109 protein-coding genes (1 of these 109 running past the window's edge) are annotated in these 112,007 nt (G+C 66.2%); 70 read left to right on the top strand and 39 right to left on the bottom strand.

Going from position 1 to position 112,007, the window contains the following annotated elements:
- Positions 1–801: the 3' portion of a hypothetical protein gene (locus BLT60_RS03485; RefSeq protein WP_090874788.1), read on the top strand. Its footprint begins 54 nt before the window's first position; only the last 801 of its 855 coding nucleotides appear in the window; its start codon lies off the left edge, out of view; it ends in the stop codon at positions 799–801.
- Positions 802–1,367: 566 nt separating this feature from the next.
- Here BLT60_RS03485 and BLT60_RS03480 read toward each other — a convergent pair.
- Positions 1,368–2,003, bottom strand: coding sequence for a malonic semialdehyde reductase (locus BLT60_RS03480; protein WP_090874787.1), 636 nt, complete (start codon positions 2,001–2,003; stop codon positions 1,368–1,370).
- 124 nt (positions 2,004–2,127) lie between these two features.
- On the opposite strand from BLT60_RS03480, the gene BLT60_RS03475 reads away from it, so the two are divergent.
- The 4 genes from BLT60_RS03475 (at position 2,128) to BLT60_RS03455 (ending at position 6,734) form a co-directional block, all read left to right on the top strand.
- Positions 2,128–3,117: a LysR family transcriptional regulator gene (locus BLT60_RS03475; RefSeq protein WP_090874786.1), complete on the top strand. Its 990-nt coding sequence runs from the start codon at positions 2,128–2,130 to the stop codon at positions 3,115–3,117.
- A gap of 63 nt (positions 3,118–3,180) precedes the next feature.
- Positions 3,181–3,783 (top strand): NADPH-dependent FMN reductase, encoded by a 603-nt coding sequence (locus tag BLT60_RS03470; RefSeq protein ID WP_090874785.1) that lies wholly within the window; start codon positions 3,181–3,183, stop codon positions 3,781–3,783.
- An 88-nt stretch (positions 3,784–3,871) separates the two neighbouring features.
- Positions 3,872–5,407: an MFS transporter gene (locus BLT60_RS03465; protein ID WP_090874784.1), complete on the top strand. Its 1,536-nt coding sequence runs from the start codon at positions 3,872–3,874 to the stop codon at positions 5,405–5,407.
- A gap of 394 nt (positions 5,408–5,801) precedes the next feature.
- Positions 5,802–6,734, top strand: coding sequence for a LysR family transcriptional regulator (locus BLT60_RS03455; protein ID WP_090874782.1), 933 nt, complete (start codon positions 5,802–5,804; stop codon positions 6,732–6,734).
- Positions 6,735–6,891: 157 nt separating this feature from the next.
- On the opposite strand, the gene BLT60_RS03450 is transcribed toward BLT60_RS03455, so the two are convergent.
- The 3 genes from BLT60_RS03450 to BLT60_RS03440 form a co-directional block, all read right to left on the bottom strand.
- Positions 6,892–7,107, bottom strand: coding sequence for a hypothetical protein (locus BLT60_RS03450; RefSeq protein ID WP_090874781.1), 216 nt, complete (start codon positions 7,105–7,107; stop codon positions 6,892–6,894).
- Positions 7,108–7,180: 73 nt separating this feature from the next.
- Positions 7,181–7,399, bottom strand: coding sequence for a hypothetical protein (locus tag BLT60_RS03445; protein ID WP_090874780.1), 219 nt, complete (start codon positions 7,397–7,399; stop codon positions 7,181–7,183).
- A gap of 70 nt (positions 7,400–7,469) precedes the next feature.
- Entirely contained in the window at positions 7,470–7,688 is a 219-nt protein-coding gene (locus tag BLT60_RS03440; protein WP_090874779.1) for a hypothetical protein, read from the bottom strand.
- A gap of 405 nt (positions 7,689–8,093) precedes the next feature.
- Here BLT60_RS03440 and BLT60_RS03435 point away from each other — a divergent pair, with 405 nt between their 5' ends.
- The 3 genes from BLT60_RS03435 to BLT60_RS03425 all read left to right on the top strand — a co-directional run bounded on the left by BLT60_RS03435 (position 8,094) and on the right by BLT60_RS03425 (position 10,256).
- Positions 8,094–8,423, top strand: a complete 330-nt coding sequence (locus BLT60_RS03435) for a hypothetical protein (protein WP_090874778.1) — start codon at positions 8,094–8,096, stop codon at positions 8,421–8,423.
- Positions 8,424–8,526: 103 nt separating this feature from the next.
- Positions 8,527–9,255 carry an acylneuraminate cytidylyltransferase family protein gene (locus BLT60_RS03430; RefSeq protein ID WP_175478272.1) on the top strand — a complete coding sequence of 243 codons (729 nt, stop codon included), beginning with the start codon at positions 8,527–8,529 and terminating at the stop codon, positions 9,253–9,255.
- Between the two features lie 38 nt (positions 9,256–9,293).
- On the top strand, positions 9,294–10,256 hold the full coding sequence (locus BLT60_RS03425; protein ID WP_090874776.1) for a hypothetical protein: 963 nt from the start codon (positions 9,294–9,296) through the stop codon (positions 10,254–10,256).
- A gap of 30 nt (positions 10,257–10,286) precedes the next feature.
- On the opposite strand, the gene BLT60_RS03420 is transcribed toward BLT60_RS03425, so the two are convergent.
- Complete coding sequence (locus BLT60_RS03420; protein WP_090874775.1) at positions 10,287–11,477, bottom strand: pyridoxal phosphate-dependent aminotransferase; 1,191 nt, start codon at positions 11,475–11,477, stop codon at positions 10,287–10,289.
- Between the two features lie 105 nt (positions 11,478–11,582).
- Between BLT60_RS03420 and BLT60_RS03415 the strand changes: the two genes are divergently transcribed.
- From BLT60_RS03415 to BLT60_RS03400, 4 genes are all read left to right on the top strand, one after another.
- On the top strand, positions 11,583–12,425 hold the full coding sequence (locus tag BLT60_RS03415) for an isocitrate lyase/PEP mutase family protein (protein WP_090874774.1): 843 nt from the start codon (positions 11,583–11,585) through the stop codon (positions 12,423–12,425).
- The gene (locus BLT60_RS03410; protein WP_090874773.1) at positions 12,422–13,123 is read left to right on the top strand and encodes a GNAT family N-acetyltransferase; all 702 of its coding nucleotides are present in this window, start codon (positions 12,422–12,424) and stop codon (positions 13,121–13,123) included. The genes BLT60_RS03415 and BLT60_RS03410 overlap by 4 nt, the downstream gene beginning before the upstream one ends.
- A 110-nt stretch (positions 13,124–13,233) precedes the next feature.
- On the top strand, positions 13,234–14,130 hold the full coding sequence (locus BLT60_RS03405) for an alpha/beta hydrolase family protein (protein ID WP_090874772.1): 897 nt from the start codon (positions 13,234–13,236) through the stop codon (positions 14,128–14,130).
- A gap of 86 nt (positions 14,131–14,216) precedes the next feature.
- The gene (locus BLT60_RS03400) at positions 14,217–14,969 is read left to right on the top strand and encodes an SDR family oxidoreductase (RefSeq protein ID WP_090874771.1); all 753 of its coding nucleotides are present in this window, start codon (positions 14,217–14,219) and stop codon (positions 14,967–14,969) included.
- A 35-nt stretch (positions 14,970–15,004) separates the two neighbouring features.
- Here BLT60_RS03400 and BLT60_RS03395 read toward each other — a convergent pair whose 3' ends face one another.
- Positions 15,005–15,643 carry a hypothetical protein gene (locus tag BLT60_RS03395; protein WP_090874770.1) on the bottom strand — a complete coding sequence of 213 codons (639 nt, stop codon included), beginning with the start codon at positions 15,641–15,643 and terminating at the stop codon, positions 15,005–15,007.
- A 62-nt stretch (positions 15,644–15,705) separates the two neighbouring features.
- On the opposite strand from BLT60_RS03395, the gene BLT60_RS03390 reads away from it, so the two are divergent.
- Together BLT60_RS03390 and BLT60_RS03385 are read left to right on the top strand one after the other, a co-directional pair.
- Positions 15,706–16,458 carry an ABC transporter ATP-binding protein gene (locus tag BLT60_RS03390; RefSeq protein ID WP_090874769.1) on the top strand — a complete coding sequence of 251 codons (753 nt, stop codon included), beginning with the start codon at positions 15,706–15,708 and terminating at the stop codon, positions 16,456–16,458.
- Positions 16,455–18,011 carry a permease gene (locus tag BLT60_RS03385; RefSeq protein WP_090874768.1) on the top strand — a complete coding sequence of 519 codons (1,557 nt, stop codon included), beginning with the start codon at positions 16,455–16,457 and terminating at the stop codon, positions 18,009–18,011. Before BLT60_RS03390 ends, BLT60_RS03385 begins: the two co-directional genes overlap by 4 nt.
- Before the next feature lie 11 nt (positions 18,012–18,022).
- Here the strand turns inward: BLT60_RS03385 and BLT60_RS03380 are convergent, their stop codons facing one another.
- From BLT60_RS03380 to BLT60_RS03360, 5 genes are all read right to left on the bottom strand, one after another.
- A complete protein-coding gene (locus BLT60_RS03380; protein ID WP_244521118.1) occupies positions 18,023–19,408 on the bottom strand; it encodes an FAD-binding oxidoreductase in 1,386 nt (461 codons plus the stop codon).
- Positions 19,396–20,193, bottom strand: coding sequence for a creatininase family protein (locus BLT60_RS03375; protein ID WP_090874767.1), 798 nt, complete (start codon positions 20,191–20,193; stop codon positions 19,396–19,398). The genes BLT60_RS03380 and BLT60_RS03375 overlap by 13 nt, the downstream gene beginning before the upstream one ends.
- Positions 20,194–20,307: 114 nt before the next feature.
- Positions 20,308–23,787, bottom strand: coding sequence for a PAS-domain containing protein (locus tag BLT60_RS03370; protein WP_090874766.1), 3,480 nt, complete (start codon positions 23,785–23,787; stop codon positions 20,308–20,310).
- 167 nt (positions 23,788–23,954) lie between these two features.
- Positions 23,955–25,298, bottom strand: a complete 1,344-nt coding sequence (locus BLT60_RS03365; protein ID WP_090874765.1) for an 8-oxoguanine deaminase — start codon at positions 25,296–25,298, stop codon at positions 23,955–23,957.
- Between the two features lie 153 nt (positions 25,299–25,451).
- Complete coding sequence (locus BLT60_RS03360; RefSeq protein WP_090874952.1) at positions 25,452–25,847, bottom strand: RidA family protein; 396 nt, start codon at positions 25,845–25,847, stop codon at positions 25,452–25,454.
- Between the two features lie 330 nt (positions 25,848–26,177).
- Here BLT60_RS03360 and BLT60_RS03355 point away from each other — a divergent pair, with 330 nt between their 5' ends.
- From BLT60_RS03355 to BLT60_RS03310, 10 genes are all read left to right on the top strand, one after another.
- Entirely contained in the window at positions 26,178–27,194 is a 1,017-nt protein-coding gene (locus tag BLT60_RS03355) for an ABC transporter substrate-binding protein (RefSeq protein ID WP_090874764.1), read from the top strand.
- Between the two features lie 127 nt (positions 27,195–27,321).
- The gene (locus tag BLT60_RS03350) at positions 27,322–28,152 is read left to right on the top strand and encodes an ABC transporter ATP-binding protein (RefSeq protein ID WP_090874763.1); all 831 of its coding nucleotides are present in this window, start codon (positions 27,322–27,324) and stop codon (positions 28,150–28,152) included.
- A gap of 59 nt (positions 28,153–28,211) precedes the next feature.
- Positions 28,212–29,033, top strand: a complete 822-nt coding sequence (locus BLT60_RS03345) for an ABC transporter permease (RefSeq protein ID WP_090874951.1) — start codon at positions 28,212–28,214, stop codon at positions 29,031–29,033.
- Between the two features lie 4 nt (positions 29,034–29,037).
- Positions 29,038–30,360: a cytosine deaminase gene (locus BLT60_RS03340; RefSeq protein WP_090874762.1), complete on the top strand. Its 1,323-nt coding sequence runs from the start codon at positions 29,038–29,040 to the stop codon at positions 30,358–30,360.
- On the top strand, positions 30,357–31,760 hold the full coding sequence (locus tag BLT60_RS03335) for an FAD-binding oxidoreductase (protein ID WP_090874761.1): 1,404 nt from the start codon (positions 30,357–30,359) through the stop codon (positions 31,758–31,760). Before BLT60_RS03340 ends, BLT60_RS03335 begins: the two co-directional genes overlap by 4 nt.
- Positions 31,761–31,850: 90 nt before the next feature.
- Positions 31,851–32,432 carry an NAD(P)H-dependent oxidoreductase gene (locus tag BLT60_RS03330; protein WP_090874760.1) on the top strand — a complete coding sequence of 194 codons (582 nt, stop codon included), beginning with the start codon at positions 31,851–31,853 and terminating at the stop codon, positions 32,430–32,432.
- Between the two features lie 61 nt (positions 32,433–32,493).
- Positions 32,494–32,973 carry a MarR family winged helix-turn-helix transcriptional regulator gene (locus BLT60_RS03325; RefSeq protein WP_090874759.1) on the top strand — a complete coding sequence of 160 codons (480 nt, stop codon included), beginning with the start codon at positions 32,494–32,496 and terminating at the stop codon, positions 32,971–32,973.
- A 176-nt stretch (positions 32,974–33,149) separates the two neighbouring features.
- The gene (locus tag BLT60_RS03320; RefSeq protein ID WP_090874758.1) at positions 33,150–33,905 is read left to right on the top strand and encodes an SDR family NAD(P)-dependent oxidoreductase; all 756 of its coding nucleotides are present in this window, start codon (positions 33,150–33,152) and stop codon (positions 33,903–33,905) included.
- Positions 33,906–33,918: 13 nt separating this feature from the next.
- On the top strand, positions 33,919–34,812 hold the full coding sequence (locus tag BLT60_RS03315; protein ID WP_244521117.1) for a DMT family transporter: 894 nt from the start codon (positions 33,919–33,921) through the stop codon (positions 34,810–34,812).
- Positions 34,813–34,921: 109 nt separating this feature from the next.
- Positions 34,922–35,893 (top strand): 2-hydroxyacid dehydrogenase, encoded by a 972-nt coding sequence (locus tag BLT60_RS03310; RefSeq protein WP_090874756.1) that lies wholly within the window; start codon positions 34,922–34,924, stop codon positions 35,891–35,893.
- A gap of 5 nt (positions 35,894–35,898) precedes the next feature.
- Here BLT60_RS03310 and denD read toward each other — a convergent pair whose 3' ends face one another.
- A complete protein-coding gene (gene denD / locus BLT60_RS03305; RefSeq protein ID WP_090874755.1) occupies positions 35,899–36,879 on the bottom strand; it encodes a D-erythronate dehydrogenase in 981 nt (326 codons plus the stop codon).
- A 130-nt stretch (positions 36,880–37,009) separates the two neighbouring features.
- Between denD and BLT60_RS03300 the strand changes: the two genes are divergently transcribed.
- From BLT60_RS03300 to BLT60_RS03280, 5 genes are all read left to right on the top strand, one after another.
- Positions 37,010–37,756 carry an SDR family oxidoreductase gene (locus BLT60_RS03300; protein WP_090874754.1) on the top strand — a complete coding sequence of 249 codons (747 nt, stop codon included), beginning with the start codon at positions 37,010–37,012 and terminating at the stop codon, positions 37,754–37,756.
- 13 nt (positions 37,757–37,769) lie between these two features.
- Positions 37,770–39,389: an ABC transporter substrate-binding protein gene (locus BLT60_RS03295; protein WP_244521116.1), complete on the top strand. Its 1,620-nt coding sequence runs from the start codon at positions 37,770–37,772 to the stop codon at positions 39,387–39,389.
- Between the two features lie 163 nt (positions 39,390–39,552).
- Positions 39,553–40,590: a CobW family GTP-binding protein gene (locus BLT60_RS03290; RefSeq protein WP_090874753.1), complete on the top strand. Its 1,038-nt coding sequence runs from the start codon at positions 39,553–39,555 to the stop codon at positions 40,588–40,590.
- A 23-nt stretch (positions 40,591–40,613) separates the two neighbouring features.
- Complete coding sequence (locus tag BLT60_RS03285; RefSeq protein WP_090874752.1) at positions 40,614–40,991, top strand: VOC family protein; 378 nt, start codon at positions 40,614–40,616, stop codon at positions 40,989–40,991.
- Positions 40,988–41,959, top strand: a complete 972-nt coding sequence (locus tag BLT60_RS03280; RefSeq protein ID WP_090874751.1) for a WD40 repeat domain-containing protein — start codon at positions 40,988–40,990, stop codon at positions 41,957–41,959. Before BLT60_RS03285 ends, BLT60_RS03280 begins: the two co-directional genes overlap by 4 nt.
- A gap of 9 nt (positions 41,960–41,968) precedes the next feature.
- Here BLT60_RS03280 and BLT60_RS03275 read toward each other — a convergent pair whose 3' ends face one another.
- The 3 genes from BLT60_RS03275 to BLT60_RS03265 all read right to left on the bottom strand — a co-directional run bounded on the left by BLT60_RS03275 (position 41,969) and on the right by BLT60_RS03265 (position 43,918).
- On the bottom strand, positions 41,969–42,964 hold the full coding sequence (locus tag BLT60_RS03275) for a DUF4424 domain-containing protein (RefSeq protein WP_090874750.1): 996 nt from the start codon (positions 42,962–42,964) through the stop codon (positions 41,969–41,971).
- A 158-nt stretch (positions 42,965–43,122) separates the two neighbouring features.
- Positions 43,123–43,416, bottom strand: coding sequence for a hypothetical protein (locus BLT60_RS03270; protein WP_090874749.1), 294 nt, complete (start codon positions 43,414–43,416; stop codon positions 43,123–43,125).
- A 190-nt stretch (positions 43,417–43,606) separates the two neighbouring features.
- A complete protein-coding gene (locus BLT60_RS03265; protein ID WP_090874748.1) occupies positions 43,607–43,918 on the bottom strand; it encodes a hypothetical protein in 312 nt (103 codons plus the stop codon).
- 132 nt (positions 43,919–44,050) lie between these two features.
- Between BLT60_RS03265 and BLT60_RS03260 the strand changes: the two genes are divergently transcribed.
- Complete coding sequence (locus BLT60_RS03260; protein ID WP_090874747.1) at positions 44,051–44,314, top strand: hypothetical protein; 264 nt, start codon at positions 44,051–44,053, stop codon at positions 44,312–44,314.
- Positions 44,315–44,316: 2 nt separating this feature from the next.
- Here the strand turns inward: BLT60_RS03260 and BLT60_RS03255 are convergent, their stop codons facing one another.
- The gene (locus BLT60_RS03255; RefSeq protein ID WP_090874746.1) at positions 44,317–45,753 is read right to left on the bottom strand and encodes a homospermidine synthase; all 1,437 of its coding nucleotides are present in this window, start codon (positions 45,751–45,753) and stop codon (positions 44,317–44,319) included.
- 157 nt (positions 45,754–45,910) lie between these two features.
- Here BLT60_RS03255 and BLT60_RS03250 point away from each other — a divergent pair, with 157 nt between their 5' ends.
- Both BLT60_RS03250 and BLT60_RS03245 read left to right on the top strand, forming a co-directional pair.
- Positions 45,911–47,179: a S41 family peptidase gene (locus BLT60_RS03250; RefSeq protein ID WP_090874745.1), complete on the top strand. Its 1,269-nt coding sequence runs from the start codon at positions 45,911–45,913 to the stop codon at positions 47,177–47,179.
- Between the two features lie 52 nt (positions 47,180–47,231).
- Positions 47,232–49,295 (top strand): M3 family metallopeptidase, encoded by a 2,064-nt coding sequence (locus BLT60_RS03245; RefSeq protein WP_090874744.1) that lies wholly within the window; start codon positions 47,232–47,234, stop codon positions 49,293–49,295.
- Between the two features lie 43 nt (positions 49,296–49,338).
- Here BLT60_RS03245 and BLT60_RS03240 read toward each other — a convergent pair whose 3' ends face one another.
- The gene (locus tag BLT60_RS03240) at positions 49,339–49,854 is read right to left on the bottom strand and encodes a GNAT family N-acetyltransferase (protein ID WP_090874743.1); all 516 of its coding nucleotides are present in this window, start codon (positions 49,852–49,854) and stop codon (positions 49,339–49,341) included.
- Positions 49,855–49,864: 10 nt separating this feature from the next.
- Positions 49,865–50,995 (bottom strand): type III PLP-dependent enzyme, encoded by a 1,131-nt coding sequence (locus BLT60_RS03235; RefSeq protein WP_090874742.1) that lies wholly within the window; start codon positions 50,993–50,995, stop codon positions 49,865–49,867.
- 508 nt (positions 50,996–51,503) lie between these two features.
- Between BLT60_RS03235 and BLT60_RS03230 the strand changes: the two genes are divergently transcribed.
- On the top strand, positions 51,504–51,899 hold the full coding sequence (locus tag BLT60_RS03230; protein ID WP_210185525.1) for a cupin domain-containing protein: 396 nt from the start codon (positions 51,504–51,506) through the stop codon (positions 51,897–51,899).
- On the opposite strand, the gene BLT60_RS03225 is transcribed toward BLT60_RS03230, so the two are convergent.
- On the bottom strand, positions 51,896–52,504 hold the full coding sequence (locus BLT60_RS03225; protein WP_090874741.1) for a TetR/AcrR family transcriptional regulator: 609 nt from the start codon (positions 52,502–52,504) through the stop codon (positions 51,896–51,898). The two genes, BLT60_RS03230 and BLT60_RS03225, sit on opposite strands and share 4 nt — an antisense overlap.
- A gap of 96 nt (positions 52,505–52,600) precedes the next feature.
- Between BLT60_RS03225 and BLT60_RS03220 the strand changes: the two genes are divergently transcribed.
- From BLT60_RS03220 to BLT60_RS03205, 4 genes are all read left to right on the top strand, one after another.
- Positions 52,601–53,449 carry a class I SAM-dependent methyltransferase family protein gene (locus BLT60_RS03220; RefSeq protein ID WP_090874740.1) on the top strand — a complete coding sequence of 283 codons (849 nt, stop codon included), beginning with the start codon at positions 52,601–52,603 and terminating at the stop codon, positions 53,447–53,449.
- Positions 53,450–53,453: 4 nt separating this feature from the next.
- Entirely contained in the window at positions 53,454–53,891 is a 438-nt protein-coding gene (locus BLT60_RS03215; RefSeq protein ID WP_342028566.1) for a CDP-alcohol phosphatidyltransferase family protein, read from the top strand.
- 173 nt (positions 53,892–54,064) lie between these two features.
- Positions 54,065–55,012, top strand: coding sequence for a phosphatidate cytidylyltransferase (locus BLT60_RS03210; protein WP_090874739.1), 948 nt, complete (start codon positions 54,065–54,067; stop codon positions 55,010–55,012).
- A gap of 8 nt (positions 55,013–55,020) precedes the next feature.
- Complete coding sequence (locus BLT60_RS03205; protein ID WP_090874738.1) at positions 55,021–55,668, top strand: lysophospholipid acyltransferase family protein; 648 nt, start codon at positions 55,021–55,023, stop codon at positions 55,666–55,668.
- Between the two features lie 6 nt (positions 55,669–55,674).
- On the opposite strand, the gene BLT60_RS03200 is transcribed toward BLT60_RS03205, so the two are convergent.
- Positions 55,675–56,337, bottom strand: a complete 663-nt coding sequence (locus tag BLT60_RS03200) for a TetR/AcrR family transcriptional regulator (protein ID WP_090874737.1) — start codon at positions 56,335–56,337, stop codon at positions 55,675–55,677.
- A 249-nt stretch (positions 56,338–56,586) separates the two neighbouring features.
- Here BLT60_RS03200 and BLT60_RS03195 point away from each other — a divergent pair, with 249 nt between their 5' ends.
- Positions 56,587–57,801, top strand: a complete 1,215-nt coding sequence (locus BLT60_RS03195) for an HlyD family secretion protein (RefSeq protein WP_090874736.1) — start codon at positions 56,587–56,589, stop codon at positions 57,799–57,801.
- A gap of 21 nt (positions 57,802–57,822) precedes the next feature.
- Positions 57,823–59,403 (top strand): DHA2 family efflux MFS transporter permease subunit, encoded by a 1,581-nt coding sequence (locus BLT60_RS03190; RefSeq protein ID WP_090874735.1) that lies wholly within the window; start codon positions 57,823–57,825, stop codon positions 59,401–59,403.
- A 7-nt stretch (positions 59,404–59,410) separates the two neighbouring features.
- On the opposite strand, the gene BLT60_RS03185 is transcribed toward BLT60_RS03190, so the two are convergent.
- The 4 genes from BLT60_RS03185 to BLT60_RS03170 all read right to left on the bottom strand — a co-directional run bounded on the left by BLT60_RS03185 (position 59,411) and on the right by BLT60_RS03170 (position 63,040).
- Complete coding sequence (locus tag BLT60_RS03185; protein WP_090874734.1) at positions 59,411–60,550, bottom strand: Gfo/Idh/MocA family protein; 1,140 nt, start codon at positions 60,548–60,550, stop codon at positions 59,411–59,413.
- A 21-nt stretch (positions 60,551–60,571) separates the two neighbouring features.
- Positions 60,572–61,624, bottom strand: a complete 1,053-nt coding sequence (locus BLT60_RS03180; protein WP_210185524.1) for a TIM barrel protein — start codon at positions 61,622–61,624, stop codon at positions 60,572–60,574.
- Between the two features lie 136 nt (positions 61,625–61,760).
- On the bottom strand, positions 61,761–62,165 hold the full coding sequence (locus BLT60_RS03175; RefSeq protein ID WP_175478270.1) for a cupin domain-containing protein: 405 nt from the start codon (positions 62,163–62,165) through the stop codon (positions 61,761–61,763).
- A gap of 44 nt (positions 62,166–62,209) precedes the next feature.
- A complete protein-coding gene (locus BLT60_RS03170) occupies positions 62,210–63,040 on the bottom strand; it encodes a phosphoenolpyruvate hydrolase family protein (protein WP_090874732.1) in 831 nt (276 codons plus the stop codon).
- A gap of 104 nt (positions 63,041–63,144) precedes the next feature.
- On the opposite strand from BLT60_RS03170, the gene BLT60_RS03165 reads away from it, so the two are divergent.
- The 7 genes from BLT60_RS03165 to BLT60_RS03135 all read left to right on the top strand — a co-directional run bounded on the left by BLT60_RS03165 (position 63,145) and on the right by BLT60_RS03135 (position 69,620).
- Complete coding sequence (locus BLT60_RS03165; protein WP_090874731.1) at positions 63,145–63,864, top strand: TetR/AcrR family transcriptional regulator; 720 nt, start codon at positions 63,145–63,147, stop codon at positions 63,862–63,864.
- A gap of 87 nt (positions 63,865–63,951) precedes the next feature.
- Positions 63,952–65,247 carry an ABC transporter substrate-binding protein gene (locus tag BLT60_RS03160; protein WP_090874730.1) on the top strand — a complete coding sequence of 432 codons (1,296 nt, stop codon included), beginning with the start codon at positions 63,952–63,954 and terminating at the stop codon, positions 65,245–65,247.
- Positions 65,248–65,338: 91 nt separating this feature from the next.
- Entirely contained in the window at positions 65,339–66,238 is a 900-nt protein-coding gene (locus BLT60_RS03155; protein ID WP_090874729.1) for a carbohydrate ABC transporter permease, read from the top strand.
- A 1-nt stretch (position 66,239) separates the two neighbouring features.
- Complete coding sequence (locus tag BLT60_RS03150) at positions 66,240–67,196, top strand: carbohydrate ABC transporter permease (protein ID WP_090874728.1); 957 nt, start codon at positions 66,240–66,242, stop codon at positions 67,194–67,196.
- Between the two features lie 9 nt (positions 67,197–67,205).
- A complete protein-coding gene (locus tag BLT60_RS03145) occupies positions 67,206–67,400 on the top strand; it encodes a hypothetical protein (RefSeq protein WP_090874727.1) in 195 nt (64 codons plus the stop codon).
- 11 nt (positions 67,401–67,411) lie between these two features.
- Entirely contained in the window at positions 67,412–68,518 is a 1,107-nt protein-coding gene (locus BLT60_RS03140) for an ABC transporter ATP-binding protein (RefSeq protein ID WP_090874726.1), read from the top strand.
- Positions 68,519–68,522: 4 nt separating this feature from the next.
- Complete coding sequence (locus BLT60_RS03135; protein WP_090874725.1) at positions 68,523–69,620, top strand: ABC transporter ATP-binding protein; 1,098 nt, start codon at positions 68,523–68,525, stop codon at positions 69,618–69,620.
- 66 nt (positions 69,621–69,686) lie between these two features.
- Here the strand turns inward: BLT60_RS03135 and mgrA are convergent, their stop codons facing one another.
- The 9 genes from mgrA to BLT60_RS03090 all read right to left on the bottom strand — a co-directional run bounded on the left by mgrA (position 69,687) and on the right by BLT60_RS03090 (position 77,996).
- Positions 69,687–70,673 (bottom strand): L-glyceraldehyde 3-phosphate reductase, encoded by a 987-nt coding sequence (mgrA, locus tag BLT60_RS03130; RefSeq protein ID WP_090874724.1) that lies wholly within the window; start codon positions 70,671–70,673, stop codon positions 69,687–69,689.
- Positions 70,674–70,889: 216 nt separating this feature from the next.
- Positions 70,890–71,777, bottom strand: coding sequence for an amidohydrolase family protein (locus BLT60_RS03125; RefSeq protein ID WP_090874723.1), 888 nt, complete (start codon positions 71,775–71,777; stop codon positions 70,890–70,892).
- Positions 71,677–72,978 (bottom strand): vWA domain-containing protein, encoded by a 1,302-nt coding sequence (locus tag BLT60_RS03120; protein ID WP_090874722.1) that lies wholly within the window; start codon positions 72,976–72,978, stop codon positions 71,677–71,679. The genes BLT60_RS03125 and BLT60_RS03120 overlap by 101 nt, the downstream gene beginning before the upstream one ends.
- Before the next feature lie 96 nt (positions 72,979–73,074).
- Complete coding sequence (locus BLT60_RS03115; protein ID WP_090874721.1) at positions 73,075–73,959, bottom strand: AAA family ATPase; 885 nt, start codon at positions 73,957–73,959, stop codon at positions 73,075–73,077.
- A gap of 13 nt (positions 73,960–73,972) precedes the next feature.
- A complete protein-coding gene (locus BLT60_RS03110; protein WP_175478269.1) occupies positions 73,973–74,284 on the bottom strand; it encodes an EthD domain-containing protein in 312 nt (103 codons plus the stop codon).
- Positions 74,285–74,295: 11 nt separating this feature from the next.
- Positions 74,296–75,315: a xanthine dehydrogenase family protein molybdopterin-binding subunit gene (locus tag BLT60_RS24910; protein WP_280138906.1), complete on the bottom strand. Its 1,020-nt coding sequence runs from the start codon at positions 75,313–75,315 to the stop codon at positions 74,296–74,298.
- 4 nt (positions 75,316–75,319) lie between these two features.
- Positions 75,320–76,684 carry a xanthine dehydrogenase family protein molybdopterin-binding subunit gene (locus tag BLT60_RS24905; RefSeq protein ID WP_090874718.1) on the bottom strand — a complete coding sequence of 455 codons (1,365 nt, stop codon included), beginning with the start codon at positions 76,682–76,684 and terminating at the stop codon, positions 75,320–75,322.
- 11 nt (positions 76,685–76,695) lie between these two features.
- A complete protein-coding gene (locus BLT60_RS03095) occupies positions 76,696–77,181 on the bottom strand; it encodes a (2Fe-2S)-binding protein (RefSeq protein WP_090874717.1) in 486 nt (161 codons plus the stop codon).
- Positions 77,181–77,996 (bottom strand): FAD binding domain-containing protein, encoded by an 816-nt coding sequence (locus BLT60_RS03090; RefSeq protein WP_244521115.1) that lies wholly within the window; start codon positions 77,994–77,996, stop codon positions 77,181–77,183. Before BLT60_RS03090 ends, BLT60_RS03095 begins: the two co-directional genes overlap by 1 nt.
- Positions 77,997–78,251: 255 nt before the next feature.
- On the opposite strand from BLT60_RS03090, the gene BLT60_RS03085 reads away from it, so the two are divergent.
- The 10 genes from BLT60_RS03085 to BLT60_RS03040 all read left to right on the top strand — a co-directional run bounded on the left by BLT60_RS03085 (position 78,252) and on the right by BLT60_RS03040 (position 90,765).
- Positions 78,252–78,917: a GntR family transcriptional regulator gene (locus BLT60_RS03085; RefSeq protein WP_090874715.1), complete on the top strand. Its 666-nt coding sequence runs from the start codon at positions 78,252–78,254 to the stop codon at positions 78,915–78,917.
- Between the two features lie 142 nt (positions 78,918–79,059).
- Positions 79,060–80,481 carry an NADP-dependent phosphogluconate dehydrogenase gene (gene gndA / locus BLT60_RS03080; protein ID WP_090874714.1) on the top strand — a complete coding sequence of 474 codons (1,422 nt, stop codon included), beginning with the start codon at positions 79,060–79,062 and terminating at the stop codon, positions 80,479–80,481.
- 5 nt (positions 80,482–80,486) lie between these two features.
- Positions 80,487–81,347, top strand: coding sequence for a sulfotransferase family protein (locus BLT60_RS03075; protein ID WP_090874713.1), 861 nt, complete (start codon positions 80,487–80,489; stop codon positions 81,345–81,347).
- 45 nt (positions 81,348–81,392) lie between these two features.
- Complete coding sequence (locus BLT60_RS03070) at positions 81,393–82,328, top strand: Gfo/Idh/MocA family protein (RefSeq protein WP_090874712.1); 936 nt, start codon at positions 81,393–81,395, stop codon at positions 82,326–82,328.
- 24 nt (positions 82,329–82,352) lie between these two features.
- Positions 82,353–82,958 carry a sulfite oxidase-like oxidoreductase gene (locus BLT60_RS03065; RefSeq protein WP_090874711.1) on the top strand — a complete coding sequence of 202 codons (606 nt, stop codon included), beginning with the start codon at positions 82,353–82,355 and terminating at the stop codon, positions 82,956–82,958.
- Between the two features lie 7 nt (positions 82,959–82,965).
- Positions 82,966–83,748, top strand: coding sequence for a ferredoxin reductase (locus BLT60_RS03060; protein WP_090874710.1), 783 nt, complete (start codon positions 82,966–82,968; stop codon positions 83,746–83,748).
- Between the two features lie 68 nt (positions 83,749–83,816).
- Positions 83,817–84,839, top strand: coding sequence for a LacI family transcriptional regulator (locus BLT60_RS03055; RefSeq protein WP_090874709.1), 1,023 nt, complete (start codon positions 83,817–83,819; stop codon positions 84,837–84,839).
- 27 nt (positions 84,840–84,866) lie between these two features.
- Complete coding sequence (locus BLT60_RS03050; protein WP_090874708.1) at positions 84,867–87,299, top strand: beta-mannosidase; 2,433 nt, start codon at positions 84,867–84,869, stop codon at positions 87,297–87,299.
- Positions 87,300–87,318: 19 nt separating this feature from the next.
- Entirely contained in the window at positions 87,319–87,954 is a 636-nt protein-coding gene (locus BLT60_RS03045; protein ID WP_090874707.1) for an SGNH/GDSL hydrolase family protein, read from the top strand.
- A 219-nt stretch (positions 87,955–88,173) separates the two neighbouring features.
- Positions 88,174–90,765 carry a calcium-binding protein gene (locus BLT60_RS03040; RefSeq protein WP_090874706.1) on the top strand — a complete coding sequence of 864 codons (2,592 nt, stop codon included), beginning with the start codon at positions 88,174–88,176 and terminating at the stop codon, positions 90,763–90,765.
- A 16-nt stretch (positions 90,766–90,781) separates the two neighbouring features.
- Here the strand turns inward: BLT60_RS03040 and BLT60_RS03035 are convergent, their stop codons facing one another.
- From BLT60_RS03035 to BLT60_RS03020, 4 genes are all read right to left on the bottom strand, one after another.
- Complete coding sequence (locus tag BLT60_RS03035) at positions 90,782–92,056, bottom strand: glycerate kinase type-2 family protein (RefSeq protein WP_090874705.1); 1,275 nt, start codon at positions 92,054–92,056, stop codon at positions 90,782–90,784.
- Entirely contained in the window at positions 92,053–93,228 is a 1,176-nt protein-coding gene (gene uxuA / locus BLT60_RS03030; protein ID WP_090874704.1) for a mannonate dehydratase, read from the bottom strand. The genes BLT60_RS03035 and uxuA overlap by 4 nt, the downstream gene beginning before the upstream one ends.
- Positions 93,228–94,160 (bottom strand): carbohydrate kinase family protein, encoded by a 933-nt coding sequence (locus BLT60_RS03025; protein WP_090874703.1) that lies wholly within the window; start codon positions 94,158–94,160, stop codon positions 93,228–93,230. Before BLT60_RS03025 ends, uxuA begins: the two co-directional genes overlap by 1 nt.
- A 61-nt stretch (positions 94,161–94,221) precedes the next feature.
- On the bottom strand, positions 94,222–95,496 hold the full coding sequence (locus tag BLT60_RS03020; RefSeq protein ID WP_090874947.1) for an ROK family transcriptional regulator: 1,275 nt from the start codon (positions 95,494–95,496) through the stop codon (positions 94,222–94,224).
- Positions 95,497–95,822: 326 nt separating this feature from the next.
- Here BLT60_RS03020 and BLT60_RS03015 point away from each other — a divergent pair, with 326 nt between their 5' ends.
- The 11 genes from BLT60_RS03015 (at position 95,823) to BLT60_RS02965 (ending at position 107,820) form a co-directional block, all read left to right on the top strand.
- Positions 95,823–96,899 (top strand): ABC transporter permease, encoded by a 1,077-nt coding sequence (locus tag BLT60_RS03015; protein WP_090874702.1) that lies wholly within the window; start codon positions 95,823–95,825, stop codon positions 96,897–96,899.
- Positions 96,896–97,696, top strand: a complete 801-nt coding sequence (locus tag BLT60_RS03010; protein ID WP_090874701.1) for an ATP-binding cassette domain-containing protein — start codon at positions 96,896–96,898, stop codon at positions 97,694–97,696. Before BLT60_RS03015 ends, BLT60_RS03010 begins: the two co-directional genes overlap by 4 nt.
- Positions 97,697–97,766: 70 nt before the next feature.
- Positions 97,767–98,558, top strand: a complete 792-nt coding sequence (locus tag BLT60_RS03005; RefSeq protein WP_090874700.1) for an SDR family NAD(P)-dependent oxidoreductase — start codon at positions 97,767–97,769, stop codon at positions 98,556–98,558.
- Between the two features lie 121 nt (positions 98,559–98,679).
- Positions 98,680–99,831, top strand: coding sequence for a GNAT family N-acetyltransferase (locus BLT60_RS03000; RefSeq protein ID WP_090874699.1), 1,152 nt, complete (start codon positions 98,680–98,682; stop codon positions 99,829–99,831).
- A gap of 195 nt (positions 99,832–100,026) precedes the next feature.
- Positions 100,027–101,988, top strand: a complete 1,962-nt coding sequence (gene asnB / locus BLT60_RS02995; protein ID WP_090874698.1) for an asparagine synthase (glutamine-hydrolyzing) — start codon at positions 100,027–100,029, stop codon at positions 101,986–101,988.
- A gap of 24 nt (positions 101,989–102,012) precedes the next feature.
- Positions 102,013–102,288, top strand: a complete 276-nt coding sequence (locus BLT60_RS02990) for an acyl carrier protein (protein WP_090874697.1) — start codon at positions 102,013–102,015, stop codon at positions 102,286–102,288.
- Positions 102,289–102,313: 25 nt separating this feature from the next.
- The gene (locus BLT60_RS02985; protein ID WP_090874696.1) at positions 102,314–103,864 is read left to right on the top strand and encodes a class I adenylate-forming enzyme family protein; all 1,551 of its coding nucleotides are present in this window, start codon (positions 102,314–102,316) and stop codon (positions 103,862–103,864) included.
- A gap of 20 nt (positions 103,865–103,884) precedes the next feature.
- Entirely contained in the window at positions 103,885–104,886 is a 1,002-nt protein-coding gene (nadE, locus tag BLT60_RS02980) for an NAD(+) synthase (RefSeq protein ID WP_090874946.1), read from the top strand.
- Positions 104,887–104,922: 36 nt separating this feature from the next.
- Positions 104,923–105,981 carry a polysaccharide deacetylase family protein gene (locus BLT60_RS02975; protein WP_090874695.1) on the top strand — a complete coding sequence of 353 codons (1,059 nt, stop codon included), beginning with the start codon at positions 104,923–104,925 and terminating at the stop codon, positions 105,979–105,981.
- A 132-nt stretch (positions 105,982–106,113) separates the two neighbouring features.
- The gene (locus BLT60_RS02970; RefSeq protein ID WP_244521113.1) at positions 106,114–107,265 is read left to right on the top strand and encodes a benzoate/H(+) symporter BenE family transporter; all 1,152 of its coding nucleotides are present in this window, start codon (positions 106,114–106,116) and stop codon (positions 107,263–107,265) included.
- Positions 107,266–107,274: 9 nt separating this feature from the next.
- Positions 107,275–107,820 (top strand): NAD-dependent epimerase/dehydratase family protein, encoded by a 546-nt coding sequence (locus tag BLT60_RS02965; RefSeq protein WP_090874694.1) that lies wholly within the window; start codon positions 107,275–107,277, stop codon positions 107,818–107,820.
- A gap of 2 nt (positions 107,821–107,822) precedes the next feature.
- Here the strand turns inward: BLT60_RS02965 and BLT60_RS02960 are convergent, their stop codons facing one another.
- Entirely contained in the window at positions 107,823–108,998 is a 1,176-nt protein-coding gene (locus BLT60_RS02960; RefSeq protein ID WP_090874693.1) for a fumarylacetoacetate hydrolase family protein, read from the bottom strand.
- Between the two features lie 245 nt (positions 108,999–109,243).
- Here BLT60_RS02960 and BLT60_RS02955 point away from each other — a divergent pair, with 245 nt between their 5' ends.
- The 3 genes from BLT60_RS02955 (at position 109,244) to BLT60_RS02945 (ending at position 110,715) form a co-directional block, all read left to right on the top strand.
- Positions 109,244–109,696, top strand: coding sequence for a hypothetical protein (locus tag BLT60_RS02955; RefSeq protein ID WP_090874692.1), 453 nt, complete (start codon positions 109,244–109,246; stop codon positions 109,694–109,696).
- 126 nt (positions 109,697–109,822) lie between these two features.
- A complete protein-coding gene (locus BLT60_RS02950) occupies positions 109,823–110,086 on the top strand; it encodes a DUF1344 domain-containing protein (RefSeq protein ID WP_139167743.1) in 264 nt (87 codons plus the stop codon).
- 341 nt (positions 110,087–110,427) lie between these two features.
- Positions 110,428–110,715, top strand: a complete 288-nt coding sequence (locus BLT60_RS02945; RefSeq protein WP_090874690.1) for a DUF1344 domain-containing protein — start codon at positions 110,428–110,430, stop codon at positions 110,713–110,715.
- A gap of 79 nt (positions 110,716–110,794) precedes the next feature.
- On the opposite strand, the gene BLT60_RS02940 is transcribed toward BLT60_RS02945, so the two are convergent.
- Positions 110,795–111,970, bottom strand: a complete 1,176-nt coding sequence (locus tag BLT60_RS02940) for an acyltransferase family protein (RefSeq protein ID WP_175478268.1) — start codon at positions 111,968–111,970, stop codon at positions 110,795–110,797.
- Positions 111,971–112,007: the final 37 nt, after the last annotated feature.

The following is a 112,007-nucleotide window of genomic DNA, read 5'->3' as shown; positions in this document are numbered from 1 at the left end:
GTTGCCCGCATCGACGCCGAAGGGCGCCGACGCCAGCCACTCCTGTGGGGTGCCGGACTGGCGATGCTGGCGCTGATGGTGCCGACCTACGCCGCCTACCTGATCGACGACCGCCTCCTCAACGGCATCAATGTCTGGACCAAGCCGCTCAAGTTCGAGGTGTCGATCGGGCTGTTCCTGGCGACGCTGGCGTGGCTCTGGGGGTATCTGCCGGAAACGAATCGCAAGGGGCGACTGCTCAACGGCTACGCGGTCGCGGCGACAATCGCGGCGACGTTCGAGATCGCCTACATGATCCTGCAGGCAGGGCGGGGCGTCCATTCGCACTTCAATGACACGACGGCGCTGGAAGGCGCGATGTACTCGCTGATGGGGCTCGGTTCGGTGACCATGACCAGCATGGCGCTGGTCCTCGGGATCGCGCTGATCCGCCATCCTCGCCGCGACCTCTCGCCGGCCTTCCGGCTTTCGGTGGTGCTCGGACTCGTGCTGACCTTCGTGCTCGGGACGGCCGCGGGTATCGCGATCTCGGCGAATGGCAGCCACTGGGTGGCGGCGGCGGCAAGTGACGCTGGCGGCGTGCCGATCTTCGGCTGGACGCGGGAGGGCGGCGACCTTCGGGTCGGCCACTTCTTCGGCATGCACGCGATGCAGATCCTGCCGCTGCTCGGTCTTCTGGTCGCAGGCAATCGATGGGGCCGGTCCGCGGTGTGGCTTGGTGCCGCTGCGCTGACGGCGCTGACGGTGGCGACCACCGCACAGGCGCTGGCCGGCCAGCCCTTTCTCAGCTTCCTCGGGTAAGGGGCAACGAGAGTCCGGGCCGCGCTTGCGGAGACGCAAACGGCAGAAAGGCGTCGCCCGGGTTTCCCCAGCCGACGCCTCCCTGTCAGGCCGGTTCGGTTCCGACTGCGCGGCCCGAAGGCGCGCTGTCATGGCCATCCCGGTTCTGATGTGTCCGGAACCTTGCCTCCATCGCTGGAGGCGCTGTCCCTTCCACCGCCGTTCCGGACCTTGCGGTCCCTCGCGACGCCCGCCGAACGGTTGTGCCGCCGTTCACGGGAGCATCGGCCTGCTTTCAATCACGGTCGGCATTGCTGACGCTCATGGTCAAAAGCAACTCCGCCGGGCATTCCGGTTCCTCGGCTTTCGCCGCGCCGCCGGGGCGGTTCCGCTCCGCGCCGATCTCGATCACCCGATTTGCCCGTTCAGGCTCGATCAACGCTTGCAGTAGGGAGATGATGGACCGGACAGGGCCGCGTGAAAAGCTGCAACTCGGGCGATTGGGACTAGCGGGGATACCGGGGAGAGGCGGTCGATGGCAGTGGAACTGCCAAACGACTCACCTCGACGCGAAACACCGCGCTTGATCACGCGAAGCTGGCAATCTCCTCGAAGTCGAGGCGCGGACTGCGGGGATACAGCTTGTCTGCGTCGCCGTAGCCGATGTTGATCAGGAAGTTCGACTTCACCGTCGTGCCGGCGAAGAAGGCTTCGTCGACCTTGGCATTGTCGAAGCCGCCCATCGGACCGGCATCGAGGCCGACGGCGCGCAGGGCCAGGATGAAATAGGCCGCCTGCAGCGTGCCGCTCTGCCGCGCCGTCAGGTCGATGAAGGCGTCGTTGCCGACGAACCACGCGCGGGCATCGGCATGGGGAAAGAGCTTCGGCAGCTTGTCGTAGAAGGCCATGTCGAAGCCGACGATGGCGGTCACCGGCGCGGCCATGGTCTTGGCGAGGTTGCCCTCGGCCAGGCTTGGCTCAAGCAGCGCCTTGCCCTCGTCGGTCTCGACGAAGACGATGCGAAGCGGCGACGTGTTGACCGCCGTCGGGCCCATCTTGGCCAGTTCGACCGCCTCCTCGAGCAGGGCGTGCGGCACCGGCGTATCGAGGAAGGCGTTGTGGGTCCGCGCCTCGCGGAACAAGCGGTCGAGCGCCTCGGCATCGAGCTTGGCCGGCAGCGGATGCGCGCCATCGAAATTCTTGAAGTTCACAACCTGGTTCATAGGTCCCCTCATGCTTTTTCAGGGAGCGGCCCCGCCGCCCTTCCTTTTCTGGAAGGTGGGGCTCTTGAACCATCGATGGAACTAGCCAAATACTGCTCTTATCCATCAGTTGAGAAGATAGAACATGCTTGATTCCCTGACCCTCGACCAACTTCGCAGCCTCGTCGCCGTCGCCGAGGCCGGCAGCTTCTCTGCCGCGGCACGCAAGCTCGGCCGCGTCCAGTCGGCAATCAGCCAGTCGATCCAGTCGCTTGAAACGTCGCTGGGGACACCGCTCTTCGACCGCAGCGGCAAGGTGCCGAAGCTCAACGACGCCGGCCGGGTGATCCTTGCCGACGCGCGGCGGCTGCTCGACGGGGCAACGACGCTCAAGGCGCGGGCCGAGAGCATCGTCCAGGACATGGAGGCGGAGCTGACCCTGGCGGTCGACGCGATCTTCCCGATCGTGGTGTTGACCGACAGCCTCAGGGATCTCGCCGCCGAATTCCCCAACCTGCCGGTGACGCTCTTCACGGAGGGACTGGGTGGCGCGGAGCAGCGGCTTCGCGACGGGGCGGCGCGCCTGGCGCTTTATGTGCCGTTCGCCAATATCGGCGAGAACCGGGAGATGGAGTATCTGGTCAGCATACCGACGTCGCCGGTGGTCGCCAGCGACCATCCCCTGGCGGCGATTGACGGCCCGATCGGCCGCGACGAACTCGAGGCGGCGGTCCAGCTCGTGCTCACCGACCGGACGTCGGTCTCGGACGGGATTTCCGGTGGCATCGTCAGCCACCGAACGTGGCGGTTCGCCGACCTGACGACACGGCTCGACTTCCTGCTCGCCGGCTTCGGCTGGTGCCACATGCCGACCCACATGGTGCGCGACCATATCGCCGCCGGGCGGTTGAAGGTGCTCGACCTCAAGGAGAAGAGCTCGGCCGACTTCGCGATCCACATCGTGCATGAGCGCGGGCGGCCGCCGGGACGCGCGGGGCGATGGTTGATGGACCGCATCCGCCGGCGGATTCCGCAATGCGTCGGACACGGGCTTGCGACGAAACCCATCAGCCAGACAGATGGTATGGATCAGAATTTGAGCACTTTGCCCGAGGTCCTGACGGAAGGACATTGACCGGTACTGACCCTGCGGCCCTCCCGTCGCCGGGTCGCCACGCAGGACCGGAGACATGGTGCAATGCTGAATATCGCCGTCATTCTCGGCAGCACACGCGAAGGCCGTTTCGGAGAGAAGCCGGCGCGCTGGATTTTTGACGAACTCGGGAAGCGCAAGGAGGTCAGGGCGGAATTCCTCGATCTCCGCGACTATCCGATGCCGTTCTTCGACCAGCCGGTATCGCCCGGCTACATCACCGAGCCTTACGAGAACGAGGTGGTGGCGCGCTGGACGAAAAAGATCGATGCCCAGGACGGGTTCATTGTCGTCGCGCCGGAATACAACCGCAGCGCCGGCGGCGAAATGAAGAACGCGTTTGACTGGGTCTATAATCAGTGGGCCCAGAAGGCGATCGGCTTCGTCGGCTATGGCAGCGTCGGCGGGGCGCGGTCCGTCGAGCATATGCGCCTGATCGCCATCGAATTGCAGATGGGACCGGTGAAGCATGCGGTCCACCTGCCGATCGACGTCTACCTGTCGATGATGAAGCTGGAAGCCCCGGTCGACCCGGCATTGTTCGCGCCCGTCCAGAAAACCGCCGATACCATGCTCGACCAGCTGATCTGGTGGACGAGTGCGCTCAAGGCAGCGCGGGGCAAGGAAGCCGTGGCCAAGGCGGCCTGACGCCTGCTCCCGGCCGCGATCGAGCGGCCGGGCTGGTCCTGCCGGTCGCAGGCGCTATTCTCCCCTTCCGTTCAGGCCGGGGAAGAGCATGGCGACGCACAGACCATTGTTTCCGGAAGGACGCGGTGCGCTCCGCAGTGTTGCGCCCGGTCCCGAGGCGTCGGCCTGCCCGCGGGCGTCCCGGCCGTTCGTCCTGGCGGCGACGATCCTCGCTTCTTCGATGGCCTTCATCGACGGCACGGTGGTCAACATCGCTGTGCCGACGATCCAGCGCGGGCTCAATGCCGATATCGCGGACATGCAGTGGGTGCTGAACGGCTACCTGCTGATGCTCGGCGCGCTGATGCTGGTCGGTGGCGGGCTGGGCGACCGCGTTGGCCGGCGCCGCATCTTCCTGATCGGCATCGTCCTGTTCACTGTCGCGTCGGTGGCCTGCGCCCTGGCGCCGACCGTCGACCTGCTGATTGCCGCGCGCATCGGGCAGGGGATCGGTGCGGCGCTGCTCGTCCCGCAAAGCCTGGCGCTGATCACCGCCAATTTCCCGAAGGAAAGCCGCGGCCGGGCGATCGGTACCTGGGCGGCGGCCTCGGCGATGACGACGGCGCTCGGGCCACCGATCGGCGGTCTGCTGATCGACCTCCTGTCATGGCGGGTCGCCTTCTGGATCAACCTGCCGATCGCGGCGATCGCGATCTGGCTGACCTACAGGCATGTGCCTGAGAGCCGGGACGAGACGGCGCATGGTCCGGTCGACTGGCAGGGCGCGACCACCGCGACGCTCGGCTTCGGCGCCATCACCTACGGGCTAATCGGGCTTGGCGAGACGGATGGTTCGCTGCTGCCGGCGCTGGCCGCGATCGTCGTCGGCCTGGCGCTGATCGCCGCCTTCGTCGCCATCGAGCGGCGGGCGGTTAACCCGGTGATGCCGCCGAGCCTGTTCCGCTCCCGGGTGTTTACCGGCGGCAACATCGTCACGGTGCTGCTCTACGGCGCGCTCAGCGGTTCGCTGTTCCTGCTGCCCTTCGACCTCCTGGTGATGCGCGGGATGAGCGTCGCCGATGCCGGGCTCGCCTTCCTGCCGCTGGGGCTGATCATCGGCTTCCTGTCGCGGCCGATGGGGGCGCTCGCCGATCGCCATGGGCCGCGCCTGTTTCTCACCGTCGGGCCACTGCTGGTCGCGGCCGCCTGTGCCGGGCTGGCGCTCGGGCTGGCGAATTTCTGGATCGGGGTGCTGGTCCCGCTGCTGGTGCTGTCGCTCGGCATGGCGATCGTCGTCTCGCCGCTCACCACGGCGGTGATGAACGCGGCGGAAGAAGGCAAGTCGGGCGCTGCGTCCGGCGTCAACAATGCCGCGAGCCGGTTGACCGGGGTCATCGCTGTCGCTGTCGTCGGGGCGCTGGCGAGCCTCGTCTATCGCACGACCGCGCCGGATGGCGCGCCGCGCTTCGGCCTGTTGCCGGCGGTCGACGACGCATTGCGCGCCGGCGCCGAGGCGGCGTTTCTCAACGGCTACCGGACCGGCATGATCATGGTCGCGGCGTGGGCGCTGCTGGCGGCGGTGGCAGGATGGATATCGCTGCCGGCCGGGACGCCGGCCGAGCCGGATTCAACCAACGAAGCCTGAGCGTGGCGGCGGGTTGTCACCGGTTGCCCGGCGCGCAGACCCTGACGATTTCCGGGCCATCACTGGAGGCGCCGGCCGGCGCCCTCGACGGCGTGCAACGGAACTGGGAGCTGTTCTCACGCGACTCATAGCCGGTTGGCGTCAGGAGCCGGATATCGGGTGTGCCTGCGCCCCAGATACCGCCGGATCGGCCGATCAGCGGACCGTCGCCCGCGGCCGCCGAAGCGACGCCAAAAAGGATGGCGGCCGTGCTTATGGCCGCGATCACCGAAGCTTTCACGATTGTGTGTCCTGGTTCTGTCAGCAATCAAAAACTGTGACTTATTTGGTCGCTTGAAGCGCGGGCGGAATGAGCCAAATAGTGAGGGTATTCATCAGTCAGGTTCACAGTCCCTTGCTCGACCCATTGACCCTCGATCAATTGAGGATTCTCGCCGTCGTTGCCGATACCGGCAGCTTCTCCGCAGCCGCCCGCCAGTTGGGGCGGGTCCAGTCCGCCATCAGCCAATCGATGCGAACGCTGGAAACCGCTCTCGGCACCGCGATTTTCGATCGTGCCGGCAAGATCCCGACACTGAATGACGCGGGACGGGTCATTCTGGCCGACGCGCGGCGCTTGATCGAAGGGGCCGGGGCGCTCAAGGCCCGGGCCGAGAGCATCAACTCCGACATCGAGCCGGAACTGACCCTGGCGGTCGATGCGATCTTTCCGGTCGAGGTGCTGGCCGGCAGCCTCAAGGACCTGGCGCGGCAATTCCCCGACCTGCCGGTGACGCTCTACACCGAGGGCTTGAGCGATGCCGAACAGCGGTTGCGCGACGGAACCGCGCGGCTGGCGCTCTATGTTCCCTTCGGCGACGTGGCCGACAACCGCGACATGGAATATCTGGTCCGGATTCCGACCGTGGCGGTGGTCGCCGCCGATCACCCGCTTGCGGCGATCGAAGGGCCGCTCGGTCGCGACGTCCTGGAGCGCGAGGTGCAACTGGTCCTGACCGATCGCACCTCGATCGCGGACGGTCTCAGCGGCGGCATCGTCAGTCATCGCAAGTGGCGGTTCGCCGACCTGACGACGCGGCTCGAATTCCTGCTTGCCGGCTTTGGTTGGTGTCGCCGCATGCCGACCCACATGGTGCGGGAGCACATCGCGTCGGGACGGCTGAAGGTGCTGGACCTCAAGGAGCAGTCCGGACCTGACCTGGCTATCCATATCGTCTATGTCCGGGGACGCCCGCCCGGTCGCGCCGGGCGCTGGCTCATCGACCACCTGCGCAAGGAGCTGCAGGACTGTGTCGGGTGCGGCGAGGAGATGGTCGAAAGCGTCTGACTGTCAGCCGGCGAATACCTGTCGGCGCGGCGACTGTCCTGGTAACGAGGCAAGAAAAAATCCCTGCGTGATCAATCCCCTTTGAGGAAGGATCACGCGGGGATTTTCGTGTTCGGACCGGGCGCGACGCTGCGACGCGCCCGGTCTCGATCGTCCATCAGCTGACGCAGTAGGAGAGATTCGGATTGATCTGCGCGTCGGTGCTGTTCTGAGCTTCCAGACAACGGAAGCGGTCGTTGTTGGAGTCGGCGGCGAGCTGCGTGTAGCCGGCGACGTTGTCGATGGTCAGGGCCGGGGCGGTGGAAGCGAAGCCCGAGCTGGCGCCCATCAGGAGAGCGGCGCCCGTGGCGGCTGCGATGATCAGGGTCTTCATGATGTGAGTTCCTTTTGTAGGCGTTCTTGCTTGTCGATGAATGACAGGCGGACTTGCCTGTCAGGCAGCGGCGTTAGCAGAAGGTGCGGTTGGGATTGATCTGCGCGTCAGTGCTGTTCTGAGCGTCGAGGCAGCGGAACTGCTCGTTGGCGGTACCGGCGGCGGCAAGCTGCGAGTAGCCGGCGACATGGTCGACGGTCAGGCTCTGGGCCGGGCTGGTGGAAGCGAAGCCGGCACTGGCGCCCATGAGGAGAGCGGCACTGGCGGTGGCTGCGATGATCAGGTTTTTCATGATGTGATTTCCTTTAGTGGCGTTGTGGTTGTCAGAAGTGACAGGCGGACTTGCCTGTCAGGCAGCGGCGTCAGCAGAAGGAGAGGTTGGGGTTGATCTGCGCGTCGGTGCTGTTCTGAGCGTCGAGGCAGCGGAACTGCTCGTTGGCTGTACCGGCGGCGGCAAGCTGCGAGTAGCCGGCGACGTGGTCGACGGTCAGGCTTTGGGCCGGGCTGGTGGAGGCGAAGCCGGCGCTGGCGCCCATGAGGAGTGCGGCACTGGCGGTGGCTGCGATGATCAGGGTCTTCATTGTCGTTCTCCGTTGCGAAAGTTAGCCGACGAGTTTGTCGGTGCAGCGAGGAGATGGGGTCGGTAACGGGAACCGGAATGCGCAAAAAGATGACTTCATCCATCACAAAAATGATGGGTGGAATCCTGAAACTTTTGCGGTGGCCAGCCGACGCGTTCGCGGGGTGGCGGGATTGCTCGGCTTCGCAGCAAAGGCGCGGACGGATCACTGGCGCCTGCCGGCGACGCCGCATGGCTTTCGCCGGCTATGTCACGATGACGTGTATCGGTGGTGATCCATGGGACGCCAACGCGGCGTGATCGGCCGCCATGGCGGAGTGCGTTTCCGCCCCCTGGCGGGAACGAATGCGGCCGGCGCTCCTTGATACATTGAGGCGGCGCCTGAAACCGACAAACGGAAATCGCCATGACGTTCCCAAGCATTCTCATACCGGCGATCGCCGCCTTGGCGTTCGTCGCTTCGCCGCTAACGGCGCTTGCCGACGACGAGCCAATGGCCGGGCCGGAGGACTGCGTCGTCGCGCCGCAACCAGGCGACGGGCTTGTGACGCCGGACGAGACGCCGCTCGACCCGACGGACGATCCGACTCTGAGCGACATGCTGGATCCTTGCGACGGCGTGCTGACCCCCGAGCCTGCGGGCGACGACGACATCACCATCGCGCCACCGGAGAGCGGCGAGACGCCGGTCATTGCGCCGGACGACCTGCCGCCGCAGCCGCCGCAGGCGGAATGAGGTAGAAGCCGGTCCTTGCAGTTCTACCGGCATAGCGTCCTGATGCCGGCCCCTGGCCGGCATGCTAGTGTGGCTCCTGCCTCAAGGCTCCCGGGACTCGCCGATGCTGACCTATGCTTTTGTGCCTGCGCGCGCCGGATCGAAGGGGCTGCCCGACAAGAACATCCTGCCGATCGGCGGTCATCCACTGCTTGCCTATGCCATCGCCTTCGGCCGCGCGCTCAACATCGATCGCGTCATCGTCAGCACCGACTCTGAGCGTTATGCGGAGATTGCTCGCCGCTACGGCGCCGACTGTCCTTATCTGCGCGGAGCGCGGGCAAGCGGGGATACGGCGATGGAGGAGGATATTCTCGCCGATCTCGCGGAGAACCTGCCGCGCCATGGGATCCCGATGCCGGACATCTGGATCAGGTTGAAGCCGACGAACCCGTTCCGCAGCGTCGACAGCGTTCACGCCGCGCTGGATCACCTCAGGACCTCACCGGAGATCGACTCGGTCCGTATTGTCAGCCAGTCGGACGCCCGCGTGTGCGTGATCAACCGCGACGGGTGGCTGGAACCGCTGCTCGAGTCCTGGGATCGCGGTCGTTCGGTGATGCGGCGGAGCGAGTTTCAGGACGTCTTCAGCCCGTTCAATCTCGATGTCCTGCGCCATAATCTCTGGCTGGAGCGAGGGGCGGCCTACATGGGGCAGCGCATCCGCGCGATCGTCGAGAACAAGATCACCGGGCTCGACATCAATGATCGTGACGACTTCGAGATCGTCAAAGCGCTGATCGAGACGAAGCCGCGACCATCGATCGTCGCGCGCTACCTGATCGACCCATGACATCGGGCAATGAATCGACGGTTGTGGGAAGACAAGGGTTGCGGACGGGGCGACTGTTCTTCGTCGTTCACAGCGAAACCCATCTGGAGATCCTGCGCGCGACCATCAGACTTGTGGAGCGGGCGGGCCACCCGGTCAGCCTGGTCGCGGTTCACCCGCGAGCGATCGACGTATTGGACGGGATCGGTCGTTCATGGATCGACGTCGCAGCGATGGAGGCGGCGGCCCGCCCCGGCGACATTATCGTTCTCGCGGCCGACTGGGGGCCACCCATGCTCGTCGATGCAATCGGCAGACTGAAAGGCGCCGGTGTCAGGGTGATCGGGGTGGTCGAGGCGCCGCGGTTCGCATTGCCCGACAGGTACCGTCAGGTCGACGAGATGCTTGTCTGGGCGCCGACGGCAAAGGCGGCGTTCGATGTTCCCGTCCATGTCGTCGGCTCGCCGGTTCTGGAGAAGCGTCTCGCGAAGCGGCGACCGGCCCGGCGGAAGGGGCCGATCCTTGTCAACTACAAGAACGCACCGCCGGAGCGCGCGGAAGAGGGAGCCGGGTCCTGGTTCCCCCAGGTCCTGAGCGCCTGTCGCGGCAAGGGGCGAGTCGTCCTGTCAGCGCATCCGGCCGCGGTGGGTGTTCCGCCGGACGCGGTTCCCTCGAACAAGCCGATCGGGCGGCTTTTGCGCAAGGCACGGCTCCTGATATCGCGGCCATCGATGACGGTGCACCAGGCACTCGCCATCGGCACGCCGGTGGTCCTCTTTCCCAGGCCCGGCGAAGAGCTCTGCGAATTCGCGGACCCGATGGGTGCCTTCCGCATCGCGCGGAGCCCCGACGAGCTTCGCGCTCTTGTGGCCGACGCTTGTCGCGGGGCGCCGGACGCATCGACGGCGTTTCTCGACCACCACCTGCACGTCGATCCCGACCGCCGTTCGTCTCAGCGGATGGCCGACGCGATCCTGGACGCGCTACGACGAAACATGCCAGCTGGAATCGCCGCGTCCTGATCGTCAGGGGAGCCTGGCGGTGTCGGCTGCCTACTCCGCCGCCTTGTTGTGGTGACGGGCGAGGAAGTCGGCCATCCGGGTCATGGCGCGCTGGATGTTCTCGGCGGAGTTGGCGTAGGAGACGCGGACATAGCCCTCGCCGAGGATGCCGAAATCCGGGCCGCCGATGATGGCGACGCCCTCGTCCTCCAGCATGGTCTTTGCCAGCGCCTTGGCCTTGAAGCCGGTCTGCCTGATGTTCGGGAAGGCGTAGAAGGCGCCCTTGGGGACGATGCAGGAGACGCCGGGGAGCTTGTTCAATTCCTCGACGACGATCTGCCGGCGCTTGTCGAATTCGGCGACCATCGCGCCGACCGAATCCTGCGGGCCGGTGAGCGCCGCCAGCCCGGCGAATTGCGACGGGGCGTTGACGCAGGACCAGGCGTTGACCGCCAGCTTGCGCATGTTGTCGTAGAGCGCGTCCGGCCAGATCGACCAGCCCATGCGCCAGCCGGTCATCGCGTAGGTCTTCGACCAGCCGTCGAGCAGGATCAGCCGGTCGCGGATTTCCGGATAGGTGAGGAGCGAGACATGGTCGAGACCGTCATAGGTCATCTGGCCATAGATCTCATCGGAGAGGATGGCGACGTCCGGCCAGTCGGCGAGGCCGGCGACCAGCTTGTCGATCTCGACCTTCGGCGTGACGCCGCCGGTCGGGTTGGCCGGCGAGTTGAGGATGATCAGCCGGGTTTGCGGCGTGACCAGCGCGAGCGTCTCTTCGGCCGAGAAGGCAAAGCCGTTTTCCTCGCGGATCGGGATCGGGATCGGATTGGCGCCGGTGAACTCGATCATCGAGCGATAGATCGGGAAGCCGGGATCGGGATAGAGGATATCGGCGCCGGGCTCGCCAAACATCAGGATGGCGGAGAACATCGTCACCTTGCCGCCGGGGACGATCATCACCCGGTCGGGCGAGACCTCGACGCCGGTGCGGCGGAGGGTGTCGGCGGCGACGGCTTCACGCAGCGGCCGGATGCCGTTGGCCGGAGTGTAGCCATGATGGCCGTCATGCAGCGCCTTGACCGCCGCCTCGACGATATGGTCGGGCGTGCGGAAATCGGGCTGGCCGATGCCGAGGTTGATGATGTCGCGGCCCTGGCTGGCCAGATCGGTGGCGCGGGCAAGAACGGCGAAGGCATTCTCCTCGCCAATCCGGTCGAAGCCCGGAATCGTATGCAGCATGGACGCAGCCTCCCGGCCTGTTATCGTTGAATCGGGCGCAACTCTTGGCGCATAAATCCGCCGAAATCAAACGGCATCACCTGCCGTGGAACCGACAGGAACGCCATGCCAGACACGGCCGGGAAACGACGGGTCTTTCGTGCCCTGCATGAGGGCGGCTGCTTCGTCATCCCCAATCCCTTCGATATCGGCAGCGCGCGCTACCTGCAGTCGCGCGGCTTCAAGGCGCTGGCGACGACGAGTTCCGGCGCGGGGTGGAGCCTCGGCCATGCCGATGGTGACGTACCGCTGGACACAATGCTCGAGCACATTGCGGCGATCGTCCGGGCGGCCGATGTGCCGGTCAACGCCGACTTCATGGACGGCTACGGGGCGACGCCGGACGATGTCGCGGCCAATGTCGCGCGGTGTGTCGCGACCGGGGTCGCGGGCCTGTCGATCGAGGATGCCACGGGCGATCCGGCCAACCCGCTTTACGCATTCGACCATGCGGTGGCGCGCGTCGCGGCGGCGCGGGCGGCGATCGATTCCTCGGGCGCGGACGTGTTGCTGACGGCGCGGGCCGAGTGCTACCTGACCGGCCACGACGCGCCGCTGGCCGAAGCGATCCGCCGGCTCATCGCCTTCGCCGAGGCGGGCGCCGACTGTCTCTATGCGCCGGGACCGACCACCCGCGCCGACATCGCGGCGATCGTTCAGGCGGTCGCACCGAAGCCGGTCAACGTGCTCGCCCGAAATCTCGACGGGCTGACCGTCGCGGACCTCGCCGGACTCGGCGTGCGGCGGATCAGCGTCGGCGGACTGCTGGCGCGGATGGCATGGACCGGGGTCATCGCCGCGACGGACGACCTTGCGGAGGGGCGGTTCGACGCCTTTGCCGGCGCGGCGTCCGGTGGGCCGCTCAACGATCTTTTCGCGCGCGACGCGGAAGAGGGAGGACAGGCATGAGCCGGGACGGGGATCCATTGCAGCCGGTCGGGTCGGTGGTCGATGCAACGCCGGCCGCGCGGCCGGATGCGACCGGGCTTGCCGGACGCTACTGCCGGATCGAGAAGCTCGACCCGGCGCGTCATGGCGACGCGCTGTGGCAGGCGATGAAGGGCGACGACGGGCTGTGGACCTACATGGCCAACGGACCGTTCGCCGACGGCAAGGTCTTCGCCAATTGGCTCGACGAGTCGGCGGTTCGGCTCGATCCGCATGCCTATGCGGTGTGCGACTTCGCCAGCGGCGCGGCGGAGGGCATCGTCACGCTGATGGAAATCCGCCCGGCAATGCGGGCGATCGAGATGGGCAGCATCGTCTATTCGCGCCGCCTGCAACGGACGCCGAAGGCGACCGAGGCGCAGTATCTTGTGGCGCGGCATGTGTTCGAGACGCTCGGCTATCGCCGCTACGAATGGAAATGCAACGCGCTCAACGCCCCGTCGCGGCGCGCGGCGCTGCGGCTGGGCTTTACCTTCGAGGGCATCTTCCGGCAGCATATGATCGTCAAGGGACGCAACCGGGATACGGCATGGTTCTCGATGCTCGACAGCGAATGGCCGGCGCGCAAGGCCGCCTTCGAGGCATGGCTCGACCCGGCGAATTTCGACGCCGCGGGCAGGCAGAAGCGGCCGTTGGCGGCCGCGGGCGACCAGACGTGACGCCGATCGGAACTGGACCAGAGGGGACGACCCCTCCCCAAAACCGCTTCGCGGTTTTGACCCTCCCACAAGGGGAGGGTTGGCGAGCCGTTCGACATTGGCGGCGGGACATGTGGCGACTGTTCGCCTTGCTGGTGATCTCGACTCTGTACTTGAGCGCGCCTGCATCGTCTGCGCCGTATCAGCTGGCGCCCTACAAGGACGAGCTCTTTGCCTATCCGCGCATTCTCGATTCGCAGTTCGATGGCGACTATCTCGAGGTCGAGTATGACCGGCCGCGCGATCTCGACGCGCGGGACGCGGTGCGGGGCGAAAGGGTCAAGCAGGACTATGTCTCGCTCGACACCGACGCCGTCACCGCCGACCGCACGGTGAAGTTTGGCCGCAAGACGATCAGCTACTACGCGGTCGGAAAGGTCGATGGCGGCGCAAAGGCCATCGTCGTCTTTGTCCACGGGCTCGGGAGCGGCCGGGACACCGGCGTCGACGACTGGATCCACGGCGGCAATTTCAACCGCATCAAGAACCTGATGATGCGGAATGACGGCGTCTACCTGTCCCCGAGCTTCTCGAATTTCCGCACCGGCGGCGCAGAAGAGATGCGCGACCTCATCAACTTCGGCTCCGTGATGTCGCCGGGTGCGCCCGTCTTCCTCGCCTGCGGCTCGATGGGAGCCTCGCTCTGCTGGCGGCTGATCCGCGACGACTCGGTGCGGCCGCTGCTTGGCGGGGTGCTGCTGCTCGATCCGGTGATGGACGGCGACGACATCCGCTTCGCCGCCGCGCTTCCGCCTGCCGAGCGGATTCCGATCCTGATCACCGGCAGCCGCGAGGATACGCGAGTCGGCTGGAAAGGGCAGCGCGACCTCTTCATCGCGCTGAAGAAGGCCGTGCCGGACTACCCGATCCGTTATGTGCTTTTCAGCGCCGGCACCCACGGGTTGTCCTGGCGAATGGTCGACTGGCGCACCACGCTCAACTGGATGCTCGAGACAAAAGGCGGGTGAGGCGGTTCGCCCCTTGACCGGGGCCGGGTCGCTGCACCATGGTCCGCGCAATTTTTCAGCAGGCAAGAACGACAGGGGGATTTGTTATGGACCGTCTCAAGGGAAAGCGGGCGTTTCTCACCGCGTCGGGCGCCGGCATCGGCCGGGCGACCGCGCTGCTCTTCGCCGCCGAGGGCGCCGAAGTGATCGCCACCGACATCAACCTCGATCTGATGGCCGATCTCGGCGATCACGGCATTGCCCGCACGGCCAAGCTCGATGTCCGGGACACCGCTGCCGTCGACGCGCTGGCCGCCGATATCGGGCCGATCGACGTCCTCTACAATTGCGCGGGTTTCGTTCACCATGGCACGGTGCTGACCACCTCGGACGAAGACTGGGATTTCTCCTTCGACATCAACGCCAAGGCGATGCACCGCACCATCCGCGCCTTCCTGCCCGGCATGCTGGAGCGCGGCAAGGGCTCGATCGTCAACATTTCCTCCGGCGCCTCCTCGGTGCGCGGCATCCCGAACCGCTACGTCTACGGCGCCTCGAAGGCGGCCGTGATCGGCCTGACAAAGTCGGTCGCCGCCGACTTCATCCGCCAGGGCATCCGCGCCAATGCGATCTGCCCCGGCACGATCCAGTCGCCGTCGCTCGACGGACGGATCGAGACGCTGGCGAAGGAAACCGGCAAGCCGGTCGAGGAAATCCGTCAGGCTTTCATCGACCGCCAGCCGATGGGCCGCCTCGGCACCGCCGAGGAGATCGCCGGGCTGGCGCTCTACCTCGCCAGCGACGAGTCGAGCTACTCCACCGGCCAGGTCTTCCTCTCCGACGGCGGCTTCGCGCTCTAGCGCTGCGCTCGGGAGGCGGGCCAGCCCGCCTCCGATCACGGAAACAAATCGTCGTCCAGCCGCTGCGGATTGTAGCTGCGCGGCTCGTTCTTGCGGATGACGCGGATCACCGGATAGACGAAGAAGACGCCTGCCAGGGTCAGGAACAGCGCCTCGCCCTCGCCGGTGACGAAGACGAGAACCAGCGGCAGCACGACGAAGAAGGCGCCGGCGAGAACCGCGGCGAAGACGCCGAAGCGGTAGCGGCCATCGGTATTGCCGGCAAGGAAGCGGATGCGCCCGCGGTCTTCCTGCCCGAGACGGGCGTGAAGGTCCTCGACGAAGACGATGTAGGGACCGACGCGTTCGTCGTCCGGCGTCCCCCAGCTGTTGAGGCTGTTGACGGTCAGCAGGACGCCGTTGCGGAATTTTATCGCGCACGCGCCGAAGTCGCCGGATCGGGGGATATGGCCGGTCTGGAGGCGAATCTCGACAATCTCCGTGTAGGCAAGGTTGCGGCGGATGCCGTCGGCCGTCCATTCGAGACCGGATGCGGTGAGGGTGACGCCCTCGTCGCGCAGGCGCCAGGCGAAGCGCGCGGCGCCTTCGCGCAGATGAAGCGCATGGTGTTCCGGCGGCAGCGGCGCGTCGGCCGGCGTTCCTGAAACGGCGGATATTTGCCCTTTTGGATTCACCTGGCTGAAACCATCGGTGCGATAGTGGTGGCGGAGATTACTCCTCCATCACACCGGTAGCCATGACCCCGATCACATCCGCGCTCAGCGTCCAGGGCCTGACCAAATGCTACGATCGTCCGGCGGTCGACGAACTCGACCTGACGATCCATGGCGGCGAATTCTATTCGCTGCTCGGGCCGAACGGCGCCGGCAAGACGACGACCCTGCGCATGGTGGCGGGGCTCCTGAAGCCGGACGCCGGGGCGATCTCGATCTTCGGCGTCGATGCGCTGGCCGACCCGGTTGCAGCGAAGCGGATGACCGCTTGGGTCTCCGACGAGCCGATGATCTACGACAAGCTGACGCCGATCGAGTATCTCGAATTCGTCGCCGGGCTATGGGGAATCGAGACATCGACGGCGGAAGCCCGAGCGCTGGAGCTTTGCTCGTGGCTCGGGCTCGGGCCGCATGCACAGGATCGCTGCGAGGGATTTTCCAAGGGCATGCGCCAGAAGGTCGCCCTTGCCGGGGCGCTGGTGCATGAGCCGCGGCTGATCATCCTGGACGAGCCGCTGACCGGCCTCGACGCGCGGTCGGCGCGGCTGGTGAAGGACGTGCTGGCCGAGCGGGTGCGGAACGGCGCGACCGTGATCATGACCACCCATATCCTCGAAGTGGCCGAGCGGATGGCCGAGCGGATCGGCGTCATTGCCCACGGCCGGCTGATCGCCGAGGGGACGCTGGCCGAGTTGCGGCTCAAGGCGGGTCGCGGCGAATCCAGCCTCGAGGACATCTTCCTCGACATCACCGAAGAGACGAGCGCGGCGGCATGAGCCAGCCCGGCACGGTTCTCTGGTTCGCCCACCACGAGGTGCGGCTGGCCTGGCGCGACTTCATCTCGATGATCACCGCCGGCCGGCGCCGCCGGACCTTCGGCATCGTCATCGGCTTCCTGATCTTCGCCGGGCTGATGCATGGGTTGGCGAATTACGTGGTCGGCAGCCTGGCCAATGTCGGCATCGACCCCGAGCGCGACGTGCTGGTCTACGCCACGGCGATCGGCATCCTGGCGTCGTCGCTGATGATCTCGCAGGCGCTGGAGGCAGTGACCCGTGCCTTCTATGCCCGCGCCGACCTCGACCTGATCCTCACCTCGCCCGCCGTCGCGCCGAAGGTCTTCTCGATCCGCATCATGGCGATCGCCTTCACCACCTTTGCGATGGCGGTGCTGCTGGCCGGCCCCTTCATCAACATCCTGGTGATCAAGGGCGGGGCGCGATGGCTGACCGCCTATGGCATGGCCGGCGTCGCCGCCTGCTTCGCCACCGCCTTCGCCGTCGGCATCAGCATCCTGCTCTTCCATGTCATCGGGCCGCGCCGGGCGCGCTTCGTGGCGCAGGTGGTCGCGGCGATCGTCGGCGCCACCTTCGTCATCGGCCTGCAGGCCGCGGCGATCCTGACCAACGGCACGATCTCGCGCTTTGCCATCCTGCAGTCGGAAAAATTCGCCGAGTTGCTGCCGCCGGTCGAAAGCATCGTCTGGCTGCCGGCGCGGGCGCTGACCGGCGATGTCGACGCCCTGATCCCCATGCTCGCCCTCGCGGCGCTCGTGCTGGCCGGGGCGATCGCGCTCTTCGCCACCCGCTTCGCCGATTATGCGATCGCCACCGCGGGGGTGACGGAACTGCGGATGCGGGCCCAGGCGAAACAGCGCAAGTTCCGCGCGCTGTCGGCAATGCAGGTGCTGCGCCGCAAGGAATGGACCCTGCTCCTGCGCGATCCATGGCTGATCTCCCAGACACTGATGCAGCTCCTCTACCTGCTGCCGCCGGCGCTGCTGCTGTGGCGCAAGTTCGGCGAGGACGGCGACACGATCATCGTCATCGTGCCGGTACTCGTGGTGGCGGCCGGTCAACTTGCCGGCGGGCTCGCATGGCTCGCGGTATCCGGCGAGGACGCGCCCGACCTGATCGCCACCGCGCCGGTGCCGACGCGCATGATCATCCGCGCCAAGGTCGAGGCGGTGCTCGGCGCGATCGCCGTCGTCTCGTCGCCGCTGGTCATCCTGCTTGCCCTGTCGGCGCCCTGGGCGGCGCTGGTGACGGCCGTCGCCATCGCCATCGCGGCGACCGCGTCGACGACGATCCAGCTCCTGTTCAAGGGACAGGCGAAGCGCAGTCATTTCCGCCGTCGCCAGACCTCGTCGCGGGTCGCGACATTCGCCGAGGCGCTGTCGTCGATGGCCTGGGCGGCGACCGCCGGCCTGGCCGCCGCCGGGACCTGGTTCGCGATCGGCAGCGGCATCGCGGCGCTGTTCGTCCTGCTCGTGGCGTGGATGATCCATCCGCGCCCGGCGAAGGCGCAACTGATCGCCCGGCCGGCGTAACGCTTCAGTTCCTACCTGGTCTGTTCCAGCAGCTTGCCGGGATTCATCAGGCCGTGGGGATCGGCGAGCGCCTTGAAGCGGGCCTGGGGCGCGTCGGTGCGCTTCCAGCCGGCATTGTCGAGGACGTAGGTATGCGGGTTCGATACCGCGCCGCCCATCGTCTCGACCTCGGCCACGATTTCTCCAAGTCGCTCGGGCGAGCGGAAGCGGAGGAGGGGCAGGCTGGAGACGAAGACGCGGCCGAAGCGTCGCTGGAATTCGAGGTGGAGCAGCAGTTCGTCGCCAAAGCGCTTCTCCATCGCCTCGACAAGCGCCAGTTCGCCGCCTTCGGGAAAGCGGACCTGCAGGTAGGTGATGGCCGATTCGACCTTCAGGGCATGCAGGGTCGTGTGGTTCCAGGTGTATTCGTAGAGCGGGGGCATGGTCCCCTTGCCGTCGAAGGCGGCGCCCTCGGCTTCCTCCGGATCCCTTTCGTAGACGACGCTGCCGCCGTGATCGGCGGCGCAGTCGGCAAGTGCGGCGGCTTGCGGCTCCGAGACCATGACGATCGCCATCGCCTGACCGCCCGGCATCAGCGGCGCGACGCGCTTCAGCATCGGCGGGATGCGGCGATCGAAGATGCCGATCTCTTTCTTGGCGATCCCCTCGGCGGCCGCCAGGGCCCAGCCGAAGCGGGCGGCGTCGCCCAGTGTCGGGAAGGCGAGAATCCGCTCCGCCCAGGGCTGCCACGGCGCCAGCGGCACCTCGATCTCGGTGATGATGCCGTTGACGCCATAGGCGTGGAGAACCTTCAGCACGTCGCTGCCGCGTAGCTCGAGGACGCGCGGCGTCTCCTCGAGGGTGACGACCTGCACGGCGAGGACGGCGCCGGGATCGGATATCTGGCCCCAGGTGCAGGAGCCGCACCCGGCGGCGCCACCGGCGATAAAGCCGCCGATCGTCGCCTGCTTGCGGGTCGAGGGGTGAAAGCGGAGTTCCCAGCGGCCGGATGCCTCCGGCTGGTCGCGGAGCGCCCGGTCGATTTCGAGGAGGCGGGCGCCGGCCTCGAACCGCCCGACGCCGGGCCTTGCCCAGACGACGCGATCGAGGCCGGAGAGATCGAGAAGCAGGCCGCCTTCGAGCGGTACGGCCTGGCCGTAGTTGCCGGTACCGCCGCCACGGACGGTAACCGGAACGCGATGGCGGGCTGCCGCCGCGGCGATGCGGATCACCTCGTCGCGGGTCCGCGGCATGGCGACGAGCGCCGCCTCGCGGCCTTCAAGCAGCGGCTTGAGGATGGGCGAAAACCAGAAGAAGTCGCGGCTCTTGAGGCGCAGGGTCGCCGGATCCTCGGCCATGGCGATGCCGCTGAGCGCCTCGCGCAGGCCGTTGATGGGGCTGGCGGTCAGGGCTTCCATAGGCGATCGAGACTGAAGGCGTGGACATCGCGACAGAGGTCAACGAAGGCGCGGGCCTGATGGTCGACCACGGCCTTGCCGCGTTCGGCGGTGGCCGCGGCGGCATTGCCGACGGTGCCGTCGGGGCCGAGATCCTGCGCCTTCCAGCCGAACTGGACGGGGCCGTGGGCGCGCAGGTGCGTGAACTCGTCGATGAAATCGAGTTGCGCCGAGCGGAAGTCGATGGCGTTTTCCATCCGCACCAGATCGGGGCGCAGGTGCAGCATGATCGAGGTTTCGATGTCGCCGCCATGGATGCCGTAGAGCGCCTCCTCGGCGGCGAGAGCGCCTTCGGGGTGGCCGAAGCGCGACCAGGCGGTGCCGACGGCGAGCATGTCGTGGCGGACGCGCAATTCGCGGCAGACGATGTCAATCATCGGCACGTTGCCGCCGTGGGAATTGATGATGATCAGCTTGCCGACGCCGGCGCGCCGGACGCTGTCGCCAAGGTCGAGCCAGAATTTCGTCGCGGTGTCCCAGGTCGTGGTCAGGGTACCTGGCGAGGAGATGTGCTCGTTCGACTTGCCGACCGCCTGGACGGGCAGGAAGGTCACCGGCAGGTCGTTCGGCAGCAACTCGGTCGCGCGGGCGATCATGCCCTCGGCAATCGCGGTGTCGGTGGCGACCGGCAGATGTGGCCCGTGCTGTTCGATCGCGGCAACCGGAAGGACGGCGATCCAGCTCGCCGTGTCGCCCTCCGCGAAGTCACGCGTGGTCATGTCCTGCCAATACCGGGTGGGTTTCATGCGTCTCCGGGCCTGCTTGAATGATGTGGATGGCAGAAAGAGACGTTAAGCCGAGAGAGGGCCCCCTACAACACGATCTTCGCCCATTGCCCGGCTCGTTCGGGAAAAAGGTCGTCAGGCGGCGTCGGTCTGCATGACGCGCGAGGGAGCCTGAAGCAACGCCATCGCGTCGCGGGCCGCCATCGGCCGGCCGGTGAGGAAGCCCTGCACCTCGGTGCAGCCTTCGGCCTTGACCCGCGATAGCTGCGCCTGGGTCTCGACGCCTTCCGCGGTGGTGGCGATGCCCATGCTGGCGCTCAGCCCGGTCACCGCCTTGATGATCGCCAGCGACTTCTCGTCTTCGCAGATGCCCTTGATGAATTCGCGATCGATCTTGATCTTGTCGAAGCGGAATTTCTGCAGGTAGCCCAGGCTGGAATAGCCGGTGCCGAAATCGTCCATCGAGATGCGGACACCGAGGATGTGGAGCTGGTTGAGAAGCGCCAGCGTCGACTCGGTCTCCATGAGCAGGACGCTCTCGGTGATTTCGAGTTCGAGGCGATGGGCCGGGAGACCCGAGTCCGACAGCGCTGAGACGACGGCCCGAAGGACGTGCGCGGACCGGAACTGCACCGGCGACAGGTTGACCGCAACCGTCACGGTGGAGGGCCATTTCGCCGCCTCGGCGCACGCCTTGGCCAAGACCCACTCGCCGATCGGCAGGATCAAACCGGTTTCTTCTGCGAGCGGAATGAATTCCGCCGGCGAGACGAGACCTCGATCCGGATGGCGCCAGCGCAGAAGCGCCTCGAATCCGGTGACGCTCCCGGTGCCAAGGTTGAATTGCGGCTGGTAGTAAAGCTCGAACTCGTGCTGTTCGGTGGCGCGGCGGAGGTCGACCTCAAGCGCCCGGCGCGCCTGCATCCGCGCATCCATTTCCGATTCGAAGAAGCGGAAGAGGCCGCGTCCATCGCCCTTGGCGCGATAGAGCGCCATGTCGCCGTTCTTCAGCAGCTTGTCTGCGGTGTCGCCATCGTCGGGGGCAACGGCGATGCCGATGCTGACGCCGGTGACGACCTGATGTCCATCGAGCTTGTAGGGAGCTGAGAGGTCCTCAATGATCTGTTGGGCCAGCTTTCGCGCCGCCTTGGGCTGATCGGCCCCGATCTGGAGAAGCGCGAATTCGTCGCCGCCAAGCCGTGCGACGGTCAGGTCATCGCCGTCGAGGGCCGAAAGCCGCCTTGCCGCCGCCTGCAGCAGCTTGTCGCCGACGGGATGTCCGAGCGTATCGTTCACCGCCTTGAAGTGATCGAGATCCAGGCAAAGAACGGCGACGCCCTTGCCAGCGCCGTCGCGGGCCAGCGCCTGTTCGATCCGCTCCCGGAAAAGAACGCGATTGGGCAGATCGGTCAGGTAGTCGTGATGCGCCATGTGGGCGATCTGCGCCTGCGCCTTCTGGCGGTCGGTGACGTCTTCATGGGTCGTGACCCAGCCGCCGTCCTTCATCGGTTGAAAGACAAGGCTGAAGATGCGGCCATCGCGGAAGCGCAGAATGTCGCTGGCCGGCTCACGCTGGTCGACCATCTTCCGGACGAAACGATCATAGGCTGCTGCATCCGGTCCGCCGAATTCGCCAGCGCTGGTCCTCTGCGCGAGGATCGCTTCCAGCGGCGTGCCCGGCGCGGTGAGGCGGCGCGGCATCCTGTACATTTCCGCATAGCGGCCGTTGGCGACGATGAGCCGTTGCTCGGCGTCGAACATGACGAGGCCGATCGGCATGTTGTTGACCGCCGCGTTGAGGCGCTGCCGCTCGATCTCCGCCTCCTCGCCGAGACGCAGGATTTCCTGCTGCGCCTCAAATCGCTCGGTGACGTCCTCATGGGTCGAGACCCAGCCGCCGCCGTTCAACGGCTTGATCAGGATGCTGTGGGTCCGTCCGCTCGCGGTCGGCTTGATTCCACGCCAATCGGAGGAGAGATGGGCGATACGCAGCGCTTCGGCCGTCCATTCGTCCGGATCGGACTCCCCGTTGTTGCCGGCCTCGACATGAAGGGCGAGCACCTCATGGACAGTCATTCCCGGCACCAGCCGATCTGCCGCCAGCCGGTACATCTCCGCATAGTGGCTGTTCGCCGCAATCAGCCGCTTGTCGCCATCGAACAAGCAGACGCCGATCGGCATGTTGCTCATCGCGGTGTCGAGGCGCCGCCGCTCGCGTTCCGCCTCGTCGGCGAGGCGGTTGATCTCCCGGTCCGCCAGATGGCGCTCGGTCACATCCTCGTGGGTGGCGATCCATCCGCCGCCAACCATCGGTTCATGGATGATGCTGACGAAACGGCCGTTTTTGAGCTCGGTGAGGTCGCGCGTGGACTCGCCACGCTCAACGACACCGAAGAGCTCCTGAACCCATTCCTCTGCACCGTCGGCGGGAAAGCTCCCGTCACGGATGCGAAAGTCCATCAAATCGCGGAACGGGGTGCCTGGCTTCAGAAGGTGATCCGGGAGCCCGTAGAGTTCGGCGTATCGCCTGTTGGTCGTGATCAGGCGCTTCTCGCCGTCAAACATGGTCAGGCCGATCGGCATGTTGGACAGGGCCGCTTCGAGCCGCTGTCGCTCGACCTCGGCTTCCTCGCCAAGGCGCGCGATCTCCAGTTGCGCACCGTATCGCTCGGTCACATCCTCGTGGATCGTCACCCAGCCACCCTCGGGGGTCGGCTGATGAACGATGCGCATCGTGCTTCCGTTCCGGAAGGTCAGGACATCGCGCAACGCTTCGTGGCGATCAACGACATCCATAAGGTCCGCGATCCACGTCGTCGGATCACCGCCGGGGTAGCGGCCCGTCGTGATCCGATGCTCCAGGATATCCCGAAACGGGGTCCCCGGCCTGACGAGATGGTCGGGCAAATCGTAGAGGCGGCGAAAACTCGGGTTGGCGGTGATGAGACGCTTGTCAGCGTCGAACATGGTCAGGCCGATCGGCATGTTGGTCAGCGCCGCCTCGAGGCGACGGCGCTCGGTTTCGGCCTCTTCGCCGAGGCGGGCGATTTCCCGCTCGGCCTGGTGCCGCTCGCTGACATCCTCATGGGTCGCGACCCAGCCGCCGCCCTCAAGCGGCTGATGAAGGAGGTTGTAGGCGCGATTGCCCGGGAGGTGGATCGTCTCGGTCGAGACGTGGTTCTGGTACGAAGCGCGGTCGAGCCGTTCGAAAAACGCCTCGGCCTGCTCGGCGTCGTAGTTCTCGATCCGGATCCAGAAGCGGATGATTTCGTGCCAATGCGTTCCCGGCCGGATCAGCGAATCCGGCAGGCCGTACATCTCCGCATAGCGCCGGTTGCAGATCACCAGACGATGGTCGGCGTCAAAGAGGCAGAGGCCGATCGGCATGCTCTTGACCGCCAGAGCGAACCGACGGCGCTCGCGATCAGCTTCGAAGTGGGGTCGGCCACCATTGTCCGCGGCGAGCCGGCGAAGCGCGGCGCCAAACCGCTCGATCGGTCGGCCAAGCCCGTGGGCGAGCCATCGCGCACCGATCGATCCCAGCCGCGCCATGCCCGTTCGCGGCGGCTGGTCGCTGCCGACGAGGTGCGGATGGGTCTGTTCGGGCCTGATCACGAGCCTCCCCGGCGCGATGGACAAAGGGGGTATCCCCTTATGTATGACCTATCACCGGTAGAGAACGACGCTTAACGGCAGCTTAAAATGCCACGGGCTCCCCCCGGCAAAGGATCACGCACCGTACGCCGCATTTGATCGCGGTGAGCAAACAGTTAACCCCCAGGTCAGAGCGCCTCGAGGAAAGCCTTGGCAGCGGCACCGTGCTCGGAACGCAGGCGGGCGACGTCGACACCGGCCGGCTGGCCGTCCTCGACCTGCCACACCCCGCCGACCATCACCCGGTCGGCTGCATGGGCGCCGCACATCACCAGCGCGGCGATCGGGTCGCCCGCGCCGGAAAACCGAAGTTCATCAAGGGTATAGAAGCCGAGATCGGCCTGCTTCCCGGCAGCGATGACGCCGATGTCATCGCGACCGAGACAACGGGCCGAGCCCTCGCTTGCCCAGCGGAAGGTGTCGAGATGGCTGACCGAGGCGGCGTCATAGGTCAGCCGGTTGATCATCAGGGCGTGACGCAGGCTTTCCATCAGGTTCGAATTGTCATTGGAGGCCGATCCGTCGACCCCGAGCCCGACCGGGCTGCCGGCGGCTTCGAGTTCGCGGGTACGGCACTGGCCGGAGGCCAGGGTCATGTTGGACGTGGGGCAGTGACAGACGCCGACGTGATGACGGCCGAGCCGCCTGATCTCGTCGTCGTTGAAATGGATGCCGTGGGCGAGCCAGACGCGCTCGTTCATCCAGCCGCATTCCTCGAGATAGTCGACCGGACGACAGCCGAAATGCTCGAGGCAGTATTCGTTCTCGTCATTGGTTTCGGCGAGATGGGTATGGAGCCGGCAATCGAACCGCTCGGCGAGGCCGACGGAATCGACCATCAGGCGCTTGCTGACGGTGAAGGGCGCGCAGGGCGCCAGTGCGACCTGGAGCATCGCGCCGGCGTTGGGGTCGTGATAGCGCGACAGAACCCGCTCGCAGTCGGCCAGGATGGTGTCCTCGTCCTGGACGATGGTGTCGGGCGGCAGGCCGCCGTCCTTCTCCGACAGGTTCATCGAGCCGCGGGTCAGCGTCATGCGGATGCCGAGCTTGCCGGCTTCCTCGGCCTGGATGTCCATCGCGTCTTCGAGGCCGTCAGGATAGAGGTAGTGGTGGTCGGAAACGCAGGTGCAGCCTGACATCATCAGTTCGGTCAGCGACAGGCGGGTGGCGAGGCGGAAGGCCTCCGGCGTGACGTATTTGGCCCAGATCGGATAGAGCGCCTTCAGCCAGGGAAACAGTTCCTTGTTGATCGCCTCCGGGTGGGCGCGAGTCAGCGTCTGGAAGAAATGGTGATGGGTGTTGATCAGCCCGGGTATGACGACGTGGCGACCGGCGTCATAGGTCTGGTCGACCGGCTTGCCGGGGCTGGAGCCGCGCCCGACGAGTTCGGCGATCTTGCCGTCCTCGACGACAACGCCGCGCTCGGCGCCCACCGCGAGGATGGCCATCGGGTCCTTGATCCACAGGCGCATGCGGCCTCCCTCGACTAGCCGTGCGCGCCAGCGGCGCGGTCACGTTGGGTGGGTGTTCGACGTGTCATCGTGGATCGAGGGCTTAGCGCGTGGCCGGTCTCCGGCGCAACCGGGATCGTCACCGACCGGACGCCGTGGCCTGGCGGGACACCCCTATCCATCGGCCGCGCCGGCGGCCATGACCTCGACCTCGACAAGGAATTCCGGCCGGGTGAAGCCGCCGACGATCATCAGGGTCGAGGCCGGCGGCGGGTCGCTGGTATAGCGGTCGCGAACCGCCATGTAGCCGGCCATGTGCTCGCGGCCGGTGACGTAGGCGTTGATCCGGACGATATCGGCCATCGACAGCCGGGCCTCGGCGAGAATCGCGCGGATATTCTCGAAACAGCGCTCGGCCTGGCCCTCGACGGTCGGCGGGATGGCGTCGTCGGGCTCCATGCCTAGCTGACCGGAGCAGAACAGGAGCCGCGACCCTGCGGCGACCTCGATCGCGTGGCTGTAGCGGGCAAAAGGCGCGCGGATGGTCTGTGGCAGGATCGGCTTCAGCATCATCCCTATTCCAAATCCACCAACGCTACGATCGGTGGGCCGGCGCTGACAAGCGGAGCGACGGACGACATTTTCGCCAGCGCTGCCGCTTTCTTGTGCAGCGGCCTTGTCCTAGATTGTGGCTGCCGTGGCTGGACGCATGCAAGCCCTGACAGATCGAGGGTGTCGCAGGGCGAGCCAATGGCACGTGACTTGCGAGTTCTGGTCGACGCCGTCCAGGCCCCGCCCGGCGACCGTCGGCGGGCCCGAGATCAACGACGACAGCACCAAACACTCACGGCGCAGCCCAGAACGGTCGCGCCATCAACAGGGAAGCGGAGTATCAGCGACATGACGATCCTGAAGGCAGTGATCCCAAGCCTCCTGGCGGGCGCCGCGGCCGCCTTTGCGGGCCAAGCGATGGCACAGGACCTCGACGAGGTCTCCTTCGGCACCAACTGGCTGGCCGAGGGCGAGCATGGCGGTTTCTACCAGGCGGTCGCCGATGGCACCTACGAGAAATACGGGCTCAAGGTGACGATCGTCCAGGGCGGCCCGAGTGCGGCGAACCAGGCGCTGCTGATGGCCGACAAGATCGATTTCTACATGCAGGGCAACCTGATCGGTTCCTTCTCGGCGATCGAGCAGGACATTCCGGTCGTCGAGGTCGCGGCGATCTTCCAGAAGGATCCGCAGGTGCTGATCGCGCACCCCGACTCGGGCGTCAAATCCTTCGGCGATCTCGCCAAGCTGCCGACGATCTTCATGGGCAAGGATCTGTTTTCCACTGGTTTCCAGTGGATGAAGAAGGCCTTTCCCGGCTTCAAGGACGAACAGATCAAGCCCTATACCTTCAACCCGGCGCCGTTCCTGGCGGACAAGATGTCGGCGCAGCAGGGCTACATCACCTCCGAGCCCTATGCGATCGAGACCGAGGGCGGCTTCAAGCCCGAGCTATTCCTGATGGCCGATGCCGGCTTCGATACGCCCTCGACGATGATCGAGGCGAAGTCGGAATTCGTCGCCAACAACCCGGACCTCGTCCAGCGTTTCGTCGATGCCTCGATCATCGGCTGGTACACCTATCTCTACGGCGACAATTCGGCCGGTAACGCGCTGATCAAGGAGCACAATCCGGAGATGTCCGACGGCCAGCTGGCCTTCACGCTCGACAAGATGAAGTCCTACGGGCTGATCGATTCGGGCGCGGCCGAGGAAGGTGGCATCGGCTGCCTGTCGATGGACCAGGTGAAGAGCTTCTACGACAAGATGGTGGAAGCCGAGGTCGTCAAGGCCGATATCGACTACACGACGGTCGTCACCGACAGCTTTTCCTGCAAGAAGGTCGGCATGGACATGAAGAAATAGCGGCGAGAGCCTTCTCGACGCCGAACGACCCGCGCCGACGGCGCGGCAAGGGTGGTCGGTGGGGCACGCGCCCCGCCGACCGAAACACGAATGACCGACGCCGGCTTCCTGGCGTTAAACGGAGCTCATGTTGAACAACGCTGCGATCGCGACCGCCCCCGGCCCGCAAGGGTCGCCGCATGCCCCGCTGGTTTCCCTGCGCGGTGTGTCCAAGACCTTCTCCAACGGCACGGTGGCATTGAAGGACATGTCGCTCGACATCGGCGAGCGGGAATTCGTCAGTCTGCTCGGGCCGTCGGGCTGCGGCAAGTCGACGGCGTTGCGGATCATCGCCGGCCTCGGCGACACGACGTCCGGCACCATCGCCTGGCCGGGCGCCGGCGGCGACCCTTTCGGCAAGCACCAGCGCGAGATCGGCTTCGTCTTCCAGGAGCCGACGCTGATGCCCTGGGCGACCGTGTTCGGCAATGTCTGGCTGCCGCTGCGGCTCAAGGGCGTTTCGAAGGCCGCCGCCCGCGGCGACGTGATGGAAGCCCTGGCGATGGTCGGGCTCGAGAAATTCGCCGACTCCTATCCGCGCGAGCTCTCCGGCGGCATGAAGATGCGGGTGTCGATCGCCCGGGCGCTGATCACCCGGCCGAAACTCCTGCTGATGGACGAGCCGTTCGCCGCGCTCGACGAGATCACCCGCTTCAAGCTCAACAACGACCTCCTGCACCTGTGGGAGACCTTCGGCTGGACGGTGATCTTCGTCACCCATTCGGTCTTCGAGTCGGTCTATCTGTCGAGCCGCATCGTGGTGATGGCGGCGCGGCCGGGCCGGGTCTTCGACGAATTGTCGATCGACGCGCCCTATCCGCGCGAGGAGGAATTCCGGACGTCCGCCACCTATAACGACTATTGCCGCAAGACCTCCGACGCGCTGCATGCGGCGATGGAAGGCAGCGGACACCAATGACCGCGGTCGAGATGGAAAAGCGGAACGGCGAAATCGAGACACGGCCGGACGACGGCGACATGCCCGTCGACCTCGCCCGGCGCCCGCCCGGCGGGCTTGCCGGCCGCCTGCTGCGCTTCTCGGTTCCGGTGATCATGCTCTTCATCCTGGTGGTGTTCTGGCAGATCTACGTGACCGTCAACGAGGTGCCGCACTACATCCTGCCGAGCCCGGGAAGGGTGGCGCAGGCCTTTGTCGAGGACTGGCCGATCCTGCTCGGCGCGCTGTGGGTGACGCTGAAGATCACCTTCACGGCGCTCGCGATCGCGCTGGTCGGCGGTGTGGCGCTGGCGATCCTGATGGCGCAGTCGAAGTGGATCGAGCTGGCGCTCTACCCCTATGCCGTGATCCTCCAGGTGACGCCGATCGTCGCCATCGCGCCGCTGATCCTGATCTATGCGCCGACCACCCAGAGCGCGATCCTGATCTGCGCCTGGATCGTCGCCTTCTTCCCGATCCTGTCCAACACGACGCAGGGGCTGCGCTCCACCGACCATAACCTGCTCAATCTCTACGAGCTCTACGGCGCCAGCCGCTGGCAGACCCTCTACTACTTACAACTGCCGAGCGCTTTGCCCTACTTCCTCGCCGGCCTGAAGATCGCCGGCGGGCTGGCGCTGATTGCCGCGGTGGTCGCCGAGTTCGCGGCGGGAACCGCCGGCGCCGGCTCCGGGCTCGCCTTCCGCCTGCTGGAATCGCAGTACCGGCTGAACATCCCGCGGCTGTTCGCGGCGCTCGTCCTCCTGTCGCTGACCGGGGTGGTGATCTTCGCCTGCACCAGCATGGTCTCCCATCTCCTCCTCAGGAAATGGCACGAGAGCGCCATCCGGCGGGAGAATTGAGCCGATGAGCAAGGGCTTCGCGGTATTGCCGGCCGATGCTCCGCGCTATGTCCTGGCCAATGCGACGGTGCCCGGCGTCTTTCTCGACGACCTGCCGCGGCCGCCCGACTCCGACGGGCTGGTCCCCGCCGATATCGTGGTCAGCGACGGCGTCGTCGAGCGGGTGGCGCCGGCCGGCAGCGAGACCGCATTTCCCGGCATTGATCTCGACGGCGGCATGGTGTGGCCGACCTTCGTCGACATGCATACCCATATCGACAAGGGCCATATCTGGCCGCGCAAGCCCAATCCCGACGGCACCTTTGACGGGGCGCTGGAGGCGGTCGCCGCGGACCGGGAGGCCGAATGGACGGCCAGGGACGTGGCGCGGCGAATGGATTTCAGCCTGCGGGCGGCCTATGCGCACGGCACGTCGCTGCTCCGCACCCACCTCGATTCCTCGCCGCCACAGCACCTGATTTCCTGGCCGGTCTTTGCCGAGATGCGGGAGCGCTGGGCCGGGCGGATCGACCTGCAGGCGGTGTCGATCCTGCCGATCGACCTCTTTCTCGACGAAAGCTTTGCCGACGAAATCACCGGTGTCGTCGCCGAACATGGCGGCGTGCTCGGGGCGGTGACCTTCATGATGCCGGATCTCGACATCGCGCTCGACGGGATGATGCGGCGGGCGGCGGAGGCCGGGCTCGACCTCGACTTCCATGTCGACGAGACCGGCGACCCCTCGGCGCGTTCGCTCCGCGCCATCGCCGATGCGGCGATCCGCAACCGCTTTCCGGGCCGGATCGTCGCCGGCCATTGCTGCTCGCTGGCGGTGCAGCCGGCCGAGGAAGCCGACGCGACGATGGAGCGGGTCGCCGAGGCAGGGATCGCCGTCGTCTCGCTGCCGATGTGCAACATGTATCTGCAGGGCCGGGTCGCCGGGCGGACGCCGCGCTGGCGCGGGGTGACGCTGCTGCATGAATTGATGGCGCGCGATGTTTCCGTCGCCGTCGCCTCCGACAATACCCGCGACCCGTTCTACGCCTATGGCGACCTCGACATGCTGGAGACGTTTCGCGAGGCGGTGCGGATCATCCAGCTCGACCATCCGATCGGCGCCTGGGCGCGGCTCGCCAGCCGGGCGCCGGCCGGGATCATCGGCCGCGACGACCACGGCGCGATCGCCGCCGGCCGCGCCGCCGACCTGGTGCTCTTCCGCGCCCGGACATGGACCGAATTGCTGGCCCGGCCGCAGGCAGACCGGACGGTGCTGCGGGCCGGATCGGCGATCGACCGGACGCTGCCCGACTATCGCGAACTCGACGATCTGATGAGGCCCTCGGCATGACGGATATTTCTGCCCTGAAAGCGGCGCTCGGCGACATCAGGACCGAGGACAACCCGGCGATCGTCAAGCAGAAGAGCCGCGACTTCTTCTGGTATTCGCCAGTGCTGAAGCGGGAACTCGACGCGGTGACCGGCGACCTCATCGTCACGCCGAAGAGCGAGGCCGAGGTCATCCAGGTGCTCAAGGCCTGCTATGCGCAGGGCGTGCCGGTGACGCCACGCGGTTCCGGCACGGGGAACTACGGCCAGGCGATGCCGCTCTCCGGCGGGGTGGTGCTGAACCTCGCCGAGATGAACGCGATCAAGTCGATCGCGCCCGGCCGCGTCGTTACAGAACCCGGCGCGGTGCTTGCCCATATCGATCGCGAGACCCGCAAGACAGGGCAGGAATTGCGCCTGCATCCCTCGACCTACAACACCGCGTCGCTGGCCGGTTTCATCGCCGGCGGCTCGGGCGGCGTCGGCTCGATCAACTGGGGCGGCTTGCGCGATCTCGGCAATGTGCTCAGGCTGCGGATCGTGACGATGGAGGAGGAGCCGCGGGTTCTCGAACTCGGCGGCTGGGACCTTCACAAGGTGATGCACGCCTATGGCACCAACGGCATCATCACCGAGGTCGAGGTGCCGCTCGACGTCGCCTATGACTGGGTCGACGTGGTCGTCGGCTTCGACGACTACATGCGGGCGGTTCGCTTCGCCAACCTTCTGGCCAATTCCGACGGGCTGTTGTTCAAGGAGATCGCAACGGTCGCCGCTCCGGTGCCGCATGACTATTTCCTGCGTCACCAGAAATTCCTGAAGAAGACCGACTCGGTCGTCCTGTTGATGGTGGCGCCGCATGCCATCGACCCGTTCCTCGCGCTGGCGGCGCGCGAGAAGGCGGAGATCCGCTATCGCTCCGACACCGCCAGCGAGGCCGAGAAGAAGGGCCTGCCGCCGGTCTATGAACTGACCTGGAACCACACGACGTTGAGGGGACTGAGGGTCGACCCGTCGATCACCTATCTCCAGGTGCTCTATCCCTTCCCGGACCATGTCGAGAAGGTCGGCCGGATGACCGAGATCTTCGGCGACGAAGTTCCGGGTCACCTCGAGTTCATCCGCTTCGACGGCAATGTCGCCTGCACCGGATTGCCGATCGTTCGCTACACCAGTGACGAGCGACTCGACGAGATCATCGCCATCCACGAGGATAACGGCTGTCCGATCTTCAATCCCCACCGCTACACGCTGGAGGAGGGTGGCATGAAGCAGACCAACGAAGTCCAGCTCGCCTTCAAGCGGGAAGCGGATCCGAAGGGCCTGCTCAATCCGGGCAAGATGGTTGCCTGGGAAAATCCCGATTTCGACTGGGAATCGAACAAGGTCTTCCTGTTCCCCGGCCTCCGGGCTTCGTCCTGAGGCGGCCGGCCGCACAAGACCGGATCATCAATTCAAGGAAATGGATGCCGCAATGCCTGTTCTCTCCTTAGCCGCCTCAGAGGCTCCCTGATGCGCGTTCTCGTCGTCTTCGCCCATCCGGTCGAAACCAGCTTCAACGCCGCCACCCACCAGGCCGTGCTAGACGGCCTGGCAAAGGCGGGCCACATCGTCGACGACTGCGACCTCTATGCCGAGGGCTTCAACCCGGTGCTGTCCCGGGAGGAACGGCTTAACTATCACGACGAGGCGATCTGCCGGAAGCCGGTGGAGTCCTATGTCGACCGGGTGCTGGCCGCCGACGCGCTGGTGCTGGTCCACCCGGTCTGGAATTTCGGCTATCCGGCTATTCTCAAAGGGTTCTTCGACCGGGTCTTCCTGCCGGGCGTGTCGTTCGAGCTGAAGGATGGCAAGGTCAAGCCGACGCTGCACAATATCCGCAAGCTCGCCGCCGTCGCCACCTATGGCGGCAGCCGCTGGCGGGCGATGCTGGTCGGCGATCCGCCGCGCAAGGTGACCAAGCGGGCGGTGCGGGCGGTCATCCACCCGATGGCGCGGACGGTCTATCTGCCGCTCTACGACATGAATCGAAACAACGCCGCGACACGCGACGCCTTCATCAAGAAGGTATCGGCGACGATGAGTGTTTTCTGAGCGCGATTTCGCCGCCTCAAACGTCATCGAACCGACATGTTTTTCACTTAGACGCATAATCATGGGCTTCGATCACCGACGCACGGTTACCTTCAGGCTGGCTCAGGCGGCACACGTCTATCGGGTGCGCGCCGGTAGCCGGCTATCCCGCATCGAACTGCATTCCGGGCAGGAGAACCTGCTCAAGGCGCTCGAGACCAAGGACGGGCAGTCGATGAGCGATCTCGCCAGCGCTCTTGGCGTCCAGCCGCCAACCGTCACCAAGATGATCAGCCGGCTTGCCGCGCAGGACTATGTCGAGCGCCGCGCCGCGAAGGGCGATGGTCGCCAGGCGATGGTCTTCCTGACCGAACGCGGCCAGAAAGCGATCTCCTCGATCGACAAGGTGTGGAAGCGCATCGAGAAGGACGCGCTGGCCGGGATCGACGACAAGGACCGCAAGCGGCTGCGCAAGCTCTTGCGGCAGGTCGAGCGAAACCTCGGCGCCGCGGCCAACGGCGACGACAAGGAACTCGAGGACAAGGCCGGCGGCGACGCCTAGGCCTCTGCGGGTGGTTTCGGCAACGCCGGGCCATTTTCCCGCGACCAAATCACCCTGACGACCAAGCAGGACTTGCCCTCGGTCCCTGCTTTGCCGCATTTTCAGCGCCGGAAGCACGTCGCGCATCGTGGCGGACGCACGCAATCACCAAAAGACCAACAAGGAAACGCCGGTCCATGGCTATCACTTTCGATTTCTCCGGCCGGTCGGCCGTCATCACCGGGGGCGCACAGGGCATCGGACGCGCCGTGGCGGAACGCCTGATCGACAGCGGGGCCGAGGTCGCGCTGTGGGACATCAACGAATCGATCGCGGCCGAGACTGCTCGCGAGCTGTCATCCCGCGGCAAGGCGATCGGCGTCGGCGTCGACGTCAGCGACCTGACTTCGGTCGAGACGGCGCGGGACGCGACGCTGGCCGCCTTCGGCAAGATCGACATCCTGGTCAACAGCGCCGGCATCGCCGGCCGGCCCGACACGCTGTGGAACTATACGCCCGAGCATTGGGCCGAGGTCCTCAACATCAACCTCACCGGCCCGTTCAACACCTGCAAGGCGGTGCTGCCGGGGATGATGGAGCGCAATTACGGGCGGATCGCCAACATCGCCTCGATCGCCGGCAAGGAAGGCAACCCCAATGCCGCCGCCTATTCCGCCTCCAAGGCAGGGGTGATCGGCATGACCAAGTCGCTCGGCAAGGAAACCGCCAGCTTCGACATCGCGATCAACGCCATCGCGCCGGCCGTCGCCAAGACGAAGATCCTCGAGCAGGTCGACCAGAAGCATATCGATTACATGTTGTCGAAAATCCCGCGGAACCGTCTGGTCCTGGTCGAGGAAATCGCCGCAACCATCGCGTTTATGGTATCGGAGGAGTGCTCTTTTACCACTGGCTTCACCTTCGACATATCCGGGGGCCGCGCCACCTACTAAGGCATCGTATTTCTTGGTCGTTTCCCCGCAGGATGCCGGAGAAGCCGCGGATCGACTTCGCGGGATAGCGTTGTTCTGCGGCGCGATGGTGCTGTTCACGCTGCTCGACAGCGCCGCGAAATACACCACCGCCTTTCTTCCGGCGCTGGAAATCGCCTGGGCGCGGTTCGTCATTCACGCCCTGCTTGCCTTTCTGATCCTGCGGCCGTGGCTCGACTGGTCGCCCTATCGGACGCGGCGACCGGTCGCCCAGATCATCCGCGCTCTCATGCTTGTCGGGTCGACCGCCTTCAACTTCCTTGCGTTGCGGACGCTGCGTCTCGACCAGACGACGGTGATCATGTTCTCCTCGGCCTTCGTGACGGCGGCGCTCGCCGGGCCGATCCTCGGGGAATGGGTCGGGCCGCGGCGATGGGCGGCGATCGTCGTCGGCTTCATCGGCGTACTGGTGGTGATGCGGCCGGGCACCTCGGCCTTCGAGCCGGCAATGCTTTTCTCGGTGGCGGCGATGCTCTGCTATGTCGGCTATCTGTTGCTGACGCGCCACCTGACGTCGACCGATTCGTCGCGGGGGATGCTACTGATATCGGCGGTGGTCCCCGCGCTGATCCTTGCGCCGGTTTCGCTGCCGACCGCGGTCATGCCACCGACGCTGTTCATCGCCGGACTGCTGGTCGTCACCGGTATCTGCGGCGGACTCGGCCATTGGCTGCTGATCCAGGCGCACCGGCTGGCGCCGACCTCGGTGCTGGCGCCGTTCATCTACACGCAGCTCTTGTGGATGACGACCGCCGGCTACGTCTTCTTCAGCGAGTTGCCCGATCGCTTCACGATCGTGGGCGGCGTGCTGATTGTCGGCAGTGCGCTCTACATCCTCTATCGCCAACGGGTTCACGGGGATAACTAGTCCGGGGGCTCGCCTGTCTTCATCGCTGTGAGAAAGTGGACACTTGCGTCCCCTTTTTGCGATGGATGCATTATCGTTGTCGCAATCCACATCAGGTCCGGGGGACGTCATGGCCAAGGTCGAAATATTGGTGCTCGGGGCAGTTCGCCCGGCGACGCGGGAAGCGCTCGAGCGCGACTTCATCTGCCACGACGCCAACGAGCCGGCCGACGTCGAGACAATCGCCGCCGAAGCCGGCGACCGGATTCGCGGCATCGCCCGGGGCGGCCACTTCCACGCCGACAAGGCGCTGCTGGCGCGTTTCCCCAGGCTCGAAATCTTCGCCAATTTCGGTGTCGGCTATGACGGGATCGACCTCGATTATTGCGCCGGGAAGGGGATCGTCGTCACCAACACGCCGGACGTGCTGACCGAGGAGGTCGCCGATACGGCGCTCGGCCTGCTCTTGACGACGGTGCGCGAGCTGTCGGCGGCCGAACAGTATCTGCGTGCCGGTCGCTGGGAGACGGAGGGCGCCTATCCGCTGACCAAGGCGACGTTGCGCAATCGCACCGTCGGCATCCTCGGTCTTGGCCGGATCGGCATGGCGATCGCCCGCCGGCTCGATGCGATGCAGGTGCCGGTCGTCTATCACAGCCGTCGCGAGAAGGCGGACGCCGGCTACCGCTACTACGGCGACCTCAAGGCGATGCTCGAGGCGATCGACACGCTGGTGATCGTCGTTCCCGGCACGGCCGAGACGACCAACCTGATCGACGCGGACATGCTGAAGGCGCTCGGTCCCGACGGTATCGTCATCAATGTCGGACGCGGCACGGTGATCGACGAACCGGCGCTGATCGAGGCGCTGGCTTCGCGCACCATCCAGGCGGCCGGGCTCGACGTCTTCGCCAGGGAGCCGCATGTCCCGGAGGCGCTGATCGCCCTCGACAACGTCGTGCTCTTTCCCCATCTCGGCTCCGCCTCGCATCACACCCGCGATGCGATGGGCAAGCTGATGGTCGACAACCTCAAGGGCTGGTTCGAGAACGGCAAGCCGCTGACACCGGTGCCCGAGACACCGGTGCCAGCGAAGGGCTAGGGCCCTCAGGCGACGAAGGTGCCGCCGAGTTCATCCTCGATGTGAGCGCGGATGATCTGCTCGAAATCGGTCTCGGAGCGGAAGCCGAGCGCCGGGGCGCGGACCGGGGCGAAGTTGCGCGGCCAGCCTTCGACGATCTTCATGATCACCGGGTCCGGTTCGCGCCGGATGCGCGCCACGACATTGTCGCCAGCGACGCGGCGAAGCGCCTCGATCTGCTCGCCGACGGTGACCGACAGGCCCGGCATGGTGAGATTGCGGCGGGTGCCGACCTTCTCGCCATCGATGGTCGCGGCATGGATCAGGAAGTTGATCGCCGAACGCGGGCTGGCGTGCCAGTGGCGGACGTCCTCCGACACCGGCAGCACGACTTCCTGGCCGGCCAGCGGTTCGCGGATGATGCTGGAGAAGAAGCCCGAGGCCGCCTTGTTCGGCTTGCCGGGGCGGACGCAGATGGTGGGCAGGCGGATGCCGATGCCATCCATGAAGCCGCGCCGCGTATAGTCGGAGAGGATCAGTTCGCCGATCGCCTTCTGGGTGCCGTAGGAGGTCAGCGGGGTATGGTGGAACTCGTCCGGAATGGCATCCGGGAACGGCGCGCCGAAGACGGCGATCGACGAGGTGAAGACGACCCGCGGAACGTAGCCGTCGGCGGCCTGGATGGCGTCGAACAGGAAGCGCGTCCCGTCGAGATTGATGCGGTAGCCCTTTTCGAAATCGGCCTCGGCCTCGCCGGAGACGATGGCCGCGAGGTGGAAGATCACGTCAGCGCGCTTCTCGACCAGCGTCGCGGCGACGCCGGGCGAGGACAGGTCGGCGGCCATTGTTTCGGTGGCGAAAGGGGCGTCGGCCGGCGCTGTCGGTTCGACGACATCGACGAGAATGACCTTGTCGATCGCCTTGCCGCCGAGATTGCCGTCGGCAATCAGTCGGTTGGTCAGCTTCGAGCCGATCATGCCGGCGGCGCCAATGATCAGAATATTCATTTCGTACTCCCAATTGCGGAACGGCCGGCCTCTCCGGCATGCTTTTCCCTGAAACGTCGGTTACCCTGATACACCGCTATGGAGCGGTGGGTCACCATCCGCGACCGATTCGATAGGGGCAGGAGACAGAATGAGCAAGACGATCGTCGTCACAGGCGGGGCAAGGGGGATTGGCGCATCTGCGGTGCGGCTGTCGGCGAAGCGTGGCTGGTCGGTGGTCTTCAGCTACCGGGCCAACGATTCGGCGGCCGAGGCGACGGCGGCGGAAGCCGAGGCGCTCGGCGGCAAAGTCTTCGCCGTCAAGGGCGACGTAACCGATGAGGCCGCGGTGATCGACCTTTTCGAGCGCGCGACCGAGACCTTTGGCGCGATCGACGGGGTCGTCAACAACGCCGGCGTGCTGTCGCCGATGAGCCCGCTGGTCGACATGACGGCCGAGCGGATGCGGCGGATATTCGACACAAACGTGCTTGGCTCCTATTTCACGGTTCGCGAGGCGGCGCGACGGATGTCGAAGAGCCGCGGCGGTCGTGGCGGCTCGATCGTCAACCTGTCGTCGGCGGCGGCCAAGCTCGGCGCACCGAACCAGCATGTCGACTATGCCGGCAGCAAGGGCGCGATGGAATCGATGACCATCGGGCTTTGCAAGGAACTGGGACCGGAGGGAATTCGGGTGAACGCCATCCGACCCGGGCTGATCATCACCGACATGCATGCCAGCGGCGGCGATCCGGGGCGGGCCGAACGGCTTGGCGTCGACACGCCGGCCGGCCGGCCGGGCACCGCCGACGAGGTGGGGGAGGCGATCGTCTGGCTGCTGTCCGACCAGGCCTCCTATGTCAGCGGCGCCATTCTCGACGTGACCGGCGGGCGATGACCGGGAGCGGGGCATGGGGACGCGGATGACGACCGGCCGGAAATCGTCGGTCCTGGCGGCCGGGCTGGCGCTGCTGGCGGTGGGCCTTGCGTCCGCCGTCGAAGCCAAAACCCTGACGTTCTGCCCGCAGGGAAGTCCGGAAGGTTTCGATCCGGCGCCTTTCACGCTGGGGACGACCTTCGATGCATCGTCCCAGGCGATCTACGACCGACTGGTGACCTTCAAGCCGGGGACCACCGAGATCGCGCCGGGCCTCGCCACGAGTTGGGATGTCTCCTCCAACGGCCTCGAATACACCTTCCACCTGCGGCCGGGGGTTAAGTTCCAGACGACGGCGGGCTTTGCGCCCACCCGCGACTTCAACGCCGACGATGTCGTCTTCTCGCTCGAGCGCCAGTGGGACCCGGACAATCCCTATTTCGACTATGCGGGCGGCCTCTGGCCGACCTTCAACGGCATGGCGATGCCGACGATGCTGCGCTCGGTCAAAAAGCAGGACGACCAGACGGTGGTCATCACGCTGAACCGGCCGGCGGCGTCGCTGCTGGCCAACCTCGCCATGGATTTCGCCTCGATCCTTTCGGCGGAATACGCGGCGACGCTGCTCGATGCGGGCGAGCGGGAGAAGCTCAGCACCGAGCCGGTCGGCACCGGCCCCTTCGTGCTGGACGGCTACGAGGAGGGGATTTCCGTCCGCTATGCGGCGAATCCCGACTACTGGGGCGGCCGGCCGGCGATCGACGATCTCGTCTTCGAGATCACTCCCGACGCCGGCGTGCGGCTTGCGAAGCTGGAGGCCGGCGATTGCGACGTGATCCCGGACCCGCCGCTAGCCGACATCGCCGCACTGCCTGACGATTCGCCCATCGCGATTGCCGAAGTGCCGGGCGCCAATGTCGTCTATCTCGCCTTCAACACGCTGCGGGCTCCCTTCGACCAGGCGGCGGTGCGCCGGGCGTTTGCCAAGGCGATCGACAAGCAGGCGATCGTCGACGCGGTCTTCCAGGGTGCGGCGATCCCGGCAACGACGCCAATCCCGGCAAGCGTCTGGGGTCATGCCGCGGCGCTCGCCGGCAACGGCCACGACCCCGAAGCGGCACGGGCCATGCTCGCCGAGGCCGGGGCGGCCGGCCTGTCGCTGACGATCATGGTGCCGAATATGGGGCTTTCCTTCAATCCGGACGCCGAGTTGATGGCCGGGATGATCGCGGCCGATCTCGACGCTGTCGGCATCAAGGCCACGGTCGTCACCGAGACGCTCGACGCGGTTCTCGAAGACGCGGGCAACCCGGAGCGGGACGCGGCGGTGCTGTTCGGCTGGGCGAGCGACAATGGCGATCCCGGCACGGTCTTCTCGATCCTGCTCGGCTGCGACGCCGTCGGTATTACCAACATGGCGAACTGGTGCGTTCCACGCTTCGACACGCTGATCCGGGACGCCGAGGCGCAATCGTCGCGGGAAGCGCGCGCCGCCGCCTACAAGCAGGCGCAGGCAATCTTCGTCGACGAGGCGCCATGGACGGTGCTCGCCCATGGAATGGAGGTCGTCGGGCTGAGCGATCGGGTGAAGGGCTTCGTCGTCGACCCGCTCGGGCGGTTCAACTTCTCCCCTGTGGATATCGCCGAAGAGTAGGGCATCGTGCGCCCCGGTTGATCGCCCGGACTTCTAAAACTGCCGCGTAGATCAGACGGAGGATGGGCGGTGGAGCCTCGGGCGTGGCAAAGCCCGAAGGACTCGCCTATATCGTGTCGCCATGCATCCAACCGGCGGCCTTGAACCGCATCGGAGTTCGCCCATGCCTGAAACCCAGATCCCCGTCACCGTGCTCACCGGATACCTCGGCGCCGGCAAGACGACGCTGCTCAACCGCATCCTGTCCGAGAACCACGGCAAGAAATACGCGGTCGTCGTCAACGAGTTCGGCGAGATCAACATCGACAATGACCTGATCGTCGAGTCCGACGAGGAGGTCTACGAGATGAACAATGGCTGCGTCTGCTGCACGGTGCGCGGCGACCTGATCCGGGTGGTCGAGGGGCTGATGAAGCGGCCGGGCGGCTTCGACGGCATCCTGGTCGAAACCACCGGCCTCGCCGACCCGGCGCCGGTGGCGCAGACCTTCTTCATGGACGAGGAAGTGCGGGCCAAGGCCAAGCTCGACGCGGTGGTGACGGTCGCCGACGCCAAGCACCTCATCGCCCGGCTCGGCGACAGCCCGGAGGCGGAGGAGCAGATCGGCTTCGCCGACGTGGTCATTCTGAACAAGACCGACCTGGTCTCGCCGGAGGAGCTTGCCGAGGTCGAATCGCGGATCCGGGCGATCAACAGCCACGCCGTGATCCACCGGACCGAGCGTTGCGCGCTGCCGCTCGACCGGGTGCTCGATCGCGGCGCCTTCGATCTCGACCGCATCCTGACTCTCGATCCGGAATTCCTCGAGGCGGACGATCACGACCACCATCATGATCACGACCACGGTCACGAGGGGCACGACCACGATCACCACCATCATCATCACGCGGCCCACGATCCGCTGGTGACCAGCCTGTCGCTGCGGGCAGGCGAACTCGACCCGAAGCGCTTCTTTCCGTGGATCGAGCAGATCACCCAGGGGTTCGGGCCGGACATCCTGCGGCTCAAGGGCATCCTGGCGCTGAAGGACGACCCGGAACGCTATGTGGTGCAGGGCGTCCACATGATCATCGAGGGCAACCACCAGCGGCCGTGGCGCGACGACGAAAAGCGCGAGAGCCGGCTGGTCTTCATCGGCCGGCGGCTTGAGGTCGACATGATCAAGGCCGGGTTCGAGGCCTGCGCCGTCGCGCCGGCCTAGCGGGTGCGCTGGGCAAGGAACCGATGCGCTTCGTCAATCCGATACCATTCGTCCGCGACATCGCCGCGTCGACGGCGTTCTACCGAGACGTACTCGGCCTTTCGGTCACGGCGGATCACGGTCCCTTCGTGATGTTCGAGGGCAACTTCACCATCCATGACGGTGCCGCGCTGGCGTCGACCGTGTGGGGAGAGCGGGCGGGGACAGACGATGCCGGTCCCTACGGCCGGCGCAACCTGCTGCTCTATTTCGAGGACGACGATATCGACGCCTGTTTCGCCAGGCTCAAGGACCGGGTGCCCCTGATCCATGGACTGAACGAACAACCCTGGGGGCAGCGGGTCTTCCGCTTTTACGATCCTGACGGCCATGCCGTCGAAATCGGCGAGCCGATGCCATGACGCAAATCGACGAGAAGGCCTTCGGCGCGTATGTCGTCGAGTCCGTGTTCCTTGGCGACACGGCGGTCTTCGCCCTCGGCGACGGCACCATCCGCCGGGTGACGGGCGAGGACGAGCAGACGACCGAGGTCCATGCCGGTGCGGTGCTGGCCGCGACGCGGAGCCGCGACGGCAAGGCGCTGATCACCGGCGGCGACGACGGACTGATCGCCGTCACCGATGCCGCGGGGACGGTCGAGGCGATCGCCGAACGCAAGGGCAAGTGGATCGACCAGGTGGCCGGGGGCCCGAGCGGCGCGGTCGCCTTCGCCTCGGGGCGGCGGGCAGCGGTTCGTCTCGGCGACGGGCGCGAGCGGGTTTTCGACCTGCCGCGCGCGGTCGGCGGCCTGGCCTTCGCGCCGAAGGGGCTGCGGCTCGCGGTCGCCCGTTATGACGGGGTGACGCTGTGGTGGGCGGGGACCGAGGCGGCGCCAGCGTCGCTCGAATGGAAGGGGGCCCATATCGCCGCGTCCTTCTCGCCGGACGGCAAATACCTGGTTACGGCGATGCAGGACAGCCAGCTTCACGGCTGGCGGCTCGATGACGGCAAGGACATGCGGATGAGCGGCTATCCGTCCAAGCCGCGGTCGCTGTCGTGGTCGGTCAAGGGGCGGTTCCTTGCCTCTTCCGGCGCCAATGCCGCCGTGCTGTGGCCGTTCCATCACAAGGACGGGCCGCAGGGCAAGCCGCCGCTGCAACTCGGCGCGCGCGAGGTGCTGGTCACCCGCGTCGCATGCCACCCACGCGAGGAGATCGTCGCCGTCGGCTACCAGGACGGGATGATCATGGCGGTCCGTTTCGACGAGGAGGAGGTGCTGCTGCGTCGCCCCGGCGACGGTCCGGTCACCGCGCTCGGCTGGGACGATCGGGGGACGCGCCTCGCCTTCGGCACCGAGCAGGGCGCCGGCGGGATCGTTACCGTCGTCTAGGGCTTCCGGCTACTGCGGAGGCTGGGGCGTGGCGATCAGGATGTCGAGTTCCGCCTCCGGGACGAAGTCGGTCGCCCGCATCTCGAAGCGGGTCGGCGACACCTTGGTGACATCGGTGCCGCAGAAGCTGACCAGCGCGTCGGGGCTGCCCTTGTCGACGGTCAGGCGGAAGTCGCCGATCGGCCCCGACCAGTTGTTGGCGGTGGTCAGGATGTAGCTCAGCCGCTTCTCGTTGAGATAGGGAAAGTCCGTCCCCCCGACGCCCGAGAGCTTGCGCCTCGCAGCGCGGTCGAAGCCGCTGTCGATGCAGTATTTTTCCTTGTAGCCGGCATCGGACAACACGTAGTCGCCGAAGAAGCCGTAGCCGACGACCGGCTTGTAGCGATGCTCGACGACGATCGTCTGGCCCGGCGGGAACGTTTGTTCCCAATAGAAGGTGGTTTCCAGCCGCCATGCCGCCTCGACGTTATAGGGATCGACATAAACCAGTCCGAGTCGATTGAGCTCGGCGGTGATATCGGCGGGAAGGGTCTGGAGGCGCTGGTAGAGCCCCTCGGCGATCGGGTTGAGTGGCAGCCCGAGGCGGCGCACCTCCTCGGTGCGGTCAACGCCCATGGCCGTCACCCGCTCCTCGACCGATGGCGCAATAGTCTCGCCGTCGACGCTGACGGTGAAGCCGACGAAATTGGCGTCGGCGCTCGGCATCGCGACGTTCATCGCCTCGGGCACGACGGCGTCGATCGCCGGCAGCGGGAAGGCGACGAGGTAGGTGACCGGGGCTTCGGTCTGGTTGCGGAAGCGATAGGTGACGCGAATTTCGTCGGCCGAGATGAAAAGATCCTCGGCGAGCAGCGCGATCGCGTCGGTGCGGACGAGTTGCAGGCCGCCCGCGCCGAGTTCGGCGGTGGAGTCGTTGGCGGCGGCGGGACGCGCGCCGAAGAGCGCCAGCGCTGCCGCGCAGATCAGCGTGAAATTCCGTGCTGGCATGGAAGAAAGATGGGCCATCGTCGATTGCCTCCATGACCGGCCGTGCGGCGCCGGACCGCCATCCTATCCCAAGCCGGGGTCGCGAGCATCATCGACGTGGCAACCGGGACGACGGTGCGCGCTCGGCGGCCGTCATCCCGGGGATTCGTTGGCCCGGCGTGACGCCGGGCGTTGACCTACAGGTCCTCGCAGACCTCGACGATCTTTTCGCGCTCCGGATAGGCCTCGAGGAGATTGTCAAAGCTGTCCTCGAAATCCTCGGGGACGATCATCGCCTCGAGTTCCTCTTCGGTGAGTCCCTCGAATGCACCGAGAATGCACTCGGAGATGGCTGCCTGGCGTTCCGGGGTGGCGCTTTCGCGTTCCTCGGCGACGAAGGCCGCGACGAGTTCGGGAAGATTGTCGGCGTTCTGGGCGTGGGCGACGGTCGCGGCGGTACCGAGAAGGGTGAGGAGCAGAAGGCGCTTCATTCGCAGGTCTCTCTCTGGCTTGTTGAACTGAGGGCGATAACCGGCCCGGAAACGCCCGGTTCGTGCATCGCCGACGCACGGATATGCCATGAGCAATCCGCGACCGCCATCGTGACGACGATCATCGGCGCGACGATGGCGATATTCCGGCGTCGGGAAGGCAGTTCATCCCGCGCGTCACGGTCCACCGTCAGCCGAGGCAGTTCTCCAGCGCATCCTCGGTCTCCGGATGCGCCATGATCAGGGCGTCGAGGCTGTCCTCGAAATCGTCCTCGGCGAGCAGTTCTTCCTTCTCCGCGTCGTCGAGACCGGCGAATTCGGCGAGAAGACAGGCGACCATCGTCTCGCGCTCCGCCGGGCTCGCGCCGTCCGCCTCGTCGGCGACAAACGCCGCGGCCTCGTCGGCGAGGCGTTGATCGACCGCCGACTGGGCGTTGCCGGCCGTGGTGATCGACAAGACGAGCGCTGAGCCAAGAAGCAGGGCGAGGGTCGTGCGTGGCATCGTGGGTCTCCTGTTGTGGTCGGGCGGTATCATGCCAAATCGGAAAGCCGGTGCGAAACCTTTCTCATCTGGCTGCGGTTGGCTACACATGGCACTCTATCGCCATCGTCTTTGCCGAGGGGAGGAGCACCGATGACGCCAGCCGAGGACGGACCCGAAAGGGACGAGATCAAGCGGATTGTCGAGGAGGCGGAGGAGGGGATGCACGGCCGGATCGACGATCCCGGCGCACCGCTCGACACCGGCCCGATTGAAAGAGGGCACGTCGACGGCGGCCCGACCGGCGAGCGCGAAGGCGGTTATCGCGAGCCGGAATCGAGCAGCCGTATCATGATGATCGCCGGCGCGGCGGTGGCGATCATCGTTCTTGTCGTGCTGGTCGGCTTCGTTCTCTAGCCCTAGCGAACGAGCACGTTCCTGAACTGCCAGGGGTCGCTTTCGTCGATATCCTCCGGGAAGAAGCCCGGCCGATCGGTGAGCGGCGTCCAATCGGTGTAGTAGCCCTTGACCGGACCGAGATACGGCGTTTGGACTTCGAGACAGCGGCGATAGTCCATCTCGTCGGTCTCGACGATGCCGGCGCCCGGATTCTCCAGCGCCCAGACCATGCCGGCCAGCACCGCGGAAGTCACCTGCAACCCGGTGGCATTCTGGTAGGGGGCGAGCTCGCGGGTTTCCTGGATCGAGAGCTGCGAGCCGAACCAGTAGGCGTTGCGGGCGTGGCCGTAGAGCAGGACACCGAGTTCGTCGATGCCATCGACGATCTCGTCCTCTTCGAGAATGTGCAATTCCGGCTGTGCCTTGCCGGCCTGGCCGAACATCTCGCGCACCGAAAGGATGGCGTCGTCGGCGGGGTGATAAGCGTAGTGGCAGGTCGGCCGGAAGACGACGTCGTCGCCATCGCGAAGGGTGAAATAGTCGGAAATCGAGATCGCCTCGTTGTGGGTGACGAGGAGGCCGTGCTGAGGGCCGGGCGTCGGGCACCAGGTGCGGACGCGCGTGTCGGCGCCAGGCTGCATCAGATAGATGCCGGCTTTGGGGCCGATGGTTTCGACCCTGGCATTCTCGGGCATCCATTTTTCATGCGTGCCCCATCCGAGTTCGGCGGGCTGCAGTCCCTCGGAGATGAAGCCTTCAACCGACCAGGTGTTGACGAAGACATTCATCGGCTTCGGGGTGCGCGCCCGCTGGGTGTCGCGTTCGGCGATATGGACACCCTTGACGCCGAGGTCGCGCATCAGGCGCGCCCAGCCGTCCCGGTCGTCCTGCGCGGGCTCGGTGAAGCTGTGGCCGGTGTCGTGAGCGATATTGACCAGCGCCTGCTTGACGAACCACGAGACCATGCCCGGGTTGGCGCCGCAGCAGGAGACAGCCGTCGTGCCACCGGGATTGGTCGCCTTCTCCTGCCGGACCGTGTTGCGGAGCGCGTTGTTGGTCCGCGCCTCGGGTGGCGTGGTGCGGTCGAAGTAGAATCCGGGCCATGGCTCGACGACGGTGTCGATATAGGGAACGCCGATCTCGCGGCAGAGGCGCATGATCTCCAGCGACGAGGTGTCGACCGATAGATTGACGCAGAAGCCGGTACCCTCGCCTTCGGTCAGCAGCGCGCTGAGAATCTCGCGGTAGTTGGCGGGGACCAGTTCTTCCTTCAGGTAGCGGACCTTGTGCTCGGCAAGCAGGGGCTGGCCCGAATCGTCGGGATCGATGACGACCATCCGCGCGGCGTCGAATTCGAAATGCCGCTCGAGCAGGGCGAGCATGCCCTTGCCGATTGAACCGAAGCCGATCATCACGATCGGGCCGTCGATCTTCCCGTAGGTCGGCCAGGCGGCCATGCGCAGTCTCCTTGCTTTCCGAGGTCGTCGATCTTCATCACGGCAAACCGACACCAGCGTCAACCGTTCCGCGTCGATTCGGATCGAAGTCGTGAGTCGACATTGTCCCAATTGGGCATATCTATCGTTTCCGGGCGGCTCCCGTCGAGGACGAGCCATGCAGATCACCATTATTCGCCATTCCGCAGTCGCCGCGGCAATCGCGCTCGCTCTGGCGGCGACGCCTGCCGTGGCGGAGACGGCGGCGCGGTCGGGCAATCCGATCTTCGACCGGGCGACCGACCTGGTCGAAGAAAATTTCTACGCGAAGGAAAAGCTCCCCGCCTTCCGCGACGCGGTCGCGGTGATGATCGCCAACGTGCCCGATGTCGGCGCCGGCGATCCGGCGGTACTGGGCGACGCCATCGACTTCGTGCTGGCCAGCCTCGACGTTTCCCATACCGGCCGGTTCGCGCCGGAAGAACTGGCCTATTACGAACTGGTCGACGTCTTCCGCTACGGGCTTCGCGAGCGCATCCGGCAGATCTTTCCCCCGGATGGCGACGTGACCTATGCGGGTATCGGCATCGCCAGCGTCGCCGACGGCGACCGGGTCTTCATCACCGATGTCTATGACGGTGGACCTGCCGACCGGGCCGGCCTGCTGGTCGGCGACGAGATCCTCGCCGTCGACGATGAGCCGTTCGCCGAGATCGGTTCCTTCCGCAACAAGGCCGGACGGTCGGCGGCGGTCTCGATCCGCCGCACGGCCGACGGCGCGCCGTTCGATATCAGCGTGCCGGTCGAAAAACTGTCGCCGGCGGACACGTTCGTCTCGGCGATCGCCGGGAGCGCCGAAGTCATCGAGCACGACGGCTATGGAATCGGCTATCTCCGCCTCTGGGCCTATACCGAGCGGGCGGTCGAAGGCGTCATCGAGGAAGCGTTGACCGGGCCGCTGGCCGAGGCCGACGGGCTGGTCCTCGACCTGCGCAGCCGCTGGGGCGGCGCGCCGGGGGATGCGGCCGATACCTTTGTCGGCGGCTCGCCGGAGATGACGATGGTCTTCCGCGACGACAAGATCGACCTCATTCATGCGCGCTGGCGGAAGCCGATCGTTGCGATCATTGACGAGGGGACCCGCAGCGGCATGGAAATCCTCGCCTATGCGCTGAAGGAGAATGGCGTGACGCTGATCGGCGAGCCAACCGCCGCCGACGTGCTGGCCGGGCGGGCCTTCTGGTTGCCCGATGGCAGCCTGCTGGAGATCGCGGTCGCCGATGTCTTCGTCGATGGCGGCCGGCTGGAGGATGTCGGCGTGCAGCCGGACATCGCGGTTCCCTTCGATTTCCGCCATGCGGCCGGGGCGGATCCGCAACGCGATGCGGCCATCGAGGAACTGTCCCGACACCTGGCGACGGGTTTTCCGGGGCCGCGCACTCCCTGATCGACCATCGAGGGGCTATATGGAGGGAAATCCTTCCCGAGAGGCTTCCCCGATGACGACCGAGACCGACAATCCGCTGCTGGCACCGTGGGAGACGCCGTTTGGCGGCCCGCCCTTCGACCGGATCCGGCCGGAGCATTACCGGCCGGCCCTCGACGCGACGATGGCTGGGCAGCGCGCCGCGGTCGACCGGATCGCCGCCGATCCGGCCGAGCCGGATTTCGACAATACGATCGTCGCGCTGGAGCGGGCCGGGATGCCGCTTGCGCGGGTGGCGCGCGTCTTCTTCGGTCTGGCCAGCGCCAATACCAGCGATGCGCTGCAGGCGGTGGAGCGTGAGATCGCGCCGGTCCTGTCGCGCCATTCCGACGAAATCCACCTCAACGGTGCACTCTACGAACGAATCCGGTCGGTCTGGGAGCGTCGCGACAGCCTCGACCTGACGGACGAGCAGCGCCGGCTGGTCGATCGTTACCACACCATCTTCGAGCGGTCCGGCGCCGCGCTCGACGAGGCCGGCAAGGCGCGCCTTGCTGAAATCAATGAGCGGCTTGCCACCGTCGGTACGCTGTTCAGCCAGAATGTTCTGGCCGACGAGGCGGCCTGGACGATGGTGCTGGACAGCGAGGACGACCTCGCCGGGCTGCCGGACTGGGCGCGGGCGGCGGCGGCGCAGGCGGCCGAGGACCGCGATCTGCCGGGCAAATATGTCATCACGCTCGCCCGGTCGAGCGTCGAGTCGCTGCTGCAATTCTCGACGCGGCGCGACCTGCGCGAAAAGGCCTTCGAGGCGTGGATCCGGCGCGGTGAGAATGGCGGCGACTCCGACAACCGGGCGCTGATCGCCGAGACGATTCGGCTGCGAAACGAGCGCGCCCGCCTGCTCGGCGCCGAGAGCTACGCTCATTTCAATCTCGCCGACGCGATGGCGCGGACGCCGGAGGCGGTGTCCGAACTCCTGCAGACGGTATGGGGACCGGGCACCCGGCTGGCGGCGAAGGAAACGGCGGAACTGCAGGCGCTGATCGCCGAGGAGGGCAACAACTTCGAGCTCTCCGCCGCCGACTGGCGACACTATGCCGACCGCCTGCGCAAGCGCCGCTACGACTTCGACGAGTCGGAGTTGAAGCCCTACCTCCATCTCGACAACCTGATCGAGGCGGCCTTCTGGACCGCGAGCCGCCTGTTCGGCGTCTCCTTCGCGCCAGTCTGGGATGTGCCGCTCTATCACCCCGATGTCCGGGCGTGGGAGGGAAAGGATCGCGACGGGCGGGCGCTCGGCCTGTTCCTTGGCGATTATTTCGCCCGCTCGTCAAAGCGGAGCGGGGCGTGGATGGGCGCCTATCGCAGCCAGCACCGGCTCGATGGCGACGTGCGGCCGATCATCGTCAACGTGATGAATTTCTCAAAGCCGCCGGCCGGCAAGCCGGCGCTGCTATCCTTCGACGACGCGCGGACGCTGTTCCACGAATTCGGCCACGCGCTGCATGGCCTGCTCTCCAACGTCAGCTATCCGCTGCTGTCCGGCACCAATGTCGCCACCGATTTCGTCGAGCTGCCGTCGCAACTCTTCGAGCACTGGCTGCAGGAGCCGGAGGTGCTGAAGCGATTCGCCGTCCACCACGAGACCGGCGAGCCGATGCCGGATGCGCTGCTGGAGCGGCTCTTGTCGGCGCGGGCCTTCAACCAGGGCTTCGCCACCGTCGAATACACCGCCTCGGCGCTGATCGACCTCGACCTGCACATGGCCGGCGATACCGACGAACTCGACGTGGTCGCCTTCGAGAAGGCGGCGCTGGAGCGGATCGGCATGCCGCCGGCGATTGCCATGCGCCACCGCACCCCGCATTTCCTCCACATCTTCTCCGGCGATCACTACGCGGCCGGCTACTACAGCTACCTGTGGTCGGAAGTGCTTGATGCCGACGCATTCGCCGCCTTCGAGGAAGCCGGCGATCCCTTCGATCCGGAGACGGCGCGGAAGCTCTACGAGAATGTCTATTCGGCCGGCAATCTTCGCGATCCGGCCGAGGCCTATACCCGCTTCCGGGGCCGCATGCCGACGCCGGAGGCGCTGCTCAGGAAGCGCGGGCTGGACGAGGGGCCGCGCGGCTGACGGACGATCCCTGCCCGAGGGGCAGGGATCGCGAACTGTCGTGTCAGGCGGCTTCGCGCAGCCCGGTGACCATGGCGCCCGCCGCCATCACCCGCCCTTCGACGCCGGCCAGGCTGCCGTCGACGAATTCGTAGGCGAGGAAGCGCCGCCGTTCGACCGGGCCCGGCATATGCAGGCCGTCGACCGGGCCAGCGACGAAGCCGAAGCGGGCGTAGTACTCCGGGTCTCCGACCAGGATCACCGCCTTGTGGCCGGCAAGCTCGGCGCGGTTCAGCGCGACCTGCATCAGGCCGGCGCCGACGCCCTTGCCGCGCAGGTGCTGTTCGACCGCCAGAGGCCCGAGAAGCAGCGCCGGCCGATCAGCCGCCGTCACATGCCAGAGACGGACCGAGCCGACGACCGTGCCGCCGTCGCGGGCGACCAGCGCAAGGCCGGCGGCCGGAAGCCGGCCCTCGCGGAGCCGTTCCGAGGGTTTGCCGGCGCGATCGGGCATCACCCGGTCGAGCAGGACTTCCCGGGCGCCGACATCGGCCGGCGCCTCTTCGTCTATGTGGATCATCGTCGGCGGCTCAGATCACGTAGGATTTGAGCGGGTCGAAGCCATTGAAGGCGACGGCCGAGTAGGTCTGGGTATAAGCGCCGGTGCCCTCGATCAGCACCTCGTCGCCGATGGCGAGCGAGACCGGCAACTCGTAGGGCGTCTTCTCGTAGAGCACGTCGGCCGAATCGCAGGTCGGGCCGGCGATGACGCAGGGCTCGGTGGCGTCGCCGTCGCGCGGCGTGCGGATCGGGTAGCGGATCGCCTCGTCCATGGTCTCGGCGAGGCCGCCGAACTTGCCGATGTCGAGATAGACCCAGCGCATCGGATCGGTCGCCGACTTCTTCGAGATCAGCACGACCTCGGCCTTGATCATGCCGGCCTCGCCGACCATGCCGCGGCCGGGCTCGATGATGGTCTCGGGAATGCGGTTGCCGAAGTGACGGCGCAGTGCGGTGAAGATCGCCTGGCCATAGGTCTTCACGGCCGGCACGTCACGGACATACTTTGCCGGAAAACCACCGCCGAGATTGACCATGCGAAGCTGGATGCCGCGCTCGGACAGGGTGCGGAAGACGGCCGAGGCCGACTTGAGGGCGATGTCCCAGGCGTCCGGGTTCGGCTGCTGCGAGCCGACATGGAAGGAAATGCCATAGGCGACGAGGCCGAGCCGGTGGGCATGCTCGAGCACCGAGACAGCCATGTCCGGGTCGCAGCCGAACTTCCGCGACAGCGGCCACTCGGCGCCGTCGCAGTCGCACAGGATGCGGCAGAAGACGCGGGAGCCGGGGGCGGCGCGGGCGATCTTGTCAACCTCTTCCGGGCAATCGACGGCGAACAGCCGGACGCCGCGGTTATAGGCGGCGGCGACGTCGCGCTCTTTCTTGATGGTGTTGCCATAGGAGATACGATCGGCGGTGGCGCCGGCGTTGCGGGCCATGTCGATCTCGGCGACGCTGGCGCAATCGAAATTCGAGCCGAGGCCGGCGAGCAGCTTGAGCACCGCCGGATCCGGATTCGCCTTGACGGCGTAGAAGACCCGGCTGTCGGGCAGGGCTTTGGAGAAATTGAGAAAATTCTCACGGATGACGTCGAGATCGACGACGAGGCAAGGGCCTTCCGGACGTCGGAGACGCAGGAAGTCGCGGATACGATCAGTCATGGCGTGTAGCTCCCACGCGAATTGTTGCTAACCGCCGGCCGCTCGACCTCGGGCGATCGTTGTGGAGACGATCGTCCCGCGATTGTCGCGGTCCGGTTTGCCGGCAGCGAGCCGGCTGGTTTGCGGGTGGCAGTCGCGCAAGGGGACAGGGCTGTCCGACTTGTCGCTGCCTTCGCTTGGATTGGGAGTTTCCCCGTTCCGCACGCCCGGCAAGGAAGTAGTGCCTCTTCAGTGACCCCGATTTATGGACAATCGGCAGAGACCAAAAAAGCCCGCTACGTCGTTGCTTTAAGTCGCGTCCTTCGAAGCAAATCGGGGTGAGGCCCCGATCAAGTTCGCCCTCGGACAAGTTTGCGACCACAGGCACGTGCGAATTTGGGCAAGGCGATACGTATGCGGGATGGGATTCACAATCAAGGCCCTGAAGGCTAAGCAGGTAAAAAAATCTTGCCCTGCCATCGAGGGGCGATCCGCCCGGCCGGGCACCACAAAGGAGACCGACAGGATCATGGAATTCGTCACGCGCATGCTGGGCGTCGAGCCCGACGCGATTGCCCCCGACGGCTCGGAGGTGCGGCTGCTGACCCTCGGCGAGCGGGCCAGCATGGCCCATTTCCGGCTGGCCCCCGGTGGCGTGTCGGTGGCGGTCGCCCACCGGACGGTCGAGGAGGTCTGGTTCTTCGTCGGCGGTCGCGGCCGGATGTGGATGCGGCTCGGCGAGACCGAGACGGTGGTCGACGCCGTTTCGGGCATGTCGCTGACCATCCCGCTCGGCGCCAGCTTCCAGTTCCGCACCGACGGCGACGAACCGCTGGAAGCCGTCGGCGCCACCATCCCCCCGTGGCCGGGTCCAGACGAGGCCTACCCGGTCGAGGGCAAGTGGGAGCCGACGGTGGGTGTCTAGGGGCTGTCGGATCCGCCGCTGCCCGCGACATAGCGGCGGACGAGCAGGCGAGCGAGCGTGGGCGCGTCGTCCGGCGTGACCATGCCGAGCTTGCCTGACAGCGACAGGGCGGCGATGCCGTGGAGGGCTGCCCACAGGGCCGCCACCGAGCGGCGCCTGTCTTCCGGATCGGGAAAAAGAGGTGCCAGCGCCTCCTCGACCAGCGCCAGCGGCCGCGACAGCGCCGCCTCATACCAGTCGGGCAGGGGCCCCTGGTCGCGCCGGGCATAGTCGACAAGGATCGACCAGAGGCGGTGGTTCTGGCGGACGAAGGCCATGTAGCCGTCGGCGATGGCCAGCGCCGTGTCCTCCGGGGCGCGCGCTGGCCGGATCCTGCGCTGCAGGCTGCGACGCAGGCGGTCGAGGGTGCGGACGTTGAGCCGCAGGATCACCGCGTCCATGTCGCCGACCGAATGGTAGATCGAGTTCGGCGCATAGCCGACCGCGGTCGCCAGTCGCCGCATGGTGATCCCGGCCAGTCCCTCGCGGGCGCCGATCTCCTCTGCCTTCTCGGCGACGAGGTCGATCATCTCCTCGCGTGTGTGCTCCAGCCTGCGCGCCACCATCCGTCTGTCTCCGCCTCGATCCTGTGACCATGTTCACTTGAACAACGTTCAACACTATGCCATCTTGTTGTACGTTGTTCAACTGGAGATACACCAATGCCTGTTCAGAATCTGGAAGCGCTGAGCCGTCCCTTGCCGGCTTGGCATCCCAAGCGGTGGTATTTCGCGCTTGCGCGCGGGCTGCTCCAGACGGTCGGGCGGTTGTCGAAAGGCATCCGCATCGGCCTCGAGCACGGCTTCGATTCCGGCGTGATGCTCGATCACGTCTATGCCAACCGGGCCGAGGGCACGGGCTTCCTCGGCCGGGCGATCGACCGCGCCTATCTCAACGCCGCTGGCTGGGCCGGCATCCGCAATCGTGGCGCGCTGCTCGAAGCGCGGATCGTCGGTACGATCATGCGTGCGGCCGAAGCCGGCGGGGTGGTTCGCGTTGCCGATCTCGCCTGCGGCGGTGGACGCTATGCCCTGAACGCACTGGCCCGGGTCGGCCGCAGGGCGGCCGTCGCTGCGACGCTTCGCGACTACCGGACGGAGAATGTCGAGACCGCGCGAGCCAACGCGACCCGGCTCGGCATCAATGCCACGATCGAACAGGGAGACGCATTCGCCGATGCCGATCTCGATCGGCTGGGCACGGTCGATGTCGCCGTCGTGTCGGGCCTGCACGAGATCGTCGACGACGACGCACGGGTGAAGAACCATGTCCGCCAGGTCGCCCGGATCCTCAAGCCCGGCGGCACGCTGCTCCTCACCGTGCAGCCCGACCACCCGCAGCTCGAGTTCATCGCCCGGGTGCTCAGGTCGCATACCGGCAAGGCCTGGGCGATGCGCCTGCGGCCGATGGAGCTGACACGGCGCTGGCTTGAGGCGGCAGGCTTCGTGGTCGAACATGCCGAAATGGAGCCGCTCGGCATCTTCGGGGTGGTGCGGGCGCGAAAGGCCTGAGGCGATGGCAAGCGTCTATGACCTGAAGCCGCGTTTCCAGTCGTTGCTGCGGCCGCTGGTCGGTCGCCTCGCAGCGCTGGGCGTCACCGCAAACCAGGTGACGATCGGGGCGGCGGTGCTGTCGCTCGCCTGTGGTGGGGCGATCATCGCCTCCGGCGGCGCTGCGCTGGCCCTCCTCGCCCTGCCGGTGGTTCTGCTCGTCCGCATGGGGCTCAACGCCGTCGACGGCATGCTGGCGCGCGAGCATGGTCAGCAGAGTCGCCTCGGCTTTTTCCTGAACGAGATCGGAGACGTCGTCTCCGATACGGCGCTCTACCTGCCGCTGGCGCTTGTCTTGGCGCCCGCCCTGCCGCTGCTGGCCGGCGCCATGGTCACGGTGTTCGCGCTCACCGAATTCGCCGGGCGCGCTCGGGCTCGCGGCCGGCGGCGGGCGGCGGTATGACGGGCCGTTCGGCAAGTCCGACCGCGCCGTCTACTTCTCCGTCCTGGCGGTGTTGGTCGCTCTCATCGCCATACCGCATTGGCTGGCCGTCGCGGTGCTCTGGCTGGCGCTTGTCCTTGGCCTGTTGACCGTCGCCACGCGGGTTCGCGCAGCGATCGCGGAGGGAAAGAACGATGGCTGAGTTGATCGCCTCCTGGCCGGCGCCGTTGCTCTACGGCCTCGGCGCGGTATGGGCCGTACTGGTGATCGCCACCGGGGTCGTCACGGTCCTCGCGCATCGCGGCGCGGCCAATGGGGCCGAACTGGTGGCGCGGACGAAAACCTGGTGGTGGATCGTCGCGCCGATCAGCGCGGCGCTGCTGCTCGGCGCAACGGTGACGGCGGTGCTCTTCGCGCTCGTCAGCTTCCTGGCGCTGCGCGAATACCTGTCGATCATCCCGGTCCGGCAGCTCGACCGCACCGCGATCCTGCTCGCCTATCTGGCGATCCCGCTGCAATACTGGTTCGTCTATGACGACTGGTACGGGATGTTCTCGATCTTCATCCCGGTCTATGCGACAGCGGCCATCGCCTTCCGGCTGGTGCTGGCCGGCGAGGCAAGAGGCTTCATCCGCTCCGCCGGTACCCTGCAATGGGGCCTCTTTCTCACCCTCTACAATCTCAGCCACGTCGCCTTCCTGATGCAGCTCGACATGGCAGTGCCGCTGCCGGCCGGCGGCGCGGGGCTGCTGTTGTTCATCCTCGTCATCGTTTCGCTGAACGACGTCGCCCAGTATTTCTGGGGCAAGCTTTTCGGTCGCCGCGCCATCGTGCCGAAGGTCAGTCCCAAGAAGACCGTCGAGGGCTTCGTCGGTGGCGTGGCGACCAGCATGGTTGTGGCCGCGCTCCTGGCGCCATGGCTGACGCCGTTCGGCCTGATCGAGGCGGCGGCGGTCGGCGGCGTGCTCGCCTTCCTCGGCTTCGTCGGCGATGTCACCGTCTCGGCGGTCAAGCGCGACCTCGGCATCAAGGATTCGGGCTCGATCCTGCCGGGCCATGGCGGCATCCTCGACCGGCTCGACAGCCTGGTCTTCGCCGCGCCGATCTTCCTGCACTACGTTCGCTACTTCTACGGCGCGTGAGGGGCGGGATGCGACGGTTCGCGGCCATGCTGTTCTTCGCCATCGTCGCCCGGCCGGTGCTGGCGCTGGCGACCGGCCTGCGCGTCCTCGGTCGCGAGCACCTGCCGACGGCCGGGCCGGCGGTGATCGCCGCCAACCACAACAGCCATCTCGACGTCATCGCGCTGCTCAGCCTGTTTCCGCTCCGGCAGCTTCACCGGGTGCGGCCGGTCGCGGCGGCGGATCATTTCCAGAAGCCGGGCTTCGTCGGCTGGATGGCGCGGACCCTGCTCAACATCATCCCGATCGATCGCAGCGGCCAGGGCGCCGAAGCGGCGATCGCGCCGGTCTGCGATGCACTCGACCGCGGCGAGATCGTCGTCATCTTTCCGGAAGGCACGCGCGGCGCGCCGGAGGTGATGGTCCGGTTCCGGCGGGGCAGCTCGGTGCTTGCCGAGCGCTATCCGGAGGTGCCCTTCGTGCCGGTCTACCTGCACGGGCTGGGAAAGAGCCTGCCGCGCGGCGAGTGGCGGTTCGTCCCCTTCGCCTCGGAGGCCCATTTCGGCAAGCCGCTGCGGGTGGCGGACGGTGACACGATGCCGATGGCCGAACGGCTCCAGGCGGATGTCGAGGCGATGGCGGCGGGGACGACGCTGGCGCGTTGGGCGGAGGATTGAGCGGGTTCAATCGCTGCCGGGACGAACTTCGTAGGCGGCCATGAAGACGTTGACCGCGGAGTCCACCACGGCGTCCATCCGCGCTTCGCTCGGACGATCGGGCGATCCGAAGAGGATCGGCAGCTTGATGGTCGATTGGGCCAGGTCGAGAAACTGCGCCGCGGCAAGATAAACGTCGTCGATATCGAGAATCCCGGCGGCGACCTGCGGGGCCAGATATTCGGACAGACGACCGGCGCATTGGCGCGGCCCCTGCTCGTAGAATTCCACAGCGATCTCGGGCATCCGTTCGCCAATCGCGATAACGGTGCGGGTCGCCATGACAACGTGCGTCTTGGTGATGAAGCGGACGAATTGACGGCCGAGGCGCGTCAGCACCGCGCGGACGTCGTGGTCATCGGCGTCGAGGCCAAAGATCGCCGGGTATTGCGCCGCCTTTTCCAGCGACACCAGTTCGTGGAAGAGGCGTTCCTTGCTGTCGAAATAGACGTAGAGCGTTCCCTTGGAGACGCCGGCTTCCTGGGCGATATCGCCCATGCTGGAGGCGTCGAAGCCCTTGGAAAGGAATAGCCGACGGGCGCCGTCGAGGATCTGCTGACGCTTGCGCGTATCCTGACCGGCGGCCGTGCGGCCCGTCGCGGCTTCCTCAAGAACGCCTGTATCCGTCATTCCGTCCTGTTGACCTCCCTCCACATCGCAGACTCACACCCTGCCCGCTGATCTAGCACAAACCGCCGATTTCGTCGCCGGGAGCCGCCGGAGCGGTCTGGTGTGGCACGAACTGCAAGAATGATTGACCGAACCGTTCAGTTCGATCTTGATTTAAAGATCGGCTCGCGCTAAGTCAAACGAAATCGAACCGAACGGTTCAGTCAATTCATCTTTCATAGTCGACAGTTTCGATCGCGAGAACGCAGCATGGCCAGGACATTGGACATCGAGAGCGGCGCCGGACTTCAGCCGGATCCTGAAAAAGACAGCGCAGGCACCGTGGTTGCGACGCCGGCGTCGTCACAGGCCCTTGCCGAGGCCGGGCCGGGGCAGGCGGTCGAGGCGATGCCGGCGACGGCACCCGGGCGCGGCGGGCGGCGGAGACTGGTTCTGCTTGCCACGCTCGTCGTAGCCCTGGGAGCCGGCGGATACTACGGCTACGACTGGTGGACGAACGGACGCTTCATTGTCTCGACCGATGACGCCTATGTCGCGGCCAAGACGGCGGCGGTGACGCCGCAGATTTCCGGTTACGTCAAGTCGGTGCCCGCGGCCGACAATACGCATGTCCGCGTTGGCGACCCGTTGATTGTCCTCGACGATTCCGGCTACCGCATTGCGCTCGCCCAGGCGGAGGCGCAGATCGCCACCGAGGAGGCGTCGATCGCGCGGATCGGCGAACAGATCAACGCCGGCAAGGCGGCGGTGCGGCAGGCCGAAGCGCAACTCGGCTCGGCGCGGGCGGCGGCCGACAATGCCCGGGCCGACCACGACCGGGTTAGCGCCCTCGAGGCGAAGGCCGTCGTTGCTACCAAGCTGCTCGACGCGGCGCGAGCCACCATGATCCAGGCCGATTCGGCGGTGACCGGGGCCGAGGCCGCCGTCACGGTTGCCAAAGCCAACGCGGCGGTCGCGATGTCGCAAAAGGCCGAGGCGGAACGGGTGCTCGACCAGTACCGGTTGGCCCGCGACCAGGCGCAACTCGACCTCGACCACACCGTCATCCGCGCGCCTTTTGCCGGCGTCGTCGGCAACGGTGCGGCGGAGCCGGGCGAATTCGTCCAGCCGGGGCAGCGGCTTCTCGCCGTGATCCCGCTCGACGACATCTATATCGACGCCAATTTCAAGGAGACGCAGGTCGAGGAGATCAAGCCCGGCCAGTCGGTCGCGATCACGGTCGACGCCTATCCCGGTCGCACCATCGAAGGCATCGTGGAGAGCGTCGCCCCGGCCTCGGGTTCGGTGTTCAGCCTGCTGCCGCCGGAAAACGCCACCGGCAACTTCACCAAGGTTGTCCAGCGCGTGCCGGTCCGCATCCGGCTGCCGAAGAGCGTCGCCGAGGAGGGTCTGATCCGTCCCGGCATGTCGATCGTCGCGGAAGTCGACACCCGCACCGGCCCGAGCCGGACCGCATCGCGCTAGCGGCGGAGCGAGGCGCGCGTCATGGCCAATGCCGATGCCTTGCCGGCGGCGCCGCCGGTCGAGCCCGTCATCACCGGGAGGCTGATCGCCGCCTTCGTGGCGCTCAGCGTCGGCATGTTCATGGCGATCCTCGACATCCAGATCGTCGCCTCGTCGCTGACCGATATCCAGGCTGGCCTGTCGGCCAGTTCGACCGAGATCGCGTGGGTGCAGACGGCCTACCTGATCGCCGAGATCGTCATGATCCCGCTGTCGGGTTTCCTCGCCCGGGCGCTGTCGACGCGCTACCTGTTCGCCATCGCCGCCGGCGGCTTCACCCTGATGAGCGTCATGTGCGCCAGCTCGACGACGATCGGCGAGATGATCGTCTGGCGGGCGGCGCAAGGATTCATCGGCGGCGCGATGATCCCGGTGGTCTTCTCCGTCGCCTTCACCGCGTTTCCGAAGAACCGGCAAGGGATGGTCGCGGCGATCGTCGGTCTGATTGCGACGCTGGCGCCGACCGTCGGCCCGACCATCGGCGGCTACCTGACCAGCGTCTTCTCATGGCACTGGCTTTTCCTGATCAACGTCGTTCCGGGCATCGCGGTGACGGTGGCGGTGCTGCTCCTCGTCGATTTCGACAAGCCGAATTTCGGGCTGTTGAGACGCTTCGACTTTGTCGGCCTGATCGCTCTCGCCGCCTTCCTCGGCAGCCTCGAATATGTGCTGGAGGAGGGCGCGGCACACGACTGGTTCGCGGAACGCGCGATCGTCATTGCGGCGATGATCAGCGTTGTCGGCGGCATCGGCTTCTTCTACCGGGCGCTGACCGCGCCCGAGCCAATCGTCGACGTGCGCGCTTTCACGGACCGCAACTTCGCCACCGGCTCGCTGTTTTCCTTCGCGCTCGGCGTCGGGCTCTACGGGCTGGTCTATCTCTATCCGATGTACCTTGCCCGGGTCCGTGGCTACGACTCGCTGGAGATCGGCACGACGATGTTCGTCTCGGGCGCCTTCATGATGCTGACCGCGCCGATCGCCGGCGCCATCGCCCAGAAGGTCGATCCGCGCAAGATGATGGCGGTCGGGCTGGTGTTGTTCGCGGTGTCCTGTTTCGACCTTGTGCCGATTACGGCCGACTGGGCGTTTGGCGAACTGTTCGTGCCGCAGGCGATCCGCGGCGTGGCGCTGATGATCTGCATGCTGCCGGTCAGCATCCTGGCGCTCGGCACGCTGCCGCCCGACTGGATCAAGAACGCCTCCGGCCTGTTCAACCTGATGCGCAATCTCGGCGGCGCTTTCGGCCTGGCGATCATCAATACCGCGCTCAACCAGCGCTGGGACCTGCACCTCCAGCGCTTGCGCGAGGCGGTGACGTGGGGGAGCGATGTGGCGGTCGAGCGGCTGTCGGCCATCACCCAGGGCTTCACGCCGGCGCTGGGCCCGGATGCCGAGCGGGCAGCGATCGCCAGTCTGTCACAGGTGGTCCGCCGCGAAGCCCTGGTCATGGCCTTCTCCGACGTCTTCCTGCTTCTCGCTCTGGTCTTTGTAGCCGTGCTGTTCCTGGTGCCTCTCGCCCGCCGCCCCCAGCCGGTGGCGGCAGGGGCGGGCGGGCATTGAGGCAGGGTTACTTCACGTCGAGCCAGCGCCCGGACTTGCCGGACTTGATGATGGCGTCGCAGACCTTGGTGGTCTCCAGCGCCTCGCGGAAGGTCGGCGAGACCGGCTTGCCGGTGGCGAGGCCTTCGAGGAAGTCGGCGACGGCGTGGACGAAGGAGTGCTCGTAGCCGAGCGTCAGGCCGGGCACCCACCACTTGCCGAGATAGGGGTGCTCGCCGTCGGTGACCAGGATCGAGGTCCAGCCGCGCAGTTGCCCCTCGACCGAATGGTCGAACCACTCGACCCGGTTGAGGTCGTGGAGGTCCCACTTGAACGAGCCGTGCTCGCCGTTGATCTCAAGCGTGTAGAGCGCCTTGTGGCCACGGGCGTAGCGGGTCGATTCGAACAGGCCGAGCGAACCGTTGTCGAAGTGGGCCATGACGGCGGCGGCATCGTCGATGCCGACATCCTTGACCTTGCCGGAGCCTGCGTCCTTCCGCTTCTTGACGAAGGTCTCGGTCATCGCGGTGAGGTTCTTGATCGGGCCGTTGATCCACATCGCGGTGTCGATGCAATGGGCGAGGAGATCGCCGGTGACGCCGGAGCCGGCGGCCTCGACATCGAGGCGCCAGGTGCCAGCGCCGCCCTGCGGCACGTCGGGGGAGATCGTCCAGTCCTGAAGGAAGTTGGCGCGGTAGTGGAAGATCCTGCCGAGACGGCCTGAATCGACGATCTGCTTGATCAGGGTGACGGCCGGGACCCAGCGGTAATTGTACCAGACCATGTTGGCGACGCCGGCCTTCTCGACCGCCTTGACCATCTTCTCGCCTTCGCGCGTGTCGCGGGCGATCGGCTTCTCGCACAAGACCATCTTGCCGGCCTTGGCCGCGGCGGTGGCGATGTCGACATGGAGGTCGTTCGGCACGCAGATGTCGATCGCGTCGATGTCGTCGCGCTTGACCAGGTCCTTCCAGTCGGTCTCGATCGACTCGTAGCCCCACATGTCGGCGAAGGCCTTGACGCCGTCCTTGTTGCGGCCGCAGGCGGCCTTGAGGACCGGCTGGTAGTCGAGGTCGAAGAAGTTGCCGACGCGGCGATAGGCGTTGGAGTGGGCCCGGCCCATGAAGCCGTAGCCGACCATGCCGATGTTGAGCGGTTTCTTTGCCATCTGTTTTTTCTTTCCCGTTCTCTATTCGCGCCAGCCGTGGGCGTCGCGGACCTTGATCATCGCACCGAGGATCGCGTTCCAGGTTTCTTGGCGTTCCATCACCGCGTTGGGGAACATGCAGCCGTCCCAGCAGATGTGGCGGATGGTCTTGGTCAATTCGCCCTTCTCGTCCCGCAGCCAGTAGCCGGCATGCTTGGTGATATCGAGCCGGCCGTTCGGATCGCCGACCAGGCAGTGGCGGCCGGTCTTCTCGTGGTCGCCGGAGCCGAAGACGGTGCCGTCGTTCTGGGCAACGTGGAAATCGAGGGTCCACGGCCGCAGGGCATCGGCCACCTTCTTGTAGGCGGCGTCGAGGGCGGCGGTGTCGCTCCAGTCGAAATCCTTCGGCAGGATGCGGTCGGCCTCGGCGTTGTAGCCGAGCGTGTAGAGCATCGAATGGGCCATATCGGCCTGGTAGCCGACGACGCCCGGCATGCCGACCATCTCCAGCAGTTCGACCATCGCCCGCCACGAATGCATGCCGCCCCAGCAGATCTCGCCCTCGGCGACGAGAAACTCGTTGTGGTCCTGGGCGATCTTGCCGGCCTCGCGGAAGGTCTCGGCGATCAGCTTGCTGCCGGCGACCGGGTCCTTGTCCCACTCTTCGACACTGGTCGAGGAATCGATCCGGATGCCGCCGGTCGGGCGAATGCCGATCTCGCGCATCTGCTTGCCGATGGCGCAGGCCTTCCGGACCTGGCTGAGGAACGTCTTGCGCTCCTCTTCCGAACCCATCGCCGAGCCACCGCCGGCGCCGCCCCAGATCGGTGCGACGAAGGAGCCGACCTTGAGCCCGTAGCCGGCGATATGGTCGGCCATCTTCTTCACGTCGTCGGGCGAGGAATCGATGTCGAAATGCGGTGCGACGATGAAGAGGTCGACGCCGTCGAACTTCTGGCCGTCGACCTCCGCCTTGGCGGTCAGTTCAAGCAGGGTGTCGAGCGGGATGATCGGTTCGCCGTCGCCAGAGCCCTTGCCGACGATCCCCGGCCACATCGCATTGTGAAGCTTCGGGTAAGTGTTGCCTTCGGCCACCTGTCAGTCCTCCCTTGGAACGCGGATTGATATATCAGTCGTTGAGACCAGTTTTCCCCTCGGGGCGGCCAAATGTACAGCCCCCGGGCGGGATTCCGATCCGCCGCAAGCCTGAAAACCGGCGGAGGGGTGTGGCTTAGCTGGCCCGCAAGCCGTTCCATGGCGCCTGGTCGGCGACATCGACCAACTCGTATCCGTTGTCGCCGACACAAGGCCCGAGAATGGCGGCGATCTTCGCTTCGCTATCGCCGACATTGAACGAGGCATGGACCATGTCGGCCGGGATATGGGCGGAATCACCTGGGCCGAGGATGCGCTTCTCCTGGTCGACCCACTGCTCGACCGTGCCGGCGATGACGAGGATCACTTCTTCCTGGTCGGGATGCTTGTGGAAGTCGTGACCCTTGCCCGGCATCAGCGAGACGTCGATGACGGTCAGTTGCTCGGCGCCGGTCGACGGTGGGTGGCTGAGCCAGCGGAGCTTGCCCCAGTCGAGGGATTCCTGCTCGGTCTCGCTGGCGACGGTGAACCTGCGGTGCATTGTCTGTTCTCCCATTCCCGCCGGACCTTGGCGGGCCAATCCGCTCAGAAGGCGATCGCCTTGAAGTTCCGCGTCTGCTCGGTCAGGGCGGTTTCGACCGGCAGGCGCTCCATGCTCGAAGCGCCGTAGAAGCCGTGGCAGGCCTGGCAGCCCTTGAGGATGTAGGCGGCGTCGTCCGGCATGGCGATCGGCCCGCCATGGCACAGGACGATGACGTCGTCGCGGACAGCCAGTGCCGCCTCGGCGATGGCGTCGATTTCGCGGACGCAGTCGTCGAGGCTGGTTGCCGAGGTCGCGCCGATCGCGCCGCCGGTGGTGACGCCCATATGGGCGACGATGATGTCGGCGCCGGCTTCTGTCATCGCCCGCGCCTCGGCGGGATCGAAGACATAGGGCGTGGTCAGGAGATCGAGCGCATGCGCCTCGGCGATCATGTCGACCTCGAGGCTGTAGCTCATGCCGGTCTCCTCGAAGGCGCGGCGCATCCTGCCGTCGAACAGGCCGATGGTGGGGAAATTCTGCACGCCGGAGAATCCCATCGCCTTCAGTTCGGCGAGGAACTGCGGCATCAGGATGAAGGGGTCGGTGCCGTTGACGCCGGCCAATACCGGCGTGTGCTTGACCACCGGCAGCACCTCGACGGCCATTTCCCTGACGATCTCGTTGGCATTGCCGTAGGCGAGGAGGCCAGCTGACGAGCCGCGGCCGGCCATGCGGTAGCGGCCGGAATTGTAGATGATGATCAGGTCGATGCCGCCGGCTTCCTCACACTTCGCCGAGAGGCCGGTGCCGGCGCCGCCGCCGACGATGGGCACCCGCTGGCGCACCATGTCCCGGAATTTTTCAAGGATCTGCGCGCGGGCGATCGCGGCCATGGTCGATGTTCCCCCCGGGGTCTTCCCGCCGCTTTTCGATAGCGATCAAAAGAAAGGGAAAACCAGAATTGATTTTTAATTTGAGACGTGCGTATCATATTGACATGGCCGTCTCACGTCAAGTGCATGGCAGCACGCGCGCCGCCGGGACGGGGGCTCGCGCGCGCATGAAAAAGAGGATGCTGGACACGGCGATGAGGCTGATGGAGGAAGGCCTGATCCCCTCGGTGAGCGAAGTGGCGGAGGCGGCGGAAGTGTCGCGCGCCACTGCCTATCGCTATTTCCCGAGCCAGGTCGCCCTGATCCAGGAAACGGTCGAACAGGCGCTGGGACCGATCCTCGAATGGACGTCGGATTCATCGGACGCGGAGGAACGGATCGCCGAACTGATCAGCTTTGCCTATCCGCGGATCGAGACCTATGAGGCGACCCACAGAGCCGTTCTCAAGCTGGCGATCGAACAGTGGACGCGGGGCAAGGCCGGGACGCTTGGCGACGAGGCGCGACTGGTGCGCGGCAATCGAAAACGCCTGCTGGGAGAGGCGTTGCTGCCGCTCAAGTCGCGACTGTCGGAGGCGGAATTTGACAGATTGACGCAGTCGCTGTCACTGGTATTTGGTACGGAGGCTTTCGTCGTCCTCAAGGATATCTGCGGGCTTGACGGGGAGGAGGCGCGACGGGTGGCCATATGGGCATCCTTCGCATTGGTCCGGACGGCGATCGCCGAAGCCGGGAAGGGAGATGGCGCCGGCAAGGCGAGCGGCAGGATACAAAAACGCGGCAGCAAGACCGCCAGAAAGAGGACTGGGCGAACGGTTAACTGAGTGCCGTCACACGCTGGCGGAATGTATCCATTGACAGCGAATTATCGATAATCGATCATTGGATCAATAAAAAGGGAGAGAAGCGCAATGCTGAAGAAAAGATGGACTGCTCTGCTTGCGGGCGCCACCATGGCGTTCACCGTCAACGCAGCTTCCGCCCAGGAACTCGTGATCTTCTGGGCCGAATGGGATCCGGCAAACTATCTGCAGGAACTCGTCAACGAATACACCGAAGCGACCGGCGTCACGGTCACCGTCGAGACCACCCCGTGGTCGGACTTCCAGACCAAGGCCTTCACGGAGTTCAACGCCAAGGGCGATGCCTACGACATGGTCGTCGGTGACTCGCAGTGGCTTGGTGCCGGCTCGACCGGTGGTCACTATGTCGACCTGACCGACTTCTTCGCGGAGCACAAGGTCAACGACATCATGGCTCCGGCCACCGTCAAGGCTTACGCCGAGTATGACGGCAAGTTCTGGGCGATCCCCGCCGAGGGCGATGCGACCGGCTGGGCTTACCGGACCGACTGGTTCACCGATGCCAAGGAGATGGAGGCCTTCAAGGCGAAATACGGCTACGATCTCGCCGCGCCGAAGACCTACGCGGAGATGCGCGACATCGCCGAGTTCTTCTATCGTCCGGACGACAACCAGTACGGCATCGCGATCTACACCGACAACTCGTATGACGCGCTGGTGATGGGTTACGAGAACGCGCTGTTCAGCTACGGCGGCGACCTTGGCGACTATTCGACCTACCAGGTCGAGGGCATCGTCAACTCGCCGGAAGCGATCGCGGCGCTCGAGATGTATCGCGAACTCTACCAGTTCACCCCGCCGAACTGGGGCAAGACCTTCTTCCAGGAGGACAACCAGGCGATCACCGAAGGCCTGGCGGCGATGAGCATGAACTACTTCGCCTTCTTCCCGGCGCTCAACAACCCGGCGCTCAATCCGCATGCCGACAACACCGGCTACTTCGCCAATCCGGCGGGTCCGGGCGGCGCGCAGCATGCAGCGCTCGGCGGCCAGGGCATCTCGATCGTCAGCTACTCGCAGAATATCGACGAGTCGAAGAAGTTCCTGGAGTGGTTCATCCAGGAAGACGTCCAGAAGCGCTGGGCCGAGCTCGGTGGCTATACCTGCTCCGCCAAGGTGCTGGAATCGGCCGAGTTCCGTAATGCCACGCCGTATAACGAAGCCTTCTACCAGTCGATGTTCATGGTGAAGGACTTCTGGGCGGTGCCGGAATATGCGGAGTTGCTCACCCAGATCAACAACCGCGTCTATCCGTACGTGGTTGGCGGCGAGGGCACGGCCAAGGAGGCCCTCGACGGTCTCGCGGCCGACTGGAAAGCGACCTTCGAGAAATACGGCCGCTAGTCATCCGACACTGATCGGGAACCGGGGGAGGCGCACGCCTCCCCCGGCCACCCAAAAAGCAACAAGAAATCTGAACCGACGGGGGGAAGCGTTGGCGGGACTTGCGCGACTGGAAGGCGATACGCGGGCTGCGGCGCGAGGATGGAGCGATCTCACCATCCGCAACGTCTTCATCCTGCCGACGATCGCTTTCCTCATCATCTTCAACATCTTTCCGCTGATCTATTCGCTCGGCTATTCCTTCACGGATTTCCGCGCCTCGGTGAACGATCCCGTCAACTTTGTCGGGCTGCAGAATTACCGTGAGCTGCTCAACGATCCGAACATCTGGCGAAACTTCACGGTCACCGCGCAATATGTCATCGTCTCGGTCGGCGGGCAGGTCATCGTCGGCTTCGGGCTGGCGCTGCTCCTCAACCGGAAGATCCCCTTCAAGGGGTTGATCACCACCCTGCTGCTGCTGCCGATGATGATGTCGATGGCCGTGGTCGGGCTGTTCTGGAAGCTGCTCTACGACCCGTCCTGGGGCATCATCAATTACGGGCTCGGGCTCGGTTCCTTCGACTGGCTGTCGAACCCCGACATGGCGCTCTACGCGGTCGCCATCACCGATATCTGGATGTGGGCGCCCTTCGTCATGCTGCTGTCGCTGGCCGGCCTCTCGGCGGTGCCTTCGCACCTCTACGAGGCGGCGGCGATCGACCGGGCCGGCACCTGGTACACCTTCACGCGGATCACGCTGCCGCTGGTGGCGCCGATCCTGATCATCGCGATCATTTTCCGCACCATGGAGGCTTTCAAGAGCTTCGACCTGCCCTTCATCATGAGCGGCCAGCCGACGACCGAGATGATCTCGATCCGGCTCTACAAGATGGCCTTCCAGGAGTGGCAGACAGGCCGGTCCAGCGCACTGGCCTACATCGTGCTGATCGTCGTCCTGGCGATCACCAATATCTACGTGAAGTACCTCAACAAGGTGAAGGAGCGCTAGGATGGCCGTCGTCACATCGTCTGGCCGTCGCGTCACGAACCGCATCGCCATCGCGGCGATCCTGGTCATCACCATCATCTTCCTGGCGCCGATCTACTGGATCGCCTCGACGGCCTTCAAGCCGCGCCAGCTTGCCACCAGCGTGCCGCCGACGGTGCTCTTCCAGCCGGAGGTGACGCCCTTCGTCAAGCTGTTCACCAAGCGGGTGCAGCTTCGCGGGCCCGTCGACCCGGAGGTCTATGACGCCGCGCCGTGGTGGGAGCAGGCGATCTATGACGGTGGCGAACGGGTGCTGCGGGTCGGCGACTCGGTCCAGCTCTCCGCCTATCCCAACCGCTTCATGAACAGCCTCATCGTGGCGATCACCAGCACCTTCCTGGCGGTGGCGATGGGGACGCTCACCGCCTATGGATTCTCGCGGTTCAAGATGAAGGGGGAAGATGATCTCCTGTTCTTCATCCTGTCGACGCGCATGCTGCCACCGGTGGTGGTCGCGATCCCGATGTTCCTGATGTACCGGGTGTTCGGGATGACCGACACGCATCTCGGGCTGATAATCCTCTACACCGCGTTCAACCTGTCCTTCGCGGTGTGGCTGATGAAGGGCTTCATGGACGAGATACCGAAGGAGTATGAGGAAGCGGCGCTGGTCGACGGCTATACGCGGCTGCAGTCCTTCTTCAAGATCGTGCTGCCGGAGGCGACAACCGGCATCGCAGCGACCGCGGTCTTCTCCTTCATCTTCGCGTGGAACGAATATGCCTTCGCGCTGATCATGACCAACCGGCGGGCGCAGACCGCACCGCCCTTCATTCCGGCACAGGTCGGCTCCGGCCTGACCGACTGGACGGTCATCGCGGCGGGAACCTTCCTGTTCCTGGTGCCGGTGGCGATCTTCACCTTCGCCCTTCGTGGCCATCTGCTGCGCGGCGTCACCTTCGGCGCAATCCGGAAATAGGACGGGGCGATGACGTTTCCGCAAATCAGCGCGAAGTACCTCGAGCCGCTCTCGATGTGGATCATGGTCGCCGGCATGGTGGCCCTCCTGCAGCCGTGGAGCCTGTTCTTCCATCGTTACGGCGTGACGATCATCCTGGTCGGCCTGGTCGGCTTCCTGATCTTCTCGCACATCAAGCCTGGCCCCGGGCAAGAGCAAGAGTGAACCGATAGCCCATGGCCGAAATCGCACTTCAGGACGTCGAGAAATATTTCGGTGACAACTACGTCATCCGGAAGCTGAACCTGACGATCGCCCACAAGGAATTCGTCGTGCTGCTCGGGCCGTCAGGCTGTGGCAAGACGACGACGCTGCGGGCCATCGCCGGCCTCGAGACCATCGATACCGGCGATATCCGGATCGATGGCCGGCCGGTCCAGGATCTGCGTCCCTCCGACCGGGACATCGCCTTCGTCTTCCAGCTCTATGCGCTCTATCCGCATCTCACCGCCTACGACAACATCGCCTTCCCGCTCCGCGCGACCCGCGAGAGCAAGGCGGCGGTCGATGCCCAGGTCCAGGCGGTGGCGAAGTCGCTGAAGATCGAGCACCTGCTCAAGGTGCGCCCCTCGGCGCTGTCGGGCGGCGACATGCAGCGCATCGCCATCGGCCGGGCGCTGGTCCGGCGACCCAAGGCGATGCTGATGGACGAGCCGATCGGCTCGCTCGACGCGAAGCTGCGCGAGGACATGCGGTCCGAACTGAAGCGCCTGCATATCGAGAACGACTCGACCACCGTCTACGTCACCCACGACCAGGTCGAGGCGATGTCGCTGGCCGACCGCGTCGCGATCATGAATGACGGGGTGCTCCAGCAGGTGGGCACGCCGGGCGAAGTCTACCAGTATCCGACCAATCTCTTCGTCGCACAGTTCATCGGCAGCCCGGTGATGAACATCCTGCCGGTCGCCGTTCGCACCACCGGCCCCGGCACGGAACTGGTCGTCGGCAACAACGACGCCGTCTTCGCCTTCTCGGCCGACCTGCCGAAACACCTTTCGCAAAAGTCCTACGAGTCGCTGATGCTCGGTGTCCGGCCCGAGGGCGTGTTGCTCGTTCCGGAAGAGACACCCGGCTACATACCGGTCAAGGCGCATATCATCGAACCGCTCGGCGCCTACGATATCGTCGACCTCAAGATCGGCGACGAGTACCTGCGCTCCCGGACGCCCAGCGGCATGGTCAAGCGCGTTGGCGATACGGTCTGGGCGCGACTTGACGAAGCGCAGACGCACTTCTTCGACACCAAAAGCGGCGACTCGCTGAACATCAGGCTCGGGTAGGGAAATGGCGCAGATCACGCTCGACAAGATCAGCAAGACATACGCCGCAACGCCGGCGTTGCGGGACCTGTCGCTCGATATCGCGGACGGCGAATTCTTCGTGCTGCTCGGCCCGACCGGCGCCGGCAAGACGACGACCTTGCGGTTGATCGCCGGTCTCGACAAGCCAACCACCGGCGCGGTGCGGATCGACGGCCAGGACGTGGTCGACTGGACGGCGGCGCAACGCGATATCGCCCTGGTCTTCCAGTATTATTCGCTCTATCCGCGCTACACGGTTCGCCAGAATCTCGAATTTCCGCTGAAGTCCCGCGTCCACAATTATACGCAAGCCGAGATCGACACGCGGGTCAACTCGGCGTCCAAGATTCTGCGCATCGAGCACCTGCTTGAGCGCAAGACCGACAAGCTGTCCGGCGGCGAGATGCAGCGGGTGGCGATCGGCCGGGCAATCGTTCGCGAGCCGCGCGCCTTCCTGATGGACGAGCCGCTGTCCAACCTCGACGCCAAACTCCGCGAAGCGCTCAGGTCCGAGCTCAAGGACCTGCAGATGAAGCTCGGCGCCACCTTCCTCTTCGTCACGCACGACCAGATCGAGGCGATGTCGATGGGCGACCGTATCGGCGTACTGGATGAGGGACGGATCGCGCAGATCGGCACGCCATACGAGATCTACAACAATCCGCGCAGCGTCTTCGTCGCGAGCTTCGTCGGCTCACCGGCGATGAACCTCGTCGACGCCACGGTGCGGAACGGCCGGCTGACCGCCCTGTCGGGCAAGCTCGACATCGCGCTGTCTGGCGCGGCGGGACGCGAAGCCGCCGGCCATAACGGCCCGGTGACCGCCGGCATTCGCGCCGAGGATGTCGTCGTCGGACCCGACGGCACGGCCGAAGCCAAGGTTCACCATGTCGAGAACCATGGCGTCGAGTTGATCCTGACGCTGCGGGTGGACGACCATTTGTTTAAGGCAACCGCGCCGGCGACCGTGCCGATCAAGATCGAGGACACGGTCCGCTTCGCCTGGACAGCGGACAAGGTGCACTGCTTCGACACCAACACTGGCATCAGCTTCACCCACCGCGAGAAAGCGGCGGCCTGATACGGGGCCGTGCCGGCGTGCTTCAGGGCCCGGACTTGTGCCCGGGCGCCTAGCCGCGGGCGACGACTAGCCCAGCAGAAGATCGATCTCGCCGATCTCCTCGCCTGACAACGGTCCGGCCTTCAGGGCGTCGAGCGAGTCGTCAAGCTGTTCGACCGTGCGGGCGCCGATCAGCGCCGAGGTCACCCTGTCATCGCGGAGCAGCCAGGTCAGGGCGAGCTGGGCCAGCGTCTGGCCGCGCCGGTCGGCGATAGCGGCAAGCGCGTTGAGCGTCTTCAGCAACGCGGGCGTCACGCCTTCGGCCCGCAAGGTGTGGTTGCGCGCCGCGCGCGAATCCTCCGGCACGCCGCCCAGATACTTGTTGGTGAGCAGCCCCTGCGCCAGCGGCGAGAAGGGAATGCAGCCGACGCCGAGGTCGCCAAGGGTGTCGAGCAGCCCGTCCTCGACCCAGCGGTCGAGCATGTTGTATTTCGGCTGGTGGATCAGTAGCGGCGTTCCCATGGCGGCGAGGATCTCCGCCGCCTTGCGCGTCACCTCGGGCTTGTATTGCGAGATCCCGACATAAAGCGCCTTGCCCTGGCGGACGATGTGGTCGAGGGCGCCCATGGTCTCCTCGAGCGGTGTCTCGGGGTCGGGGCGGTGGTGATAGAAGATGTCGACATAGTCGAGCCCCATCCGCTTCAGGCTCTGGTCGAGACTGGCGACGAGGTATTTGCGCGAGCCGCGGTCGCCGTAGGGACCCGGCCACATCGGCCAGCCGGCCTTGGTCGAGATGATCAACTCGTCGCGATGCGGGGAAAAATCGGCGGCAAGGATGTTGCCGAAATGCTCTTCGGCCGAGCCGGGCGGCGGCCCGTAATTGTTGGCCAGGTCAAAATGCGTGACGCCACGATCGAAGGCCCGGCGCAGCATTGCGCGGCCGACCTCGTAGGTGTCGACACCGCCGAAATTCTGCCAGAGGCCGAGGGAAATCGCCGGCAGGTCGAGGCCGCTCCGGCCGCTGCGGCGATAGGACATGCGGTCGTACCGGTCGGCGTCGGGGACATACGTCATGCGCGTCTCTCCGTGATCTGGAACAAGCGGCGCGGACGGGCAAAGGCGGGCGTCAGGCGCTTGGGGATGGCTTCGGCAAAAGTGATTTGTGTCGCCCGCGCGTGGCAGGCGACTTGTGCGGCAGAAGTCCGCCATCATACCGGCGGATCGCGGGGGAGGGAACCGGGCGGCCCGCCACAATCCCGGCGGGCAAGCCCCGTTGGCGGCCCCGGTCTATCAGAGCCGATAGACCCGTGCAGCCGTGTCGTGGAGGATCGCCTTCTGCTCCTCCGCCGAATAGCCGGCGATCGCCTCGCGGTGCGCGGCGACCAGCGAGCCGTAGTCGGTCCACAGCTTCTCGATCGGGAAGTTGGAGCCGAAGAGGCAGCGATCGGCGCCGAACAGGTCGACGGTCTGCTTGACCACCGTTGCGATGTGGTCGCTGTCGTTGTCGTGGATGAACGTCCCGAGGCCCGAGAGCTTCGACACGACGTTCGGCTGGGCGGCGAGCTTCACCATCCCGGCCCGCCATGCGACCCGCCCCTCGTCGGTGAGGTCCTCCAGCATGCCGGCATGCTGGAGGATGAAGGTCGTGTTCGGGAAGTCCGCGGCAAGCCGGGCCGCGCCGTCCATCTGGCCGGCGAAGACCTGCAAATCGAAGCTCAGGCCGGTCTCGGCGAAGGCCGCGAAGTTGCGCCGGAAGGTCTTGTCGTCGGCGAGATCGGGCTGCCTGGCGAAGCGGTACATTTCGTTGTCGTGCCAGTGGAGCTGCATCCGGATGCCGCGGAGCAGCGGGTAGCGCATCAGGCGGTCGAGCGCCGGGCGGACGTCGTCGGCCATCAGGTCGGCGTAGCCGACGATCCCGTGCGGCCAGCCGCTGGCGTCGGCGACGCCCTGGACCCAGGCGACCTCGTCCTCGGCCTGGGCTGGCGCCCAGTTGGCCTGGACGTAGACCGATTTGACAATGCCGGCGCCGGCTATGTCGGCGAGGTATTCGTCGATGCTGTAGTCGCGGCGGATCGGCTCATAGGGGCCGAAGATTCGCGGCAGCATCGGTCCGACCAGCCATGGCAGGTCGGCCTGTCGCCAGATGTGGTGATGGGCGTCGATGATCGGGGTGTCCATGATGGCCTCCACTGCGTCCGGGCGCCGGCGCCGTTGCTCCGAGCCGGGCGCTTCCTTCGATAAAGTCGCATAGGGATTCGATGCCGGCGCCGATGCCGAGATGGTCGACGACGCCCAGGATCGCCTTCAGTGCCGCCGTTTCCGGGCTGAAGTCCGGATCGGCGGCAAGCGGCGTCAGCCAGGCCAACCGCCACGAGCGCGCCGCCAGCCGTCGGACGGCATCCACCATCTGGTCGGGGTCGCCCCGCTCCAGCCCGTCCGACAGGACGACGACCAGGGCGCCGCGCGAGGCGCGGGCGAAACGGGGAATCGCCAGGAAGGCCGCAAGGCTGTCGCCGATCCGCGTGCCGCCCTGCCAATCGGCGACGGAGGGCGCGATTTCGGCGAGCGCCCGGTCGATATCCTTGTGGCGGAGTGACAGCGTCAGGCGGGTCAGCCGGGTGCCGAAAGAAAAGGTCTCGACGGCGGGCAGCGCCCGGGTCAACGCGTGGGCGAAGCGCAGGTAGTCGTCGGTCTCGCGCTTCATCGAGCCGGAAATGTCGATCAGGAGAAGCACGCGGCGGAAGCGGTCGGCGCGCCGGGTCCAGACCGGGCGGATCGCGCCGGGATCGTGATGGACCATGGCCGACAGGCTGCGGCGCAGGTCGAGACGATCGCCACGGCGACAGGGCGCCCGGCGATAACCGCGCCGCTGCGGCGCGCGGGCCTGAAGCCGTCGCTGCATCAAGGCGAGCCGGGCGTCGCCGGTCATCGCCTCGAACGCCTTGACCGACAGGGCCTCGGTCTCGCTCGCCGCCTGGCCGGATTCGTTGGCGCGCTCGGCAATCGCCGGATCGAGATCGGCCGCGGCGGATTCGCGCGCCGGGGCATCTTCCTCCGGCATGCTTTCGGCGCGCGTGCCTAGCTCCGCCTCGTCGTGGAAGAAGGCATGGAACAGCGCGTCGAATTCGCCAGCGCGGTTCGGCGGCGGGGCCAGTGTCGACCACGCCGCCCAGTAGATGTCGCGCATCGTGCGCGGGCCGAGCAGCGCGATGCCTTCGAGGAAGGCGATGGTCTGGTCCGTGGCGATGGGGAAGCCCTCGGCGCGGAGCAGGGTGGCGAAGTCGTGGAACGGGCGGGCGCCGCGGGGGAGGGATGTGCGTGCTTCGAGGCCCGCGCTTCGCCCGCGCACCTCAGCATGGCGGGGCTGGTTACCCGGCATGGGGATGCTCGTGGCATTGAACCGGATGCCCTGCACCCAACGTTGCCATCCTGAGGTGCCCCAGCAACGCCGGGGCCTCGAAGGACGCACCCCGGTTCATCCCACGTCCCTCGTGCCGCCGGCTCCGATCAGCTCGTCGAGCCTGCCCTCGACCGCGGCCAGATCCTCCTCGTCCTTGAGCACCTGGCCGATCGAACGCTTCAGCGCCGTCGGCCAGTCGCCGCGCCCGTCGTCGAGGACGGCGGCGGCGCGGGCCCAGTCGACTGCCTCGGCAATGCCGGGCGCCTTGACCAGCGGCAGGCTGCGCAGGCCGTTGACCGCGGCGACAACGGCGCGGGCGGTCGCCTCGGCGACGTCGCCGGCCCGCAGCATGATGATCTCCGCCTCGCGGGCAGGGTCGGGATAGGGGATCCAGTGATAGGTGCAGCGACGGCGCAGCGCCTCGTTGAGGTCGCGCGTCCGGTTCGAGGTCAGCACAACGACCGGCGGGCTCGCCGCCGCGATGGTGCCGATCTCGGGAATGGTGATCTCGTAGTCGGCGAGGAATTCGAGCAGGAAGGCTTCGAACTCATCGTCCGCCCGGTCGATCTCGTCGATCAGCAGTACCGTGCGTTCGGGGCGGCGAAGCGCCTTGAGCAGCGGCCGCTCGATCAGGAAATCCTGGGCGTAAAGGTCGGTCGCCGCGCCGGAGACTTCGGCCTGGCGGATGGCGAGAAGCTGGCGGGCGTAGTTCCACTCGTAAAGCGCCTGGCCGGCATCGATCCCCTCATAGCACTGGAGGCGGATGAGGTCCCGGCCGAGGGCACGGGCGAGGGCCTTCGCCGCCTCGGTCTTGCCGACCCCCGGCACGCCCTCGACAAGCAGCGGCTTGCCAAGGGCGAGCGAGAGAAAGCCGGCCACCGCCAGTCCCTCGTCGGCCAGGTAGTCGGCGCGAGCCAGCGCTTCGGCCAAAGCCTCCGGCGAGGGAAAGGGCGGGGTCATGGTTGGCCGGATGCTAGCCGATCACGACCTTTTCTTCGGCCATGAAGTGGAAGCGGCTTGAGGCGTGGCCGGCGGCGTCGGCGCCGGCGGCCTTGCCCGCGTCCGTACCGAAGGCGGCGAGGCGGCCGGCTTCGTCGTCGAACCACATCTCGCTGATCGCGTCATAGGGCGAATCCGGGTTCTCGGCGACCGGCACGTTCATCCGGTAGCCGCGCAGGCCCGGCAGCTTCTCGGCCAGAGGCGGATGTTCGTTGAGCGCCCAGTTGCGGAACTCGTCGTAGCTCATGCCTTCCTTGCGCTTCATCAGCGACATCACTTTCAGCATTCTCAGTCCTTTCATTCAGCGGGTTCGAGGGCGCCTTCGTTGGCGAGGATGCCGCGAAGCACCTTTTCCGGGGTGATGGGCAGCGAATCGACGCGCACGCCGACCGCATCGAAGATCGCATTGGCGATGGCCGGGATCGGCGAATTGGCGGTCATCTCGCCGACGCCCTTGGCGCCGTAGGGGCCGTCGCTCGCCGGCCGTTCGAGGATGACGCCGCCGAATTCCGGCAGGTCGCCGGGGCCAGGCATCAGGTATTCGTTGAAGTCGACCGGCCCGTGGGCGCGGTCGGGATAATAGGGCTCGGTGGTCTCGTAGAGGGCGTGGCTGATGCCCATCCAGGCGCCGCCGATGATCTGCTGCTCGACCATCTTCGGGTTGAGCGCGCGGCCGACCTCGTAAGCGCTCTTCAGCGACAGCACCTCGACCTCGCCGGTCTCGGTATCGACTTCGACCTCGGCGATCGTGCAGGCATGGGCATAGCAGGTCGCCGGCCGCATCTTGCCGGTCTCGGGCTCGGGAAAGGAGCGCTCGGCCATGAACATGCCACGGCCGGAGATGGTCTTGCCGTGCTTGAAATGCGCGGCGAGCGCCGTCTCGATCACCGAAATCGACTTGGTCGGCGCACCCTTGACGTGGATGGCGCCCTTGCCGTCGGCCTCGAGGTCGGTGGCGTTGACCTCCAGTTCGTCGGCGGCGACTTCCATCAGCACGGCGCGGGCCTCGTTGGCCGCCATGACGATGGCGTTGCCGATGCGGTGGGTGCCGCGACTGGCGAAGGTGCCCATGCAATGCGGGCCGGTGTCGGTGTCGGCGGTGTCGATCAGCACCATGTCGGGTGGCACGCCGATCGTCTCGGCGCAGATCTGGGTCATCACCGTCTTCAGCCCCTGGCCGAGATCGACGCTGGACAGGGTGACGACGAAGGTGCCGGTGGTGGTGGCATGGACCAGCGCCTGGCTGGGATCGCCGCCAAGGTTCATGCCGGTCGGATAGTTGACGGCGGAAAGACCGCGCCCGCGCTTCCTGGCCATTGGCCTAGCCTCCCTTGCCCGAGGATTCCGACAGGTATTTGCCATCGAGTGGCCAGTCGGCGAGCTTTGCCGCCTCCTGCATGACCTCGACGAGCGCGGCGCCCTTGGTCGTTTCGCCATGGGCCTTGGCGTCGCCGTCGCGATAGGCGTTGAGCATCCGCAGCGCCATCGGGTCCATGCCGATCAGCCGGGCGATCTTGTCCATCTGCACCTCCAGCGCAAAGTCGCCGATGGTGACGCCGAAGCCGCGCATTGCCGACGAGGGCGTGCGATTGGCGTAGACGCAGTGGGCGTCGACCTGGACGTTGGGGATGGTGTAGGGGCCCGGCATGTGGGCGGCGGCCTTGGTGGTGCCGTAGGGGCTGTGGCGCGAATAGGCGCCGGCATCGACATAGAGGCGGATCTGGCGGGCGACGATGCGCCCGTCATTCATCACCCCGTCCTTAATGTAGATGCGTTCGGCGGCGCGAGGGCTGGAGACCTGCATCTCCTCCTCGCGGCTATAGCTGAATTTCACCGGACGCTTGGTCAGGTCCGCGGCGAGAAAGGCGACCGGCTCGGTGATGACATCGACCTTGCCGCCGAAGCCACCGCCGACGGTGCCGCCGATCAGGCGAAGCCGCTGGAAGGGGGTGTTGAGGATCAGCCCGGCATTGTCGAGCGTGAAGAAAAGCGCCTGGGTGTTGGAGTAGCAGGTCAGCCGCCCGTTCGCTTCCGGCACGACGATGCAGCCGGTGGTCTCGACCGGCGCATGCTCGATCGGCGCCGACGAATAGCGCTCCTCGACGACGTGGTCGGCGGCGGCGAAGCCCTTCTCGACATCGCCGTAACGGACACGGCGGCAGTGGTGGCCCTCGTAGGTGAAGTAGTTGTTGCCGTGATATTCGTTGACCAGCGGCGCGCCCGGCTTGAGCGCCTCCTCGACGTCGAAGACCGGCGGCAGTTCCTCGTAATCGATCCGGACCGCGTCGACCGCGTCCCGGGCAATCGCCTCGGACTCGGCCAGCACCGCGACGACCGCCTCGCCCTTGAAGCGTACCTTGTCGACGGCCAGCACCGGCTCGTCATTCGGCTCGACCTGGATCAGGCGAAGGATGGTGTAGATGTTCGATGGCACGTCGGCATGGGTCAGCACCCTGACGACGCCGGGCATCTTCTCGGCCGCCGAGGTATCGACGTTGAGGATCTTCGCGTGGTGATGCGGGCTGCGCACCATCTTTAGCGTCAGCATGCCCGGATAATGCCGGTCGGCGTAAAACTGCGTCTTGCCGGTGACGTGGCCGAGCCCGTCGGAGCGCTCGATGCTGACGCCGACCGCGTTGTGGTCGTCGGACCGTTCGTCGGCGAAGATTTTCCTGATGTGTTCCATGTCCCGCTCCCTCAGGCCGATTTCGCGACGCGCCGTTCGGCGGCGGCGGACAGGATGGCGTTGATGATCGGCTCGTAGCCGGTGCAGCGGCAGATGTTGCCGGAGATGGCGTCGACCACCTCGTCCCGGCTCGGGTCGGGATTGGCGTCGAGCAGCGCCTTGGCGGCGACGATCATGCCGCTGGTGCAGAAGCCGCACTGGGTGGCGAAGCCGGTGGCAAAGGCCTGCTGGATCGGATCGAGTTCGCCGTTGGTGGCGACGCCCTCGATGGTCACCACCGACTTGCCGTTCACCCGCTGGGCCGGCGTCAGGCAGGAGAGTATCAACTCGCCGTCGATCATGACGGTGCAGGCGCCGCAGGTGCCCTGGCTGCAGCCGACGCGGGTGCCGGTCAGGTCCAGCTTGTCGCGGAGAACGTCGCTCAGCATCGCGCCGGGCTCGACGAACTCGGCCGCCTCGGTGCCGTTGACGGTGAAAACAACCGGAACCCGGGCCATCAAAACCTCCCTTCGCCAGAAAGCAGTCGCTTGAGATGAACCGGCAGAACGGTCATCCGGTACCAGTCGGTCGCCTGCGGATCGGTCTGCGGCTGGCAGCCATCGGTCGCGACTTTCAATGCGTTTTCAAGGGTCTGGGCGTCGAGAGCCCTGCCTTCCAGAGCGCCCTCGACGGCCTTGGCCCTCATCGGACGCTCGGACATCGCTCCATAGGCGACCCGCGCGTTCGACACCTTCCCGCCAGTCTCGGGCAGCACGGCCGCGATCGACAGGACCGAGGCGCCATGCGGGTGTTTCCGCACCACCTTGGTGAAGCGGAAGGCGCCATCCGGTGGCAGCTTGAACCGAAGCGCACGGACGATACCGCCCGCCGGCGCGCTGGCGAGAAAGTCGTCGAGCCCGGTGGTCCGGGTCTTCTCGGCGTCCTCGATCGTGACCTCGGCGTCGAGCGCCAGCAGCGCCACGGCGAAATCGCCATAGGGATAACGGGCGAACAGGTTGCCGCCGACCGTCGCCATGTTGCGAATGGCCGGGCCTCCAATCGATTCGGCGACCGGCCTGAGAAAGGCGAGCCGCGGTTCGGCGGCGATCCGCGTCATGGTTGCCGCGGCGCCGATCTCGATGGTGTCGCCGTCAACGGCGATCGCGTCGAGGCCGAGGCCGTCGGACAGCACCATGGTGCGGACCGGAAACCCGCCGGTGTTGGCGACGCGGGCAAGTATGGTTCCGCCGGCGAGAAAATAGGCGTCGCCGCTGGCGGCAATCGTTGCCGCCGCTTCGCGTACGCTGTCGACCTTGACGATATCGAGCGCCACTCGTCCCCTCCCGTTTCCATCCCGCGTGCGGCCCTTGTCGGGTCCGCTTCCGCATTTGTTGCCGGTGTGAACCGGCGCGGGTCTCTTGAAGTCCGGACCCTTTGAGTTGTTCCAGTTCCAATGATCGATTATCGATAGTTTGCTGTCAATGGCTGTCGCGCGTAGAATCGACGATTGTGGAGGAGACCTATTTGTCGCCTCGCGCATCGGCGGCGGTCGGTGTAGTCACCAGCGGGACACAAGCCGGAGACGATCTTGGAGACTCAGGAAACCGCCTTGCAGCAGAACCACCCGTCGGCCGACGTCGACCATCAGCCGATCGGTGTGCGAATCCGCAATACGCTCGTCGAGCGGATCATCGCCGGTCACTACGAAACCGGCGACCGGCTGGTCGAGATGCAGCTTGCCCGCGAGTTCGGCTCGAGCCAGGCGCCGGTGCGCGAGGCGTTGCGCGAACTGGAGATGGCGGGGCTGGTGACGATCCGGCCGCGCCGCGGTTCCTTCGTCAACGACTATCACACCACCATCCAGCGAGAGATCTACGTCGCCCGCGGTGCGCTCGAGGAAGCGGCGATGCGCCTCGCATTGCCGACGCTTCATCGCAACCCGGCCATTGTCGGCGAGCATCTCGACGGCATGCGCGAGGCGGCGACGGCGGGCGACCTCGAACGCATCATCCACCACAGCGTCTGGTTCCACCGGGTGGTCATGCGGGCGGCGGAAAACGCGCTCCTGCTCAAGATGTGGGAGTCGCTGCATGTCGAGATCCACTCGCGCAAGACCCTGCTCCAGCCGAATGTCGACATGCATGCGGTGGCCGAGAGCCACGCGCCGATCCTGGCGGCCATCGTCGCCGGCGATGTCGAACTGGCCTGCAAGCTGTCCCGCGAACACCAGGCCGAATTCGAGTTGAAGGCGTAGACTGCGCGTCACCCGGCGAGGGCGGCGCGATGCCGAATTTGCCCATCCGACGGTTCTTGCCTATCGTCCGCCGCCGCGACGCAGGAAATGGCGCCGGCCAAGTCAACGCGCGCTGAAATCGCGGCGTATCAGGAGGAACGGAATGGCAGATATCGGTCTCGTCGGTCTCGGCGTCATGGGCGCCAACCTGGCGCTCAACATGGCGGAAAAGGGCTATTCCGTCGCGGTCTTCAACCGCACCACCGAGAAGACGGACGCCTTCATCGCCAATGCCGGGAGCCTGGCCGAACGGCTGACGCCCTGCAAGACGCTGACCGAACTGGCCGAGGCGGTCGAGCCGCCGCGACCGGTGGTCATCATGGTCAAGGCCGGCGAAGCGGTCGATTCCCAGGCCGACATCCTCGCCGGGCACCTCGCCCAGGGCGACATCCTGATCGACGCCGGCAATGCCAACTTCCATGACACCCGGCGGCGGGTGAAGGAATTCGCCGATCGCGGCATCGACTTCCTTGGCGTCGGGGTGTCCGGCGGCGAGGAGGGCGCGCGCCACGGCCCGTCGGTCATGGCCGGTGGCAAGCCCGAGGCCTGGGCCCGCGTCGAAAAGATCTTCAACGACATCGCCGCCAAGTTCGAGGGCGAGTCCTGCGCGGCGCTGGTCGGGCCGGAGGGCGCCGGCCATTTCGTCAAGACCATCCATAACGGCATCGAATATGCCGACATGCAGATGATCGCCGAGATCTACGGCATCATGCGCGATGGCCTCGGCATGGCGCCGGCCGAGATGGCCGAGGTCTTCGACCAGTGGAACAACGGTCCGCTGAAGTCCTACCTGATCGAGATCACCGCCGCGGTGCTCGGGACGACCGACCCGAAGACCGGCGGTCCGCTGGTCGACATCATCCTCGACACCGCCGGGCAGAAGGGCACCGGCCGCTGGTCGGTGATCGAAGCCCAGGACCTCGGTTCGCCGGCAACCGTCATCGAGGCCGCCGTCGCGGCGCGCAGCCTGTCCTCGCAGAAGGAGCAGCGGGTCGCCGACGAGGCGCTGTTCGGCGCGGCGCCGCGCAAGATCGGTCCGGCGCTCGGCGATCGCAACAGCGCGATGATCATCCTCGAAGAGGCGATGCTGGCCGGCAAGATCGCCGCCTATGCCCAGGGCTTCGCGGTGATGGCCAAGGCATCCGAGTCCTTCGGCTGGGACCTGCCGCTCGGCACCGTCGCCAAGATCTGGCGGGCCGGCTGCATCATCCGCTCCGCCTTCCTCGACGATATCGCCTCGACCTATGAAGCCGACGGCGCGATCCGCAGCCTGATGACCGTCGAGCCGTTCACCGGCATGCTCAAGGCGACCCATGGCAGCCTGCGCCGGGTCTGCGCCGAGGCGTCGCTGAAGGGCGTCCCGGTGCTGGCGCTCGGTTCGGCGCTCGGCTATTTCGATTTCGCCCGCACGGCCCGCTCGACCGCCGACCTGACCCAGGCGCAGCGCGACTTCTTCGGCGCCCATGGTTTCGAGCGCCTCGACGAGCCGGGCAAGGTTGCACACGGACCGTGGTCGAACGCGTAGCCAGCATGACGAAGGGTAACCCGGGGCGGGTGGCGCCCCGGTCGAGCCAGGTCGTTCGCCTGCTCGGCCAGGAAGCCGGCAAGCTCCAGTACCTGAATCCGGCTTCGCGGCCGACCGACATGACGTTCGGCCGTTTCTTCAATTCGACCTTCGTCTCGACCGCCCGCCGCTTCGTCTATGTCAAGAACGACAAGGCCGGCAGTTCCTTCATCATCCGCTCGCTGACCCGCAGCGAAAAGAAGGCCCGGCGCATCCGCCACCGGACGCCGTTCCTCAACCGCCAGGTCAACCCGCTGCTGACCCCGGCGGAGCTGTCGCCGCGCCAGTGGGAACGGGCGCTGTCGCGCTATTTCGTCTTCACCTTCAGCCGCAACCCGTTCAGCCGGACGCTGTCCTGCTATCTCGACCGGATTGTCGGCCGCGACGAGTCCTATTTCGTCCTGCAGAAGAAGATCGGTTTCGCCGACGGCTTCCAGCCCTCCTTCGCCGAGTTCCTCGAGATGCTGGGCGGCGACGGGATCCTCGACCTCGACACCCACTGGAAGCCGCAATATCGCAACATCGCCTACGACTATTTCAACTACGGCTTCATCGGCCATTTCGAGCATTTCGGCGACGAGTTCCCGGCGCTGTTGCGCTGGCTCTATCGTCGCAAGGCGAAGCTCGGCGAGGTCCGCGCCGGCACCGCCGCGACCAGCCAGCTGGCCGACTATTACGACGACCGGACGACGCGGCTGGTGAGCGACCTCTATCATCGGGATTTCGAACTGTTCGGCTATGACGATGCGGCGCCGCTGGATATGAATCCGGTACGGCACAATGCGATGGACTTCCTGAACGAGCCACGGCGAATCCGCGCCGGGTAACCGGCGGACCGGTTCCGGCACGATGATCTGGAGAGAGGGCGAAGAATGACAGTCCACAAGATCGGCATCATCGGGCTCGGCAAGATCACCGAAGATCAGCACCTGCCGGTCATCGCGGCCAACCCGGCCTTCGATCTGGTCGCGGTGTCGAGCCAGCGCGGGATCAAGGTCGATGGCGCGCGAACCTTTCGCGCCCCGGCCGACATGTATGAGGCGATGCCGGAGCTCGACGTGGTGGCGGTGTGTACCCCGCCACAGGTGCGCCATGCCATCGCCCGAGAGGCGCTTGCCGCCGGCAAGCATGTGCTCTTGGAGAAACCGCCGGCGGCGACGATCAGCGAGCTCGACGACCTGGCCGCCTTCGCAGCCGCGCAAGGCCGCGTCCTCTTCACCACCTGGCACTCCCAGTACAACGCCGCCGTGGCGCATGCCCGCGACCTGCTCGCCCATCACAGCGTCAAGCGCCTGGCGATCACCTGGAAGGAAGACGTCCGCCGCTGGCATCCCGGCCAGAAGTGGATATGGACGGCCGGTGGCTTCGGCGTTTTCGATCCCGGCATCAACGCCCTGTCCATCCTCACCGAGATCATGCCGACCCCGGTCTTCGTCCGCAGCGCCGAACTGACCTTTCCGGAAAATTGCGATGCGCCGATCGCCGCCTCGCTCGCCTTCGCCACCAACGGCCCGCATGACAGCCTGACCGCCGAGTTCGACTGGCGCCAGACCGGACCGCAGACCTGGGACATCGTCATCGAGACCGACGAGGGGACAGAGCTCCGCCTCGCCAATGGCGGCGCCCGGCTCGAGGTCAATGGCGAGCTCGATGTCGAACGCAAGCCGGCCGAATACGAGGACATCTATCACCGCTTCGCGCAGTTGCTTCGCGACAACCGCTCGCTGGTCGATTCCGCGCCGCTGCGGCTTGTCGCGGACTCCTTCCTGATCGGTCGCAGGCTGACGACCGAGCCATTTCACGAATAGCGCTTCTCCAGAGAGGAGGGTTCCTTGGCGACACGCGGGTTTTTCGGGCGCCGGCCATCGGCCGACGATGCGGCGCGGCTGCCGCCGGGGCAGTACAAGACAGAGGATTTCCCGGTGCTCTCGGCCGGGCCGACGCCGCGGGTCCAGACCGACACATGGTCCTTCACGCTCAAGCACGGCCCGCGGCCGCTGGCGTCGTGGGACTGGCAGGCGTTCAACGCCCTGCCGAAGACCAGCGTGATGCGCGACATCCATTGCGTCACCAAGTGGAGCAAGTTCGATACGAAATGGGAGGGGGTGTCGATCGACGACCTCCTCGCCGCCGCCGGGGTCGAGGCGCCGACCGGCTTTCTCCTCGCTCATTCCTTCGACGGCTATTCGACCAACGTGCCGCTGGCCGACCTTGTCGACGGCAAGGCGATGGTCGCCACCGCCTATGACGGCCGGCCGATCACCGCCGATCATGGCGGGCCGGCCCGGCTCCTCGTTCCCCATCTCTATTTCTGGAAGTCGGCGAAATGGGTGAACGGCCTGCAATTCACGGAGCGGGACGAACCGGGCTTCTGGGAGTTGCGCGGCTACCATATCTACGGCGATCCCTGGCGCGAGCAGCGCTTCACCGGCGATTGACCTGCGGATGCCGCCGACCCGCATCGCCTGGCAACAGGCCACCGTTACCGCGATCGTCCCGCAGACGCCGACGGTGAAGAGCTACATCCTGACGCCTTCGACACCGTTTGACTTCGTGGCCGGCCAGCATGTCGACGTGCGCCTGACGGCGCCGGACGGCTATCAGGCCGAGCGGAGCTATTCGATCGGCTCGGCGCCGGGCGGCGACACCATCGAACTGGTGATCGAACGGCTTGAGGATGGCGAGGTGTCGCTGTTCTTCCACGAGGTTGTCGAAGTTGGCGATGCCGTCGAAATCCGTGGGCCGATCGGCGGTCACTTCAACTGGTCGCCGTCGGACGCCGGGCCGATCCTCCTTGTCGGTGGCGGGTCGGGCGTCGTGCCGCTGATGTCGATGCTGCGCCGGCGCGCGGCGGCATCGCCGGATACCCCTTTCGCGCTGGTCTATTCGGCGCGGCGCTGGGACGAGGTGATCTTCCGCGACGAGGTGATGCAGCGGGCGCGTGAGGAGGACCACTTCACGCTGGCACTGACTCTCACCCGCGAGGCGTCGCCGGTTCCGGACGTCCGGTCGGGGCGCATCGACCGGATGATGCTGGCGGACACCCTGATGGTCTTCGGCGACCAGCTTCCTGTCCTGACCTTCGTCTGTGGCGCGACTGCCTTTGTCGAGGTCGCGACGATGCTGCTCATCGATCTCGGGGTGCCATTCGAGAGCATCCGGACCGAGCGCTATGGTGGCGCCGAGGCGAAGATCCTAGGCCCTGATGTCGCGGTGCCCGACGCCTAGTCACGCGAGTTGCCGCAATCAATGAAAACGTTTACAAGCGGCGCTCGTCTTGCCTTAGGGAGGTTGGTTTGGACGCGGGCCCGAAGAATGGCCGCGCCACGATACGATCGATTGCCGAAGATACCGGGCTGTCGATCGCGACCGTTTCGCGCGCCTTGCAGGACTCGCCGTCGGTCCGCCCCGAGACAATCGAGATTGTTCTCACTGCGGCCGAACGGCTGGGCTATCGACGCAATCCCGCGGGCGCCGGCCTCCGCTCGGGCCGTACCGAGACCATCTGCCTTGTCATGCCGATCGCCCGCGAGGGCGACATGCTGGGCGATGTCGGCGCGCTTCGTCTCGCAACCGGCGCCAATCATCGTCTGGCGGGCACCGGCTACAACCTCAGCCTCGTTCCCTTCGCCCCCGGCGACGATCCGTTCGAGGCAATGATCGGCGTCGTGCGGCGCGGCAATTTCGACGGCATCATCCTGTCCTCGACACGGCCCGACGACGCCCGCGTCCGCTACCTTCACCGGCGCAACATTCCTTTCGTCACTTTCGGCCGCACCGAACTGCCCTTCGCGCATGCCCATTACGATGTCGACAACCAGGACTTCGTCCGCCGTGCCGTCCGGCTGCTGGTGGAACGGGGCTGCCGCAAGCCGGTTCTCTTCGCCCCGCCGCGCGAACTGATGTTCAGCCAGCATCGTATCGCCGGCTTCCGCCAGGCATTGGCCGAGGCCGGTCTCGCCTGCGACGAGACTGCCATCGTCGACGAGGCGAACCAGGTGGCGCTGGTCGACGAGGGCATGCGCCTGGCGGCCGCCGACCAGCGGCCCGACAGCTACATCTGTGGCGGCGAGATCGGTGCGCTGGCGGTGATGCGGGCGCTCGAGCGCGCCGGGCAGGCGGTCGGACGCGACGTCCATCTGGTGACGATGGAAACCTCGGCCCTGCCGGTTCTGTTTTCGCCGCCGCTGACAGCTTTCTTCCAGGACCTCCATCATGCCGGCGCGGTCCTTGCCGATTTCATCCTGCGGCGCGTCGACGGCGCGCCGCCGGAAGACCTGCAGCGCGTTGACACGATGACGCTGCGCGAGCGCGCCTGACGCGCCAAACCTGGACGGGATGAGACGATGACCGAGATACTTCTTGGCGGCGACTGGGCGCTGCACGACGCGACCGGAACGCGGGTCGCAGCCTGTCCGATCCCCGGCGATATCCATTCCGCCCTGATCGACGCCGGACAAATCCCCGACCCGATGATCGGCACCAATGAAAACGCCGTGCAATGGGTCGGCGACGCGGTCTGGGAAATCCGGCGGGCCTTCACCCTCCCGGCGACAAGCCTCGCCGGCAAGTGGGCGGTCATCGACCTCGAATTCGTCGACACCTTCGCCGAGGTTCTGGTCAACGGTCAGGCCGTGGGCCGAACGGAGACCAGCTTCCGCCGCCACCGCATCGACGTGACCGAGGCCTTGCGGCCGGGCGACAACGAGATCGCGATCCGCTTCCACCCGGCCGCCGCGGAAGCCCATGATCGCGCCGCGCGCCTGCCGTTCCCGGTGCCGTGGAGCGTCTCCAACAACCGCATCGCCGACATGAACGTCATCCGCAAGGCCCAGTGCCACGCCGGCTGGGACTGGGGCCTCTGTCTGATGGTGCTTGGCGTCTATGCCGAGCCGCGGCTCTGCCTGTTCGACGCCGCACGGATCGAGCATTTCGTCGTGCGCCAGGAACATGCCGACGACGGCGTCGTCATCGTCACCGCCGAGGTGGAGCTTGCCGCATGTCGCGATGCGATGGTTCCCGTCACCTTCGCCTTCGACGACCGGACCGTATCCGCCGATGTCGCGGTCACCGCGGCGAGCGGCGGTTCCGCCTCGCTGACGCTGGAGGTCCGGAATCCCGAGCTGTGGTGGCCGGCCGGCTATGGCGCGCAGCCGCTGATGACGGCGCAGGCGTCTATTCCCGGCGATACGGCGACTCGGCGAATCGGTCTCCGCAAGCTCGAACTGATCAACCAGCCTGACGCAGTCGGCATGTCGCTGGTTGTCCGGGTCAATGGCGTCGACATGTTCATGAAAGGCGCCAACTGGATTCCCGCCGACGCACTGCCGTCGCGGATCACGCCGGAGCGGATCCGGCGCCTGCTCGGCGAGGCGCAAGCCGCCAACATGAACATGATCCGAGTCTGGGGCGGCGGCTTCTACGAGTTCGACGCCTTCTACGACGCCTGCGACGAACTCGGCCTGCTCGTCTGGCAGGACATGATGTTCTCCTGCTCGCAATATCCCTCGACGCCGGACTTCCTCGTCGAGGTCGACCGGGAGGTCCGCTATCAGGTCAGACGCCTCGCCTCGCATCCGTCGATCGCGCTCTGGTGCGGCGACAACGAGGTGATTGGCTCGCTGACCTGGTACGAGCTGTCGCGCACCAATCGCGACCGCTACCTGGTCAACTACGACCGCTTCAACAGGGCCGTCGAGGTCGCGGTGACGGAGAGCGACCCGGACCGCTTCTTCTGGCCGTCGTCGCCATGCAGCGGGGCGCTCGACTACGGCGACGCCTGGCACGACGATTCGAAGGGCGACATGCACTTCTGGGCCGTCTGGCACGAGGGCAAGGATTTCGAGCATTACTTTTCGGTCAAGCCGCGCTTCTGCTCGGAATTCGGCTTCCAGTCCTTCCCGACGATGACGGCGATCCGCCGCTTCGCCGAGCCGTCGCAATGGAACGCCATGTCGCCGGTGATGGAGCATCACCAGCGCGACGGTTCGGGCAATGGCAAGATCGTCGAGACGATGACCCGCTATTTCCGTAGCCCGACCAGCTTCGAGAGCTTCGTCTATCTCAGCCAGCTTCAGCAGGCGCTGGCGATCGAGACCGCGGTCCGCTACTGGCGCAGCCTCAAGCCACGCTGCATGGGCACGCTTTATTGGCAGCTCAACGATGTCTGGCCGTCGGTCTCGTGGTCGAGCATCGATCATGCGCTGGCCTGGAAGGCGCTGCACTATCACGCCCGCCGCTTCTACGCGCCGACGGCCGTTGCGGCGCGCTTCGAGGACGGCCGGCTGGTGATCAGCGGTATCCATGACAGCCGGGATGCGGCGGAGATCGAGGTGCGGGTTCGACGCGTCGCGCTGGACGGGTCCCTGCTTGAGGACGCCACGGTCGAGGCCGCGATCCCCGCCGACCTGGCGGTCGAGATCGGCCGGTTCGACAAGCCGGGCACCGAGGGCTTTTTCGTCCTCGACGCCCGGACCGCCGGGGCCGGGACCTTCGATCCGCTGATGCAACTGGCGGCCTTTCCCGACAAGCCGAAGCGCTACGAGCTTCCGCCGGCGACGGTCGCGGTCGAATCGGTTGGAGGCGGATTCCGTTTTTCAGTGGACGCACCGGCCTTCTTCGTCATGCCGGAAGCGCCGGGCTTCAGCGGCGCTTTCGATGACGCAAGTTTTTTGCTTCTGCCCGGCGAGGATCGCGTTGTAGGGTTCCGCTCCTTCGATGACCGGATGCCAGAGGCTGGCGATCTGGTCACCACCCACCTCGCGACCACATATTCCTGATCCCTTCCGGAGCCGATGGATGTCCAAGACCGTTCTTTGCTATGGCGATTCCAACACCTGGGGCGCCGCCACCGTCCCGCGTCCCGACGACCGCTACGCTCCCGATGAGCGCTGGCCGGGGGTGCTGCGGGCGGCTCTCGGTTCCGGCTGGCTGGTGATCGAGGAGGGCCTCAACGGCCGGACAACGGTGAACGACGATCCGGTCGAGGGCGCGGAGAAGAACGGCAGCACCTATCTCGGCACCTGCCTGCAGTCGCACAAGCCGCTCGACGTCGTCGTCATCATGCTCGGCACCAACGATCTCAAGGCGCGCTTCAACAAGTCGCCCTGGGAGATCGCGCAAGGGATGGGCGTGCTGGTCGACATGGTCAAGACCGCCGGGATCGGTCGCGGCGGCGGTGTGCCGCGCATCCTGGTGGTGTCGCCGGCGCCGACCCTTGACGAGATTCCGAACCATGCCGAAATGTTCGAAGGCGCCCAGCCCAAGTCGAAGCTGCTCGCCGGCGCCTACAAGACGCTGGCCGAGGAACGCGGCGTCAAATTCTTAGATGCCGGCTCGGTGATCCGGTCGAGCGCCTTCGACGGTTTCCACCTCGATCCGGACGCGCATGCGGCACTCGGCAAGGCGATCGCGGCGGAAATCGAAAAGGCCTAGCTCCTGCCGGCCGACAGCCTGTTGCCGGCTTGATCGGCGCCGGGAAGCCCGCTTCCGGCGCGATTTTCAGTCCGCTGATTGCGGACGGAATCCCGATGATCATCGCGGCCTTCGTAGCCCGTCACGCACCGCCCGGCGGTGACGCAGGTCACAGACACGCCTGCGATCGGCCACTAGCCCTTCGCGCCGACCCATCCAGTCGACGCGAAGGAATTCCCCGTGACAACCACCCCGACCATCTGGGAAAGCCTGTCTCAGGCCAACCAGACCGATGCCGGCAACCAGAACGACATCCAGATCGTCGATATTGGCCTCGGCCGCTACGTGGCCGTCTGGACCGAACTGAACGGCGGTCCGATCGGTACCGACCCCGGCCACGACCTCGTCGGCCAGATCTTTGATGCCGAGGGCAATCCGATCGGCAACGAGTTCCAGGTCAATCAGGATTACTTCAGCGGCGATGAAACCAACGCGTCGCTTGCCGCGCGGCCTGATGGCGGGTTCGTCGTCGTCTACGAGAATACCGTTGTCTCGGGCACGTCGATCCGGGTCCAGACCTATGACGTCGACGGGAATCTCGTTCCCCTGACGCCGATCAACATCGCCGTCGATGTCGGCGACGATTATGCCAACCCATCGGTCGCCATGCAGTCCGACGGCAGCTACCTCGTCGTCTACGAGCAGAGCGACGGCGCCGGCGATACGGATATCCTTGGCACCGTGGTCAACGCTGCGGGCGTCGTCCAGCCCGAGTTCACGGTCTTCAGCCAGGCCGACAACACGACAAATGCGGAAGTCGCGACGCTGTCCAATGGCAACTATGTCGTCGTCTTCCAGGACGAATCCGCTGGCGATGGCGCCAACCGGGATCCCAAGTTCCAGGTCGTCACCTCGACGGGCGCCGCGGTCATCGGCGGTACCATTTCCAGCGACGCCGACGACCAGACCGACGTGCAGGTGGCGGCGCTGTCGGGCGGTGGCTTCGTCGCGGTGTGGACGGAGGAAAACGGCGACGGCAACGGCGATGGCATCCGAGCCCGCATCTACGACAACGACGGTGGCGTCGTCACCGCTGCCTTCACCGTCAATACCTCGACCACCGGCGTGCAATACCACTCGGACGTCACTGCCCTGGCCGATGGCGGGTTCGTCGTCGTCTGGGACGACAACAACGTCGGGCTTGAATACGGCCAGCGGTTCGACGCGGCCGGCACCGCTGTCGGCGATCAATTCGTTGTCGGCAATCTCAGCGCCGAGATGGAGCCGACGGTCGCGTCGTTGAGCGATGGCCGTTTCATTGTCGGCTTCGACCAGTACGGCGGCGATCCCGACGTCCATACGACGATCTTCGACCCCCGCGAGACCGTCATCAACGGGACGAGCGAAGACGACGTCATCACCAGCCGCAAGGACGGCGCGACGGTCAACGGCCACGATGGCGCCGACACGCTGCTTGGCCAGGCGCGCGCGGATATCCTGAATGGCGGCGCGGGGATCGACGTGATGCGCGGCCGGGCCGGGGACGACGTCTATGTCGTCGATGAATCGCTCGACCAGGCCCACGAGAATGCCGGCGAGGGGACCGATACCGTCGTCAGCAGCGCCGACTATGCGCTGGGCAACCACATCGAGAACCTGATCCTGACCGGCGCCGCGATCCAGGGCGTCGGCAACGGTCTCGACAATGCCATCACCGGCAACGCCGGGGCAAATACCCTTCTGGGCCTCGGCGGCAATGATACCCTAGACGGCCGCACTGGCGCCGATGCGATGAATGGCGGCACCGGCAACGACATCTACATCGTCGATAATGTCGGGGACACGGCGATCGAGAATCCCGGCGCCGGCTACGACGCTGTGCGCAGCAGCGTCACCTTCACGCTGGGCCCGAATGTCGAGGCGCTGACCTTGACCGGCGTCGCCAACATCAACGGCACCGGCAACGGTCTCGCCAACGCCATCTTCGGCAACGAGGGCAACAACATCCTGTCCGGCCTCGGCGGCGACGATATCTTCAGGGGGGGCGGCGGCAACGACAGCATCTACGGTGGCGCGGGCAACGACAGGATGGACGGCAGCGCCGGCGCGGATGCCATGCGCGGTGGCGCCGACAACGATACCTATATCGTCGACAACGCAGGCGACCAGGCGATCGAGGCTGCCGGCGAAGGCATCGACCTGGTCGAGAGCAGCGTCGCCTTCGCGCTTGGCGCCAATGTCGAGAATCTGTTGCTCACCGGCTCAGCCGACATCAAGGGCTCCGGCAACGGGCTGGCCAACATGCTGACCGGCAACGCCGGCAACAACGTAATGAACGGTCGTGGCGGTAACGACACGGTCTTCGGCGGCGATGGCAACGACAACCTGCGTGGCGGCAAGGGCGCCGACACACTGCTCGGCGAGGACGGCAACGACCGGGTTCACGGCAACTCAGGCAAGGACAAGCTCGCCGGCGGCCTCGGCAAGGACAAGCTGTGGGGTGACAAGGGCAAGGACTGCTTTGTCTTCGACACTGCGCTGGGCGGCACCAACAAGGACAAGCTCAAGGATTTCACCGCCGGCAAGGACAAGTTCTGGCTCGACAAGGACATCTTCGCCGCCATCGGCAACAAGCTCACCAAGGGCGAGTTCGAGGTCGGCAAGAAGGCGCAGGATGCCAACGACTACATCATCCACAACGAGGACAAGGGAAAGGTCTTCTACGACCTTGACGGCCGAGGCGGCGACAAGAAGGTGCTGTTCGCCAAGGTCGAGAAGGGCATGAGCCTCAGCCACAAGGACTTCCAGATGATCGAGGATTTCGTCGCCTGACCTGCGGCCCGGCGGCTCAGGCGCTCTCGATCAGGATTGCCCGGAAGTCGTTGACGTTGGTCAGCGTCGGGCCGGTGACCACCAGGTCGCCGAGCGCCGAGAAGAGGGTGTAGCAGTCGTTCACCGCCATCAGCGCCGGGATGTCGAGGCCCGCGGCGCGGGCCCGGGCCATCGTGTCCGGGGCGACGATCGCCCCGGCATTGTCCTCGCTGCCGTCGATGCCGTCGGTGTCCGCGGCCAGCGCGTGGATGCGGGCGGCGCCATCGAGGCCGAGCGCCAGTCCGGCGAGGAACTCGACGTTGCGTCCGCCCCGTCCCTTGCCCTTCACCGTCACCGTCGTTTCGCCGCCCGACAACAGGACGGCCGGCCCGGCGATCGGCTGGCCGTGGGTCAGGGCGGAGAGCGCGATGCCGGCCATCGCCTTGCCGACTTCGCGGGCTTCGCCCTCGATGGCGTCGCCGAGGATCAGGGGCGTGACCCCGGCGGCGCGCGCCACCTCGGCCGCCGCCTCGAGGCTGGCCATGGGCGAGGCGATGATGGTGGCCACCGCATGGGCGAGCCGCGGGTCGTCCGGTTTCGGTGTCTCGTCGGCGGCTGCCGCCAGATGCGCTGCAACGGCGGGCGGCGGCGTGATGCCATAGCGGGCAAGGATGCCCCTTGCGTCGGCGAAGGTCGTCGCGTCGGGGACCGTCGGGCCGGAGCCGATGACGCTCGGGTCGTCGCCCGGCACGTCCGAAATCAGCAGGCTGACCATCGGCGCGGGAGAGGCGGCTGCCGCCAGCCGTCCGCCCTTGATCGCCGACAGGTGCTTGCGCACGGCGTTCATCGCGGTGATGTCGGCGCCGGAGGCGAGCAGCGCCCGGTTGACCGCCTGCTTGTCCTCCAACGTCAGGCCGTCGGCCGGCAGCGTCAGCAGCGCCGAGCCACCGCCCGAGATCAGGCAGAGCACAAGGTCGTCGGGACCGGCGCTGCCGGCCAGCGCCAGGATGCGGCCGGCGGCTTCATGGCCCCGGGCATCGGGCACGGGGTGGGAGGCCTCGACGATCTCGATCCGCTCGCAGGGCACGCCGTGCCCGGATCGGGTGACGACGAGGCCCTCGAGCGGCCCCGGCCAGTTGTCCTCGACCGCGCGCGCCATGGCGGCCGATGCCTTGCCGGCGCCGATGACGATGGTCCGTCCGCGCGGCGGCGGGGGAAGGTGCGGCGGCACGACGCGCGCCGGAAGCGCGGCGGCGACGGCGGCGTCGAGGAGCGACCTCAGGAAGGCGCGGGGTTCGTCGGCCCGGCTCATTGCCGGATGGCGGTCAGCGTATGGATGATGCCGCTCAGTTCGGCCAACCCCTTCAGGCGGCCCACATACGAATAGCCGGGATTGGCGTTGCGGACCGGGTCGCCGGCCAGCAGGTGACCGTGATCCGGCCGCATCGGGATGGCGGTATCCGTGCGCCCCTCCTCGCGACGGCGGTCTTCCTCGTCGAGGATCGCGGCGCTGAGCGAGACCATGTCGGCGCGGCCGGCCAGGTGTTCGTCTTCATAGAAGACGCCGGGCGCATCGATGGTGACGTTGCGAAAGTGGAGGAAGTTGATGCGCGGCGCGAAGGCGCGGATCATCTCGTTGAGGTCGTTGTCGCCCCGCGAGCCGTAGGAGCCGACGCAGAAAGTCAGGCCGTTCGACGGGCTGTCATAGGCGTCGAGCAGCGTGCCGATATCGGACTCGGTCGAGACGATGCGCGGCAGGCCAAACAGCGGGAAGGGCGGGTCGTCGGGATGGATGCCGAGGCGGATGCCGTTCTCCTCGGCGACCGGAACGACTTCCTCGAGGAATTCGGTCAGGCTCTGCAACAACTCGTCGCGGCCCATCCGGTCGTAGACCTTCAGCAGGTCGAGGAATTTGGCGCGATCATAGGCGAAGTCCGAGCCCGGGAGGCCGGCGAGGATGATCCGCTCCAGCTCTTCCTTGCGCGCGTCGGGCATCGTCGCGAAGCGCGCCTCGGCATCGGCGAGCGTTGCCGCCTCGTAGTCGTCGCCGGCGTCGTCGCGCTGGAGGACGAAGACGTCATAGGCGGCGAAGTCGACGATGTCGAAGCGCAGCGCCAGCCCGGATTTCAGCGGCCAGGCAAGGTCCGTGCGGGTCCAGTCGACGATCGGCATGAAGTTGTAGCAGACGGTGTCCATGCCAGCCCGGCCAAGCGCCCGGAGCGTATCCTTCCACGCATCGACGTCGTGTCGCCATTCATCGGTGCGCGCCTTGATGGCGTTTGTGACCGGGATGCTCTCGACCACCGACCAGCGCAGGCCGGCGGCTTCGATCAGCCCCTTGCGCTCGGCGATCGCGGCGTCGTCCCAGGCGGTGCCGCCGGGGATCTGGTGGAGGGCGGTGACGATGCCGGTCGCACCGGCCTCGCGGACATGGGCGAGCGGAATCGGATCCTTCGGCCCGAACCAGCGCCAGGTCTTCTCCATCAGCCAGCCTCCTGCATTTCCTGTTTCCACGGCGGGTTGGCGCCGGGACGGGAAGAAGTGATTCCGGCGGCGCTGGCGGCATAGGTCAGGAGCTTGCGGAGTTGCGCCTCGCCGAGCGTGGCGATCGCGGTCTTGGTCAGCAGGCCGGCATCCTCGAGTCCCGCCAGCATCCCGGCCGAGAAGGTGTCGCCGGCGCCGATGGTATCCGCCACCGTGACCTTGACCGCGGGTACCGACACGGCGGCCGTCCGGGTGAGGGCGGTCGCGCCCTCGGCGCCGCGGGTCATGATGACCAGCTTCGCCCCCTTGTCGAGCACACCGGAGGCGAAGGTCTCGAAGCTGCCGTCCGGCGCCATCCAGGCGAGGTCGTCGTCGCTGAACTTGACGATGTCGGACATCTCGAACAACCGGTCGAGCCGGGCGAGGTAGCCGTCGCGATTCTTGATCAGCGACGGGCGGACGTTGGGGTCGAAGGAAATGACGCGGGTCGGAGACTCGTTGCGGATCAGCGTTTCGATCGTCGAGCCGCAGGGTTCGGCCATCAGGTAGATCGAGCCGAAATGCAGAGCCGCGACGTCGACCGGCAGCGCCGGGAGGTCCTCTTCCGCCAGCATCCGGCCGGCGCTGCCCTCGTCGAAGAAGGCATACTGGGCGTGGCCGTCGGTCAGCGAGACGAAGGCCAGCGTCGTCGGGCGTTCGCTGATGACGCAGAGCCCGGTGTCGACGTTGCTCGCCCGCAGCGCGTCGAGCAGGCTGGTGCCGAAGAAATCCTGCGATACGCCGCTGAGAAAGCCGGTCCGCACGCCGAGCCGACTGAGCGCGATCGCGACATTGAGAACCGAGCCGCCGGTGAAGGGCTGGAACACGGCGGCGCCGTCTTCACCCTTGCGGGGCAGGAAATCGATCAGGGCTTCGCCACAGCAGACGATCATGGTTGGTGCCTTCCTCCGATGGCTGGGACGGGTAGCAAAATCCTGCCCCCTTGTCTCCCGGCTAGGGTGTTGCCTTGAACAGGACGTTGTCGTCGCGCGAGAAATGAGCGAGCAGCGGCAGGCAGGCGCCGCCGATCGCCCGGGCGCCGCTGCCGATCGTTCCCTCGACCACGACGGCGCGGGAAAGGCCCTGCACGTCGAAATCGTCGATCCTCTTCCGCGCCCGCGCAACCAACCGGCTGCGCACCTCGGGGGGGAAGGCGCCGTCGATGACAATCGCCTCGAAATCGATGACCGAGGTTGCCGCCATCGCAGCGAAGGCGAGGCTGTCGCCGGCCTCGACGATCCAGGCGTCGAGAAGGTCGCCGAGGTCTCCCCATTCGTCGGGCGAGAGCCAGAGGATCGACGGGTCGCGCCCGGATTCGGCGAGGCGATTCTGGAGCAGGTAGATCGAGGCGTGGCGGATGAGTTGCTGCGAGGCGAAGCCGCCGCCATGGTCGGGCGCGGCAATCGGCATCGATCCGAGCGCGCCGGCATTGCCGCGATGTCCTGGATAGAGGGCGCCGTTGAGAACGACGCCGCCGCCGACGAAGGATCCAACGAAGAAATACAGGAAGTCGAGATGGTGCCCCGGGTTGCCGAGGACGAGTTCGGCGCCGCAGGCCGCCGTGGCGTCATTACAGAATGACACCGGCCAGGGACAGATGGCGCCGATCTCCCGGGCGATGTCGAAGCTTCGCCACTGATCGAGGGTCGATGGCGGCGCGCCGACCTGCTCTTCCCAGTTCCAGAGTTCGAATGGCGCTGCGATGCCGACCCCGGCGATCCGTTGGCGCTGGTCCTCGGTCAGATCGGCGGTCAGGCGGCCGATGCCCGTGGCGACGAAATCGAGGACGGCCTGTGGCGCGGGGTAGGTGAAGGCGAATTGCAGCGAGCCGCGGACGGCGCCGACGAGGTCGACGAGAATAAGGTCGGCGCTGCGTCGGCCGATCTTCAGGCCCAGCGAGAAGGCGCCGTCCGGGTTGAGGGCGAAGGGAACCGAGGGCTGGCCGATCTTGCCGCGCTGGCGGTCGCGCTTGACGACCAGGGCGTCGGATTCGAGCTGCCGCATGATCACGGTGATCGTCTGCGGCGACAGCCCGGTCTGCCGGGCGATATCGGCCTTGGCAAGGCTGTCATGCCGGCGGATCAACGACAGGATCAGCCGCTCGTTATAGAGGCGCACGCCGGTCTGGTTGGTGCCGCGCGAAATATCGGCGGTATGCGCCCGGGCCGCTTCCGCCGCGGCGCTGCCGGCGCTTGTCAGCCATCCGACCTTGTCGCCGCTTCCCGGCATCATTCCTCCCGACATCGTCCCTCCTTGCAGCCGGCCACCCGTCGCAAGGGTGTTCCGGCAAGCTTTCAACGATGGATAGACAGCATTTTACTGCCAATAAGTAAATCCGGTCGATTTAATATTGACAGAAAGCCCGTCTCTGTATGACGGTGTCGGCGTGATGGCGGTCGGGATGTTGCGTGGCGAGCCGTCGATCGATACATCGGGCGGTATCACGCTTCGCCGGGGCTGATTTCCGTTCGAATAGTGACTAGACTGCGTAAACAGGGAAGAGCGACCGACCTCGGCCGCCCTTCCCGTCATTGTCTTGGGGGGCAGGTGGGGGAATGAACACGACAAACGAGACTCGCGGTCCGGCTGAATTTGAAAAGGTTCTGCCGGGATCCGAAGATGCGGTGGTCTTCGAGGAAGACCGCGCGACGGTGCTTCGCCGCGTCCATCATTTCCTCCATGCCTATCCGACGGCGGTTCCGTTCATCGTTCTGCTTTTCACGATCGGCGTGTTCAGCGCGATTGTCGGCGATCGGTTCTTTGCACCGTTCAACCTGTCGCTGGTGCTGCAGCAGGTGACGATCATCGGCACGCTGGGCATCGCCCAGACGCTGATCATTCTCACCGCCGGCATCGACCTTTCGGTCGGCGCGATCATGATCCTGTCGTCGATCGTCATGGGCCGTCTGGCGGTGGTGAGCGGCGTTCCCGTGGGAATCGCCTTCCCGCTCGGACTGGCGACCGGCATGGCCTGCGGCTACCTCAACGGCCTGCTGGTGACCCGGCTCAAGCTGCCGCCATTCATTGTCACCCTCGGAACCTGGAGCATCTTCGGCGCGCTCGTCCTCTTCTATTCGAAGAGCCAGTCGCTGCGTCAGCAGGAGGTCGAGGCGGTCGCCTCATTCCTGCAATGGACCGGAAATGCGATCCCGATCGGCGCGGCGCGGCTGACCTTCGGCTCGATCGTCATGCTGCTCCTGGCGGCGCTGGTCTGGTACATGCTCAACCGAACAGCCTTCGGGCGACATATATACGCGATAGGCGACGATCCAGACGCCGCCAGGCTGGCCGGCATCAACACCAGTCGCACCCTGATCGCGGTCTATGTCATCGCCGGCCTGATCTGCGCCATTGGCGGCTGGATCCTGATCGGCCGCATCGGCGCGATCAGTCCGAATAGCGGGTTCAACGCCAACCTCGATTCGATTACCGCGGTGGTGATCGGCGGCACCAGCCTGTTCGGCGGGCGCGGCTCGATCGTCGGCACGCTGATCGGGGCGCTGATCGTCGGCGTGTTCCGAAGTGGTCTGGCATTGGCGGGTCTCGACGCGCTTTGGCAGGAATTCGCGGTCGGCGTGCTGATCATCGTCGCCGTCGCCAGCGACCAGTGGATCCGGAGGATTTCGCTATGAGCACCGATGTCGTCAAGCCGATCCTCCAGGCGCGCGACCTCGTCAAGCGCTACGGCCGGGTCACCGCCCTTGATCACGCCGATTTCGACCTCATGCCCAATGAGATTCTCGGCGTGATCGGCGACAACGGTGCCGGAAAGTCGTCCCTGATCAAGGTGCTCGCCGGGGCGGTCATTCCGGATTCGGGCGAGGTGCTGATGGACGGCAAGCCCGTTCACTTCCGCAGTCCTCTCGACGCGCGCGAGGCCGGCATCGAAACGGTCTATCAGGATCTGGCGCTGGCGCCGGCCCTGTCGATCGCCGACAACATGTTTCTCGGCCGCGAGACGCGCAAGGGCGGGGCGATGGGGAAATGGTTCCGCTTGCTCGACCGTTCGGGCATGCAGAAGCGGGCGCGCGAGCAACTCAGTGCGCTCGGCCTGCTGACCATCCAGAACATCAAGCAGCCGGTGGAAACGCTTTCCGGCGGCCAGCGTCAGGGCGTCGCGGTGGCGCGCGCCGCGGCGTTCGGCAGCAAGGTGATCATCCTGGATGAGCCGACCGCGGCACTCGGCGTCAAGGAATCGCGCCGCGTGCTCGAGCTCATGCTCGACGTCAAGAAGCGCGGCCTGCCGATCATCCTGATCAGCCATAACATGCCGCATGTCTTCGAGGTCGCCGACCGCATCCATATTCATCGGCTCGGCCGCCGGATCGCGGTGATCGACCCGAAGGACTACTCGATGGCCGACGCGGTGGCGATCATGACCGGCGCCATGCCGCCGCCGCCGATGGCGGACGAGATGGCAGCCGCCTGATCCTCTTCGTCCGGATCGCCTGAAGCGCGGTCCGGACGGCTTTCCTTACGAACAGGCAGGGCGCGCGACCATGGACCTCGGCTTGACGGACAAGGTCGCGGTGATCACCGGCGGCAGCGTCGGTATCGGCCTCGCGGTTGCCGAAGGCCTGGCGGCCGAAGGCGCGCACCTGGTACTGGCGGCGCGTCAGGCGGACCGGGTCGCGGACGAGGCGGCCCGTGTCGCCAGCGCTCATGGCGTTCGCGCCATCGGCGTCGCCTGCGATGTTGCCACCGCCGAAGGCTGTGCCGCGCTGGTCGCCGCGACCGAGGAGGCGTTCGGCGGCGCCGATATCCTGGTCAACAATGCCGGCAAGGGCACCAACGAGACCATCCAGGACGCGCCGGACGACAAGTGGCAGTATTTCTGGGAGCTCCACGTCATGGCGGCGGTGCGCCTGGCGCGCGGTCTGGTGCCGTCGATGAAGAGCCGCGGCGGCGGCGTCATCCTCCACAACGCCTCGATCTGTGCCGTCCAGCCAATCTGGTACGAGCCGATCTACAACACCACCAAGGCGGCGTTGATGATGTTCTCCAAGACGCTGGCGAACGAAGTGATTCCGGACAACATCCGCGTCAACTGCGTCAATCCCGGCCTGATCATGACGGTCGACTGGGTAACCCATGCCAAGGCCATGAGCGCCGATACGGGCGGCGACTGGCAGGCCGTCCTCAAGGCGATCGCCGAGGAGGATGCGGCGATCAAGCGCTTCGCCACGCCCGAGGAACTGGCGCATTTCTTCGTCTTTCTCTGCTCCGACAAGGCGTCCTACAGCGTCGGCTCGACCTATTTCGTCGACGGCGGCATGCTGAAGACGGTGTGACCGCGGCGATACCGGCCGATCCTCGCAAGACTTCGTTAGGGTCAGACATGGCAGGGTGGACGGCCGGCGCTGTGACCGGCGTTGCGTGAGGTCGGCCACCACGTGCCGATGCCAGTTCCACATGCTTGATGCCGCACTTGCCCCGGGCGGCAATGCGCTCGATGCGGCGGCCACCCCGTCGGCAGCGGGCGGCGTTCGCCCCTGTACCATCGAGGACATTCCCGCCGTCGCGCGCCTGTTTCGCGCGACCTTCACCGATCGCCTGAAGGCCGGCGGCAGGCCGCTGGAGGTCTTGTTGCGGCGTGAGCTGTTCGAGCACCCCTGGCGGGATCCCGACTTGCCGTCACTGGTTTTTGCCGGCCCCGATGGCGCGGTGTCGGGCTTCATCGCCGTTCGGCCGCTGCGCCTCCTGTTCGACGGTGCGCCGGTCAGCGCCGCCGTCGGCGGGACGCTGATGGTCGACAAGTCGATCGGCAACCCGGTGATGGGCGCCCGGCTGCTGCGCTCCTATCTCAACGGCGTCCAGGACCTGTCGCTGAGCGAATCCGCCAACGAGATCTCCCAGGTCATGTGGGAAAAACTCGGCGGGCGAACCGAAGCCGCCTACAGCATGGAATGGCTGCGGGTGATCAAGCCGGCCGGCCTTGCCCTGGCGAGCCTGACCCGGCGTTTCCGGATGGCCGCGCTCCTGCGTCCCTTTGCCGGTGTCTTCGACTGGTGCGCCGCGCGCGTTCGCGCCAATCCGCTGCGCATCGACGCGACTTTCGACGAAGGCAGCGATGTCGACGCCGAGGACTTGGTGGACGCGCTGCTCGCCCTGTCGCTGCCCTACCGGCTCAGGCCGGACTGGGACCGCGACAGCCTGTTGTGGTTCGTCGCGCAGGCGTCGGAAAAGGAACGCTACGGCCCGCTGGTCTGCCGCGTCGTCCGCGACCGCAAGGGCGGATTGGCCGGCGCCTATCTCTATTGCGTCCGGCCCGGCGGCGTCGCCTTCGTTCTCGACATCTTCGCCGCGCCAAAATCCGCGGAGCGTGTCGTCGACGACCTCTTCGCCGATGCGAAGCGGCGCGGCGCCGTCGCGATCAGGGGACGGGTCCAGCCGGAATTCGCCGATCTCCTCCTGCGGCGGCGCGCGGTGTTCCTGCATGCGTCGTCGATGGTCGTTCACGCGCGTCGCGGCGACCTCTTCGCCCCGATCCATGGCGGCGAAGCCTTGATCACCGGACTCGCTGGCGAGTCGTGGTCGGCGCTTATTGGCGGTTTGTTTATCTGATTGTGGTCTAGTCACTGCTGCTAGACTTTCAAAGCCAACGATCAACGTTTGGTTAACCTTACCCGCTGCGGTGTAAGTTAATATTTACGTTGTCATTTGTTTGGTTTTGTAATGTAACGAGCGCCTCGCTAATCTTTTCGCGATGCGTTTTCTGTAAATTGTCCCTATGCGGACCCAGCGCGGAAAGCACTCCCGATGTGCGGCATCGCCGGCTATTTTGGCACTCCCTCCATGCACCAGCCGCCGGAGCTTCTGCTTCGGCGCATGATTGGCGCCATCCGCCATCGCGGACCCGACGAGAGCGGCACGCATGTCGAGCCGGGCGTCGGCCTCGGCCATGCCCGCCTGTCGATCATCGATATCGACACCGGCCAGCAGCCGATGGCCAATGACGACGGCGACGTCGTCGTCACCTTCAATGGCGAGATCTTTAACTTCGTCGAACTGCGCCGCGAACTGATGGCCAGGGGCCACGTCTTCCGCACGGAGTCCGACACCGAGGTGATCATCCGGTCCTATGAGGAGATGGGTCCGGATTGCGTCACGGCCTTCAACGGCGACTTTGCCTTCGCGCTCTGGGACCGGCGTCGCCGGCGCTTCATGCTGGCCCGCGACCGCATGGGCGTTCGTCCGCTCTTCTATGCCTGGCGCGGCGGCTGCCTCTACTTCGCGTCAGAGGCCAAGGCGCTCTTCGAGGTGCCGGGGATCGACGCCGAACTCGATCCCGTGGCGCTCGACCAGACCTTCACCTTCTGGTTTCCGCTGGCGCCGCGCACCGCTTTCAAGGGAATCTGCAGCCTGCCGCCGGCACACAGGATGGTCGCCAGCCCGCATGAAGTCGCGGTCCGTCCCTATTGGCGCCTCGACTATCCCGATGCCGCCGACACCGGCGCCCTCGATAATCGCTCCGAGGCGGATATCGCCGAGGAACTGCGCGCGCTGCTCACCGACGCGACCCGCATCCGGCTGCGCTCGGACGTGCCGGTCGGTGCCTATCTCAGCGGCGGTCTCGATTCCTCGATCATCGCGGCCCTTGTCCGCCAGATGGAGCCCAAGCGGCTGCGCACATTCTCGGTCACCTTCGAGAGTGGCGAATTCGACGAGAGCGCCTTCCAGTCGGAAATGGTGCGGGCGCTCGGCACCGATCATACAGCCGTGCCGTGCCGGACCGCCGATATCGGCCGGATGTTCCCCGACGTGATCCGCCATGCCGAGCAGCCGCTGCTGCGGACCGCGCCGGCGCCGCTCTTCGCCCTTTCCAGGCTGGTGCGCGACAATGCGTTCAAGGTCGTTCTGACCGGCGAGGGGGCCGACGAGGTCTTCGCCGGCTACGACATCTTCAAGGAGGCCAAGCTCCGCCGCTTCTGCGCTGCCCAGCCGAAGTCGCAGTGGCGGCAGTTGCTGTTCCAGCGCCTCTATCCCTACCTGCCGGCGCTCAAGGGCCAGTCGCAGAGCTACCGCAACGCCTTCTTCGGCGCCGGGCTGGAGGCGACCGACGACCCGCTCTTCTCGCATCTGCCCCGCTTCCGGACAACCGCCGGCGGCAAGGCCTTCTTCTCCGCCGAAATGCGGGAGGAACTCCACGGCTATGATGCGCTCGACGATCTGCGCGCCCATCTGCCGGCGGACTTTCACCGCTGGCATCCGCTGTCGCAGGGGCAGTATCTCGAGACCGCCCATCTCCTGCCCGGTTACATCCTGTCGGCCCAGGGCGACCGGGTGGCGATGGCCCATTCGGTCGAGGGGCGCTTCCCCTTCCTCGACCACCGGCTGGTCGAATTCGCTTCGCGGATTCCGCCGCGGCTGAAGATCCGCGGCCTGCGGGAAAAGCACATCCTGCGCGAGGCGATGGGCGACATCTTGCCGCCGTCGATCGGCGATCGCGTCAAGCAGCCCTATCGCGCGCCGGACAGCCCCGCCTTTGTCGGTCCCGAGGCGCCGGACTATGTGAGCGGCCAGCTCTCGCCGGCGGCGATCGCGAATGCTGGATTCTTCGCGCCGCGCTCGGTGGAGAAGCTCGTCACCAAGTGCCGCTCGGGGTCGTTCCTCGGTTTCCGCGACAACATGGCGATGGTCGGCATTCTCTCGACCCAACTCCTTCATCACAGCTTCGCAAAAGACGTGGCAGCGGACATCCCTGCCACCGTCGCGGCGTAACCGAGGTCCAGAAAGGCACGTCTCATGCTCAATTCCGAAATCGAAACCCGGGTCCGGGCGTTTATCGACGAGAACTTCATCTTCGCCGAAGAGGACGCCGGCCTCGACGGCGCGGCGTCGCTGCTCGATGCCGGCCTTGTCGACTCGACCGGCATCCTCGAACTGGTGACCTTCCTCGAGAGCGACTTCGCCATCCAGGTCGCCGATGCGGATATCGTTCCGGAGAACCTCGATACGATCGACGCCATCGTCGCCTATGTCGCCTCCCGGCGGGGCGCGTCCGCCTCTGTCGCCGCCTGACCCGAGGCCGGCTTCGAGCATCGCCATGCGGGTCGAGCAGTTTCTTCGCAACAGTGCCCGCCGCCTTCCGGAGAAGGAAGCGCTGGTCGCCGGCACGACGCGGCTGAGCTATGCCGAGCTCGACCTGATGTCGGACCGCCTCGCCGCGGCCCTGTTGGCGCGCGGTATCGCCCAAGGCGATCGCGTGGTGATCTTCACCGACAACTGCTTTGAAGCGGTGGTTTCGATCTTCGCCGTGCTCAAGGCAGGCGCCGTCTTTGTCCCGATCAACCCCTCGACCAAGGCCGACAAGCTCGCCTACGTCCTCGAGAATTGCCGTGCCGCCGCCCTGGTCACCCAGGGCCGGCTGGCGGCGACCGCGGCATTGGCGATGGTCTCGGCGCCGTCGGTGGGTTTCCTGGCGCTGATCGGCGGCAAGGGCCCGGCAACCGCCGGTGCGCTGTCCTTCGAGGAAGCGGTGACGGACGAGACCCCGGTGTCGCTGCCGGCGCCCGGCATCACCCTCGACCTGGCGATGCTGGTCTATACCTCGGGTTCGACCGGCTTCCCCAAGGGCGTGATGATGACCCACCAGAATGTCGTCGCGGCGGCCGGGTCGATCACCACCTATCTCGAGAACCGCGAGGATGACGTCATCCTCGGCGTCCTGCCGATCTCCTTCGACTACGGCCTCTACCAGGTGCTGATGGCGGCGATGGTCGGGGCGACGCTGGTTCTGGAAAAGTCCTTCGCCTTCCCCCAGGCGATCCTCAACCGGATGAGCGAGGAAAGGGTCACCGGCCTGCCGCTGGTGCCGACCATGGCGGCGATCATCCTGCAGATGCGCGACCTCGAGCCCGGCAGCTTTCCCCATCTCCGCTACGTCACCAATACGGCGGCGGCGCTGCCGCCGAGCCATATCGCGCGGCTCCAGGCGCTGTTTCCCTCCGCCCGCATCTTCTCGATGTACGGGCTGACCGAGTGCAAGCGCTGCACCTACCTGCCACCGGAGGAACTGGCGCGGCGGCCGGACTCGGTCGGCATCGCCATTCCCGGGACGCAGGCCTATGTCGCCGACGACGAGGGCAAGCCTGTCGCCCCCGGTGTCATCGGTGAACTGATGATCCGCGGCCCGCATGTGATGCGCGGCTACTGGGAGAATCCGGACGCGACCGACAGGGCGCTCCGGCCCGGCCCCTACCCATGGGAGAAGGTGCTGCGGACGGGCGATTTCTTCCGGGCCGACGCCGACGGCTTCCTCTATTTCATCGGCCGCATGGACGACATCATCAAGACGCGCGGCGAGAAGGTCTCGCCGAAGGAAGTCGAGAATGTCCTCTACGCGCTCCCCGGCATCGCCGAGGCCGTCGTCGTCGGCGTCGCCGACCCGATCCTCGGCCACGCGCTCAAGGCGGTGATCGCCCTGTCGCCCGGGGCGTCCCTCAGCGAACGCGACATTCTCCGCCACTGCTCCACCGGCCTTGAGGATTTCATGGTGCCAAAATTCATCGAGTTCCGCGACGCCTTGCCGAAGACGGACAGCGGCAAGATCAGCCGCCGGCTGATCGAGGAAGAGATGCTGGAGGCGGCCGAGTGACCCAGGTCAACGCCCTGCCGATCGATACCTCGCCCGTCGCGGCGCTGCTTCCCCATGCGCTGACCCTCAATGCCGAGATCGAGGTCGATCGCATCGCCACGTCGATGCGGGAGCAGATCACCCGTCGCCTGCGGCGCCGCGGCTGCGTCCTCGGCCTGTCCGGCGGCATCGACTCGACCGTCACCGCCGCGCTCGCCGTCAGGGCGTTCGGGCCGGGCAAGGTGCTGGCCGTGCTCATGCCGGAAACCGACTCCGACCCGGAGAGCTTGCGCCTCGGCAAGGAAGTCGCCGCCTGGCTCGGCATCGAGTCGGTCGTCGAGGATATCGCGCCGATCCTCACCGCCGCCGCCTGCTACGAGCGCCGCGACGCTTGCATCCGCCGCCTGGTGCCGGACTTCGGCAAGGGCTGGGGCTGCAAGGTCGCCATCTCCAATTCGCTGGAGGGCAAGGGCTATAGCATCACCTACCTGATCGTGCAGTCGCCGGACGGCGAGACGCGCAAGCTGCGGATGCCGGTCGACGTCTATCTCGGTGTCGTCGCTGCCACCAACATGAAGCAGCGGACCCGCAAGCAGCTCGAATATTACCACGCCGACCGGCTGAACTACGCGGTGCTCGGCACGCCAAACCGGCTCGAATATGACCAGGGATTCTTCGTCAAGAATGGCGACGGCGCCGCTGACCACAAGCCGATCGCCCATCTCTACAAGACGCAGGTCTATCAACTGGCGGAGCATCTCGGTGCGCCGGAGGAAATCCGCCAGCGGCCGCCGACCACCGACACCTGGTCGCTCGCCCAGACGCAGGAGGAATTCTACTTCTCCCTGCCATATCGCGAGATGGACCTTTGTCTTTACGGCCTCACTCACGGCCTGGCGGCCGCCAGCGTCGCGCCGGCCGTCGGGCTGACCGCCGAGCAGGTCGAACAGGTCTGGCGCGACATCGAGGCGAAGCGCCGGACGACGCGTTATCTGCACGAGGCTCCGATTCTCGTCGAGCCTGTGCTGGCCAGGAGCGCCTGACGAGGCGGCGCCCGGCCATTCGAGAAGGAGGAATCAGTGTCACGTATCGGCAAGTCGGTCATCCATGCCGGACTGGAAACACTCTATTTCACGGGCGGATACCGCCTCGCGCGCCCGTTCCTCGCGGGCGTCGGTACGATCCTGACCTTCCACCGGGTGCGGCCGGCGCTGCCTGACGGGTTCCAGCCGAACAGCTCGCTGGAAATCACGCCGGAGTTTCTCGACGAGGTGATCGGCCGGCTCAGCGGTGCCGGCTTCGATCTCGTCACCCTCAACGAGATGCATCGCCGCCTCGTCGAGCAGGATTTCGGACGCCGCTTTATCGCGCTGACCTTTGACGACGGCTACCGGGACAACCGGGATTTCGCGCTGCCGATCCTCCAGCGCCACGGTGCGCCGGCGACACTTTATCTCCCCTCCAGCTTTGCCGAGGGCACCGGCGAATTGTGGTGGATCGAGCTGGAGCGGGCGATCGCCGCCAGCGACAGCATCGAGGTCATGCTCGACGGCGAGATGCGGCGCTTCGACACCGCGACCGACTCGGCGAAGGACGAAGCCTTCACGACGATCTACTGGTCGCTGCGCAGTTTGCCCGACGAGCAGGACATGCGGCGGATCTGCCGCGAACTGGCGGTGGCGGCCGGCGTCGACGCGGCCGGCATCTGCCGCGAGATCTGCATGGACTGGGATGAGATCGCCGCCTTCGCCGCTGATCCGCTGATCACCATCGGCGCCCATACCGACACCCATATCCAGGTGGCCAAGGCCAGCGCCGATGTCGCCCGCCGGGAGATGGAGGCCGGTGCCGCCAGGATCGAGGAACGACTCGGCGCGCGGCCGAAGCACTTCGCCTATCCGGTCGGCGATCCGAGCTCGGCCGGTCCGCGCGATTTCGCCCTTGCCGCCGACCTTGGCTTCCTGACCGCGACGACGACCCGCCCGGGCGTCCTGTTCCCGGAACACAGCGGCCATCTCACCGCGCTGCCACGCATTTCCGTCAATGGCAGCTTCCAGCGCTTTCGCCATCTCGACGTGCTGCTGTCCGGCGCGCCGACGGCGCTGCTCAATCGCTTCAAGCGGGTCGACGCGGCCTGAGGTAAAGCGGTGGCGGTCAGAAAGGCGGCTTTGATCCGACAGGCGTGATTGGCTAGATTGCCGCCGCCGATCGGAATCCAAAGCCATCATGATCCAGCCCTTTGCCCATCATCGACCGGGAGTCGCATCCCGGTGATCCAGCTCGTTTCGGCCGGCCTTCTCACCGCCGTCGTCGCCTTCGCCACCGCCTTCGCCATCGTGCTGGCCGGGCTCAATGCCGCCGGCGCGTCACAGGCCGAGGCGGCGTCGGGCCTCTTCATCCTGTCGGTTGCCACCGGCCTGTTGAGCATCGCCTTCAGCGCCCGGCTGCGGATGCCGATCATGATCGCCTGGTCGACGCCGGCCTCGGTGCTGCTCATCGCCACCGGCGTTCCCGACGGCGGGTTCCCGGTGGCCGTCGGGGCGTTTCTCGGCGCTGGCCTGTTGACGCTGATCGCCGGGGTCTGGCGTCCCTTCGGCCGGGCGGTGGCGGCGATCCCGATGACGCTCGCCAATGCCATGCTGGCCGGCATCCTGCTCGACATTTGTCTCGCACCGGTCCGCGCCGTCGGCGAATTGCCGGCGCTCGCCCTGCCGATCGTCATCGCCTGGGCGATCGCACTGCGTTTCGCCCGCTTCTATGCGGTGCCGATCGCGGTGGTGGTGACGGCGGTGATGGTCGGCATATCGACGCCGCTGCCGTCGGCGGTGGCGGTCGGGCTGCCGGCGCTGGTGCCGGTGATGCCGGTCTTCTCCCTCGACGCGATGATCGGCCTGGCGCTGCCGCTGTTCATCGTCTCGATGGCCTCGCAGGCGATCCCGGGCCTCGCCGTCCTGCGCGCCAACGGCTATCGCCCGCCGGTCGGGCCGATCTTCACGGCGACCGGCCTGGCCGGTATCGCCACCGCCATCGTCGGCGGTCATTCCTATGCGCTGGCGGCGATCACCGCCGCCCTGTCGGCCGGGCCGGAAGCCCATCCCGATCCGTCGCGGCGCTGGGTGGCGACGATCGTTGCCGGCTGCGCCTATATCGTCCTCGGCCTCGGCGCCGCCTATGCGGCCGCCTTTGTCGCCCAGACCCCGCCGCTTCTGATTCAGGCGGTGGCGGGTCTCGCGCTGCTGGGCAGTTTCGGCAGTTCGCTGTCGGCGGCGGTGGCGCAGGAGGACGATCGCCTGCCCGCTGTCATCACCTTCATCACCACGGCTTCCGGCCTCTCCTTCTTCGGCGTCAGCGCCGCCTTCTGGGGGCTGATTGCCGGTGGCGCGCTGATGGCGATCCTGAAGTTTCAGCCGAAGACCGGATAGGGAGGGGCCTTGACCTTCCTTGTCACGGGTTCCGAGGGCAATATCGGCCGTCGTCTGATGGCCGTGTTGCCCGGCGCGGTCGGACTCGACGTCCGGCCGGGCGCCGATATCGTCGCCGATCTCGCCACCCTCGATTATTCCAGCGCGGATATTCGCGAGGCGCTGGCCGCCGCCGAGGCGGTGGTCCATCTCGCCACCAGCGCCGATCCGGATGCGCCGGATGCCGTGCACTGGCAGGCGGTGACCAACACGGCGCGCCTCGTCGCTGCCTGCGCCGAGGCCGGCGTGCCGCGCATCGTGCTGGCTTCGTCCGCCTGGGCGGCGCCGAAGGATGGCCGGCCGCAGAATGCCTATGGCGCGTCGAAAGCGGTTTTCGAGGCGCTGGCGGCGATGTACGGGGCGGCGCCCGGCCGCGACGGCGTTGCCCTCCGCATCGGCTGGGTGCCGGGCCATGTCGACGAAGTCGCCGCCGCCCCGGAGTGGCTGCGCGCCAGCTACTGGGACGACGCCCGTCTGATCACCGCTGTTCGCGCGGCACTCGGCCTTTCGACCTAGATCTAGATCAACCCGCGCTTGGCGAGGTTGCGCATGAGCGTGCCGAGACCGAAGGTCCACGGCTCGGCGTCGCTCGAATAGACCACCGTGTTGGACAGCCGGCCAAGCGTCGGCGAGGCGATGGTGACGATGTCGCCGACCTTGTGGGTGAAGCCTTCGCCCGCCACGTCGCGATCCTCGATCGGCGCGAACATGGTGCCGAGATAAAGCACCAGCCCGTCGGGATACTGATGGTCCTTTCCGATCGTGGCGCTCATCAGGTCGGCCGGGTCGCGACTGATCATGTTCATCGCGCTGGCGCCATCTAGACGGTAGCCCTCGGGGCCGTCGACGGTCAGCCGGATCTCGGCGTTGCGAATGTCGTCGAGGCTGAAGCTTGCGTCGAAGAGCCTGATGAAGGGACCGAGCGAGGCGCTGGCATTGTTGTCCTTGGCCTTGCCGAGGAGCAGGGCCGAACGACCCTCGAAGTCGCGCAGGTTGACGTCATTGCCGAGCGTCGCGCCGACGATTTTCCCGGACGAGGCGCCGACCAGCGCCACCTCCGGCTCGGGATTGTTCCAGGTCGAATCGGCGCGGATGCCGATATCGGCGAGGTGACCGACGGCCGCCATCGACGGCGCCTTGGTGAAGACCTCGGCGTCGGGCCCGATGCCGACCTCGAGATATTGCGACCACATGCCCTTGTCGACGAGGTGCTGCTTGAGCGCCATCGCCGCCTCGGAGCCGGGCTTCAGCCTGGCGAGGTCCTCGCCGATCGCCGATTGCATCTCGGTGCGGATCGCCGCCGCCTTCTCGGGCGCGCCCCGCGCCTGCTCCTCGATCACCCGCTCAAGCATGGAAACGGCGAAGGTGACGCCGGCCGCCTTGATCGCCTGCAGGTCGATCGGCGCCAGCAGCCACGGTTTGGCGGGGTCGCGACTGCCGGGCGGTGTGTTGGCGAGAATTTCCTCGAACAGCCCGATCGGCTCCCCGGCCGCGTCGCGGGCGAGCGCCGCCGGTTCCGGCATCTCGCAGAGATCGCGCATCGTCGCCGCGATGGCGCTGATGTCGACGATCTCGGTTCCGCGCAGGACGACGACCGAAGGGCCTTCCCGGTCGGGGCGCCAGACGCGGCCGACCAGCGTGGCGCGATCGGAGTCTTCGGGAAGGGCGAATTCGGAGCTGGTATCGAGCGGCATCAGGCGTTCCCCGGTGTCTGGTGTTTGTCGTTGCCCGGCATGTGTCGCCCTCGGGCCCGCCGCGTCAAGTCGCGGAATGGTTCCGTGGTCGTGGCGAAAGAAAGTCACCGTTGCCTCAGGGTCACAGGTCCGACTTGATTGCCCCGGCGCGTTGCTCCCTCCGGATCGTCTCCTTAGGCTTTGATTCGGGGTGACTGTTCGAAAACGAGACCGCCGGTGGTGGTCGCTTTCCAGCGGGGGCTGAGATGAACCATCCTTTCAAGTGTGCGGCGGTTGCCGCCTTGCTCGGCGCGTCTCTCGGGTTTGTACTGCCGGCACAGGCCGCTGCGCCGGTCGACTTCGAACCGGATACGGCGGTGGCGACGGCCGCGGTGTCGTTGACGGCCGACTACAAGCTCGACACGGAAATGGTCGTGCGGAACTGGGTGCTCTGCATTTCCCGCGCCTTCGCCCAGCAACTGGCCGAGGCCCGCCAGACCAGCGCCAGGGCGGCGCTCGCTACCTATAACGACCTGAAAGCCGAAAAATCCTGCGGTCGCTTTAGCGAGATGCGGGTGATCCTGCAGGCGCCGGTCTATGGCGACTCGTCTGACAGACTCTCGGTTGGTGGCGACGCCCTGGTCTTCGAGGCGCTGGTCGATCTCGCCGGAAACTGGGCGTCGGCTTACGTCGTTTCCGGCAGTCTGCCCAGCCAGTAAAAAAATTCTGACCGACCCTCAGGCCGGGAACGAAGCCCGGATGCCGACGTTGAGTCGGCGGCTTGGGGGTGTTTCGCCGTTGTCGTGGCAAGACCGCGAACGGCCAGCAAGCTAGAGGTGTCCAAGATGCGCAAGTTGATGGTCGCGGCCAGCGCCGCCGCTCTCCTCGCCGTGTCGTCTGTCGGTGCATTTGCCGAGGAAGCGACCGGAACCATCGAAAGTATCGATACCACCGCCGGGACGGTGACGCTCGCCACGGGCGAGACCTTCACCTTGCCGGCGACGGTCGATGCGGCCTCTCTCCAGATCGGCCAGGACGTGACGATCGAGTACGAGGAAGGCGAAGGCGGCGTCATGACCGCCACCTCGGTCGAAGACTCCGCGATGTAAGTCGGTCTCCCGACCGACAGTCTGGCGGCGGCGCAATTTCGCCGCCGCCTTTCCACCCTGTTTTCCTCGCCGCGCTGCCTCTCTCGGGGGCGGTCGTGGTCGTCGTGCATCCGGCCTTGAATTGCGGCCGAAAAGCGACCGCGCGCTCTTTCGGATCAACAGCTTGGCGCCTGCGCGTCGCGATGTCGATCCGGGGCAAATGGTTCCAGAAATTCTAGGCCGATATTTGCGGAAGTTCCGGGAACGGACCCCGGCCGCCTTGGTTGTTGGCAGCAAGGGGCAGGACTGGCCGCCCACCGAAGAATGCCCCGGGCGGCCACAACGAAACATGAGGTTTTCACATGCGTAAGTTCATGATCGCGACCGGTGCCGCCGCCCTGATGGCCGCTTCTTCTTTTGGTGCGATGGCCTTCGAGACACGCGCCGTCATCACCAGTGTCGACCAGGCCGCGGGCACCGTGACCATCGACAATGGCGCCACGCTGCAGCTGCCGACCGGCTTCGACGCCGCCGAACTCAATGTCGGCGAGCAGATCATGGTCGACTATGACTCCGACACCAACATGATCAACACCTTCGACGTCGTCACCGACGGCAACGTGATGGAAGAGAATCGCGGCGACGAGTAATTGTCCATGCTTCGCTGAAACGCGGCGGTGGCTTATCGGCCACCGCCGTTTTTTTGCTGCGGCGCGGCCATCCGGCCGCTCACGGAGCCGGTGCCCCTGACGGCGACAATCCGGCCCCCTGCGGCATGGCCGGGGTGGAACCTTGCCGTGGGCCAAGATAGGGCCGGCGCTTGTTGAGGAACGCCTTCTCGATCAGCTCGTAGGAGATGGCAGCGAGAATCAGGGTGATCGGCAAGTGCCAGATAGTCAGGACCAGCAGGGCATTTTCCAACGCGCGTCCGGGCAACAACCTGAGGAAGCCAAGCGACTCAGCCGCCTGCTTGGCAAATATCAAGACCACGAAGTGCAGCATGTATGTCGAGTAGCTGATCGCGCCGAGATACCCGATCGCCCGGGCCAGGGTGCCCTCGAAGTGACGGCCAAAGAGACAGTAGGTAAGGATCAGCGAGGACCATGCAATGGCGCTGATCGTGGGATAAATGATCCAGAGAGGCGACGGACTTGGGTACTCGGGCCGGTTATAGAAGCCGCCTGTCTGGGCGAAGATCGAGTTCAGCCAGAGCAGCGCGAGAACGGACACGGCGAGGGCGATCGGCGACCACCAGATGCGGGGCCGATTTCTGAATCGGAGGTAGATCAGCCCGGCGATGATCCCGCTGACGAAGTCGTCGGTGCGGCCGAAGATGGTCCAGTAGGACATCGTTTGGGCCTCGCCGGTCTTGTACCAATAGGCAGCGCGCAGAATTGTCATGAGAAGGACAAGTGCGGCACAGGAAAATATGGTCGCCCACCAGACGACGTTGCCGTCGCGCATCCTCACGAGCTTGTCCCGAATAAAGGGATAGGCGAGATAGAATTGCGCTTCGACAACGAGCGTCCATGTGCCGAAAACCACGCCGCCGCCGAGTAGGTTGAACAGCAGCATCATCGAATGACTGGCCGACTTGTTGTAAGTCGCCGAGTAGAGCGTCACCAGGAACAGCAGGGGGAAGATCCGAAGGAAGCGATTCAGCAGGAACTGACCATAATGTATCTCGCGGCCGTGGGTCAGGACCGTGAACATGAAGCCGGTGATCGCCATGAACAGCGAGACACCGACCCAGCCTTCCTCAATGAGGCTGGTGAACCAGTCACCGGCGACATAGTCGTATCGCACGCCCATGGAATGCATGCCGTGCCAGTAAAAGACCAGAATTGCAGCTAGCGCCCTGAGATGATCGAGCGCTAATAGTCGCTGCCCGCCCGACGATTTCACTATTGTCCCCCACGTCTCTCGGGAGGGGGACTGTAGA

The organism is Bauldia litoralis (genome assembly GCF_900104485.1).
Lineage (GTDB): Bacteria > Pseudomonadota > Alphaproteobacteria > Rhizobiales > Kaistiaceae > Bauldia > Bauldia litoralis.
Note: the sequence above shows the minus strand (reverse complement) of the source record. Positions and strands in the feature narration are given on the sequence as shown.

Coding starts and splice junctions, on each gene's coding strand:
- BLT60_RS03350 (WP_090874763.1), top strand. CDS start 27,322: ATGTTGAACAACGCTGCGATCGCGACCGCCCCCGGCCCGCAAGGGTCG.
- asnB (WP_090874698.1), top strand. CDS start 100,027: ATGTGCGGCATCGCCGGCTATTTTGGCACTCCCTCCATGCACCAGCCG.
- BLT60_RS03375 (WP_090874767.1), bottom strand. CDS start 20,193: ATGAAACCCACCCGGTATTGGCAGGACATGACCACGCGTGACTTCGCG.
- denD (WP_090874755.1), bottom strand. CDS start 36,879: ATGAATATTCTGATCATTGGCGCCGCCGGCATGATCGGCTCGAAGCTG.
- BLT60_RS03230 (WP_210185525.1), top strand. CDS start 51,504: ATGGAATTCGTCACGCGCATGCTGGGCGTCGAGCCCGACGCGATTGCC.
- BLT60_RS03340 (WP_090874762.1), top strand. CDS start 29,038: ATGAGCAAGGGCTTCGCGGTATTGCCGGCCGATGCTCCGCGCTATGTC.
- BLT60_RS03345 (WP_090874951.1), top strand. CDS start 28,212: ATGCCCGTCGACCTCGCCCGGCGCCCGCCCGGCGGGCTTGCCGGCCGC.
- BLT60_RS03435 (WP_090874778.1), top strand. CDS start 8,094: ATGACGTTCCCAAGCATTCTCATACCGGCGATCGCCGCCTTGGCGTTC.
- BLT60_RS03360 (WP_090874952.1), bottom strand. CDS start 25,847: ATGCTGAAGCCGATCCTGCCACAGACCATCCGCGCGCCTTTTGCCCGC.
- BLT60_RS03215 (WP_342028566.1), top strand. CDS start 53,454: ATGGCAAGCGTCTATGACCTGAAGCCGCGTTTCCAGTCGTTGCTGCGG.
- BLT60_RS03020 (WP_090874947.1), bottom strand. CDS start 95,496: ATGCCGGGAAGCGGCGACAAGGTCGGATGGCTGACAAGCGCCGGCAGC.
- BLT60_RS03285 (WP_090874752.1), top strand. CDS start 40,614: ATGCGCTTCGTCAATCCGATACCATTCGTCCGCGACATCGCCGCGTCG.
- BLT60_RS03365 (WP_090874765.1), bottom strand. CDS start 25,298: ATGCGCCTGTGGATCAAGGACCCGATGGCCATCCTCGCGGTGGGCGCC.
- BLT60_RS03205 (WP_090874738.1), top strand. CDS start 55,021: ATGCGACGGTTCGCGGCCATGCTGTTCTTCGCCATCGTCGCCCGGCCG.
- BLT60_RS03010 (WP_090874701.1), top strand. CDS start 96,896: ATGAGCACCGATGTCGTCAAGCCGATCCTCCAGGCGCGCGACCTCGTC.
- BLT60_RS03400 (WP_090874771.1), top strand. CDS start 14,217: ATGGACCGTCTCAAGGGAAAGCGGGCGTTTCTCACCGCGTCGGGCGCC.
- BLT60_RS03445 (WP_090874780.1), bottom strand. CDS start 7,399: ATGAAAAACCTGATCATCGCAGCCACCGCCAGTGCCGCTCTCCTCATG.
- BLT60_RS03005 (WP_090874700.1), top strand. CDS start 97,767: ATGGACCTCGGCTTGACGGACAAGGTCGCGGTGATCACCGGCGGCAGC.
- gndA (WP_090874714.1), top strand. CDS start 79,060: ATGGCAGATATCGGTCTCGTCGGTCTCGGCGTCATGGGCGCCAACCTG.
- BLT60_RS03160 (WP_090874730.1), top strand. CDS start 63,952: ATGCTGAAGAAAAGATGGACTGCTCTGCTTGCGGGCGCCACCATGGCG.
- BLT60_RS03330 (WP_090874760.1), top strand. CDS start 31,851: ATGCGCGTTCTCGTCGTCTTCGCCCATCCGGTCGAAACCAGCTTCAAC.
- BLT60_RS03420 (WP_090874775.1), bottom strand. CDS start 11,477: ATGCTGCATACGATTCCGGGCTTCGACCGGATTGGCGAGGAGAATGCC.
- BLT60_RS03255 (WP_090874746.1), bottom strand. CDS start 45,753: ATGGCCGCCTGGCCGACCTACGGGAAGATCGACGGCCCGATCGTGATG.
- BLT60_RS03170 (WP_090874732.1), bottom strand. CDS start 63,040: ATGGCCGCGATCGCCCGCGCGCAGATCCTTGAAAAATTCCGGGACATG.
- BLT60_RS03275 (WP_090874750.1), bottom strand. CDS start 42,964: ATGGCCCATCTTTCTTCCATGCCAGCACGGAATTTCACGCTGATCTGC.
- BLT60_RS03300 (WP_090874754.1), top strand. CDS start 37,010: ATGAGCAAGACGATCGTCGTCACAGGCGGGGCAAGGGGGATTGGCGCA.
- BLT60_RS03070 (WP_090874712.1), top strand. CDS start 81,393: ATGACAGTCCACAAGATCGGCATCATCGGGCTCGGCAAGATCACCGAA.
- BLT60_RS03280 (WP_090874751.1), top strand. CDS start 40,988: ATGACGCAAATCGACGAGAAGGCCTTCGGCGCGTATGTCGTCGAGTCC.
- BLT60_RS03075 (WP_090874713.1), top strand. CDS start 80,487: ATGACGAAGGGTAACCCGGGGCGGGTGGCGCCCCGGTCGAGCCAGGTC.
- BLT60_RS03405 (WP_090874772.1), top strand. CDS start 13,234: ATGTGGCGACTGTTCGCCTTGCTGGTGATCTCGACTCTGTACTTGAGC.
- BLT60_RS03175 (WP_175478270.1), bottom strand. CDS start 62,165: ATGCACCGCAGGTTCACCGTCGCCAGCGAGACCGAGCAGGAATCCCTC.
- BLT60_RS03355 (WP_090874764.1), top strand. CDS start 26,178: ATGACGATCCTGAAGGCAGTGATCCCAAGCCTCCTGGCGGGCGCCGCG.
- BLT60_RS02950 (WP_139167743.1), top strand. CDS start 109,823: ATGCGCAAGTTGATGGTCGCGGCCAGCGCCGCCGCTCTCCTCGCCGTG.
- BLT60_RS03025 (WP_090874703.1), bottom strand. CDS start 94,160: ATGATCGTCTGCTGTGGCGAAGCCCTGATCGATTTCCTGCCCCGCAAG.
- BLT60_RS03165 (WP_090874731.1), top strand. CDS start 63,145: ATGGCCGTCTCACGTCAAGTGCATGGCAGCACGCGCGCCGCCGGGACG.
- BLT60_RS03465 (WP_090874784.1), top strand. CDS start 3,872: ATGGCGACGCACAGACCATTGTTTCCGGAAGGACGCGGTGCGCTCCGC.
- BLT60_RS03245 (WP_090874744.1), top strand. CDS start 47,232: ATGACGACCGAGACCGACAATCCGCTGCTGGCACCGTGGGAGACGCCG.
- BLT60_RS24910 (WP_280138906.1), bottom strand. CDS start 75,315: ATGGCCAGGAAGCGCGGGCGCGGTCTTTCCGCCGTCAACTATCCGACC.
- BLT60_RS03410 (WP_090874773.1), top strand. CDS start 12,422: ATGAGCCGGGACGGGGATCCATTGCAGCCGGTCGGGTCGGTGGTCGAT.
- BLT60_RS03110 (WP_175478269.1), bottom strand. CDS start 74,284: ATGCTGAAAGTGATGTCGCTGATGAAGCGCAAGGAAGGCATGAGCTAC.
- BLT60_RS03265 (WP_090874748.1), bottom strand. CDS start 43,918: ATGCCACGCACGACCCTCGCCCTGCTTCTTGGCTCAGCGCTCGTCTTG.
- BLT60_RS03220 (WP_090874740.1), top strand. CDS start 52,601: ATGCCTGTTCAGAATCTGGAAGCGCTGAGCCGTCCCTTGCCGGCTTGG.
- BLT60_RS03225 (WP_090874741.1), bottom strand. CDS start 52,504: ATGGTGGCGCGCAGGCTGGAGCACACACGCGAGGAGATGATCGACCTC.
- BLT60_RS03015 (WP_090874702.1), top strand. CDS start 95,823: ATGAACACGACAAACGAGACTCGCGGTCCGGCTGAATTTGAAAAGGTT.
- BLT60_RS03470 (WP_090874785.1), top strand. CDS start 3,181: ATGCTGAATATCGCCGTCATTCTCGGCAGCACACGCGAAGGCCGTTTC.
- BLT60_RS03060 (WP_090874710.1), top strand. CDS start 82,966: ATGCCGCCGACCCGCATCGCCTGGCAACAGGCCACCGTTACCGCGATC.
- BLT60_RS03480 (WP_090874787.1), bottom strand. CDS start 2,003: ATGAACCAGGTTGTGAACTTCAAGAATTTCGATGGCGCGCATCCGCTG.
- BLT60_RS03260 (WP_090874747.1), top strand. CDS start 44,051: ATGACGCCAGCCGAGGACGGACCCGAAAGGGACGAGATCAAGCGGATT.
- BLT60_RS03290 (WP_090874753.1), top strand. CDS start 39,553: ATGCCTGAAACCCAGATCCCCGTCACCGTGCTCACCGGATACCTCGGC.
- BLT60_RS03325 (WP_090874759.1), top strand. CDS start 32,494: ATGGGCTTCGATCACCGACGCACGGTTACCTTCAGGCTGGCTCAGGCG.
- uxuA (WP_090874704.1), bottom strand. CDS start 93,228: ATGGAGAAGACCTGGCGCTGGTTCGGGCCGAAGGATCCGATTCCGCTC.
- BLT60_RS03310 (WP_090874756.1), top strand. CDS start 34,922: ATGGCCAAGGTCGAAATATTGGTGCTCGGGGCAGTTCGCCCGGCGACG.
- BLT60_RS02990 (WP_090874697.1), top strand. CDS start 102,013: ATGCTCAATTCCGAAATCGAAACCCGGGTCCGGGCGTTTATCGACGAG.
- BLT60_RS03035 (WP_090874705.1), bottom strand. CDS start 92,056: ATGAGCCGGGCCGACGAACCCCGCGCCTTCCTGAGGTCGCTCCTCGAC.
- BLT60_RS03145 (WP_090874727.1), top strand. CDS start 67,206: ATGACGTTTCCGCAAATCAGCGCGAAGTACCTCGAGCCGCTCTCGATG.
- BLT60_RS03050 (WP_090874708.1), top strand. CDS start 84,867: ATGACCGAGATACTTCTTGGCGGCGACTGGGCGCTGCACGACGCGACC.
- BLT60_RS03120 (WP_090874722.1), bottom strand. CDS start 72,978: ATGCCGGGTAACCAGCCCCGCCATGCTGAGGTGCGCGGGCGAAGCGCG.
- BLT60_RS03450 (WP_090874781.1), bottom strand. CDS start 7,107: ATGAAGACCCTGATCATCGCAGCCGCCACGGGCGCCGCTCTCCTGATG.
- BLT60_RS03200 (WP_090874737.1), bottom strand. CDS start 56,337: ATGACGGATACAGGCGTTCTTGAGGAAGCCGCGACGGGCCGCACGGCC.
- BLT60_RS03270 (WP_090874749.1), bottom strand. CDS start 43,416: ATGAAGCGCCTTCTGCTCCTCACCCTTCTCGGTACCGCCGCGACCGTC.
- BLT60_RS03430 (WP_175478272.1), top strand. CDS start 8,527: ATGCTGACCTATGCTTTTGTGCCTGCGCGCGCCGGATCGAAGGGGCTG.
- BLT60_RS03185 (WP_090874734.1), bottom strand. CDS start 60,550: ATGGCAAAGAAACCGCTCAACATCGGCATGGTCGGCTACGGCTTCATG.
- BLT60_RS03000 (WP_090874699.1), top strand. CDS start 98,680: ATGCTTGATGCCGCACTTGCCCCGGGCGGCAATGCGCTCGATGCGGCG.
- BLT60_RS03380 (WP_244521118.1), bottom strand. CDS start 19,408: ATGGAAGCCCTGACCGCCAGCCCCATCAACGGCCTGCGCGAGGCGCTC.
- BLT60_RS03390 (WP_090874769.1), top strand. CDS start 15,706: ATGACCCCGATCACATCCGCGCTCAGCGTCCAGGGCCTGACCAAATGC.
- BLT60_RS03135 (WP_090874725.1), top strand. CDS start 68,523: ATGGCGCAGATCACGCTCGACAAGATCAGCAAGACATACGCCGCAACG.
- BLT60_RS03235 (WP_090874742.1), bottom strand. CDS start 50,995: ATGACTGATCGTATCCGCGACTTCCTGCGTCTCCGACGTCCGGAAGGC.
- BLT60_RS02985 (WP_090874696.1), top strand. CDS start 102,314: ATGCGGGTCGAGCAGTTTCTTCGCAACAGTGCCCGCCGCCTTCCGGAG.
- BLT60_RS03195 (WP_090874736.1), top strand. CDS start 56,587: ATGGCCAGGACATTGGACATCGAGAGCGGCGCCGGACTTCAGCCGGAT.
- BLT60_RS02945 (WP_090874690.1), top strand. CDS start 110,428: ATGCGTAAGTTCATGATCGCGACCGGTGCCGCCGCCCTGATGGCCGCT.
- BLT60_RS02960 (WP_090874693.1), bottom strand. CDS start 108,998: ATGCCGCTCGATACCAGCTCCGAATTCGCCCTTCCCGAAGACTCCGAT.
- BLT60_RS03140 (WP_090874726.1), top strand. CDS start 67,412: ATGGCCGAAATCGCACTTCAGGACGTCGAGAAATATTTCGGTGACAAC.
- BLT60_RS03385 (WP_090874768.1), top strand. CDS start 16,455: ATGAGCCAGCCCGGCACGGTTCTCTGGTTCGCCCACCACGAGGTGCGG.
- BLT60_RS03295 (WP_244521116.1), top strand. CDS start 37,770: ATGGGGACGCGGATGACGACCGGCCGGAAATCGTCGGTCCTGGCGGCC.
- BLT60_RS03125 (WP_090874723.1), bottom strand. CDS start 71,777: ATGGACACCCCGATCATCGACGCCCATCACCACATCTGGCGACAGGCC.
- BLT60_RS03240 (WP_090874743.1), bottom strand. CDS start 49,854: ATGATCCACATAGACGAAGAGGCGCCGGCCGATGTCGGCGCCCGGGAA.
- BLT60_RS03190 (WP_090874735.1), top strand. CDS start 57,823: ATGGCCAATGCCGATGCCTTGCCGGCGGCGCCGCCGGTCGAGCCCGTC.
- BLT60_RS03475 (WP_090874786.1), top strand. CDS start 2,128: ATGCTTGATTCCCTGACCCTCGACCAACTTCGCAGCCTCGTCGCCGTC.
- BLT60_RS03045 (WP_090874707.1), top strand. CDS start 87,319: ATGTCCAAGACCGTTCTTTGCTATGGCGATTCCAACACCTGGGGCGCC.
- BLT60_RS03320 (WP_090874758.1), top strand. CDS start 33,150: ATGGCTATCACTTTCGATTTCTCCGGCCGGTCGGCCGTCATCACCGGG.
- BLT60_RS03150 (WP_090874728.1), top strand. CDS start 66,240: ATGGCCGTCGTCACATCGTCTGGCCGTCGCGTCACGAACCGCATCGCC.
- BLT60_RS03115 (WP_090874721.1), bottom strand. CDS start 73,959: ATGACCCCGCCCTTTCCCTCGCCGGAGGCTTTGGCCGAAGCGCTGGCT.
- BLT60_RS03095 (WP_090874717.1), bottom strand. CDS start 77,181: ATGGCCCGGGTTCCGGTTGTTTTCACCGTCAACGGCACCGAGGCGGCC.
- BLT60_RS03440 (WP_090874779.1), bottom strand. CDS start 7,688: ATGAAGACCCTGATCATCGCAGCCACCGCCAGTGCCGCACTCCTCATG.
- BLT60_RS24905 (WP_090874718.1), bottom strand. CDS start 76,684: ATGGAACACATCAGGAAAATCTTCGCCGACGAACGGTCCGACGACCAC.
- BLT60_RS02955 (WP_090874692.1), top strand. CDS start 109,244: ATGAACCATCCTTTCAAGTGTGCGGCGGTTGCCGCCTTGCTCGGCGCG.
- BLT60_RS03250 (WP_090874745.1), top strand. CDS start 45,911: ATGCAGATCACCATTATTCGCCATTCCGCAGTCGCCGCGGCAATCGCG.
- mgrA (WP_090874724.1), bottom strand. CDS start 70,673: ATGACGTATGTCCCCGACGCCGACCGGTACGACCGCATGTCCTATCGC.
- BLT60_RS03335 (WP_090874761.1), top strand. CDS start 30,357: ATGACGGATATTTCTGCCCTGAAAGCGGCGCTCGGCGACATCAGGACC.
- BLT60_RS03210 (WP_090874739.1), top strand. CDS start 54,065: ATGGCTGAGTTGATCGCCTCCTGGCCGGCGCCGTTGCTCTACGGCCTC.
- BLT60_RS03415 (WP_090874774.1), top strand. CDS start 11,583: ATGCCAGACACGGCCGGGAAACGACGGGTCTTTCGTGCCCTGCATGAG.